This window comes from Bradyrhizobium sp. USDA 3256 (assembly GCF_054058275.1).
In genome coordinates, this window is record NZ_JBSSAE010000002.1 from 4,060,773 (window position 1) to 4,173,532 (window position 112,760).

111 protein-coding genes, 3 tRNA genes and 2 pseudogenes (1 of these 116 only partly in view) are annotated in these 112,760 nt (G+C 64.7%); 42 read left to right on the forward strand and 74 right to left on the reverse strand.

All coding sequences use genetic code 11. From position 1 onward, the window contains the following. A protein-coding gene (locus tag ACVWY5_RS20920; RefSeq protein WP_038377674.1) for a class I SAM-dependent methyltransferase crosses the window boundary here: on the forward strand, positions 1–438 show its final stretch. Its footprint begins 1,149 nt before the window's first position; 438 of the gene's 1,587 nt are visible here — the last part of the coding sequence; the start codon falls outside the window, past its left edge; it ends in the stop codon at positions 436–438. 56 nt (positions 439–494) lie between these two features. On the opposite strand, the gene ACVWY5_RS20925 is transcribed toward ACVWY5_RS20920, so the two are convergent. Then, positions 495–1,124: a hypothetical protein gene (locus tag ACVWY5_RS20925; protein ID WP_028335395.1), complete on the reverse strand. Its 630-nt coding sequence runs from the start codon at positions 1,122–1,124 to the stop codon at positions 495–497. 129 nt (positions 1,125–1,253) lie between these two features. Here ACVWY5_RS20925 and ACVWY5_RS20930 point away from each other — a divergent pair, with 129 nt between their 5' ends. The 3 genes from ACVWY5_RS20930 (at position 1,254) to ACVWY5_RS20940 (ending at position 4,932) form a co-directional block, all read left to right on the forward strand. After that, positions 1,254–2,132, forward strand: coding sequence for a hypothetical protein (locus ACVWY5_RS20930; RefSeq protein WP_028335394.1), 879 nt, complete (start codon positions 1,254–1,256; stop codon positions 2,130–2,132). A 304-nt stretch (positions 2,133–2,436) separates the two neighbouring features. After that, a complete protein-coding gene (locus tag ACVWY5_RS20935; RefSeq protein ID WP_028335393.1) occupies positions 2,437–3,522 on the forward strand; it encodes a hypothetical protein in 1,086 nt (361 codons plus the stop codon). A gap of 27 nt (positions 3,523–3,549) precedes the next feature. Further along, entirely contained in the window at positions 3,550–4,932 is a 1,383-nt protein-coding gene (locus ACVWY5_RS20940; RefSeq protein ID WP_028335392.1) for a hypothetical protein, read from the forward strand. 99 nt (positions 4,933–5,031) lie between these two features. On the opposite strand, the gene ACVWY5_RS20945 is transcribed toward ACVWY5_RS20940, so the two are convergent. Both ACVWY5_RS20945 and ACVWY5_RS20950 read right to left on the reverse strand, forming a co-directional pair. After that, the gene (locus tag ACVWY5_RS20945) at positions 5,032–5,355 is read right to left on the reverse strand and encodes a hypothetical protein (protein ID WP_028335391.1); all 324 of its coding nucleotides are present in this window, start codon (positions 5,353–5,355) and stop codon (positions 5,032–5,034) included. 173 nt (positions 5,356–5,528) lie between these two features. Further along, a tRNA-Gly gene (locus ACVWY5_RS20950) sits at positions 5,529–5,602 on the reverse strand. A gap of 493 nt (positions 5,603–6,095) precedes the next feature. On the opposite strand from ACVWY5_RS20950, the gene ACVWY5_RS20955 reads away from it, so the two are divergent. Beyond that, entirely contained in the window at positions 6,096–6,482 is a 387-nt protein-coding gene (locus ACVWY5_RS20955) for a YciI family protein (protein WP_028335390.1), read from the forward strand. Between the two features lie 6 nt (positions 6,483–6,488). Here ACVWY5_RS20955 and ACVWY5_RS20960 read toward each other — a convergent pair whose 3' ends face one another. Together ACVWY5_RS20960 and ACVWY5_RS20965 are read right to left on the reverse strand one after the other, a co-directional pair. Next, positions 6,489–6,896: a hypothetical protein gene (locus ACVWY5_RS20960; protein WP_028335389.1), complete on the reverse strand. Its 408-nt coding sequence runs from the start codon at positions 6,894–6,896 to the stop codon at positions 6,489–6,491. Between the two features lie 87 nt (positions 6,897–6,983). After that, positions 6,984–7,781 carry a lytic murein transglycosylase gene (locus tag ACVWY5_RS20965; RefSeq protein ID WP_028335388.1) on the reverse strand — a complete coding sequence of 266 codons (798 nt, stop codon included), beginning with the start codon at positions 7,779–7,781 and terminating at the stop codon, positions 6,984–6,986. 355 nt (positions 7,782–8,136) lie between these two features. On the opposite strand from ACVWY5_RS20965, the gene ACVWY5_RS20970 reads away from it, so the two are divergent. Next, entirely contained in the window at positions 8,137–8,367 is a 231-nt protein-coding gene (locus ACVWY5_RS20970) for a hypothetical protein (protein WP_225160192.1), read from the forward strand. Positions 8,368–8,475: 108 nt separating this feature from the next. Here the strand turns inward: ACVWY5_RS20970 and ACVWY5_RS20975 are convergent, their stop codons facing one another. Further along, positions 8,476–8,703: a hypothetical protein gene (locus ACVWY5_RS20975; protein ID WP_016843397.1), complete on the reverse strand. Its 228-nt coding sequence runs from the start codon at positions 8,701–8,703 to the stop codon at positions 8,476–8,478. A gap of 62 nt (positions 8,704–8,765) precedes the next feature. Beyond that, positions 8,766–9,071, reverse strand: a complete 306-nt coding sequence (locus ACVWY5_RS20980) for a hypothetical protein (protein WP_028335386.1) — start codon at positions 9,069–9,071, stop codon at positions 8,766–8,768. Between the two features lie 334 nt (positions 9,072–9,405). Between ACVWY5_RS20980 and ACVWY5_RS20985 the strand changes: the two genes are divergently transcribed. From ACVWY5_RS20985 to ACVWY5_RS20995, 3 genes are all read left to right on the forward strand, one after another. After that, positions 9,406–9,801, forward strand: a complete 396-nt coding sequence (locus ACVWY5_RS20985) for an NUDIX hydrolase (protein WP_026192922.1) — start codon at positions 9,406–9,408, stop codon at positions 9,799–9,801. Positions 9,802–11,053: 1,252 nt separating this feature from the next. Beyond that, positions 11,054–12,364, forward strand: coding sequence for a chloride channel protein (locus ACVWY5_RS20990; RefSeq protein ID WP_028335385.1), 1,311 nt, complete (start codon positions 11,054–11,056; stop codon positions 12,362–12,364). Between the two features lie 339 nt (positions 12,365–12,703). Next, positions 12,704–12,904: a hypothetical protein gene (locus tag ACVWY5_RS20995; RefSeq protein ID WP_028335384.1), complete on the forward strand. Its 201-nt coding sequence runs from the start codon at positions 12,704–12,706 to the stop codon at positions 12,902–12,904. 79 nt (positions 12,905–12,983) lie between these two features. Here ACVWY5_RS20995 and ACVWY5_RS21000 read toward each other — a convergent pair whose 3' ends face one another. Next, complete coding sequence (locus ACVWY5_RS21000; RefSeq protein WP_028335383.1) at positions 12,984–14,174, reverse strand: adenylate/guanylate cyclase domain-containing protein; 1,191 nt, start codon at positions 14,172–14,174, stop codon at positions 12,984–12,986. A 553-nt stretch (positions 14,175–14,727) separates the two neighbouring features. On the opposite strand from ACVWY5_RS21000, the gene ACVWY5_RS21005 reads away from it, so the two are divergent. Beyond that, positions 14,728–18,033 carry an autotransporter outer membrane beta-barrel domain-containing protein gene (locus ACVWY5_RS21005; RefSeq protein WP_051376214.1) on the forward strand — a complete coding sequence of 1,102 codons (3,306 nt, stop codon included), beginning with the start codon at positions 14,728–14,730 and terminating at the stop codon, positions 18,031–18,033. Positions 18,034–18,314: 281 nt separating this feature from the next. Here the strand turns inward: ACVWY5_RS21005 and ACVWY5_RS21010 are convergent, their stop codons facing one another. Together ACVWY5_RS21010 and ACVWY5_RS21015 are read right to left on the reverse strand one after the other, a co-directional pair. Continuing rightward, entirely contained in the window at positions 18,315–19,559 is a 1,245-nt protein-coding gene (locus ACVWY5_RS21010; RefSeq protein ID WP_028335382.1) for a metal-dependent hydrolase family protein, read from the reverse strand. 22 nt (positions 19,560–19,581) lie between these two features. Next, the gene (locus ACVWY5_RS21015) at positions 19,582–20,937 is read right to left on the reverse strand and encodes an MFS transporter (protein ID WP_028335381.1); all 1,356 of its coding nucleotides are present in this window, start codon (positions 20,935–20,937) and stop codon (positions 19,582–19,584) included. Positions 20,938–21,055: 118 nt separating this feature from the next. On the opposite strand from ACVWY5_RS21015, the gene ACVWY5_RS21020 reads away from it, so the two are divergent. Together ACVWY5_RS21020 and ACVWY5_RS21025 are read left to right on the forward strand one after the other, a co-directional pair. Next, a complete protein-coding gene (locus ACVWY5_RS21020; protein ID WP_028335380.1) occupies positions 21,056–21,982 on the forward strand; it encodes a LysR family transcriptional regulator in 927 nt (308 codons plus the stop codon). Between the two features lie 165 nt (positions 21,983–22,147). After that, positions 22,148–23,008: a sterol desaturase family protein gene (locus tag ACVWY5_RS21025; RefSeq protein WP_321176902.1), complete on the forward strand. Its 861-nt coding sequence runs from the start codon at positions 22,148–22,150 to the stop codon at positions 23,006–23,008. A gap of 90 nt (positions 23,009–23,098) precedes the next feature. On the opposite strand, the gene ACVWY5_RS21030 is transcribed toward ACVWY5_RS21025, so the two are convergent. Further along, on the reverse strand, positions 23,099–24,334 hold the full coding sequence (locus ACVWY5_RS21030; RefSeq protein ID WP_028335378.1) for a glycosyltransferase family 87 protein: 1,236 nt from the start codon (positions 24,332–24,334) through the stop codon (positions 23,099–23,101). A 291-nt stretch (positions 24,335–24,625) separates the two neighbouring features. After that, a tRNA-Tyr gene (locus ACVWY5_RS21035) sits at positions 24,626–24,711 on the reverse strand. 309 nt (positions 24,712–25,020) lie between these two features. On the opposite strand from ACVWY5_RS21035, the gene rlmB reads away from it, so the two are divergent. After that, on the forward strand, positions 25,021–25,845 hold the full coding sequence (gene rlmB / locus ACVWY5_RS21040) for a 23S rRNA (guanosine(2251)-2'-O)-methyltransferase RlmB (RefSeq protein WP_028335377.1): 825 nt from the start codon (positions 25,021–25,023) through the stop codon (positions 25,843–25,845). 60 nt (positions 25,846–25,905) lie between these two features. Here rlmB and ACVWY5_RS21045 read toward each other — a convergent pair whose 3' ends face one another. The 3 genes from ACVWY5_RS21045 to ACVWY5_RS21055 form a co-directional block, all read right to left on the reverse strand. Continuing rightward, positions 25,906–26,328 carry a hypothetical protein gene (locus tag ACVWY5_RS21045; protein WP_028335376.1) on the reverse strand — a complete coding sequence of 141 codons (423 nt, stop codon included), beginning with the start codon at positions 26,326–26,328 and terminating at the stop codon, positions 25,906–25,908. A gap of 94 nt (positions 26,329–26,422) precedes the next feature. Beyond that, entirely contained in the window at positions 26,423–26,896 is a 474-nt protein-coding gene (locus ACVWY5_RS21050; protein WP_028335375.1) for a hypothetical protein, read from the reverse strand. A 228-nt stretch (positions 26,897–27,124) separates the two neighbouring features. Then, the gene (locus tag ACVWY5_RS21055; RefSeq protein ID WP_028335374.1) at positions 27,125–27,874 is read right to left on the reverse strand and encodes a sulfite exporter TauE/SafE family protein; all 750 of its coding nucleotides are present in this window, start codon (positions 27,872–27,874) and stop codon (positions 27,125–27,127) included. Between the two features lie 197 nt (positions 27,875–28,071). Between ACVWY5_RS21055 and ACVWY5_RS21060 the strand changes: the two genes are divergently transcribed. From ACVWY5_RS21060 to ACVWY5_RS21085, 6 genes are all read left to right on the forward strand, one after another. Continuing rightward, entirely contained in the window at positions 28,072–28,500 is a 429-nt protein-coding gene (locus ACVWY5_RS21060) for a hypothetical protein (protein WP_028335373.1), read from the forward strand. Between the two features lie 163 nt (positions 28,501–28,663). Beyond that, a tRNA-Thr gene (locus tag ACVWY5_RS21065) sits at positions 28,664–28,738 on the forward strand. A gap of 578 nt (positions 28,739–29,316) precedes the next feature. Then, complete coding sequence (locus ACVWY5_RS21070) at positions 29,317–29,574, forward strand: hypothetical protein (RefSeq protein ID WP_028335372.1); 258 nt, start codon at positions 29,317–29,319, stop codon at positions 29,572–29,574. Between the two features lie 476 nt (positions 29,575–30,050). After that, on the forward strand, positions 30,051–30,239 hold the full coding sequence (locus tag ACVWY5_RS21075; protein ID WP_028335371.1) for a hypothetical protein: 189 nt from the start codon (positions 30,051–30,053) through the stop codon (positions 30,237–30,239). A 55-nt stretch (positions 30,240–30,294) separates the two neighbouring features. Beyond that, positions 30,295–30,474 (forward strand): hypothetical protein, encoded by a 180-nt coding sequence (locus ACVWY5_RS21080; protein ID WP_028335370.1) that lies wholly within the window; start codon positions 30,295–30,297, stop codon positions 30,472–30,474. 163 nt (positions 30,475–30,637) lie between these two features. Next, positions 30,638–30,841, forward strand: coding sequence for a hypothetical protein (locus tag ACVWY5_RS21085; RefSeq protein WP_028335369.1), 204 nt, complete (start codon positions 30,638–30,640; stop codon positions 30,839–30,841). Positions 30,842–30,869: 28 nt separating this feature from the next. On the opposite strand, the gene ACVWY5_RS21090 is transcribed toward ACVWY5_RS21085, so the two are convergent. The 4 genes from ACVWY5_RS21090 to ACVWY5_RS21105 all read right to left on the reverse strand — a co-directional run bounded on the left by ACVWY5_RS21090 (position 30,870) and on the right by ACVWY5_RS21105 (position 34,026). Then, a complete protein-coding gene (locus tag ACVWY5_RS21090) occupies positions 30,870–31,205 on the reverse strand; it encodes a hypothetical protein (protein ID WP_456671691.1) in 336 nt (111 codons plus the stop codon). Between the two features lie 117 nt (positions 31,206–31,322). Next, positions 31,323–32,711, reverse strand: a complete 1,389-nt coding sequence (locus ACVWY5_RS21095; RefSeq protein WP_456671692.1) for a DUF2652 domain-containing protein — start codon at positions 32,709–32,711, stop codon at positions 31,323–31,325. A gap of 101 nt (positions 32,712–32,812) precedes the next feature. Then, the gene (locus ACVWY5_RS21100) at positions 32,813–33,661 is read right to left on the reverse strand and encodes an alpha/beta fold hydrolase (RefSeq protein ID WP_028335366.1); all 849 of its coding nucleotides are present in this window, start codon (positions 33,659–33,661) and stop codon (positions 32,813–32,815) included. After that, positions 33,658–34,026 carry a hypothetical protein gene (locus tag ACVWY5_RS21105; RefSeq protein WP_028335365.1) on the reverse strand — a complete coding sequence of 123 codons (369 nt, stop codon included), beginning with the start codon at positions 34,024–34,026 and terminating at the stop codon, positions 33,658–33,660. The genes ACVWY5_RS21100 and ACVWY5_RS21105 overlap by 4 nt, the downstream gene beginning before the upstream one ends. Before the next feature lie 508 nt (positions 34,027–34,534). Between ACVWY5_RS21105 and ACVWY5_RS21110 the strand changes: the two genes are divergently transcribed. Then, a complete protein-coding gene (locus tag ACVWY5_RS21110) occupies positions 34,535–34,786 on the forward strand; it encodes a hypothetical protein (RefSeq protein WP_028335364.1) in 252 nt (83 codons plus the stop codon). A 65-nt stretch (positions 34,787–34,851) separates the two neighbouring features. Here the strand turns inward: ACVWY5_RS21110 and ACVWY5_RS21115 are convergent, their stop codons facing one another. The 4 genes from ACVWY5_RS21115 to ACVWY5_RS21130 form a co-directional block, all read right to left on the reverse strand. Continuing rightward, positions 34,852–35,091: a DUF6719 family protein gene (locus ACVWY5_RS21115; RefSeq protein WP_028335363.1), complete on the reverse strand. Its 240-nt coding sequence runs from the start codon at positions 35,089–35,091 to the stop codon at positions 34,852–34,854. Positions 35,092–35,393: 302 nt separating this feature from the next. Beyond that, positions 35,394–36,110 carry an outer membrane protein gene (locus ACVWY5_RS21120; protein ID WP_028335362.1) on the reverse strand — a complete coding sequence of 239 codons (717 nt, stop codon included), beginning with the start codon at positions 36,108–36,110 and terminating at the stop codon, positions 35,394–35,396. A gap of 360 nt (positions 36,111–36,470) precedes the next feature. After that, positions 36,471–36,896 carry a hypothetical protein gene (locus tag ACVWY5_RS21125; RefSeq protein WP_028335361.1) on the reverse strand — a complete coding sequence of 142 codons (426 nt, stop codon included), beginning with the start codon at positions 36,894–36,896 and terminating at the stop codon, positions 36,471–36,473. 231 nt (positions 36,897–37,127) lie between these two features. Next, entirely contained in the window at positions 37,128–37,448 is a 321-nt protein-coding gene (locus ACVWY5_RS21130) for a His-rich protein BRANT (RefSeq protein WP_038377671.1), read from the reverse strand. A gap of 283 nt (positions 37,449–37,731) precedes the next feature. Between ACVWY5_RS21130 and ACVWY5_RS21135 the strand changes: the two genes are divergently transcribed. Beyond that, positions 37,732–38,280 (forward strand): tetratricopeptide repeat protein, encoded by a 549-nt coding sequence (locus tag ACVWY5_RS21135; protein WP_028335359.1) that lies wholly within the window; start codon positions 37,732–37,734, stop codon positions 38,278–38,280. A 214-nt stretch (positions 38,281–38,494) separates the two neighbouring features. On the opposite strand, the gene ACVWY5_RS21140 is transcribed toward ACVWY5_RS21135, so the two are convergent. The 14 genes and pseudogenes from ACVWY5_RS21140 to ACVWY5_RS21205 all read right to left on the reverse strand — a co-directional run bounded on the left by ACVWY5_RS21140 (position 38,495) and on the right by ACVWY5_RS21205 (position 52,704). Then, the gene (locus ACVWY5_RS21140; RefSeq protein ID WP_038381721.1) at positions 38,495–38,773 is read right to left on the reverse strand and encodes a hypothetical protein; all 279 of its coding nucleotides are present in this window, start codon (positions 38,771–38,773) and stop codon (positions 38,495–38,497) included. Positions 38,774–38,919: 146 nt separating this feature from the next. After that, entirely contained in the window at positions 38,920–39,669 is a 750-nt protein-coding gene (locus tag ACVWY5_RS21145) for a cation transporter (RefSeq protein ID WP_028335357.1), read from the reverse strand. A 151-nt stretch (positions 39,670–39,820) separates the two neighbouring features. Continuing rightward, positions 39,821–40,123: a copper-binding protein gene (locus ACVWY5_RS21150; RefSeq protein ID WP_028335356.1), complete on the reverse strand. Its 303-nt coding sequence runs from the start codon at positions 40,121–40,123 to the stop codon at positions 39,821–39,823. 29 nt (positions 40,124–40,152) lie between these two features. After that, on the reverse strand, positions 40,153–40,626 hold the full coding sequence (locus ACVWY5_RS21155) for a cupredoxin domain-containing protein (RefSeq protein ID WP_028335355.1): 474 nt from the start codon (positions 40,624–40,626) through the stop codon (positions 40,153–40,155). 75 nt (positions 40,627–40,701) lie between these two features. After that, positions 40,702–42,024 (reverse strand): annotated as a pseudogene (locus ACVWY5_RS21160) (multicopper oxidase family protein); the annotation flags it as partial. 12 nt (positions 42,025–42,036) lie between these two features. Beyond that, positions 42,037–43,461, reverse strand: coding sequence for a TolC family protein (locus ACVWY5_RS21165; protein ID WP_028335353.1), 1,425 nt, complete (start codon positions 43,459–43,461; stop codon positions 42,037–42,039). Positions 43,462–43,470: 9 nt separating this feature from the next. Further along, complete coding sequence (locus ACVWY5_RS21170; RefSeq protein WP_028352170.1) at positions 43,471–43,788, reverse strand: hypothetical protein; 318 nt, start codon at positions 43,786–43,788, stop codon at positions 43,471–43,473. A gap of 77 nt (positions 43,789–43,865) precedes the next feature. Next, positions 43,866–44,312 carry a hypothetical protein gene (locus tag ACVWY5_RS21175; protein WP_431017529.1) on the reverse strand — a complete coding sequence of 149 codons (447 nt, stop codon included), beginning with the start codon at positions 44,310–44,312 and terminating at the stop codon, positions 43,866–43,868. A 140-nt stretch (positions 44,313–44,452) separates the two neighbouring features. After that, the gene (locus ACVWY5_RS21180; RefSeq protein ID WP_028335351.1) at positions 44,453–47,620 is read right to left on the reverse strand and encodes an efflux RND transporter permease subunit; all 3,168 of its coding nucleotides are present in this window, start codon (positions 47,618–47,620) and stop codon (positions 44,453–44,455) included. Beyond that, a complete protein-coding gene (locus tag ACVWY5_RS21185; RefSeq protein WP_051376213.1) occupies positions 47,617–49,059 on the reverse strand; it encodes an efflux RND transporter periplasmic adaptor subunit in 1,443 nt (480 codons plus the stop codon). Before ACVWY5_RS21185 ends, ACVWY5_RS21180 begins: the two co-directional genes overlap by 4 nt. A gap of 11 nt (positions 49,060–49,070) precedes the next feature. Continuing rightward, positions 49,071–49,472, reverse strand: coding sequence for a FixH family protein (locus tag ACVWY5_RS21190; RefSeq protein ID WP_028335350.1), 402 nt, complete (start codon positions 49,470–49,472; stop codon positions 49,071–49,073). A gap of 99 nt (positions 49,473–49,571) precedes the next feature. Beyond that, positions 49,572–49,973 carry a hypothetical protein gene (locus tag ACVWY5_RS21195; RefSeq protein WP_038377656.1) on the reverse strand — a complete coding sequence of 134 codons (402 nt, stop codon included), beginning with the start codon at positions 49,971–49,973 and terminating at the stop codon, positions 49,572–49,574. An 88-nt stretch (positions 49,974–50,061) separates the two neighbouring features. Then, positions 50,062–52,239, reverse strand: a complete 2,178-nt coding sequence (locus ACVWY5_RS21200) for a xanthine dehydrogenase family protein molybdopterin-binding subunit (protein WP_038377655.1) — start codon at positions 52,237–52,239, stop codon at positions 50,062–50,064. A gap of 3 nt (positions 52,240–52,242) precedes the next feature. After that, positions 52,243–52,704 (reverse strand): (2Fe-2S)-binding protein, encoded by a 462-nt coding sequence (locus ACVWY5_RS21205; RefSeq protein WP_028335347.1) that lies wholly within the window; start codon positions 52,702–52,704, stop codon positions 52,243–52,245. 181 nt (positions 52,705–52,885) lie between these two features. Between ACVWY5_RS21205 and ACVWY5_RS21210 the strand changes: the two genes are divergently transcribed. Together ACVWY5_RS21210 and ACVWY5_RS21215 are read left to right on the forward strand one after the other, a co-directional pair. Continuing rightward, complete coding sequence (locus tag ACVWY5_RS21210) at positions 52,886–53,767, forward strand: LysR substrate-binding domain-containing protein (protein ID WP_028335346.1); 882 nt, start codon at positions 52,886–52,888, stop codon at positions 53,765–53,767. Positions 53,768–54,138: 371 nt separating this feature from the next. Continuing rightward, positions 54,139–54,645, forward strand: coding sequence for a hypothetical protein (locus tag ACVWY5_RS21215; protein ID WP_321176903.1), 507 nt, complete (start codon positions 54,139–54,141; stop codon positions 54,643–54,645). 141 nt (positions 54,646–54,786) lie between these two features. Here the strand turns inward: ACVWY5_RS21215 and ACVWY5_RS21220 are convergent, their stop codons facing one another. From ACVWY5_RS21220 to coxB, 9 genes are all read right to left on the reverse strand, one after another. Beyond that, on the reverse strand, positions 54,787–56,340 hold the full coding sequence (locus ACVWY5_RS21220; protein ID WP_028335343.1) for a winged helix-turn-helix domain-containing tetratricopeptide repeat protein: 1,554 nt from the start codon (positions 56,338–56,340) through the stop codon (positions 54,787–54,789). A gap of 155 nt (positions 56,341–56,495) precedes the next feature. Beyond that, the gene (locus ACVWY5_RS21225; protein WP_028335342.1) at positions 56,496–56,933 is read right to left on the reverse strand and encodes a DUF5658 family protein; all 438 of its coding nucleotides are present in this window, start codon (positions 56,931–56,933) and stop codon (positions 56,496–56,498) included. A gap of 140 nt (positions 56,934–57,073) precedes the next feature. Beyond that, positions 57,074–57,238, reverse strand: coding sequence for a hypothetical protein (locus tag ACVWY5_RS21230; protein WP_167350399.1), 165 nt, complete (start codon positions 57,236–57,238; stop codon positions 57,074–57,076). 452 nt (positions 57,239–57,690) lie between these two features. Then, entirely contained in the window at positions 57,691–58,596 is a 906-nt protein-coding gene (locus ACVWY5_RS21235) for a heme o synthase (protein ID WP_028335341.1), read from the reverse strand. Positions 58,597–58,736: 140 nt separating this feature from the next. After that, a complete protein-coding gene (locus tag ACVWY5_RS21240; protein WP_028335340.1) occupies positions 58,737–59,144 on the reverse strand; it encodes a cytochrome C oxidase subunit IV family protein in 408 nt (135 codons plus the stop codon). 8 nt (positions 59,145–59,152) lie between these two features. After that, positions 59,153–59,875: a heme-copper oxidase subunit III family protein gene (locus ACVWY5_RS21245; RefSeq protein ID WP_028335339.1), complete on the reverse strand. Its 723-nt coding sequence runs from the start codon at positions 59,873–59,875 to the stop codon at positions 59,153–59,155. A gap of 14 nt (positions 59,876–59,889) precedes the next feature. Continuing rightward, positions 59,890–60,594: a cytochrome c oxidase subunit 3 gene (locus tag ACVWY5_RS21250; RefSeq protein WP_028335338.1), complete on the reverse strand. Its 705-nt coding sequence runs from the start codon at positions 60,592–60,594 to the stop codon at positions 59,890–59,892. Further along, positions 60,591–62,366, reverse strand: a complete 1,776-nt coding sequence (gene ctaD / locus ACVWY5_RS21255; RefSeq protein ID WP_028335337.1) for a cytochrome c oxidase subunit I — start codon at positions 62,364–62,366, stop codon at positions 60,591–60,593. Before ctaD ends, ACVWY5_RS21250 begins: the two co-directional genes overlap by 4 nt. Positions 62,367–62,449: 83 nt before the next feature. Beyond that, entirely contained in the window at positions 62,450–63,283 is an 834-nt protein-coding gene (gene coxB / locus ACVWY5_RS21260) for a cytochrome c oxidase subunit II (protein WP_028335336.1), read from the reverse strand. Between the two features lie 546 nt (positions 63,284–63,829). On the opposite strand from coxB, the gene ACVWY5_RS21265 reads away from it, so the two are divergent. Beyond that, positions 63,830–64,726, forward strand: a complete 897-nt coding sequence (locus tag ACVWY5_RS21265) for a DUF2189 domain-containing protein (RefSeq protein WP_028335335.1) — start codon at positions 63,830–63,832, stop codon at positions 64,724–64,726. A 163-nt stretch (positions 64,727–64,889) separates the two neighbouring features. On the opposite strand, the pseudogene ACVWY5_RS21270 reads toward ACVWY5_RS21265, so the two are convergent. Together ACVWY5_RS21270 and ACVWY5_RS21275 are read right to left on the reverse strand one after the other, a co-directional pair. Then, a pseudogene (locus ACVWY5_RS21270) lies at positions 64,890–65,876 on the reverse strand (IS30 family transposase); the annotation flags it as partial. A gap of 356 nt (positions 65,877–66,232) precedes the next feature. Next, positions 66,233–67,849 carry a S10 family peptidase gene (locus ACVWY5_RS21275; protein WP_028336175.1) on the reverse strand — a complete coding sequence of 539 codons (1,617 nt, stop codon included), beginning with the start codon at positions 67,847–67,849 and terminating at the stop codon, positions 66,233–66,235. A 163-nt stretch (positions 67,850–68,012) separates the two neighbouring features. Here ACVWY5_RS21275 and ACVWY5_RS21280 point away from each other — a divergent pair, with 163 nt between their 5' ends. From ACVWY5_RS21280 to ACVWY5_RS21290, 3 genes are all read left to right on the forward strand, one after another. Then, positions 68,013–68,792, forward strand: coding sequence for an NAD kinase (locus ACVWY5_RS21280; protein ID WP_028336174.1), 780 nt, complete (start codon positions 68,013–68,015; stop codon positions 68,790–68,792). A 104-nt stretch (positions 68,793–68,896) separates the two neighbouring features. Next, a complete protein-coding gene (locus ACVWY5_RS21285) occupies positions 68,897–69,442 on the forward strand; it encodes a response regulator (RefSeq protein WP_028336173.1) in 546 nt (181 codons plus the stop codon). Between the two features lie 9 nt (positions 69,443–69,451). Next, on the forward strand, positions 69,452–70,030 hold the full coding sequence (locus tag ACVWY5_RS21290) for an Hpt domain-containing protein (RefSeq protein WP_028336172.1): 579 nt from the start codon (positions 69,452–69,454) through the stop codon (positions 70,028–70,030). A gap of 68 nt (positions 70,031–70,098) precedes the next feature. Here the strand turns inward: ACVWY5_RS21290 and ACVWY5_RS21295 are convergent, their stop codons facing one another. The 10 genes from ACVWY5_RS21295 to folE all read right to left on the reverse strand — a co-directional run bounded on the left by ACVWY5_RS21295 (position 70,099) and on the right by folE (position 78,915). Then, the gene (locus tag ACVWY5_RS21295; RefSeq protein WP_028336171.1) at positions 70,099–71,280 is read right to left on the reverse strand and encodes a DUF2336 domain-containing protein; all 1,182 of its coding nucleotides are present in this window, start codon (positions 71,278–71,280) and stop codon (positions 70,099–70,101) included. Between the two features lie 163 nt (positions 71,281–71,443). Then, positions 71,444–72,448: a transglycosylase SLT domain-containing protein gene (locus tag ACVWY5_RS21300; protein WP_157346301.1), complete on the reverse strand. Its 1,005-nt coding sequence runs from the start codon at positions 72,446–72,448 to the stop codon at positions 71,444–71,446. Positions 72,449–72,540: 92 nt separating this feature from the next. Further along, a complete protein-coding gene (locus ACVWY5_RS21305) occupies positions 72,541–73,332 on the reverse strand; it encodes a c-type cytochrome (RefSeq protein ID WP_028336169.1) in 792 nt (263 codons plus the stop codon). Further along, complete coding sequence (locus tag ACVWY5_RS21310; protein WP_028336168.1) at positions 73,329–74,954, reverse strand: b(o/a)3-type cytochrome-c oxidase subunit 1; 1,626 nt, start codon at positions 74,952–74,954, stop codon at positions 73,329–73,331. The genes ACVWY5_RS21305 and ACVWY5_RS21310 overlap by 4 nt, the downstream gene beginning before the upstream one ends. Next, positions 74,944–75,507: a cupredoxin domain-containing protein gene (locus tag ACVWY5_RS21315; protein WP_028336167.1), complete on the reverse strand. Its 564-nt coding sequence runs from the start codon at positions 75,505–75,507 to the stop codon at positions 74,944–74,946. The genes ACVWY5_RS21310 and ACVWY5_RS21315 overlap by 11 nt, the downstream gene beginning before the upstream one ends. Beyond that, entirely contained in the window at positions 75,507–75,686 is a 180-nt protein-coding gene (locus ACVWY5_RS21320) for a membrane protein (protein WP_028336166.1), read from the reverse strand. The genes ACVWY5_RS21315 and ACVWY5_RS21320 overlap by 1 nt, the downstream gene beginning before the upstream one ends. Before the next feature lie 10 nt (positions 75,687–75,696). Continuing rightward, positions 75,697–76,947 (reverse strand): c-type cytochrome, encoded by a 1,251-nt coding sequence (locus tag ACVWY5_RS21325; RefSeq protein WP_028336165.1) that lies wholly within the window; start codon positions 76,945–76,947, stop codon positions 75,697–75,699. Between the two features lie 13 nt (positions 76,948–76,960). Next, the gene (locus ACVWY5_RS21330; RefSeq protein WP_080667172.1) at positions 76,961–77,572 is read right to left on the reverse strand and encodes a c-type cytochrome; all 612 of its coding nucleotides are present in this window, start codon (positions 77,570–77,572) and stop codon (positions 76,961–76,963) included. Positions 77,573–77,777: 205 nt separating this feature from the next. Then, positions 77,778–78,206, reverse strand: a complete 429-nt coding sequence (gene hisI, locus ACVWY5_RS21335; RefSeq protein ID WP_028336163.1) for a phosphoribosyl-AMP cyclohydrolase — start codon at positions 78,204–78,206, stop codon at positions 77,778–77,780. A 28-nt stretch (positions 78,207–78,234) separates the two neighbouring features. Beyond that, on the reverse strand, positions 78,235–78,915 hold the full coding sequence (folE, locus tag ACVWY5_RS21340; protein WP_028336162.1) for a GTP cyclohydrolase I FolE: 681 nt from the start codon (positions 78,913–78,915) through the stop codon (positions 78,235–78,237). Positions 78,916–79,155: 240 nt separating this feature from the next. On the opposite strand from folE, the gene ACVWY5_RS21345 reads away from it, so the two are divergent. Then, positions 79,156–79,602, forward strand: a complete 447-nt coding sequence (locus ACVWY5_RS21345; RefSeq protein ID WP_028336161.1) for an iron-sulfur cluster assembly scaffold protein — start codon at positions 79,156–79,158, stop codon at positions 79,600–79,602. Positions 79,603–79,676: 74 nt separating this feature from the next. Here the strand turns inward: ACVWY5_RS21345 and ACVWY5_RS21350 are convergent, their stop codons facing one another. Beyond that, complete coding sequence (locus ACVWY5_RS21350; RefSeq protein ID WP_028336160.1) at positions 79,677–80,603, reverse strand: COG3904 family protein; 927 nt, start codon at positions 80,601–80,603, stop codon at positions 79,677–79,679. 282 nt (positions 80,604–80,885) lie between these two features. Here ACVWY5_RS21350 and yidD point away from each other — a divergent pair, with 282 nt between their 5' ends. Both yidD and ACVWY5_RS21360 read left to right on the forward strand, forming a co-directional pair. After that, positions 80,886–81,197, forward strand: coding sequence for a membrane protein insertion efficiency factor YidD (gene yidD / locus ACVWY5_RS21355; protein ID WP_028336159.1), 312 nt, complete (start codon positions 80,886–80,888; stop codon positions 81,195–81,197). 125 nt (positions 81,198–81,322) lie between these two features. Then, positions 81,323–81,490 carry a hypothetical protein gene (locus ACVWY5_RS21360; protein ID WP_016843922.1) on the forward strand — a complete coding sequence of 56 codons (168 nt, stop codon included), beginning with the start codon at positions 81,323–81,325 and terminating at the stop codon, positions 81,488–81,490. 82 nt (positions 81,491–81,572) lie between these two features. On the opposite strand, the gene ACVWY5_RS21365 is transcribed toward ACVWY5_RS21360, so the two are convergent. Further along, the gene (locus ACVWY5_RS21365) at positions 81,573–82,709 is read right to left on the reverse strand and encodes an MFS transporter (protein WP_051376254.1); all 1,137 of its coding nucleotides are present in this window, start codon (positions 82,707–82,709) and stop codon (positions 81,573–81,575) included. 106 nt (positions 82,710–82,815) lie between these two features. Next, positions 82,816–84,114, reverse strand: coding sequence for a COG3904 family protein (locus ACVWY5_RS21370; protein WP_028336157.1), 1,299 nt, complete (start codon positions 84,112–84,114; stop codon positions 82,816–82,818). Between the two features lie 227 nt (positions 84,115–84,341). Between ACVWY5_RS21370 and thrS the strand changes: the two genes are divergently transcribed. Next, a complete protein-coding gene (thrS, locus tag ACVWY5_RS21375; RefSeq protein ID WP_028336156.1) occupies positions 84,342–86,390 on the forward strand; it encodes a threonine--tRNA ligase in 2,049 nt (682 codons plus the stop codon). Between the two features lie 84 nt (positions 86,391–86,474). Further along, a complete protein-coding gene (locus tag ACVWY5_RS21380) occupies positions 86,475–87,038 on the forward strand; it encodes a nitroreductase family protein (protein WP_028336155.1) in 564 nt (187 codons plus the stop codon). A 114-nt stretch (positions 87,039–87,152) separates the two neighbouring features. Here ACVWY5_RS21380 and ACVWY5_RS21385 read toward each other — a convergent pair whose 3' ends face one another. Together ACVWY5_RS21385 and ACVWY5_RS21390 are read right to left on the reverse strand one after the other, a co-directional pair. Further along, positions 87,153–89,636, reverse strand: a complete 2,484-nt coding sequence (locus ACVWY5_RS21385; protein WP_028336154.1) for a putative bifunctional diguanylate cyclase/phosphodiesterase — start codon at positions 89,634–89,636, stop codon at positions 87,153–87,155. Positions 89,637–89,813: 177 nt separating this feature from the next. After that, positions 89,814–90,890, reverse strand: a complete 1,077-nt coding sequence (locus tag ACVWY5_RS21390) for a hypothetical protein (protein ID WP_028336153.1) — start codon at positions 90,888–90,890, stop codon at positions 89,814–89,816. 268 nt (positions 90,891–91,158) lie between these two features. Here ACVWY5_RS21390 and ACVWY5_RS21395 point away from each other — a divergent pair, with 268 nt between their 5' ends. Next, positions 91,159–92,205, forward strand: a complete 1,047-nt coding sequence (locus ACVWY5_RS21395; protein ID WP_028336152.1) for a patatin-like phospholipase family protein — start codon at positions 91,159–91,161, stop codon at positions 92,203–92,205. Positions 92,206–92,208: 3 nt separating this feature from the next. Here ACVWY5_RS21395 and ACVWY5_RS21400 read toward each other — a convergent pair whose 3' ends face one another. Both ACVWY5_RS21400 and ACVWY5_RS21405 read right to left on the reverse strand, forming a co-directional pair. After that, positions 92,209–92,637, reverse strand: a complete 429-nt coding sequence (locus ACVWY5_RS21400) for a CBS domain-containing protein (RefSeq protein WP_028336151.1) — start codon at positions 92,635–92,637, stop codon at positions 92,209–92,211. A 192-nt stretch (positions 92,638–92,829) separates the two neighbouring features. Beyond that, entirely contained in the window at positions 92,830–93,627 is a 798-nt protein-coding gene (locus tag ACVWY5_RS21405; RefSeq protein ID WP_028336150.1) for a rhomboid family intramembrane serine protease, read from the reverse strand. Positions 93,628–94,113: 486 nt separating this feature from the next. On the opposite strand from ACVWY5_RS21405, the gene ACVWY5_RS21410 reads away from it, so the two are divergent. Next, a complete protein-coding gene (locus ACVWY5_RS21410) occupies positions 94,114–94,668 on the forward strand; it encodes a PAS domain-containing protein (RefSeq protein ID WP_028336149.1) in 555 nt (184 codons plus the stop codon). 129 nt (positions 94,669–94,797) lie between these two features. Next, positions 94,798–96,531, forward strand: coding sequence for an adenylate/guanylate cyclase domain-containing protein (locus tag ACVWY5_RS21415; RefSeq protein ID WP_038377748.1), 1,734 nt, complete (start codon positions 94,798–94,800; stop codon positions 96,529–96,531). A gap of 28 nt (positions 96,532–96,559) precedes the next feature. Here ACVWY5_RS21415 and ACVWY5_RS21420 read toward each other — a convergent pair whose 3' ends face one another. Continuing rightward, on the reverse strand, positions 96,560–96,946 hold the full coding sequence (locus ACVWY5_RS21420) for an ester cyclase (protein WP_028336147.1): 387 nt from the start codon (positions 96,944–96,946) through the stop codon (positions 96,560–96,562). A gap of 257 nt (positions 96,947–97,203) precedes the next feature. On the opposite strand from ACVWY5_RS21420, the gene ACVWY5_RS21425 reads away from it, so the two are divergent. From ACVWY5_RS21425 to ACVWY5_RS21440, 4 genes are all read left to right on the forward strand, one after another. Next, a complete protein-coding gene (locus ACVWY5_RS21425) occupies positions 97,204–97,800 on the forward strand; it encodes a tetratricopeptide repeat protein (protein WP_038383260.1) in 597 nt (198 codons plus the stop codon). Positions 97,801–98,000: 200 nt separating this feature from the next. Further along, the gene (locus ACVWY5_RS21430; protein ID WP_028336145.1) at positions 98,001–99,152 is read left to right on the forward strand and encodes a DJ-1/PfpI family protein; all 1,152 of its coding nucleotides are present in this window, start codon (positions 98,001–98,003) and stop codon (positions 99,150–99,152) included. A gap of 106 nt (positions 99,153–99,258) precedes the next feature. After that, positions 99,259–101,616 carry an Orn/Lys/Arg family decarboxylase gene (locus ACVWY5_RS21435; protein ID WP_028336144.1) on the forward strand — a complete coding sequence of 786 codons (2,358 nt, stop codon included), beginning with the start codon at positions 99,259–99,261 and terminating at the stop codon, positions 101,614–101,616. An 18-nt stretch (positions 101,617–101,634) separates the two neighbouring features. Beyond that, positions 101,635–102,195, forward strand: coding sequence for a GNAT family N-acetyltransferase (locus tag ACVWY5_RS21440; RefSeq protein WP_018272300.1), 561 nt, complete (start codon positions 101,635–101,637; stop codon positions 102,193–102,195). Between the two features lie 440 nt (positions 102,196–102,635). Here ACVWY5_RS21440 and ACVWY5_RS21445 read toward each other — a convergent pair whose 3' ends face one another. After that, positions 102,636–102,857, reverse strand: coding sequence for a dodecin (locus ACVWY5_RS21445; RefSeq protein ID WP_026192947.1), 222 nt, complete (start codon positions 102,855–102,857; stop codon positions 102,636–102,638). 244 nt (positions 102,858–103,101) lie between these two features. Between ACVWY5_RS21445 and ACVWY5_RS21450 the strand changes: the two genes are divergently transcribed. Continuing rightward, positions 103,102–103,683 (forward strand): HdeD family acid-resistance protein, encoded by a 582-nt coding sequence (locus tag ACVWY5_RS21450; protein ID WP_028336143.1) that lies wholly within the window; start codon positions 103,102–103,104, stop codon positions 103,681–103,683. A 167-nt stretch (positions 103,684–103,850) separates the two neighbouring features. Here ACVWY5_RS21450 and ACVWY5_RS21455 read toward each other — a convergent pair whose 3' ends face one another. Continuing rightward, the gene (locus ACVWY5_RS21455; protein ID WP_028336142.1) at positions 103,851–104,237 is read right to left on the reverse strand and encodes a COG4315 family predicted lipoprotein; all 387 of its coding nucleotides are present in this window, start codon (positions 104,235–104,237) and stop codon (positions 103,851–103,853) included. A 215-nt stretch (positions 104,238–104,452) separates the two neighbouring features. Beyond that, complete coding sequence (locus ACVWY5_RS21460) at positions 104,453–105,193, reverse strand: bestrophin-like domain (protein ID WP_028336141.1); 741 nt, start codon at positions 105,191–105,193, stop codon at positions 104,453–104,455. A 160-nt stretch (positions 105,194–105,353) separates the two neighbouring features. Between ACVWY5_RS21460 and ACVWY5_RS21465 the strand changes: the two genes are divergently transcribed. Beyond that, a complete protein-coding gene (locus tag ACVWY5_RS21465) occupies positions 105,354–106,298 on the forward strand; it encodes an ornithine cyclodeaminase family protein (RefSeq protein WP_028336140.1) in 945 nt (314 codons plus the stop codon). 180 nt (positions 106,299–106,478) lie between these two features. On the opposite strand, the gene ACVWY5_RS21470 is transcribed toward ACVWY5_RS21465, so the two are convergent. The 5 genes from ACVWY5_RS21470 to ACVWY5_RS21490 all read right to left on the reverse strand — a co-directional run bounded on the left by ACVWY5_RS21470 (position 106,479) and on the right by ACVWY5_RS21490 (position 110,801). After that, complete coding sequence (locus tag ACVWY5_RS21470) at positions 106,479–106,616, reverse strand: hypothetical protein (protein ID WP_456671693.1); 138 nt, start codon at positions 106,614–106,616, stop codon at positions 106,479–106,481. Further along, positions 106,598–108,739 carry a xanthine dehydrogenase family protein molybdopterin-binding subunit gene (locus tag ACVWY5_RS21475; RefSeq protein ID WP_456671694.1) on the reverse strand — a complete coding sequence of 714 codons (2,142 nt, stop codon included), beginning with the start codon at positions 108,737–108,739 and terminating at the stop codon, positions 106,598–106,600. The genes ACVWY5_RS21470 and ACVWY5_RS21475 overlap by 19 nt, the downstream gene beginning before the upstream one ends. Then, positions 108,736–109,218, reverse strand: coding sequence for a (2Fe-2S)-binding protein (locus ACVWY5_RS21480; RefSeq protein WP_028336138.1), 483 nt, complete (start codon positions 109,216–109,218; stop codon positions 108,736–108,738). Before ACVWY5_RS21480 ends, ACVWY5_RS21475 begins: the two co-directional genes overlap by 4 nt. A gap of 4 nt (positions 109,219–109,222) precedes the next feature. Further along, positions 109,223–110,083 (reverse strand): FAD binding domain-containing protein, encoded by an 861-nt coding sequence (locus ACVWY5_RS21485; protein WP_028336137.1) that lies wholly within the window; start codon positions 110,081–110,083, stop codon positions 109,223–109,225. Between the two features lie 259 nt (positions 110,084–110,342). Next, positions 110,343–110,801 carry a hypothetical protein gene (locus ACVWY5_RS21490; RefSeq protein ID WP_028336136.1) on the reverse strand — a complete coding sequence of 153 codons (459 nt, stop codon included), beginning with the start codon at positions 110,799–110,801 and terminating at the stop codon, positions 110,343–110,345. Between the two features lie 443 nt (positions 110,802–111,244). Between ACVWY5_RS21490 and ACVWY5_RS21495 the strand changes: the two genes are divergently transcribed. Then, positions 111,245–112,729, forward strand: a complete 1,485-nt coding sequence (locus ACVWY5_RS21495) for an ABC transporter substrate-binding protein (protein ID WP_321176997.1) — start codon at positions 111,245–111,247, stop codon at positions 112,727–112,729. Positions 112,730–112,760: the final 31 nt, after the last annotated feature.

The window sequence follows — 112,760 nt, forward strand, 5'->3', positions numbered from 1 at the left end:
GGCGCCCGGACGCTGCTGGAAGGCCGGCAAACAGCCGATGACCAACGGATATTGACGGAAGCGCTCTATATCCTGGCCTGCAGCGGCGAGGTCTCCTTTCTGAAATCACGGCCCTTTCTCGTGAAGGAAGTCACGGATTGTCCGCAGGCGAGTCTGCTCGCCCGCAGGCAGGCGCAGAGCGGCCCGCTGGTCACCAATCTGCTTCACCAGACCGTGCAGTTGGAGGACGACAGGACGCGCCACTTCCTGCAGTTGCTCGACGGCTCCCGGACGATCGAGCAGATCACAGCCGAAATGACCGAAACCTTCGGGCCGACCGTCCAGGTCAAGCAAATGGATGATGCCGGCCAGCCCGCCGAGCCGTTGCTGCTGTCAACCCGACAGAGCGTTGACCGTTCGCTGGCAACTGTCGGCAAACTGGGTCTGCTGGTGGCCTGAGGACGGGCGGCAAGGAGCCGGCCCGTCCTTCTGCGGAGCGGACACAGTCTCAGCGATCAGCCGTCGTGGGTGTATTGTTGGCCGAGCAGCCACCCGGTGACAATGCCGCCGGGTCCGCTGGCATAGACCGTACTAAGGCCGACACCGGCGCGCAGCATCCGCCATTCATGCTCGCCGACCCATGGAATGCCGGGATCACCCTTCTGATATTGCGACAGCAGCGTTCGGGCGACCTCGGCGGCATTGGCGTAGATCGGACCATTCGCCCAGCGGGGTCGCGGCAGGCCTGTCATGCGGCAGTAGAGCGCAGTGCAGACATAGGCGGACGCCTCCTCCGCATTGCCGTCAAGGCCGGTACGCAGCAGATCGTATGCCGCATGCAAGGCCTCGTGGACGATATAGGCTTCGTCCATTCGCCCCGTCGCCGACACGACCTCCAGCGTATTCGCCGCAACGACCGTACCGTCCGCCCGGATCCGCGCGACGTCGTTATATTGTGCCGCAACATTTGCCGCGAGGTCCGTCGGAACTCTGACGCTGACCTGTCCCAACCGGATCGCGCGAGCGACGTGATGGAACGTTTGCGGTGCAATCGTCACGTGGCTGCCACGGATCGGAAACCGGAAGCGAATGCGCGCGACCGCCGGGCCGTTGAGTACGTCTAGCACCCTGCTCCGAAGCGACATCGGACCGTCCTTGCTCTTTACACTGCTCCACGAATGGTGGTCGGCGTTTCCGGTTGGGAGGTTCAGTTGAACCCGGCCCCGGCCAGACCAGACAAATCGGGGACTGGCTTTCACTCGGAGGGCAGCCCCGTGACGACCACCGACCCGACCACAACCGACACTTACCGCAAGATCGCGGCGCGGCTGACCATGCTCCGGCCGCAGATCGATCTGTCGAAATATTTCGCGGGGCCGAATCCCAATGTCCGCCTCTATGACGAAAAGGCCTATATCCGACGCCAATTGGAGAAGTATGGCGTCGCGGCAGCGACGAGCACGCTCGACGGCGTCACGTTCCTGCCCAAGGACTGGGAAGACCTGATCAAGACGCTGCGCATTGCCAAGACGTCGGACGGATTCGACGCCTTCGCCGAAGGCAAAAGCCCGGAGAAGCCGTCGCATTGGGCCCTCGATCTGTCGATGGCAGCCACAATCGGCAAGGGATTCCGGGAGATCTGGCGCCCAAAGCTATCCGACCGGCCGCTCTCGACGCGAGACCTTCCGGGCCGGCACGGCTTCGGGCTGGGGCGCGGCCGAGGGCAATGGAGCGACGACTATAGTGCGCAGTTCGGCAAGGACCCGCAGCCGCAAGACATCACGTCGCTACATTTCGCGGTAGCACCGGACCGGGTCAATGTTCACATCGACGAGACCGGCTTCGTGTTCGAGGGCGCAGACGGCGCCCTCACGGTCGGACCGAATTTCGGGCACCACGCCGTCAATGAACTGTTCTGGAAGAGCAATCCTCACCTGCCGCGCTGGGCGATCGATCACATCGACCTGATCCTGCCGAACAGCGCCAATGATTTTTCGCGATTTGGCGTTTCGGTCGACCTGTATCAACGCAAGGACTTGCGCGTCACCGTCACCGGCTCCTGTGGAATTTTCGGGGGATTCGAGTGCTCGGGAACGCTAAGCGTCAGTGGGACGCATAATCTGCTTGGCTCCAAGCCGAAAGGCGCGCGCTGACGATCGCATGTCTGCGATCGGGGGTGCGGCGGACGTCTGGCCTGCAATGGAATCTCACCGTTGGTGAAGCCGATCGGAAGCCGCCGGCCGTTCTACCCACGAGCCCTGCAAGGGTGGCGAAGAGCGCGCCGACATTGTCGATGCATCGCCGAAGTCGTGGGATCGCGCCAGCACCAAAGCAAGGTCGAACTTGCATGGCGATATCGAAAGCCGCTTGAACCGGCACTTCGGCAGATGCGACTGAGGGATAGGCTCGCCGACGCAAATGCGTCCTAGGCCGGTTTATGCCAATGGTGTTGTCGCAATGGCGCCTTTAAAGCCCCCCGTCTGGCTCGATACCAACATTCTTATAGACATACAGAACGGACAAAGAGCTGCGGCGAGCGCCGCCGAGAAAGCGCTCAGCCGACGTTTTGAGAATGAAATTCTCAATCTGGCCAAGGACGGTCACGAGGTTCTGATCTCACCACGCGTCAAGTTTGAATTCTTGAAGGGAGCGCGCGCTCAGTCCGGCGAAAAATTGCTCACCGACTTGCGGATCGTCGAAGACAGAATGATGACCCAGGTCCCTCGGGCGCAAGTTTGGAAGTGGGGCAATGAGGGTTTGAATCACGGGCTTTCCGCGTTCGATTCCGATGTGGTCGCCCAGGTCAGGGCAGGCGGAGTGGCTCGCGGCATCAAGAATCCGGTGTTTCTGACCAGGGACAGCGGAGGAACGCTCGTTGCGATGCGCAGGAGAGGCGTTCAAGCGCTCGACTTCCGGGCACCGGAGGTGAGACTGAAGGTCCCGCGGAACACACCGACTCCGCCAGAGGTCCCACCGCCGCCGGCAGGCTCCGTCGCCGGCGAAGGATTTTGGAGCGCGGCCAAAGCTGGCTTCAAGGCGGGTTTAAAGGAGGCTTTCAAGGCCGAGAATATCGCTGCGATGATTCCTGATCTGGTCCTCATGGTGGCCGACAAGGTCGCGGCTCGGGAGGCGTTCAAGAACATTCAAGTCAAGTTCATCAAGGAGGGCTTCGCAAAGGGCGTTGCAGCGGGCGTCATGGGTTGGTCCGAGGAGGAGGTTGCATCAAATCTGATGAACCGCATCACCGCGTTCAGAGTTCAAGGTCTGGAAGACCCTGCTGGCATCCTGACGCGCGCGACCATTCTGCAAGTGGCCGAAGCGTACGAAAACTATGCGGTGGTGATTGGATTTCAGTTCAGCTCTGCCAAGGACCTGAAATGGAAGCGCGAGATGGTCGCCAAGGGCTCCAAGATTCTGCATCAGTATGGATATTATTTCGGAACCGATCCGCAGGCGCTATTTGAGTACGAGTTCATCGACAAGCTTGCTTGGACACTTCAGCCGACCACCAACGCGATAGTAGAGCCCGCAATCCGCCACTGAAAACGATCATATTGCTGGTGATTGCTCATGCCGCAATTGAAAGACAAAGTCGGTCGGTTTGCCGCGACGGGTCGCAGCTGCCAGAACTGGAAGCAAGACCAGGAGCTGGTCATCTCGCTGCTCAACAAGATCGCCATTTCCGACGGAGGAGCCGAGACCACGCTCAAACCGCAAATGGTCGTGACGGGTCACGCCAGCGACAGCCTCTACAACTCGATCCTGTATTTCCAGAAAAAGAACTTCCCGGGCACGCCGGACGGCTATATCCGGCCCGGCGGGCCAACATTCACTCGGCTCGTCGACCTCGCGACAAAGGCAGCCGCCAAGCCTCCTCCTCCAAAGGGTCAATGGGACGGGATCGCGACGCCATCCGTCGATGCCGCGCTTCGCAGGGGTCTGCTCGACGATTCCAAGCTGGACTACGCGGAAGTCGTCGACATCATCAGGGCGACCGTCACGGACGGCATGGTCACCGCATTCGAGCTGGACGACCTGACCACCATCGCAAACACCTCCAGAACGCTTTCTCCGACTTCGAAGAAACTCATCACGCTCTTCGTCGGCGACGAAAAGAAGAAGTGGCTCGGGGTTGGACCGTACGACCTCAACTCGGATCAAAAGAAGCTCGCCGCGGAGATGGTCTGCGATTTCCTCAAGAACACGAGGACCACATTCTTTCCGAAGCTCGACCCGCACCGCGTCGGGATAGGCATTCTCAGGCGAATTGCGAAGCCGAGCCTCATAGATCAGGATCAAGCGAGCATGTGCGGCCCCTCCGCGCTGATGTTCAGCTACGCATCCGACAAGCCGGGGCAATATGCTCGGTTCGCCATCGACCTGTATCAGAAGGGGCAGGCGAACCTCGGCCGCCTGCTGATCAAGCCGGGAAAGGACGTGAAAAGCTATACGCCGCCCTACTCGCTGGACCACGTCGATTGGCTGACTTGCGCCTCCATTCGCGACTCCGAAAACTGGTTCCTCGATTTTGACGACACCGGCAGAATAAGCGACGTCGCGGGGATCACCTTGCCGAGCGAAATGGAGCAATGGTTCCGCAAGGCCGGATACCAGGACGTGCGCGAGGAGACCAATCTGAAATTCAGCAAAGGCATCGACAGCGTCAACGAAGCCAACGCCCTGCTCGCCAGTGGATATCGCGTATGCCTGTTCATAAGCGCCAACATGATCGAATATGACGACCAGTCGGATGAAGGCTCGGTGTTGACGCGGCACTGGGTCGTCTTGCGTGACAGGATACAAGTGTCGAGCGGAAACGTGACGACAACGATCTTCACATGGGGCAAAGGAGATTACGCGATCCCGCATCCGGGCAAGGGTGGCGCTCAGAAGCCTCTCTCGATTGGAGACTTCCTTATGAATTATTACGGGTACATTGCTGCCAAAGCGTGAGCGGAGAACAAGCGCTCTCACCACGCGTTGAGGTCGGTGACGAGTTGCTTGTCCAGGGACAAGCTTTCCATGCCGCTGGAAAGCAAAATGCCGCTTCGATTATGGTGCCACTTCCGGGAATGTTCCGCTTGTGGTGCAGGAAGTGACCACCTCGTGCGCCATGACGCCAACGAACGCCTCGCCATAGTCGCACACGGGTGGATTGCCTTGATCGACAACCACGAAGACCTGCTCGTCGGGCAGATATTCCCCAGCCGCCTCGTTATCCATTGCGTCATAGTCGCCGACGAGAAAGCACGTGAGATCGGCGCCGCGCACCTTGAACGGGACGATTTCCTTGCGGAAAGCATCCCGCGAGATTTTTGGCCCCAGGGCTTTCTGCCTTACAAAAATGCGACCGATGAAAGAACGGCCAATGGTCATCGACCAAAGCGATGGCGCACGACCTTCCTCATGACGACGAGGCCAAGCAGCACGCACAGATCAAGCCCATCAGGCGGGGCAAGCAGGCGGCCAGAAAGTGAACGCTTGTCGGAATGGATTCGGCGTTCTTGTCGGAATGGAAATCAAATATTTCGATAAGTACCTGAAATTATTGGAGCGGGTGAAGGGAATCGAACCCTCGTATTCAGCTTGGAAGGCTGCTGCTCTACCATTGAGCTACACCCGCATCTCGGGTTCACCTAACACGGCCGGGCGGCGGCCTCAACTGCCCCGGGGTGCGTTCTGTTCTCCGGTAAACGAAACCATTTCGCCGCAATCCGGCCGGTTTCCCGGCGCGGACGGGCCGGAGGCGGCCTTAACAGCGGCGGATTCGGCACCTATATTCGAAGTCCCATCAACAAAGAAAGGAGGTGATCTAGTGTCTTGTCTCAAGCGCTGTCACCTCGCTGGGATCGCCCGCTAGGCCCTGAGCAATCAGCCTGGCATCGGGGCGCTCTCAGCCCTGGACCAGCGAGACATCAAAATCGGGGGCGCGGCGGAAGCTAATCCGCCGCGCCTTTTTTGCTGTTTTGGCCTGCGCGATTCGCCGCCGCCATGCCAGACGGCGGGATACCTTGTCGCAACACAAAGACCGTCCGATCCGCTACAGATGAAATGTCGGCTCGGATCGCCGCGAGACGTCCTTGGGCCAGTCGCATCAGAAATAAGGAGCCCATCAGATGCTTTATGCCATCCTGGCCTATCACGTCGAAGCCGAGGTCAAGTCGTGGAACGCCGAGGAGGACGCTGCCGTGATGACGGGTCTGCGCGAGGTCCATCAACGGCTGAAGGGCAAGCTCGGCCCGGCTGCGCGGCTCGGCGATACCCGCAACGCCAGCACGCTGCGTGGGCCCGGCCACGGCATGGTGATCGACGGGCCGTTCTCCGAAACCAAAGAGCAATTGCTCGGCTTCTACGTGATCGATTGCGCCGATGAGGCGGAGGCGATCGCCGCGGCGCGCGATCTGCGCAGCGTCAACCCGTCGGCGGTCTACGAGATCCGCGCGCTGAAGCTCTACATCCCCGGCGCGCCGTTTCCGGAGACTGCGGGCCCGCGCGACGCGTAGCGTTGCTCAACGGCTGGAGCGTTTCGGCAGCTTCGGAAGCTTGCTCGGGTCGAACTTCGGCAGCGGCAGATCCGGCGGCGGCTCGGGTGCCACCTCCTGGCTCGGGATCAGCGTCACCTCGAAGGCGAGATCGGGCACGGCGTCCGCCCTGCCCGTGCAGGTCGCGATCGCGCCGGTCCAGATGCCATCGAGCCGCACCACGAGGTCGTCGGTGCCGAACACGGTCGTGCCGTCCCTGGAATGCCGCTGCGTGGTGAGCACGGCGGAGAAGCGCTCGCCGTCGACCTCATAGGTGCCGCTGTAGAGCATGACCGCGTCGCTGCCCCACAGCCTGCCATCGGCGACGTGCACGATGCCGGTGCCGTCCGCAAGCGGCGTTCGAAACCACGCCGCGTAGGTGCCATTCTTGAGCATGGAGCCGGTCTCCATCTGCTCCCGTTTCACAGCGCACGATCTGGGCACCGCTGCGTTAACAGGCGATGAAGGAACTCACGCCTGCGCTCATTGGCCGTCGATCTGCCGCCCCATGATGGCGATCGCCTTCTGGTAGACGCCTGCCGCGTTCCACGCCTCGATCGCGGCGAAGTTGGGTTCCCCGGGCTGATAGCCGGCGCCGGCGCGCCAGCCATGGGCGCGCAGGAAGTTCGCCGTCGAGCTCAGCGCGTTGGCCGCGACGTCGAGATTGCCGGTGCCGTAGGCGAGGACGTTCTTCGGCATGAACTGGGTCTGGCCGATCTCGCCATGCATCGAGCCGCGCGTGCTTCCGGACAAAGTGCCGCGGTCGACGAGCTTCAGCGCCGCATAGAGCTGGTCGGTGAAGAACTCCGGACGGCGGCAGTCATAGGCAAGGGTTGCGATCGAGGACAGCATGTTCTGATTGCCGCGCTGGCTGCCAAAACCGCTCTCCATACCCCAGATCGCGATCAACGGTCCCGGCGGCACGCCATAGCGCTGCTGGATCGAGGCGAATAGCGCCGCCTGCGACTGCTTCAGCGATCGGCCGCGCGCTACGATGGTCGCAGATCCCCGCTTGGCCATGAACTGCTCGAGCGACAGGCCGAAGCTGCGCTGGCCGCGATCCGCGGCAATCGTCGCACCGGCATAATGGGTCTGCATCAGCGCGGCGATCGCGGTGGCGCCGATGCCCTTGGCGCTCGCCTCGCCCGAGAACTGCTGCTTCCAAGCTTCGAACCCGCCGGGCCCGTTGCCACACTGCGCCGCGTTCGCCTCAGCCCCCAGCGTCGCAACCATCACGACGATGGCGAGCGCCGACGTCGCAACCTGCCAGCCCCTGATCATCCAAGACCTCCTCCGCAAATATGCCGCCGCCCTCGCGGGCGCGGCGCTGACGATGGCCGGATTGACATGACCCGGCGATGAACGATCCGCCTCAGATTCGGCCGCGAACCGTCACGATATGTCGCCGGCAGCGGATTGGCCATCCCGGCCGCCTCAGGCAGGCCGGGACATTTGGCCCCTGCGCCCGGAAGGCGTCATGCGCCGGGCATGACGACGAACACGGCGTGCGTGACGATGTGTGACGATGCAGATCGCGCGTGAGAAGTGCGAAATCCGGTGGTGAATGGCGTGCGATGTAGTAGGTTCTCCGCGGGGACGGCGGCCCCGCTGTCCTCCAACTTGGGAGGCGATGGCTATGATGAAGACCCTGTCACTTCTAGCGGTCCTGCCCTTTATCGGCGTCCTGTCGATGTCGACGGGCCACGCCGCATCCACATGCTCGACCAGCAATTTCGGCATCTCTGCGGTACCGTGCGGAAAGCGGTATGCGGTCAGCTACGAAGCCTGCCGGAAGTACGTGATCGAGCATGGCGCATCGCCCGCCGAATCCTGGTGGTACTGCAGCAGTCAAGGCTACACGAAATAGCCGGCCCTTCCTGAGCGAGGCCTTATTTCCTGAGCGAGGCCTTTCGCCGGCGCGGACAGCGCGTTGAGCTGCCGCGACGTCGAACACGCGTGCCTGCCGATCAGCGTGTTAGGGCACGTCGCCTCTTCTCACTGGACCGACGGTCTGCGGCCGGTTGAGGAAGAACTCGCGGTTGCCGAGCGCGGCCTCGGCATACTGGTCGATCGCCACGATGATCGCCTGCACGTGGTGAAAGCACCAACCTTCCCGCGTCGCCATGTGCCGGACCTCGGCCAGCGCCTTGATCCAGGGCGCGTGATCATCGCTGTCGTGGAAATACCGAAGCGGCTCTCTCATCTTTCCTCCGGCACATCACGTCTTGCAGCTCGGCGCGCAGCCGCCGCATCCCGAGCACTCGGTCATGCACGCGCTTCGCCGGCGACCAGCTCTTGCTTCACCGGGTGAATGAAGGCCGGGGTCGCGGCGCGACGGCGCGGTGCAACGCTCGCATGCACGATGATCGGATCGCGGTCGCCCAGGACGCCCAGGACGCCCCGCTCCTCGACCAGGCGGCTCATGACCAACCGCATCTTCAAGAGGTCCCCGGCGACGAAGGCGCAGTCCTCATCGCGGTTGATCTGCTGGCGCATGATGGCTTCGGCCTCGAGCATGCTGACGCGCAGCGCCCTGATCTGCCTGCGAATTTCGCTGATGCGGTTGTCCATGGCGTCCTCCAATTCCCGGTGGAGGACAATTAGAACAAAACAAGAACATTGAGTCAAGCGGTGCACCCGTCCTGGGGTATCGTTATCACGACGCAACCGGGTGAGTTCCGGTCACGGCCGTAACAGCTTCACGAATTCAACGTGAGGTGCCGGACATCAAGCGAGATCAAGGAAGCTACGGCGAGCGCGCGCCGCGAGGATCGCAGCCGTCAGAGACAAACGGCCGACATACGACTGTGGAACAATGCGGCATCGAACTTGTCTACACAAATAGACAAGTTAAAATGGGTCGATTCTATTTCGATCATTGCGCAGCAAATGCCCAAGTCTTCCAATGCCCAAGTCCTCCAAGCTGGTAGCCGCGAAGCGCGGCAAGGTTCTTCTGGTTAGACGCCGATCTGACGGGCTGTGGATGTTCCCCGGCGGGCGCAGGCGCGCGCGAGAGACCGGGAAGGATTGCCTCAAGCGCGAGATCAAGGAGGAACTGCCGAAGCTCAAGCTCGGCAGGCTCAGCCTGTGGAAGGAAGTGACGGCCAGGAACAAGCGTTCCGGCCGCAGGATGAGCGACGCGATCTTCATCGCCAAGAACGCCAAAGGCCGACTGGCGATCGGCGACAAGAAGGAGATCGACCGCGCCGCCTGGCAGAAGCCGCGGGGCCTTCGCCTGACGCCGACCTCCCGCTACATCCGCGACCGGCTGTTTCCGAGAAAGCAGCGGCGCCGGAGATAGGCGGCGGGATCATCAAAGGCCGCGCTTCCACCTCAAAGAAACGGCCCCAGCGAGGGGGCACAAGCTGGGGCCGCGAGTTACTGTGATCGTCCGGGCGCTGCCGGCAGGGACAGCACCGAACCTGTGACAATCATGCTCCGCGGCGTCGGTTCCTGGACGGAGGGCCTGGGCTTTTTATCCGGGCGACATCACACGTTATTTAATTTATCCGCGCTCGCCTGACCTGCAATTTGACGCGACGTAAGTTTGTTTAATCGTTGCGTGGAGTCATGGAACCGAAGACCGAGATTTGCCCGAAGTGCGGGCACAAACTGGAATTGGCATCGCCTCCGGGCGGCAAAGGCAACCGCCTCTATCGGTGCTTCAATTGCGGAGGCCCGGACCCTCTGAAGGGTCACACGGCGGACGGATATCTGCGCGGTCTGAAGTCCCCGGAAAAATAACACAGGTTAGTCAGCAACACCGTACTGATCCGGATTTCTGAAAAGATAGGACGGCCGTAATACAACCCTGCCGGCGTTGCCGTTCTTTGCAGAGCATTTTTTCACGACTGAGTTGTTACAGACCTATTGTAACCGGCAGAAAAGGGCCGTCGATGCGACGGCCCTTTTCGATTCAGCGCCCGTGTCTTTCGGGCGGCATCAATCCCGGTGACGACAGCCATACTCCGGGAATATCTGTTCTACCCAACTCGGTACCGGGCAAAGAATGAGGCCGCGAACCGGCGGTCTCCTTAATTGAGTGGCCCCAGCAACCTATGGGGGCCTGGGAGGGCAGGCGCTGGGGCCGTCTACCGGCCCGGTTGGCGCGGTCGGGCCAGGTGAGCTTCCATCAAATGAATAGAGCAACGGCAACCATTGCGATTGGGCAAAGTCCCAATACGACGATGCCCGCTCGAACAATCACTTCGGACATGACATGCGCCCTTCAATGGGGCGGTCAAAATACGCCGCGGCGGAAGCCGCGCAAAGTGCAGTTTGTGCCAGATTTTCCGCGTCCCTCAATCATGCGTCACGGCGGGAAAGGACGCGCCAAGGCGGAGTCGTTGAGACACCAAAACTCACGCGCGAGCCTCCTTGAGATCGCCGAAGAGTGAGGCCTCAGGCGGTATCGCGGATTTCGGCCCTGGAGTTTGGCGGCTGCGCCGGCACACCGTGCTGATTTCTTCAGCTTCGCCTACCGCCGACGCGTGCTAGGAATGACGCGATCCGCTTCGTATCGGACCACGACATGAGCTAAGAATTCGTCCAAAATGACCTTCCCCTCCAACCGCCAGAGGCGGCTGCTCAGACTAGTCTCCGCGCGTTGGCAGCGCCGCGCCCTGTTCTTGCTGGGCGGCATTGCGGTCGGTGCTGCGGCCGTCGCGCTGGCACAGCTCGCCGATCTGGCGCAGATTGCGTTTGGCGCGGTGGTATCCCGTTTCCATTATGCCTCGCTGCTGCTGACGCCGGCCGGGTTCGCGCTGTCGGTGTTTTTGACCAACCGCTTCTTTCAGAACGCGCAAGGCAGCGGAATCCCGCAGGCGATCGCCGCACGCCATCTGACCGACCAGACCGCGCGCGAAAGCCTGGTTTCGCTGCGCGTTGCGGCCGGCAAGATCCTGCTGACGCTGTTCGGCCTGTTGTGTGGCGCGTCGGTCGGGCGCGAGGGACCGACGGTGCAGATCGGCGCCTCGATCATGTTTGCGCTCGGCCGCTTCTCGCCGCGGCGCCAACCCGGCCTGATCCTTGCCGGCGCGGCAGCAGGTGTCGCGGCCGCCTTCAACACCCCGCTGGCCGGGATCGTGTTCGGCATCGAGGAAATGAGCCGTGCCTTCGAGACGAGAACCAGCAGCCTGATCATCGGCGCGGTGATCGCTGCCGGCCTGACCTCGCTCGCGCTGATGGGCAACTATACGTATTTCGGCACCAGCGCGACGGCCTTGCGCAACGGCACCGACTGGCTCGCGGTGCCGCTCTGCGGCGTTGCCGGAGGTCTTGCGGGCGGCCTGTTCAGTCGCATTCTGATCGCGATGGCGCGCGGATTTGCCAATCCGGTCGGACGCGCGATCAAGCGTTATCCAATCGGCTTTGCCGCGATCTGCGGATTTGCGGCTGCGATTTGCGGGATTGCGTCCGACGGCGCGATCTATGGCACGGGATATCAGCAGGTCAAATCCGCGCTCGAAGCCGGAACACAATTGCCGGCGAGCTTCAGCGTCTGGAAATTCCTGGCGACCACGTTCGCCTCGATCAGCGGCATGCCGGGCGGCATCTTCGCGCCCTCGCTCGCGGTCGGCGCCGGGCTCGGCTCCAACATCGCGCCGCTGTTTCATGGCGCGCCGCTGTCGGCCATCATGCTGCTCGGCATGGTCTCCTATTTCGCCGGCGTGGTTCAGGCGCCGATCACCGCCTTCGTGATCGTCACCGAGATGACCGACAATCACGCGATGGTCGTGCCCTTGATGGCCGCGGCCCTGATTGCGCACGCGAGCTCGCGCCTGATCTGCAAGGAAGGCGTCTATCACGCCCTCGCCAAGGGCTTCGTCGAGCGCGCTGCGCCGGCGCAGATCACCTCGATCTGAATTCCGGGCACCACGGGAAAACGGCCCCGGCATCTCGCGTTGCCGCGGCCGTCCTATTCCCATGCTCACGCCGAACCGCCGGTGCCGATAATCAGGCGGGCCCTCTGGGCCTTGAAAAATTACCTTAATGAAAAAGCCTGCCCAGCGCCCGAATGATTCGCGCGATCCGGCGTTCCGGAAAATAACGCGTGTGAATCCAGCCTGAATAAATTTCGCTCGAAACAAACGGAATGTTTCAGTGACTCTTCATGCGTGAACGGAGTTCCGGGGTTCCTCGGGGAGCGGACTTGTCGCGGCGACGTTGGTCTATGGGCAATCCCTGAGAAAGGGGGAAGCGCCATGGTCGAGAACGTCATGACCAACGCCACTTATTGGCGGGACCGAGCCGCCAAGACACGTGCCAAGGCGGATTTGTTCAGATATCAAAACTCACGCGCGAACCTTCTGAAGATCGCCGAAGAGTACGACCGTCTGGCCAACTATGCCGAGCAGCAATTGCTGCGCGCACCGACGGCGAAACTGTCCGGCCAGTCTCCTTAACGGCAGGAGCCTTTTGGACATTGGGCCGTCTCAGCCGGTGCGTGCGCCGCACGTCACGCTGCTTTCGGCCAATCGAGCCTCAGCCCCGATAGGCAAACAGCTCGATCGGCTCGCTGAAACCGCGCACCGAATGCTCGCCGACATGTTCGAGCGCGAAATCGTGCGCGACCAGATCGGCGAAGGCGCGCGACAGCAGCACGTTTCGTCCCAACTGCTTGGTCAGAGCCTCGAGCCGCGAGGCCATGTTCACCGCCGGGCCGATCACCGTGAAGTCGAGCCGGCTACGCGATCCGATATTGCCGTACATGACGTCGCCGACATGGACGCCGATGCCGTAATTCATCGGCGCCCGGCCCATCATGCTGTTCTTTTCGCTCAGCGCCGCCATCGCCTGCCGCGCCTCGGACACCGCGTGAAGCAGGTTGGCGCAGGCCCTGGGATCGCTGAGCGGGAAAATCGCAAGCAGACCATCGCCGATGAACTTCAGGATTTCCCCGCCGTGCCGCGCAATCGGCTCCGACATCGCGTCGAAATAGTCGTTGAGGAGATCGATGACGTCGTCGCGCGGCCAGGAGTCGGAGATCCGGGTGAAGTCCCTGAGATCGCAGATCATGATTGCGGCGCGGACCGTGGTGCCGCTGCCCCGCCGCGTCGCGCCCGCCAGGATCATCTCGCCGGCATGGGTGCCGACATAGGTCTCGAGCAGCGTCCGCGCCAGGCGGTTCTTCATCCGGATTTCGCTGACCAGCGCCAGCACCGGCAGCACCTTGCGCAGCTCGGCGATGTCAGCGTCATCGAAACCGCCGGACCGGTCGGTCGCGAACGTCACGACATGCCGCTTGCCGAGCGTATGCAGCAGCGGCCACGCCACATAGTCGGTCAGGCCTTGCGCGCGCATCTCGTCAAAGAGCGCATGCGTGCGGCCAGGCGCCCGTTCGAGTCGCTCGCGCACTTCGCCGGCGCCCTGGTGGATTTCGTAGACCGGGCTGCCGATATATTCCGAGCGCTCCCTCACCTCGTAGTCGACCCGCGTGATCTCGGCCTCGCGCTTGCCGTCGCCCCAGATGATCCGGGCGCCGAGCCATTGCGGATGCTGGATCAGCAGATTCATCGTCGCCCGCTTGAGGGGAATACCCGTTTGCTGCAACCGGATGCACAGCTCGGCGAAGATATTGTCGATGAAGCGCTCGTCGCGGGTCTCGTTGGTCAGCCAGGCCACAACGTCGCCGCCAGACTGCGGCGTGACGGACTCGATGTTGGGGGCGTTCATGGCTTGCTCCGGAGCGGCGGGTGGGATCGGCACGCGATATGTCGTGCTTCTGCCCGGCAACGTCAACGCCGCCAGCGGTAACGTGATCGGGCGTGCCGGGTGGCCCAGGCGGTAGCCCGACCACTGCAGGGCGCGTTGCCAAAATATCGAAAACAACCCCATGCAAAGTAGCCGGCGGTGGCCGGCCCTCGACTAGGCTCCTTGACACGTCGGGCAACTCACGGGTACTTTTCCAATATTCCGAAATTCCGCGGACGCACGCTCGGCCCCGGCAGGCATATGGCATTTGCGTGCTTCTGTAACCAGACGTTTCCACGTCGTCATGGCCAACAGCCACATGCGATAGCCCTGCCTTTCAGGGCGGAGCCAGACGCCGCTTGCGCACGAAACCGCGCCCCGCACGCACTCAACTGGTTAGCGATCGATTAATTGCAGCGCGCGGACGTTGCATCGCGGGCACAGTGCTTGCTGTTTCGCATGGGGAACACCAAGCTTCATTTGTCGGCTCACAGTAAGTCACATAGCGTGACGCCCATCCGCGGCTGGCGAAGGTTTGCCGGAATGCAACCTGCCTGGCGGCGGCAAGAACAAGGGGCTGAGCACCATGCGCGAATGCATCGGGGCTACGACGATCGCACGACACGTTGGTGACAATCCACCCAATCCACGCCTGACGTCCCGCACGCGTGCGCACTTCCACCGCCTGCTGCTGATGAGCGCCTCGGTGGTCGCGCTCTCGGCGCTGATGCCGGGCTCAGCGGCGGCGCAGACCTGGACCGGCGCAACCAGCAACGACTGGACGGTGGGCTCGAACTGGAACACCGGCACGGCCCCGGCCGGCGGTGCGGTCAATATTGTGCCCGGCTCAAACGTCGTCCTCGGCGTGAGCCCAGGGGCGACCGGCACGACCAGCACGCTGAATGTTCGCGACCTGGTCGGAGGCACGACAAATCTCACGATTCAAAACGGCGGCACGCTGACGAGCACTTCCGCTTCGATCGGCGATGTCGCAGGTGGCATCGCCACGGTCACCGTGACAGGGGCCGGCTCGCGGTGGAACGCCAGTACGATCAGCCTGTTCGCTGGCGCCACAAGCGTGCTCAACGTTACGGACGGCGCGACCGTCTCCGTCACAAGCAGGCTCATCGTCGGCACGCCGGCCGGCACTAGCACGGCCACCCTCAACATCAGCAACGCCACGGTGGAGAATCGCGGCTTCGGCATCAGCGTCGGCAACGCGAGTGGGCGAGTGAATTTTGACAACGCCACTTTCCGTGCGGCCATTAACACCTCCAACATCTCCAACGGAACGGCCGACCAGAACAACATCGCCGCGGGCGGACTGACCGTCGATAGCAACGGGTTCCTCGTCCTCCAGGCGAACGGCTTCAGCGGCGTCGGCGGATTGACCAAGATCGGCGCCGGGACCTTGCGGCTCAGTGGCGCCAGCACCTACATCGGCGACACGGTGATCCAGCAAGGCACGCTGGCACTGACGGGCGCAGGCACGATCAGTCTCAGCCGAGTGGTCGACAACGCAACCTTCGATATCTCGGCAATATCCGCCGTGCCAGGTATAGCCGGCATTCAAAGCCTCGCGGGCACCGGCACCGTCACGCTCGGCACCAGGACGCTGGGCATCATCAATGCGAGCGACAATTTCGCCGGCACCATCAACGGCAGCGGCGGGCTGAGCCTCACCGCCGGCACGCAATTGCTGTCCGGCGTCAACAGCTATAGCGGCGTGACCTTTATCGCAGGCGGCACCTTGGCGCTATCAGATGCGGGCTCGATCGCAACTTCCAGCCAGGTGATCACGAACGGCACGTTCAGCATCGCCGGCCTCTCCGGCGCAGGCACCAGCATCCAGCGGCTGTCGGGCTCAGGCAGCGTCGATCTCGGCGCCAAGACGCTGACGCTGACCGCCGCGAACGACTCGTTCGCAGGCGTCATCGGCGGCAGCGGCGCCCTGACGCTTGCCGGCGGCACGCAGACACTGTCCGGCGCCAACACCTATAGCGGCGTGACCACGATTTCCGCGGGAACGCTGGCGCTTGCAGGGGCTGGCGCGATCAGCAATTCCCGCGTGGTGGCGAATGCCGCGTTCGACATTTCCGGCCTCGCCGGCACCTCGACCAGCATTCAGGGCCTCGCCGGCAGCGGCAATGTCGCGCTCGGCGCCAAGAGCCTGACGCTCACCAATGCCAGCGACAATTTCGCGGGCGCGATCGGCGGCACCGGCGGGCTCGCCCTGACCGGCGGCACGCAAATCCTGTCCGGCGTCAACACCTATAGCGGCGCGACCACGGTGAACGGCGGCACGCTGCAAGCCGGCGCGGTCAATGCGTTCAGCGCCGCCTCCGCCATCACCGCCGGCGCCGGCACCACGATCGACCTCGACGGCTTCAACCAGACCATCGGCGGCTTCAGCAATGCCAGCACGGTGCGGTTCGGCGCGGCGCCCGGAACGACGCTGACGGTCGCCGGCAATTATACCGGCAACGGCGGCACGCTGCTGTTCAACACCGTGCTCGGCGGCGACGGCTCGGCGACCGACCGCCTCGTCGCGGGAAGCACGTCGGGCACCTCGACCGTGCGGGTCAACAATGCCGGCGGCGGCGGCGCGCAGACCGCCGACGGAATCAAGCTGATCGACATCACCGGCGCCTCCAACGGCGTCTTCGCGCTTGCGGGCGACTATTCGCTGCAAGGCCAGCAGGCGATCGTCGCCGGCGCCTATGCCTATACGCTGCAGAAGAACGGTATCGCGACGCCGGCGGACGGCGACTGGTATCTGCGCTCCAGCCTGGTCAATCCGCCTGGTGATCCGTCCGCACCGGCCAAGCCCGCGGGCCCGCTGTACCAGCCCGGCGTGCCGCTTTACGAGAACTACGCCCAGGTGCTGCTCGGCATGAACGCGCTGCCGTCGCTGCAGGAGCGTGTCGGCAACCGCTATTGGGGCGGCAGCGGCGGCCCGAGCGAAGCGATGGCGCGGATGGGCGTCACGCCGGCGGCGCAGACAGACAGTTCATGGACGCAATCGGCGTTCTGGGGCCGCGTCGAGGGCGGTCAAACCAGCCTGCGGCCGTCCAACAACACGGGCTCGAGCATGAACAGCGATGACTTCAAGGCGCAGGCCGGGCTCGACGGCCTCGCGCTCGAGAACACCTACGGCCGCCTGATCGTCGGCCTCACGCTGCAATACGGCCTGACCACGGCTTACGTGAATTCGTTGTTCGGCAACGGCCGCATCCGCGCCGAGGGCACCGGCGTCGGCGCCACCGCGACCTGGTATGGCGACAACGGCGTCTACATCGACGGCCAGATGCAGACCATGTTCTATCGCGGCGACCTGACCTCCGATCTCGTCGGCAGCATGACCCACGGCAATGGAGGCCTCGGCTATGCGTTCAGCGTCGAGGGCGGCAAGCGCTTCACGATCGGCAACGGTTTCTCGCTGACGCCGCAGGCGCAGCTCGCCTATTCGAGGGTCGACTTCGATGGCTTCACCGACCGCTTCGGCGCGCTGGTCTCGCTCGGCAATGCCGACAGCCTGCTCGGCCGCGTCGGGTTGTCGCTCAATCACCGGAAGAGCTGGAGCGACGGCGCCCGCTCCGACCTCTACGCGATCGGCAACCTGCACTACGAATTCCTCGACGGCACCAACGTCGATGTTGCTGGCACCGGCTTCGCCAGCGCCAACGACCGGCTCTGGGGCTCGATCGGCGGCGGCGGCAGCTACAGCTGGGCGGACGGGCGTTACACCGTGTTCGGCGAAGCGACCTATCGCGCCAACCTGGAGGATGCCGGCGACAACCACAGCTACAAGGGCTCCGCGGGTCTGCGCGTCGTGTGGTGAGGACGGAAGGTCAAGGCGCGATGAGATTGGGTCGTAAGGCGACGGCAGTTTGCTCCCTCGCCCCGTTCTTACGGGGTCGAGACCAGCGAAGCTTGCTCTTTGAGGGTTGGGGTGAGCGGCTCGCTTCGCACATATGGTGATAGCTGCGTCCGCGGAGACTCCCCCTCACCCGGGACGCATCTAGCGATGCGTCATAGCCGAAGCTCTGCTTCGGCGTTCTTGAGAACGGCCGCCGAAGGCGGCCTATGCCTCTCCCCGCACGCGGGGCGAGGTGACGAAGCCTACCCGCCCAACCGATCGACCTCGGCCTTGCCGGCCTTCATGACCAGCGGGATGTGCTCGCCCTGGTCGAGCAGACAACTCATGTCGCGCAGTGGATTGCCCTCGACCACCAGCAGATCGGCGAACGCCTCCGGCGCGATGCGGCCGAGCTTGCCTTCCATGCCGAGCACCTCGGCGCCGATGATGGTCGCGCTGGCGATCACCGCCTGCGGTCCGAGCAGCTCGGCGCGAATCCGGAATTCGTCGCTCTGCAGGCGCTGCGACGGTCCGAGCAGGTCGGAGCCGTAACCCATCTTGACGCCGGCCTCGCGGTAGATCGCGAGCGAGCGCAGTCCGGCGTCGCGCACGTCGGCGATCTTGGCGACGCTCGCCGCCGGGAGGCCGTATTTCGCACCCTCATTGGCCAGCGCCTCATAGGTGACCAGCGTCGGCACCACATAAGCGCCCTGCTCGGCCATCAGCTGCGCGGTCGGCAGATCGACCAGATTGCCGTGCTCGATGGTGCGCACGCCGCAGCGGATCGCCCGCTCGATCGCCTCCGCGGTGTAGGCGTGCGCCAGCACATAGGTGTGCCGCGCCCTCGCCTCGGCGACGATGGCGCGGATCTCGTCCTCGGAATAGCCGTAGGCGCCGATCGGATCGGTGGGCGACGCGACGCCGCCGGACGCCATGATCTTGATCTGGTCGGCGCCCATCTGCAGCTCCTCGCGCACCGCCTTGCGCACCGCGTCGACGCCGTCGACGACGCGCGCGATCGCACCGACCCGCACGCAGCAGGAGCAGGTCGGGTCGGCCAGATAGTCGGAGCGGGCGCGCCCGTCGCCATGCCCACCGGTCTGGCTCAGCGCGCGGCCGGAGACGAACAGCCGCGGACCGTCGGTCAGGCCGGTGTCGATCGCCTGCTTCAGCGCATAGCCGGCGCCGCCGGCATCGCGCACGGTGGTGAAGCCGCGCTTCAGCATGCCGCGCAACAGCATGGTCGAGCGTAGCGTCACCAGCACGTTGGCCATGCGGGCCTGCTGCGACAGATCGAGCTCGACCGCGACCGCATGCACATGCAGATCGATCAGGCCGGGCATCAGCGTCTTGCCCTTGAGGTCGATGACGCGATCGGCCGAGGTCTCGATCGGCCGGTCCGAGACCTCCTTGATCAGGCGATCCTCGACCAGCACGTGGTGGCCTTCGAGCAGATCGGAGCGCAGGGGATCGAGCAGCGCGGCGTTCTTGAAGAGGGTCGTAGCCATGATGGTCTCCTGAGCGCCGCGATCACGCGGCTTCGCTTGCGATGTCTTCCAGCGACCGGCCGCGCGTCGGCACGCCCATCAGCACGACGGTCAGCGCGCCAATCAGGAGGACGGACGTGGTGACGCCGAACACGCCGGCAAAGCCGAAATTCGGATAGAGGTAGCCGACCAGGATCGGCGCTGCGATCGCGCCGATCCGGCCGATCGCGGATGCGAGCCCGGCACCCGTGGTCCGGATCGATGTCGGAAACACTTCGGCCGTGTAGGCATAGACGCCCGCATAGGTGCCGTTCATGAAGAACGACAGCAGCAGGCCGGCCGCCATGATCTCCGCATCGCTCTTGGCAAAGGCGAGCCCGAGCGCGCTGACGCCACCGAGCAGCATATAGGTCGCGATCGTCGCCTGCCGTCCGATCCGCTCGTTGAAAAAAGCGGCGGTGAAATAGCCCGGCACCTGCGCGCAATACATCGCGAGCGAATAGCCGAAACTCTTGGTGATGCTCATGCCGTTCTGCACCAAGAGGCCGGGGATCCAGACGAAGAAGGAATAGTAGCTGAAGGTGATCGACAGCCACATGATCCAGGTCATGGTGGTGATGCGCGCCCGCCGGCCGGCGAGCAGCGCGGCAAAATTGCTCAACAGCGTTCCCGACGAGGCGACAGGCGCGGCCGGCTCGGCAACCGCGGGCGGCAGCGCGCGGCCCTCGCGCGCGAAGCCGGCCTCGATCCTGTCGAGCACCGCTTCGGCCTCCTTCGCCCTGCCCCGGCTTTCCAGCCAGCGTGGCGATTCCGGTAGCGACCGGCGCCACCACAGCAGCATCACGACAGGCACGGCCGTGATGACCAGCACGATGCGCCAGCCGTTCTCGTAGGCGGGCACGATGAAATAGCCGAGCAAGGCGGCGGCGACGAAGCCGAACGAGAAAAAGCCCGCCAGCGCGCCGGTGAAAGCGCCGCGGTAACGCCGCGCCACGAACTCCGCGAGGTACGGCGCGATGATCGCGCTCTCCGCGCCGGTGCCCATGCCGGCGACGACGCGGGCGGCAAAGAACGCCGGCCAGCTGTCCACCGCCGCGCTGACCAGCGAGGCCGCGCTGTAGAGCGCGAGCGCCGACATCATCACCGCGCGGCGGCCGATCAGGTCGCCCAGCGTCCCCGCGAGCAGCGCGCCGAACAGATAGCCGACGAAGGTGCTGCTGCCGAGCACGCCGGTCTCGACATTGGTCAGCCCCCAGGCGGTGCGCAGCACCGGCAGGATGAATGCCAGCACCGCGGCATCCATCGCGTCGAAGAGATAGCCGAGGCCGCCCATCAGCAGCAGGTGCACATGGAACCGCGCGAACGGCAGGCGCTCGATGCGCGCCGAGATCATCGACATGAAAGTCCCCCCTCGCCCCGCGGCGGCACGCGCCACAGGGTCGGCCGGGGAATGATAGACAAACCAATATTATCCGAATAATTTATAATCGTTATCTAGCACATCACCCTTGTGAATATTGCTCGTGTCCTTCCGCACGCTCGACCTCAACCTGCTGAAAGTCTTCGAGGCGCTGATGACCGAGGGCAGCGTCACGCGCGCCGCCAGCGCACTGACCATGACGCAGCCCGCGGTCAGCAACGCGCTGGCGCGGCTGCGCGACGCGCTCGGGGATCCCCTGTTCGTGCGCACCGCGAGCGGGATCCGCCCGACGCAACGCGCCGTGGCGCTGTGGCAGCCGATCGGCGACGCCCTGGAACATGTCCGCCACGCCCTCGACGAGGATGCCTTCGATCCGCGACAGACCCAGGCCGAATTCATCCTGTCGATGTCCGATTACGTGGCCTCGCTGGTGATGCCGCGGCTGCTCAACCGCTTCAGTGAAGTGGCGCCGTCCGCGCGCATCCACACCGTGCCCAACACCATCCTGGAGATCGGCGACCGGCTCGAGGACAACCGGGTCGATTGCGTGCTGAGCGTCTATGTCAACGAGGCGCAGCAGCCGCCGGCCGTGATCCGCTCACGCTCGCTGTGGACCGTCGAATATGCCTGCATGATGCGGCGGGACCATCCGCTGGCCAGGCAGAAGCGGCTCAACACCCGGAGCTTCCTTGCCGCCAAGCATGTCGATGTCAGCCTCGCCGGCAAGACGCTGCCGACCTACGACCAGTTTCTCGCCTCGCGCGGGCTGTCGCGCAATCTGGTCGCGACCGTCAACCACTACAACGCCGCCTACGAGATCGTGCGCCAGTCCGACCTGATCGCCGTGCTGCCGCGCGATCTCAGCGCGCAGTCCCGCCACGCGCCCCATCTGCACGCCATGCCGGTGCCGCTGCCGGCGCCGCCGCGCATCGTCAGCCTGTTCTGGCACCAGCGCAACGACACCGTTCCCGCGCAACGCTGGCTGCGCGAGACGCTGGTGGAGATGTTCGCAAGGATGGAGTGAGCGGGTGGATTGGCGCATGCAGACAAATCCGGCTCCCCGGACACCCGTGATCCCCGTAGCGGCACGGGGATGCTGATTAACGCTCCCACAATTCGGGTTTGGTTTCCGATTGACGCCATCGGGGACCGGGGTGGTAGGCTGTCGCCATTTCACGTGGCCATTTGAATGCGCGAGTTATTGGAACAATATCAGCTTTTGCTGGCGCCCTTGATCTTCGTGCCGTTCGAGCAACTCTTTGCAGCGAGGCCGCAGAAGATCTTCAGGCGCGGTCTGCTGACCGATATGGCCTTCCTGTTTCTCAACGGCTGGCTGGTGTTCATCGGCGTGACCGCGATCATCGCGGTGGCGACGCTGGTCAATCAATCGATCCTGCCCTCGGCCGTCAAGCAGGCGGTCGGCGATCTCCCGTATTGGGCTCAGGCGCCCATCGCGATCGTGATCGGGGACCTCGGCGTCTACTGGACCCACCGCATCCTGCACGTCGTGCCCGCCATGTGGCGCATCCATGCCGTTCATCACGCCGTCGAGGAGTTGGACTGGCTCGCCGCGATCCACCAGCACCCGCTTGACGTGACCTTCATGAAGGTTGGTTCGCTGTTTCCGCTGTTCGCGCTCGGTTTCTCCGCTGAGGCGATCGGGACCTATCTTGCGATCTACTACTGGCAGTCCTGGCTCGCGCACGCCAACGTGCGCCTGGGCTACGGTCCGCTACGCCGCATCCTGGTGTCGCCGGAGTTTCATCACTGGCACCACAGCAGCGAGCGGGAAGCCAGGGACAAGAACTACGCCGGGCTGTTCTCGTTCTACGATGTGCTGTTCGGCAGCCTCTATCTTCCGGATGGGCAGAAGCCGACGGCATTCGGCGTCGATCATCCGATGCCCACGAGATACCTGGCGCTTTTGGCCTATCCATTTTTCGCCTGGGCCTCGATGCTCAAGCGCGACGATCCGTCGGGCACCAGGCACCCGGTTGGCGCGGAGGCTGTGCCCGGCACGGCAACGCCGCCGGCGCACCAAGACGGCTGATCCTGATGGATCTTCGCCGCAGACTGTTCGCGATCAGGACACTAAAGCGCGATGAGATCGGGTTGAATCCTCATCGCGCCGGATCATGCTTTAGCCGCCGACGGTCGCAGATTTTCGCAACCTCTCGCCTGTAGCCGTCTCGCCGGCCTCTTGCCGGTATCTCATCCAGATCAGCGCGATCACGGTTGCGCACATCATGGGGCCGAGAGGCGTGCGCACGAACGGGAAAGCGTATCCCAATACGAAGACGACGCTGACAGCGATCCGGAACGCGCTTCGACCCGAACGCGACGCGAGGCGGCCCGCGCTGGCGTTCATGAGAAACACCAGCGCGACCACCAGGACCGGCATATCGTAGATCGCGAAGTAAGGAGAAATCAGCGGCGTTGCCGCCAGCAGGCTTGCAGCCTTTACGGCGAAGCTGACATGGCCGCGCCACAGGATCAGCACCCCAATCGCAACCACCGATGCAATGGCGACGTGGAATGCCATCGCCAAACCATAGCCGAGACCGGCGTCTCTCAAGAGCCCATAGATACTCTGAAGTTTGTACCATGGCAGCCCGCCACTGAGGTGGAATTGCGTCGTGGCGAAGGTGGCGGCCGCGCGGAATCCATCGAAGGTATCCCAACCGAAGATCAGCCCGGCGAGCAGCAGGAGGACCGGAATCACCAAAGCGGCGGTGATAACGACGCGCCAACGCCCGGTGGCGATCAACACGAAGGGAAGCAGCACGCCATATTGCGGTTTGAAGATGAGCAGCGCGATCAGGATTCCACTGAGAAGCGGACGCCTGTCCAATGTCAGCAGGATGCCGCCGAGTAACGATGCGGCGAGCAGCGCGCTTTGGCCGGAGATGAAATCGTAGAATACGGGCGGAGCAGCGAGTGCGAGCAGCAGCGCGCCGGAGCGTGGCCGGATGGCATGAACGACGAGCAGCCAGCAAGACAGCTTTGCCGCGCTCCAGACCCAGAACGCGATCGGAAACGGCAGCAGCGCCAGCGGCGCCACAACCAGGAAAAACACCGGCGGATAAAAGAACGGAACCGGCACCTGATCGTAAGGATACGGAGCGTGATTGAGGGATTGCAGCCGGAGAACAAGTTGCTGATGCAGCTGCTCCCAATCGTACGCCGCCGCCGCATGGCCTTCGAGCGCCATCGTGCCCGCGCCCCAGAAACACGAAAAATCGATTCCGGCCTGGCCGGCACCACCGAAAAATGCCGGTATCGAAACCAGGATGGAGACGCCGAGCAAGACAGCGCAGGCAACCATCAGCGCCGGGTCGTCTCCTGCAGAAGCGTCCCAGTGCAAAATTTTCTTCATGTCGTCTGAAACGGCTCAATCATGAAATGGCGCAATCTACCATTGCGCTCGCGGGCCGAGCAATGGAACGCCGGCGGCGGCTGGAGATGTTTGCGCGGATAGGGTGAAGACGCAGGCGTCGAATGGGCGATTGGTTGTGGCCTAGCTTCGCTGCGATGAAGTTTTCTGGGCTTGCCGAGCCGAGGGTCGCGGATGTCAGTCCGTCTACGCTCGCTGGCGCTCAAGCTACGCCGGACACGCTTCGCCCTGACGGGCCCCGGCGCGCCACGCGTAGCCCGTCAGGGCGAAGCGTGGTGGGGGAGGCAGGACTCGAACCTGCGAAGCCATGAGGCGGCTGATTTACAGTCAGCTCCCTTTGCCACTCGGGACACTCCCCCGTCCAACAGCATCAGACCGGCCGCGCGAGTGGCGGCGGACCGGGTCATCGAAATGACGCTGATAACCGGCCGACCCGAAGCGGGTGCGCGGTCGGGCGCGTTTATGGGGGAAGGCGGTCCCCAAAGTCAACCAAGCCGGCCGTCTATTTGGGATACTTTTGCAGGCTCGGGCGATCTCTGTTCCAAAGTAGTGAGTGTTGCGGCCAGATTCTTGTTTTGTCGCGTTTTCCTCACGCGAACCGGACCCCACTTCGCTCGAAAACGCTGTGTAAAATTGCCAATATTCGGGAGCCGTGACACAAGCCTCACATGAGCGATCGCGACCGCAAACCCAATTTCCGAGGCAAGGGCGGTAAACCCTTCCAAAAAGGGCCGAAATTCGGCCGCCCGCCGGCCCGGCGGGAACGCGAATCCGGTTCCGACGGGCCGGTGATTCTGTATGGCTGGCACACGGTGTCGGCCGCGCTCGCCAACCCCGACCGCCATATCCGCAAGCTTTACCTCACCGAGAACGCGGCGAAGCGCCTCGCCGACGAAAACATCGCGACCCGCGTCGCCCCCGAGATCGTCCGGCCCAGCGAGATCGACCGGCGCCTCACCCCCGATGCGGTGCATCAGGGCCTCCTGGCGGAGGCCGATCCGCTGCCCTCGCCCGGCATCGACACGCTGGCGCTGGAGGGCATCGTGCTGGTGCTCGACCAGATCACCGATCCGCACAATGTCGGCGCCATCCTGCGCTCGGCCGCGGCGTTCGCGGTGAAGGCGATCGTCACCACCGCCCGCCACAGCCCGGAGGCGACCGGCGTGCTGGCGAAGTCCGCCTCCGGAGCGCTCGAGCTGGTGCCTGTTGTCACCGTGCAGAACCTGGCGCGCGCGCTGAACGAGTTGAACGAGCGCGGCTTCCAGACCGTCGGCCTCGACAGCGAGGGTACCGAGGATCTGGGCAAGGCCGCGCTGCAAGCGCCGCTCGCGCTGGTGCTCGGCGCCGAAGGCAAGGGCTTGCGGCAATTGACGCGCGAGACCTGCCGCGTCGTCGCCCGCCTCGACATGCCCGGCGAGATCAAGAGCCTCAACGTCTCGAACGCCTGTGTGCTCGCGCTCTATATCGGCGCCAGCCGGCTCGGGCTGATGTGAACGACAAACGCCCGCTCGCGTGGCGCGAACGGGCGTTGATGTCTCGAACTGACGATCGGATCAGTAGTAGCGGCGCAGCACCGGGTGGCCGTAGCGGCCGTAGCGATAGCCGTAGTGCGAACGATAGCCGTAGTGCTGGCGGTAGCCGTAGCGACGGTAGCCATAGTGGCGATAGCCGTAATACGGGCGGCCGTAGCCTTCGCGGTAGTACGGACGCGGTGCCCAGTTGCCCGGACCGGTGTAGGTCGGTCCCTGGTTGACGTAATAGTACTGCTGCGCCGCGCCGGGATAAGCGGCATCCGGGTCGGGCAGACGTTCGACTGCGCCGTAGCCGTAACCGCCATAGTAGCCACCGCCGCAACCACCGCAGCCGTAATTCACGACGGGCGCGGAATAGCCGCAAGGGTTGAAGCCGCACGCCATTGCGGGCGCGGCCACCATGACGGCCACCGCCGCAATCAGTCCTTTGATCATTTGACGCATTACTCTCTCCTGTAGGTCTCTCTGTTCGTCGCGTAGCTCTTGATGGCTATTCAGGATCCCCGTTCGAGGGGCTCTTGATTTCGGGCAGTTGACTTTAGAATCGTCGAGGTCGCGGTGGCCGCGGGAACGGGCCCGGCAACGGCCGCGGCCCGTTGAACTCGGGCGCGTAGATCACCGGCGGCGGATCGACCGGCACGTTGGACTGTGCCGGCAGCGGAGCCGATTCCGCGCCCCACGATTGATGATAGCTCTCGGCCGGCTTGGGCAGGCGGCGGTTGGCCGGCGGCTCGATCTCGAGACGGCCGTAACCCGGCATGCGGCCGAGGCTCGGATAATAGTGGCCGACATTCGGCTGGGGATCGATCGGGCGGCCGCCATAGACGGTCGGCACCATCGACTCGTTGCGGGCGAGCCCCATCGCGCTTTCGACCACGGCGTAGGAGGCGTCGACGCCGTTAATGATGATCGGCACGCCGGGCCGCACCGGCACGACAATGTCGAAGCCGCCGCCGGCCAGCGCCGTCGAGCTCATCGCAGCCAATATCGCCAGCGCAAGACTTGCGCGCATGTTCACCCAGCGTCCCGAATTGTTCCACCACAACCTAATCCAACGGCTTGGCGGAAGGGTTAAGGACGCCGGCCAAACTGCCGGTAAGCCTAACGCGTAAGCATCGGCATCCGGTCAATGCGGCCGTGCGGAATCAGAAATCGTTAACAGGCGCCCGGGAGCATGAGCCGGAAAAGTGCGAAGCGGACTTCCGAAAAGATCATGCTCAAACAAAGAGCCGCCTCCCCGTCAGGTGAAGGCGTTCTCGACGATCGAGTGGACGCCGATCGCGATCGTGACCGCGCCGACCGCCACTTGCAGGCCGCGATTGGCCCAGGTCAGCCAGCGCGCCGAGGCTGCGAGCGGCACCGCGATCACGCTGGACAGCACGCCCATGCCGATCATCGAGCCGATCCCGAACAGCGCGACATAGCCGAGCCCGATCACCGGACTTGGGGCCTGCGACACCGTCAGCACCAGGAGCGCCGCCGAGCCGGCCATGCCGTGCATCAGGCCGACCAGGAGCGTGCGCCAGCGGAAGCCGTGCGCGTGGCTGTGCGCGGCGCGGACGTGCGGCACGGTGGACGCAGGCGCCACGGTGGACGCAAGCGCCACGGTGGACGCGAGCGCCACGGCTTCACCGGCATGGCTGTGGGCGTGGAAGTGCGTGGTGCCGTCGCCGTGCGAATGGGTGTGGAAGTGCACGCGGTCACGCCACAGCCGCCACCACACATGCACACCGAGGCCGACCAGCATGATACCGACCGCGGTCTCGATCGGCTGAGATACCGTTTCGGGAATCGCGCGCCCGAGCAGGATCGCGGCGCCGGCAAAGATGAACAAAGTGAGCGTGTGGCCAAGTCCCCAGGTCAGCCCGTGCTTGACGATGTCACCGACATGGGTGCGGCGGGCCGCGATGCTCGATACCGCCGCGATATGATCCGGCTCCAGCGCATGCTGCATGCCGAGCAGAAAGCCAAGACTCAAGATTCCGAACATCAATCCCCCGCGTCGGCACCGACATCAGTCCGTTCACCGCTGTACACGCAATTCTCGTGAAAGGCAGCATGCTCCGGAACGCATCATGCGCACGAACCTGCAGAACTTCACACTGCTTTGAACACGGGGCAAGGCCGCGCTGGAACAGGCACGGCACCGCGAGATTAGCTCTCGACGACGACGAGAGGAGATCTCGCATGACACAATTCAAGATCCTCGGCGTGGCAGCCCTGCTCGCCTCGGCACTGGCGGGCCCGGCGATGGCGCAACAGACGATCGGCACCGCCGCGCGCTGCTCGAATGCCTGGCCGGACGCCCCATGCCAGGCGATGGCACCGGGCACCACCCGCACCGCCTATCACCAGCGCATCGATCGGCGGGACCAAGGCTGGCAGGGCAGCTACAACCGCTATGATCCCGGCCCGTTCGCGCCCGTCGACGCCGCGGCCCGCGTGGCCGGCGGCGCGGTCGGCACGGCGGCTGCGGTCGCCACCGCCCCGTTTGGCGGCCCCGACTATGCCCGCGCCCCGATCGGCGGCGCCGAATATGCGCGGCAGAACGGCTTTGTCTGCACCCCCGGCACCCGGTTCCGCGGCAGCGACGGCCGCCAGCATCCCTGCCAGTAGCTCAGCTGATTAGGCCGACGGCGCAGAAGGCGGCCTGCGGGCCGCCTTCTTGCTGTCGGGCCGACACGGGGACGCGATCGCTTCTCGCCTGCTCGGTTCAAGCCTTGGTTCTGGCTCTGGCGCGCCAAGTCTGCTATGCGAGCGCGCAAATCATTGCCAATTCGCCGGCTTAGCTCAGCGGTAGAGCAGCAGTTTTGTAAACTGAAGGTCGGGGGTTCAATCCCCTCAGCCGGCACCAATTGGCTTGGATTTCCGCCATCCTTGCCGCCGCGACACAGCTTCAGTCTGCCGAGATCGACCGTCGACCGCGGCAGCCCCTCCAACTCGCAGGCGAATACGGCAGTTCCGAGCATGGGGAAGCGTGCTTCGACGCTGCAGAGCTGTCCAGAGCATGCTTCTTCGATGCCGACGCCGAAGCAGTCCGCTGCTGCAAATCCCTTGATGACCCCGTGAACGCCGACCGTCCTGCGGCCGATGCTGCCTTCAAACCGAAGTGCCTGGGCATCGCGTCCTCCATTCAGATATGCGCGGCTTTGCGCCGCGCGTCTTTCCCGGCTGCGATTCGAACACGTCGTCGCGATTCAATCAAAGCGCTTCGCTTGATTGCCCACAATGTACGGAGTGAGCCGTAGTATTCCGGGTGTCGGGCGTGCCACATCGTCGATCGCGTTCACCGATAGCCATGCAACGACCTCTGCGCTTCCCAATGTCTTGCATGAAGCCCTAGCGAGAACGTTGAGTCCTCTCGCGACGACTACTTGTGATTTTGTTCCCGCTGGCTATTGTTCCCGCACTTTCACCTTCGGGAATTTCAAAATGAAGATTGTTTTCTGCACCGCGATTGTCCTGTCCACGCTGGCCGTCGCTCCGGCGAGCGCCAGGGAGCGCAATGACAGCCCTCACTCCCAGGCCTGCATGGCCAAGAACGGCTTCAATCTCGATATGTGGCGCGCTCACTCCGCGGGCACCGACGCGCAGGTCCTGAGGTACATTCAGTGTCGGGATCGGGTGTCCGCAGCACAGGCCAAGGCGATCGGCATCCGCGACCATAACTTCAGCGCGGGCTATCGATGAGCCTTGAGGGTGACGCGAAAATCGGACGCGCCCTCGCCTTCCTTGCCAGCGGCTGCATCCCGGCAAGCGCCGCAGGCTGGACCTGCTCCGCCGCGGGTCTGATCTCGGGTCGTATGATGGCGGCGATAGCGCCTACATCCATCTCACCGGTTTCTCGAACGGCAACAACTATCCTGTCGCCAAGAAGGGCAGCCGGGCCACCGGCACGACGAAGAACGGCACCCGCTTCGTCTGCACGCAACGCTAGGGCACATCGGCGGGACAACAGGAACCGCCACGTCGACGTGGTGGTGACGCGCTGAGACAGCTCGCCCGTCCGGACCGATGCCGCGCCGCAGGGCCGGTACGGAAGGCCGTTGCGACACTCCCCTGGCAGGAATCGTGGGATCCTTCCCGTAGGATCACCCATCCCTCGCCTTGCTTCTGTTCTTGCGGCCCCAAACAGGGTATGCAGAATGCGGGGTGGGACTCAGCCAATGACCTATTTGATCCTTGCCCGAGATGGCACCAGCCAAATCGTGCTGAAGCGCGACAGCGAAGACGCGGCCGAGAAGAAGGCGCGCGAGCTGAAGGAGATGGGCTGGTTCGAAGTCGAGGTCCGCGAGGACAAGACGGCGCCCGTCACGTCGGCTCCCCCGACGGATCGTCCACCGACGCTGCAATGACGCCTTGATGAACCTTTGCCGGGTGGCCCTTACAGATATGTGAGGAGCCGCCACCATGTCCGACACAGCACATTACCGCTTCCAATCCGATCAGGCGCGACGGCTGGCCCGGCAGGTGACCGACGCCGCGGTGCGCGAGAAGCTGCTCGAAATGGCCGAGGAATATGGCCGCTACGCCGACCTGATCGAGGCGCGCAGCGCCGAACAGATGCCCGCCGCGATGGCGGCCTATTAGGCTGAACCCCGCCCCGTTCCGGCCGGCTCACCGGTTCGTCCTCTCCTGATGCTCGTTCTCAAGGTGAGGCCCGATCCGCTCGACAACGCCTGAGGATTTGTTTGGAACATGATGCCCCCTCACGCGATTTCCTCGCACGAGGGTCCGCGAATCCGACCGCAATTTGCTGCTTCTGGGCACGTTCACGCTGCTCGGCGTGGTCGCTGCCGGCCTCGTCGCCCTGCTTGATCCGGCGCCCGCGCCGGCGAATGCCGCGCCTCGGCCGGCCGCGAATCGCGCGGCGGCATCGGATCAGGGACGGGCCCAGACCCCGGTCCGGATCGTCGGTACCCCGTTCGTCCCCAACACCAATCCCCGTCAACGCTGACCGTCCACGCCCGCCGGGCGTGTCACAATTATGTCACCGCGCCTACCAAACAGGCGTCTTCGTCAACCATCATGATGGCGAGCGCTTGATTCCGCGCGGTTGCTTTGCTGGAATCCGCGCGCTCAGGGTGCGCCATGAAGTGGATGAAAGAACGCGATCTCCTGATCGCGCAGACAATGGCTTTCGTACAGTCGGTGAAGGGCAAGCTGCCCGACGCCGAGCCGCCGGTGCCTGCCCCGCAGACGGCGGTGCCGCCTGCCGCAAAGCCGACCGCCACGGCGCCTGCCGCTACACCTGCCCCCGCCGCGTTGCCGACCGCCGCTGAACAGGCCTTGGCCGAGGCGATCGCCACGTTCAGCGTCAAGCCTGCGGCCGAGGTGCGGGCTGCGGTCGTGCCGCCTCCGCTTCCGGTGCCGACCGTGATCGAGGGCCTGCCCCCCGCTCCGTCGCCGTTACCGGTGACGGCCGTCGAAGTCCCGCCTCAACCGGCGCAGTTGCCGCATTTTGCCAGGCTCGACATCAGCGGCGACTTCGGATCCGAGGTGCGGGAGCGGGTTGCCAATTTCCGCGCACAGCAGCAGCGCTTCCTGAAGGAGCGCGAGGAATATTGCACCACGACCATGGCCAAGGTCCGCGCCGCGATCAACGAGCTGCCGCGCTCGGGCAAGTAACGCAGCCCCATTAGACCCCCGGACCGTGCGTTGGGCATCAGCCGCGCGCGCCCGATTTCACCGGCTCGGTCAGGAAGCGCCCGCTCGATCGCGTCAACGCCGGCTCCTCCACTGCATCGAGAGCAGGCCGCTTTCCTTCCAGCATGGATCGCAAGCCGGCGATCGCCTTGGTCATGCGTTTCCGCGTATTTCACCGCGGCGCCGTCGACGAACTCTCGATCCTTTGGCTTAGGTTTGGCGACCCGCAGCTCCAGATGTGTCATTCCGTTTGGACCGTCCAGAACGGCGCGAGTCATCACGATCCGCGGCGCGCCGGGAATCGGAAGCGTGATGCCCACCGTGAAATAATCGGTCGGGCGCCAATCGAGCATCTCCTCGACGACGGTATGGTTGCCGTGCATACAGTGGTTCCTGGTGCCGGGACCACGTCGTCCCCTGCCGGAATCCTCGACGATGGTGTCGGCGTCCCACCATTTCTGCCATTGCCCGGGCACGGTGAAAAACTCCCAAACCGTCTGCCGGGGCGCGGCGATGTCGAATTCCAGCATGACGTAGGCATCGTCGCGCGTCACCTGCATCCGGGTTTGCGCGTCTTCCTGCCGCCACGCCGCTTCGAGATCGCGCGCCCACAGCGTCACGTCGCCGATGACGTCGATGGTTTCGCGATGGGCGATGAGACCCTGGGCGACCGGATCGACACCCATCGCGCGGATGGCCGCGTCGCTGTAAAGCGCGTAGGCGCGTCCGCCGACCTTCTCACCAACCGTGTTCTTGAGCAGCCGGTGGACCAGAATGACGTCGCGCCCGGCGAGCTCCTCTCTCCCGCCCATCTTCTGCTTCACCATCTCGCCATGATGGATAACGAACTTGAAATCGAGATCGCCCATCGCGACGCAGGCCTGACACTCGCAAGTCGAGGCCTGGCGCACGTTGCGCAGGCGCCGGCGGAATTTGAAATAGGCGCCCTCGATCGCGTCCTGCAGCAGCGAGCCGTCAATCTTCTCGGCGGTGGTGTAGACGAACGCGGCGTCGCCTTCGAACTTGGCGAGGCGGAATGGCGGGCGCAGCGCTTTCACCACCGTATCCATGAAATCGGCGATGATGTCCTGCGCATGGTCAAGCTCGACCGCCGCGAGGAAGTTGGTATAGCCGGAGATGTCGGCAATCGCGAAATAGGCCGCTTCAGCCTTCGGAAGCATGGGGACCTCCTGCGCAACCGGTTCACGCCCAATCGTGCGGACGCGCAGTCTGTCATACCTCGCCGCCCGAGGTCGAGGAGCAAAGCGACCCCAGGCGTGCGCTAGCGGCCGCCGATCTTCTCCAGCACCGGCAGCAGGTGTGTGAGAAACTCGGCCGAATTCTCGCTCATCGGGAAATGGCCGAGGCCCTTCATGATGGTGGCCTCGGCTCCGGCAATGCTGTTCGCCACCGCCAGCGTCTCTTCCGGCGTGCAGGAATAGTCGTACTCGCCCGACAACAGAAACAGCGGGCAACGTCTCGTGTCGATCTCGGCGACACGAGCGCGGATGTCGCCGTCGATCTTGTAGAAATAGAGGTCGCCCTTGAACACGCCGGGCCCGCTCTGCATGTAATGCCACAGCGTCTCCCACCGCTCCTTGTCGGGCGCGTCAGGGCCGACGAGGCCCGAGACGATGGCGGAGGCGACCTCGCCGCCATGCACGTCCGGCCGGTGCAGGAAGTTCAGGTCGTAATAGGGATCGACATGCGCGCCCGCCTGCAGGCCGATGATGGCGCGGAAACGTTCGGGATGCTCGAGCGCGAGATGCAGCGCGATCCGGCCGCCGATCGAGCAGCCGATCACGATCGGCCTGTCGAGGTCGAGCGCGTCCATCACCGTCAGGATCATGGTCGTGTATTGCGCGGAGGTGAGCTGGTACTCCTCGTCGTGCCAGCCCTGCGGCGGCGACGACTTGCCGTGCCAGGGCATGTCGAAGGCGATGACGCGATGGTTGCGCGTGACGCGCGCATCGTTCATCAGGCCGCGATATTGCCGCCCGTCGGCGCCCGCGGTGTGCAGGCAGAGCAGCGGCGTGCCCTCGCCCGCCTCCTCGACATAGACGCGGTGGGCCCGGCCGAACAGCTCCAGATGCATGTAGCGGCCGATGATCGGTTCAAATCTGGCGCTCATGCGGCCACTCCCTCGCGGCGCAGCTTGCCGAGCGCCTCCTTGAAGTAGCGCAGGTTCGCCATGAAGATCTGCAGCTCGCCCTCGGCCTTCAGCACGCGGCGCTTGATCAGTGCCATCAGGTCGTTCGAGCCCGGCGGCGGCCGCATTTCGCAGAACCGGTCCCACTCCGCCTGCGAGGTGCGCAGCGCGAACGACGACGAGGGCATCACGAACGGGCCCTTCGTCACCGCGACGATCCGGCCCTCATGGATCGCGATCAGCCAGGCGGCCGCGCCGATCTCGAGCAGGAATGTCGTGGTGAGGTAGCGGCCGCGCCGCACCAGGCCGGCGTCGCCGTTGACCCGTTCCTTCAGCGTGTCGATCATATCAGCTCCCCGATCGCGGCCCGTCCGCGCAGCGCGCGGCGGGCGCTTGTTCTGCCGGCAATGATGGAAGGAATGGTGTAGCCGTCAATCGCCGGCGGCGCCGCGCGGCTCCGGCGTTTTCGCGTGGCCGCCACATACGAATTTTAGCGAGAGCCGGGAGATCTAAAGCCAGGATATCTAAAGCCAGGACCAGACCAGCGCCACGTTGGCGGCGCAGGCCGCGAGCAGCGCAACCGCAAGCGCGAGTTGCACGCGTTCGTAAGTGGGCTGGTGGATCGCTCTCATGGGCCGGAGCATCCGGCGATTCTACCCGGAGAGTCCCGGGGATTCTTTTTTCGGGGGTTTACCACCCGTTAAGGACTCAAGGCCCTTCCGCGAAAGGGCCGAAATGACTCATATTTTCAGATGCTTGCCGCGGATGCTCGCTCACGGTTCCGTGACCGGAACGGCGATATTGCCTGAAACCCAAAACGGGGGCTGGCGTTGTCGGTTGTTTGGGGAACGACGAATGCCGTACGCGCTGTTTTATCAGGACGCCAAGCTGAGCAAGGCCTATCCGACCGAGGCGGATGTCTGGACGCTGGCCAGGAAATCCGGCCTGGTGGTGGATGCCATCTCCGGGGAGGAGAAGTCCGCGCCGCGCCCGGTGCTGGATAACGACTACGAAATCCGGCCCTGTCAGCTCGAGCCGAACGAGGATCCGGCCAAGAACAAGGCCGATGCCGATCGCGAAGCGCGTCTGGAGCCGCGGTTGAACTAATCAGACGTTGGGCCGGCCGGCGCGCAGCGGCGGGCCGGGATGCAATGGGTGCGGTCGCCCCGCGCCTACGGCATTGCCGTCGCCAGCGAGGCCTGTTCGGCGGCGAGCGAAACGCAAATCTTCCGCCGATGCAGACCCCGGATCGCGCCGGTGACCTTGAGCACCTTGCCAGCCGAGCAGGACGCGTCCTGCACGAACACGACCTCGTAAGGCGCTAGCGCCAAGGGTTCGGATTTGAGGATCGTCTGGGCAAGGCACGGCATGGAGACCGCAGAGAGGATCAGCCCTAACGCAAAACTACGCATGTTCGTTTGTCCACCAGCCCGGCGATCGCATAATAGCGCAGCACGATGAAAGTTCCGTGCAATGCAGGAATTATTTTTGCATTGCACGATCAGGCCTGAACATCAGGTGAATGTGGGGTCGTAACCCGGATGGAGCGGAGCGAAATCCCGGGACTTCGTTCGTCGGATCGGCTGCCCCGGATTGCGCTGCACTCCATCCGGGCCACGGGTCACCGCATCCGTCGTCATTGCGGGGCGAGCGGCTGGCCAACAAAAAGGCCGACCCGAAGGCCGGCCTTTCGATTGATGCGATGAAGCCGCGATCAGTAGCGGGAGCCGACCGGACCACCCCATCCGAAGCGGTAGTTGACCCCGAGCTTGACGGTGTGCTCGTCGTTCCGGAAGCTCGTCCCGACGAGGTCGGCCGGGCCGCTGGTGAAGTTGGTCTTGCCGAAATTGTAGTACTGGTACTCGGCCTTCGCCGACCAATTGGGGGCGAACATGTATTCGAGGCCCGCGCCGACCGTATAGCCGTCCTTGTGGCCGCCATCGGTGGTGAAGGACGCCGGCACGCCGCCGACCGACGCAGTGATGTTGTTGCTGTCGCGCCAGGCATAACCGCCCTTGGCGTAGAGCAGCGCCGGACCCCAAGTGTAGCCGAGGCGGCCGGTCACCGAACCGATCTGGTCGGTGTTGCCGGTCACCAGCGTTCCGCCCGGGAGCAGCACGCCATTGTTCGAGGAGCTGGGCAGCCAGGAATACTGCGCCTCGGCGCCCATCACCCAGTTCGGGGCGAACTGATAGTCGAAGCCGCCCTGCACACCACCCATGAAGCGCGCGTCGCTGCCCATCAGGTTGTTGCCGTCGGTGAACGCGCCGCCGACATGGCCGCCGATATAGAAACCGGTCCAGTTGTAGACGACGGCGGGGGCGGTATAGGGCGGCGGTGCCTTGGTATAGGTGCGGGCCGGCATGTCAGCCGCAAACGCAGGGCCCGCAAGGGCGGCCAGCGCGACTGTGCCGAGCAAAAACTTCTTCATTTCTGATCCCCGTTACTAACGCTGCGCTGTTAAGCCAAACAACGTGACCTCAATTAGGTTGCTTTGGGGCAATGCCGCACCCGTGATGTTTCCGAGCTGTGACAGGGTCGCAACAACGCCCGTTTGTTCCCTGGCACAGAAGGTTTTTTTCACCGGTTAAGCAGCCGCATCTCGGCTGGATGTAAGTCGCAGACGGCTAAAGTGAAGTTCAACGCTCCCCGAAAAGTGATCGGAGTTGGCTAACGTTTCGATCAGGCTTGCGACAAGCGGCCGCGCAGAAGCGCGATCAGATCGCGCTTCTGCCACTTGTTCGGGCATGATCTTTTCGGAAAAACCGCTTCACACTTTTCCGGACATGCCTTAGCGCGACATCTTTTCCAGTTCCGGAAATGCCGCGTAGGACGCGCCGGCGCAGGGCTCGGCGGGGTTGTCGAGGATGCGATCGAGCCGGCCGTCGACAAACAGGACACCGCGCTCCCGGGCGGGGCGGTAATTGCCGTCGGTATCCTTCGCGCTGTAGCGCAGGCACACGACGTAGCGCAGCCGGCCGCCGACCGTGCGCTGCGCCGGCTCGGCGATAGCAGCCTCGCGGACCCCGACCGGATTGTTCAGGTAGGTCCGCATGAAGGCGAGGATCTGGTCGCGGTAGCGGTCCGGGAACGGCTGATTGGCGACGCCCCGGTCATCGGTGAAGGTGGTCGGCCCGCCGCCGTCGTCGCTGGTGAGGCAGCCGGCGAGCGGAAGCGAGAGCAGCAGGATGGCTGCCAGTTGTGATGAAATCCGCAAACGACGTTGTTCCCTGAGTCCCCGGAGGCGTCTCATAAACTGCCGGGCGGCCAAAGGGAATTCGCAACTCGGTTATTCCTCGCCCGGGTTCACAACCGGAGCCAGACGCACTCCGGCCCGTCGCCATTGGGGAAGCAATGGACGGACGGGCCGGTTCTGCATCCAAAAAGGCGCAGCGGGGCAATGTGGATCGAAACTACGCCCTTCGGATCAGATTCAACCGCGCCTGGGTCAGCCGCGTTTGGCCGGCGCGACGTGCTTGGTCGCGACCTTTGCGTGGACGTGCTTGGTCGCATGCTTCGGCGCCTTCACCTTCAACATGCCCATGTGCTTGTGGTGGCGGTGATGGCGATAGTGCTTGTGGTGCATCTTGGCGTTGGCATTGCGCACCTTCGACGGCAGCTGCTCGCTCTTGATCACGGGAGCGGCCTTGGTCGCCGGGGCAGTCGTGGTCGCCGGCGCGGGTGTTGCGGCCTTGCCGGTCTCGGCGGCGAGCGCGGGCGCTGCGATCACGGACATGGCGAGCAGCGCGGCGGAAATCGTCTTCAGCATGATGGTCCTCCTCGTCGGGATCGAGAGGTCTCCGGCCGGATGGTCGGCCTCACCGATCAATGCACGTGACCTTATGGGCCGCGCACTGAACCCGTTCTGAAGGACCCTGACGGACTTCATTCATGTGCATGACATCTCTGTCATGTTCTCTTCTACCGGCGGAAAGCAGGATCACGCAATCGTGGGATCGGCCGGGAATGTTCTGCACCCCTGGGTGTTCAAGTCATCAGGCTTCGGTGTACGATTACCGAGCACGATCAGGAACGATCAGGAGCAACCAGGAATGAGCAGGAAGACGAAGTTTTTGGGCCTCGCAGTGCTCTCGATGACGCTCGCCTCCGGGCCGGTCATCTCGGCCTACGCCGCGGGCAGCGACAATCCCTCGCCGCCGGCTTCCGACAGCGGCAGCAGCAAGGGCAAGAAGGCGAAGAAGGACAAGAGCTCCGCGATCGACGATCAGAAGTTCCTGGCCGGCTATCGCGCCGCCTACACCACGATCTACGACAAGCACGACTATACCGCTGCGATCGAGCAGTTGAAGGCGCTCGGCCAGGATGATCGCGCCGACGTCGCCAACCTGATCGGCTACTCCTATCGCAAGCTCGGCGACTACAAGGTCTCGCAGATCTGGTACGAGCGCGCGCTGAAGGCCGACCCGGCCCATGTGCGCACCTGGCAGTATTACGGCCTCTGGCAGGTCGAACAGGGCAACCGCGATCAGGCGCAATACCACCTGAACCGCATCGCCCAGCTCGCCGGCACCAACAGTGACGAATATCGCTCGCTCGCCGCAGCGCTGGAGAAGCCCCCGGGCACCGGCCTGGTTTACTGAGTTAAGGCAACCGCTTCCTACATCGAGCCGGCGTGGTCGCGACGACTGCGCCGGCTTTTTGCTGCGTAGGATGGGTAGAGCCAACGGGTCCGCGCAAAGCGCGGCCCGACGATAAACTCCGCGAAACCCATCATGCTTCCGCTCGGATCAGAGGTGATGAGTATCGCTTCGCTCCACCCATCCCACGGATCAGCGTAGTCGTTACGGATGGAGATTACGGATAATGCTCGAGGCGACGATCGGGCTTTTGCGGGCGGCTCGCCCCCACCGTGTTGCCCGCAGCACCGGCATCCGGCTTGGCCGGACGCGCGGCCTTCTCGACCGGCGGCCCGCTGTCGCCGGTTTTCTTGGCGCTGTTCAGCGCCTCGCCGGTGGTGGTCACGTTGGCGGCCTGCCCGGCCCCCGCCGAGCCGGCCGAAGGGCCGGAGCTTTGCGCCAACACGGTTCCCGATAGCACCAATGCCGCCATCAGTATTGCCGCGTTGATTGTCATGGAGGGGGCCTTCTGCGCTCGAATGATGCACAGCAACGCGCCGCTGCCACGGACGTTCCCACGGAGCCATCATTTAAGGTAAATGCGCGGCAAATTTCGGCCCTGGTGCGGCCTGTCGCAGGAAGCACCGCGCGCTTGCGGCTTCCTCAGCCATGCGCTGCTGACGGGCTACGTAGTGCCGCCTCGCGATATTCGGCCCATGCCTGCCGCAGGATTTGCACCGACGAGGCGAGGAATATCACCGCCATCACGGCGGCGACGGCAAGGTCAGGCCAGGCCGAGACCGATCCCCACACGCCGAGGGCGGCCGCCATCACGATGAGATTTCCGATCGCGTCGTTGCGCGAGCAGAGCCAGATCGAGCGGACGTTGGCATCGCCGTCCTTGTACGGCAGCAGAAGCAGAACCGAGCCTAGATTGGCCGCGAGTGCCAACGCGCCGATGGCGCCCATCACCTCGGCCTTCGGCACGCCGAGCACGAACGTCTGGTAGACGGTCGAGCCGAACACCCACAGCGCCATCAAGCTCAGCGACCCGCCCTTCAACAGCGCGGCGGAGGCGCGCACGCGCAGGCCGGCGCCGATCACCGCAAGGCTCAGTCCATAGATGACCGTATCGGCAAGGAAGTCGAGCGCATCGGCCTTGAGCGCCTGCGATCCGGCAAGCTGACCCGCGATCATCTCGGTCAGGAACATCGCGCCATTGATGCCGATGACCGTCCAGAGCACGCGCCTGTAGCGCGGATCGAGACCGTCAAAGACGGGAACGCCGCCCGAGCAGCCGCACGAATCGGCCGCGCGATCGCGGTCCCCTGCCCGCGCGCCGGCCTTGATCGGCAGCGCCAGCGGCGGTGGTGCGCAGCATTCGGTCGTCTTCTGCCCGCAGCAATCGTTCATGGCTCGTCCTTCCAGACGACAGGATAAGGCCGGCCACGCAACGCATTCAAGCCGATCCATCCGGAACAGCTCCGGCGATCATGTGTCGCGGGTTCAAGGGCTGCCGGCTGCGTTTAGCCGACAGCCCAACCTGCTGATGCGAGCCGTCGCCTCACTTCGCCTTCTGGATCGCGGTGACGGTGTAGCCGCCGTCGCCCTCCTGGGCCTCGAACCGGATCTTGTCGCCGACCTTGACCTGCTTGAGCAGCGCCGGATCCTTGACCCGGTAAACCATCGTCATCGGCTCGTCCATGCCAAGGCTCTTGGCCGGGCCGTGCTTGAGCGTGATCTTGCCCGCGCCCTCGTCGATCTTCTTGACCTCGCCATTGATCGCGGCGGCCTGCGCGAGCGCCGCGCCCAGGGTCAGAGCCAGCGCGAACGCGCCGGCGCCGGCAAGTTGGATCATCCTGTTCATCATTGTTGTGCTTTCTTTCGCAGCTGGTTTCATTTCACGATGACGCGGCCGGTCATCCCGTAGTCGCGGTGATCCGGGATCAGGCAGGAATATTCAAACGTTCCGGCCTTGGTGAACTTCCAGACGATCTCCGCACTCTTCTTCGGTGCGAGGCGAACGCCGTTCGGATCGTCATGCTCCATGTGCGGATGCTTCTTCATCACTTCGGCATGCTTCAGATTCTCTTCGGTGGTCGCGAGCAGGAATTCATGATCCTCGGTGCCCGCGTTGCGGATCACGAAGCGGATCTGCTCGCCGCGCTTGACCTCGATGCGGAACGGCGTGAACTCCATCTCCTTCATCTCGACCTCGACCGTGCGCGAGGGCTTGCTCGGATCGCCGGGCTCGCCGGCCGAATAGGATTCATGGCCGTGCTTCTCGTGACCGCGCGACGGCACTGCGGTAACGGACAGCGCAATCAGCACGATGCCGATGCTGGTAAGTTGCTTCACTGGATTCTCCATTCTGTGTTTGATGCTTGTCGTTGGTGAGTGAGCCGGATCCGCTACATCTTCATTCCCTTCATCGATGGGCTTGGCTTTTTGCCCGGGCGCCGCCGGCGGCTGGCGCGCAGGCTCGACGGCGGGCGCCTCGACCTCATAGGCAACCGTGCCCGGCGGATATTTGTACGGTCCGGGGTCGGCGTAATCGTCGCGGCCGAGCCCCTCGCGGATCTTCATCACCGTGAACATGCCGCCCATCTCGATCGGCCCGAACTGCCCGGTTCCGGTCATCATCGGCAGCGTGTTGTCGGGCGCGGGCATCTCCATGTTGCCCATCGCCATGCCGGTCGATCCCATCACCATGGCGTCGGGCGCGAGCTTGCCGACCGCCTTGGCCAGATCTTGGCGCGACACGCCGATGAAGTTTCTGACGTCGTGGCCCATCGCATTCATCGTGTGGTGCGACTTGTGGCAGTGGAACGCCCAGTCGCCCGGATTGTCGGCGAGCATGTCGAACGCCCTGACCGCGCCGACCGGCACGTCGGTCGTGGTCTCTGGATACTGCGCGCTCTCCGGCACCCAGCCGCCGTCGGTGCAGGTCACCGCGAAATTATGCCCGTGCACATGGATCGGATGGTTGGTCATGGTCAGGTTGCCGATCCGCACGCGGATCCTGTCGCCGAGCCGGATCGGCATCGGATCGATGCCGGGATAGACGCGGCTGTTCCAGGTCCACATGTTGAAGTCGGTCATCTCATTGACCTTCGGCAGATAGGTGCCGGGGTCGATGAGGTAGCTGCTCATGATGAAGACGAAGTCGCGGTCGACGGCACGGAACGCCGGATCGCGCGGGTGCACGATGAACATGCCCATCATGCCCATCGCCATCTGCACCATCTCGTCGGAATGCGGGTGGTACATGAAGGTCCCGCTGTGCTTCATCTCGAACTCGTAGACGAAGGTCTTGCCCGGCTTGATGTGCGGCTGGTTGAGCCCGCCGACGCCGTCCATGCCTGACGGCACGATCATGCCGTGCCAGTGCACCGTGGTGTGCTCCGGCAGTTTGTTGGTGACGAAGATGCGGACCTTGTCGCCCTCGACCGCCTCGATGGTCGGTCCCGGAGCCTGACCGTTATAGCCCCAGAGATTGGCCTTCATGCCGTCGGCGAATTCGCGCACCACGGGCTCGGCGACGAGATGGAATTCCTTCCAGTCGCCGTTCATCCGCCACGGCAGCGACCAGCCGTTGAGCGTGGCCACCGGCCGGTAGTCCGGCCCGCTGGTGGGACGTAGCGGCGGCTGCATCACCACCTTGTCCATGGTCGGCGCTTCGGGAATGGCGGCGGCCTGGACGCGGCCGCTGACCGCGCTTGCCGTGACCAGCGCCGCGCTGCCCAGAAATCCTCGTCGCGAAAACATGTGCTGCTCCATTCAATGACCGCCGCCGGCCGCGGGCTGCGCAGCCGAGGCGATGGAAGACGGTGTCGATGCTGCGCCGGCCGAGCCGCCGCCGTTGATCGCGGTCTGCAGCTCGGACTGCGCCAGAAGGAAGTCGCGCCTGGCGTCGATCGCCGCGCGCAGCGAGGCGAGCCGCTGCCGCGCTTCGGTCAGCAGCGCGAACACGTCGACCTGCATGCTGGAGAAGCGCAGCTGCATCTCCTCGGTGATGATCTGCCGCAACGGCAGCACCTCGCGCTGGTAATGGCGCGCGATGTCGTAGGTCGAGCGGTAGACGCGGTAGGCGTCGCGCGCCTCGGAGCGGACGTTGATCGCCTTCTCGGTCAGGCGGTTCATCGCCTGGCGGTAGGTCTCCGCCGCCTGGCGTACTCGCACCTCGCCGCCGTCGAAGATCGGAATCTGGAACTGGACGTCGAAGCCGCGCTCCCTGAACGGCGGGGCTTCGGGATCGTGCGTCCGCTTGTCGATGCCGGCGACGTCGAGCAGCGTGACGAACCGCGTCGCCTCGGTGAGATCGAGCGCCTTGGCGAGCGCGACGATTTCCATCCGCGCGATCTGCAGGTCGACGCGATGGCCGACCGCGGCGATCTCGATCGACGGCTGCTGCAGCGGCCGCTTGGGCAGCGGCGGCAGCCGGTCCGGAATCCGGAAGCCGAGATCGCCGTCCCACAATCCGAGCAGCCGCGCCAGCCGCTCGCGCGAACTCGCCGCATTCTGCCGCGCGCTGGCGAGGTCGGCGGTGATCTCGGCGTAGAACACCTGCTCGCGGGCCTGGTCGAGCTTGTTCATGCCGCCGGTCTCGCCGAGCTTTTTGGCGAGCTGCGCGGTCGACTCCGCGGTCGCCTTAGCATCCGTCAGCAGCGCGACCGTCTCGTTCGCGGCCACCGCCGCGACGTGGCTGCGCCGCACCTCGGCGGCAAGCCGCAAGGTGGCGAGTGCGGCCTTGAGCTGCGCCTGGCGGAAGCGCTCGCGCGCGATCTCGGAGCGGGCCGGAACGGTCGCGAGCGCCAGGATGTCGCCGACCACCTGCCGCTCGAGCTCGCTGGCGCCGTTGCCGGCGATGCGGGAGACCGAGAAGGTCGGGTTCGGCGGCAGGCTCTCGGCAACGTAATCGGTCTCCGCCAGCGCCAGCTCGTTATAGGCGGCCTGCAGCCCCTTGTTGTTCAAGAGTGCAACCTGCACGGCGGCATCCGCCGTCAAATTGCGCGCGAGCAGCCGTTTCACCGCGGCGTCGACGGTCGCGGCCGCGTCCGTGCTGCGAACGAAGGCGACGTCCTTGCCGATCGCCTGCTCGGTCACCTCGGAGACAACGCCCATGCCGGTGTCGGGCGAGAACGACGCGCATCCCGCGAGCGCGGATGTCAGCAGCAGGATCGGCGTGATGGCCAGATATCGCATGGCGCCCTCCTACCGATCCGACTTCGAATTGGCCGGCGGCGTCACGCCGTCATTGCGCTCGCGCCAGGGCAGCGGCGTCGACGGACGCAGGCTGCTGTAGGGCGCGATCGTCGAGCGGTAGCCGACCCCGGCCGTCCCCGCCGCCGGATTTGCCGGATCGCCTGCGACGGCGACCGGCCGGCCGTCGGCCATGCAGCCGGCGAGCGGCGCAGATGTGAGGATGACGGCGGCCATCCGCGACAAGAATATCGATGGCGCGCGCCGCCCAAGCCTGTTGCCAAGCCTGTTGGCCACGGCGGCGAGCCTCGCCCCGAGATGCGAAAACATGGATCTGTCCCGATCAGCAAATGAATCACAGGCATGCGCACGCGAGCGCGCGGCGCAGCCACGATGTCAACGAAAGATCAGGCGATGGGGGGACGATAGAGCCGCGCCGGCGCCTCGCTCCGCAGGCTCTGACGGGCCTCGGAAAGGCGTGTGGCGATCGGATGCTGGGGACCAGCGACGAATGGAAGATCAGCCGGCAGCGCCGATACGCACATCAACGCGCAGCACGGCCCCGGCGCATTCTTGCCGTCGTGGCTGTGCTTCGCAGGCGGCGCAGCATCATCGGCTGCGTGATGCATATGCATGCCGCCATGATCGTGGGCGGCATGATCGTGCGCGACGCCTTCGGCAGGCGCCATCGGCATCGACGCCGCATGCACATGCGCCACGGCGTCGGGCTGCACCTCATCGGTCAGGCACGGAAACGGCGCCCCGAATGCGAGTGCGAAGGACGGCGCGAGCACGCAAAACAGATAGGCCAGGATGATGGAACATCCTGCCCGCACCCGCCCTGCCCTCGTCAATCGCACCAACACCCGCCTCGCGTCTCCAACCACCCGCAAGCTAACCGCAAATCAGCCTGCCGCAAACCGCCATCAGCTATATACCCCCTCAGGGTATCATTCAATCCGGTTTGACTCCACGAACCGACGTCATGTTTCCATCACATCCTTGCCTCACGGCGTGCGGCACAGGAAGCAACTTCGCGTACCGACACTTCCGCTTTTATCTTGATGCCCTTCACGACGGCGAAGATCGCGGGAATCACGATCAGCGTCAGCAAGGTCGACGAGATCATGCCGCCGATCATCGGCACCGCGATGCGCTGCATGATCTCCGAGCCGGTGCCGGTGCTCCACATGATCGGCAACAGCCCGGCCATGATCGCGACCACCGTCATCATCTTCGGCCGAACGCGCTCGACCGCCCCCGCGATGATCGCGCGATTGAGATCGTCACGATCGATCGTGCGTCCCTCGGCAGCGCGGCGCGCCGTGACCTCGCCCAGCGCCTGGTTGAGATACATCAGCATCACGACGCCGGTCTCGGCGGCGACGCCGGCGAGCGCGATGAAGCCGACCGCGACCGCAACCGACAGGTTGAAGCCGAGCGCCCACATCAGCCAGAAGCCGCCGACCAGCGCGAACGGCAGCGACAGCATCACGATCATCGTCTCCGCCACCGAGCGGAAATTGAGGTAGAGCAGCAGGAAGATGATCGACAGCGTCACCGGCACCACGATCCTGAGCCGCGCGGCGGCGCGTTCCAGATATTCGTACTGCCCGCTCCAGACCACGTAGGTTCCAGGCGGAAACTGCACGCCGGCCTGCACCGCGCGCTGCGCGTCCGCGACATAGCCGCCGAGATCGCGATCGCGGATGTCGACATAGATGTAGGTCGCGAGTTGCCCGTTCTCGGTCCGGATCGTGGTCGGCCCGCGCGCCGGTTTGATGTCGGCGACCTCGCCGAGCGGCACCGCGCCGCCCGCCGGCATCGGCACCAGGATGTCGCTGGCGATCGCGCCCGAATTGTCGCGCAAATCGCGCGGATAGCGCATGTTGACGGTGAAGCGCTGGCGTCCCTCGACCGTCGTCGTCACGCTCTGGCCGCCGAGCGCGGTCGCGATGGTGTCCTGTACGTCCTGCACCGCAATGCCGTAGCGCGACAAGGCCTCACGGTTCGGCGTGATCTCGAGGTAGTAGCCGCCGAGGCTGCGCTCGGCATAGGCCGACGAGGTGCCGGGCACGCCCCTCACCACCTGCTCGACCTGTCGGGCGAGCTTGTCGATCACGGCAAGATCGGGACCGATCACCTTGACGCCGACCGGCGTCCTGATCCCTGTCGAGAGCATGTCGATGCGCGCCTTGATCGGCATGGTCCAGGCGTTGGAGACGCCGGGAAATTGCAGCGCCTTGTCCATCTCCGCGATCAGGCGGTCGAGTGTGAGGCCGGCGCGCCATTGCGATTTCGGCTTCAGGTTGATGACGGTCTCGAACATCTCCGACGGCGCCGGATCGGTTGCGGTCGCGGCGCGGCCGGCCTTGCCGTAGACCGAAGCGACCTCCGGAAAGCTGCGGATGATGCGGTCCTGCATCTGCAACAGCTCGGCCGCCTTGGTCACCGAAATCCCCGGCAGCGTGGTCGGCATATAGAGCAGCGTGCCCTCGTTGAGGTCGGGCATGAACTCGGTGCCGAGCTGCCGCGCCGGCCAGATCGAGACGGCGACGGCGCCGAGCGCGAGCACGATCACCAGCGTCTTCGCCCGCAACACGCCGTTGATGACCGGACGGTAGATCCAGATCAGAAAGCGATTGATCGGATTTCTGTGCTCGGGGACGATCCTGCCGCGGACGAAGATCACCATCAGCGCCGGCACCAGCGTCACCGACAACAGCGCCGCCGCCGCCATCGCGAACGTCTTGGTGAAGGCGAGCGGCGAGAACAGCCGCCCCTCCTGCGATTCCAGCGTGAAGATCGGCATGAAGGACACGGTGATGATGAGCAGGCTGAAGAACAGCGCCGGCCCCACCTCCGCCGCGGCCTCGATCAGGATCGCGACCCGCGGCCGGCCGGGCTCGGCGCGTTCCAGGTGCTTGTGCGCGTTCTCGATCATCACGATCGCCGCATCGATCATGGCGCCGATCGCGATCGCGATACCGCCGAGACTCATGATGTTGGAGCCGATGCCGAGCAGCTTCATCGCGCCGAACGCCATCAAGACGCCGACCGGCAGCATCAGGATCGCGACCAGCGCGCTGCGGACATGCAGCAGGAACAGGATGCAGACCAGCGCGACCACCGCGCTCTCCTCCAGCAGCGTGCGCTTCAGCGTGTCGATCGCCGCATAGATCAGATTGGAGCGGTCGTAGACCGGCACGATCTCGACCGATTTCGGCAGGCTGGTCGCGATCTCCTTGAAACGCTTCTTGACGTTCTCGATCACGTCGAGCGCGTTGACGCCGAAGCGTTGCAGCACGATGCCGCTCGCCACCTCGCCCTCGCCGTTCAGTTCAGCGATGCCGCGCCGCTCGTCGGGGCCGAGCTCGACGCGGGCGACATCGCGCAGCAGCACCGGCGTGCCGCTGTCGGTCTTCAGCACGATGTTGCCGAGATCGTTGATGTCCTTCAGATAGCCCTTGCCGCGGATGACATATTCGAACTCGGAGAGCTCGACGGTGCGGCCGCCGACATCGGCGTTGCTGGCGCGAATTGCATCGCGCATCCGTTGCATGGTGATGCCGCGGTCGCGCATCCGCTGCGGATCGAGGATCACATTGTACTGCTTGACGAAGCCGCCGACGCTCGCGACCTCGGCCACGCCTTCCGCCCGCGCAAGCGCGAATTTCAGGTTCCAGTCCTGGATCGTGCGGGTGTCCGCAAGGTTCAGCTCTTTCGACATCACGGCATACTGGTAGACCCAGCCGACCCCGGTCGCATCGGGCCCGATGGTCGGCGAGACACCGGCCGGCAGCCGCGACGTCGCACCATTGAGGAATTCGAGCACGCGCGAGCGCGCCCAGTAGATATCCGTGCCGTCCTCGAAGATGACATAGACGAAGGAGACGCCGAAGAACGAGAAGCCGCGCACGACCTTCGACTTCGGCACCGTCAGCATCGCCGTGGTCAGGGGATAGGTGACCTGGTCCTCGATCACCTGCGGCGCCTGGCCGGGATATTCGGTGTAGACGATGACCTGGGTGTCGGAGAGATCGGGGATCGCATCGAGCGGCAGATGCAGCAGCGCGTAAAGGCCCGCGGCTGCCGCAAAGCCGGTGCCGAACAGCACCGGCAGCAGGTTGCGCGCCGACCAGGCGATGACACGGGCAATCATCGCCGCTCCCCCGTCTTGTCGCCCTCGCCCGCCTGCGCAGCACCGGCCTCGGCGAAGCCCTTGATGGCCGCCTTCAGGTTGCTTTCGGCATCGATCAGAAACGTCGCGGAGGTCACGACCGCGTCGCCCTCGGCGATGCCGTCGCGGATTTCGACATAGCCCTCGCCGCGCCGCCCGAGCTTGACCTCGCGCGGCTCGAACCGCCCGTTGCCGCGGTCGATCAGCACGCTCTGGCGGCTTCCGGTGTCGAGGATGGAATTATCAGCTACCGTAAGTACCGGCGCCGCGCCGCCGGTGTCGATCTCTGCGTCGACATACATGTCCGGCAGCAGCGCGAGGTCGGCATTCTGCAATTCGATCCGCACCCGCGCGGTGCGCGTCTCCTTGTTGACCTGCGGATAGATCACGCTGATCCGGCCGACGAAACTGCGGCCGGGATAGCTGCGCGCGCGTACGGTCACGTTCTGCCCGACCACGATATTGCCGAGATCGCGCTCGGCAACGTCGACCAATGCCCACACGACAGAGACGTCGGCAATCCGGAACAGCACGTCGCCGGGCTGCGCGCGCATGCCCTCGATGGCGGCGCGCTGCAGCACGATGCCGTCGCGCGGTGACAGCCACTGGATCGCGATCGGAACCGTTCGGCTCTTCTCCATCTCGACGATAACCGGTTCGGGAACGTCGAGATTGGTCAGCCGCTGCTTGGAGCCGCGTCCGTAGGGCTCGATGTTGGCAGTCGCCTTCGACGTGATGGTCGCGACATATTCGGCCGCAGCGGACGATATTGCCGGGCTGTAGATCTCCATCAACGGCTGGCCCTTGGTCACGCGGCTGCCGGTCGTGACGTCGGCAACCTTCTGTACGTAGCTCTCGGCGCGCATTGCAATCACCGACACCCGCCGTTCGTCGAGCTGGATCGTGCCGGGTGCGCGGACCAGCGTGCGGATGCGGCGCATCTGCGCAGGCTCGGACTTGACGCCGCTGCGCTGGATCCTGCCGGGCGACAGCGTGATCGACCCGTCGTCGCTGTCATCGCCGTCATAGACGGCGATGTAATCCATCCCCATGGAGTCCTTCTTCGGCACCGGCGAGGTATCGGGAAGTCCCATGGGATTGCGATAATATTTGACCTTGCGCTCGCCTTTCGCGGCAGGCGCGCTCACGTCTGCCGATTGCCCGGGCCCGCCGGCACCGCCCTCGTCATCAGCAAACACCGGCAGAAAGTCGCGCCCGTCAGGCGTCTTCTTCGGTGTCGCCGAATAGAACGACTTGCCGTCGGGATCGCGGTAGTAGATCGGCGCAGCAGTCTCCGCCGCCCGCGCGGCGGAGACGATGGCAGCGGTCACTGGCCGCGGCGACAGGTCGCGGCCGATCCATGCGGCGCCTGTCGCTGCCGCGATCGCTGCGGCAGCGCCGGCCCATGTCAAGGCGCCCATTGCCCGGCGGCTCATTGCTCGGCCGTGACGACAAGCTTGTTCTCGACCGCGCCGGTCTCGCCCTGCACCTTGGCGCCGAGCGACAATTGCCAGCGCCCGGCCATGCCGAAGGTCGCCTTGAACCGGTAGGTGCCGGCTTCGGTGCCCGGCATCGGCGTCACCTTGGTAGCCATCTCCTGCATGCCGTCGGGCGCCATGTCGAGCCGGGTCGAGAAGATGACCGCGTCGGGCACGGCTTTCCCGCTCGTCTTGTCGACCAGCCGCACCGTGACGATGCGATCGGTACCCGCCTTGACGGTCGGCTGCACGAGCTGGAATTCGTAGTTCTTGATCTCGGCGTGGGCAGACATGCCCGTCACGGCAACGCCGATCAGTGCGGCGGCAGTGGCGCGCGCCAGGTGGAAAGTCTTCATCGTGATGATCCTCGATACGTCTGATGAACCGCGTGAACGGCATGCAAAGGCACGCGCGCCATGGGCGCACGCGTCAGCGATCAGGCGCTGGCGCGCCCGTCAGACGTTGGTTCGAGGCGGATGATCGGGAGGTTTGGCGCCAAGGCCGTCGAGCAGACGGTCGTCATGGGCGGCGATCCGGTTACGCAGCGGATCGCGCTCGATCAGCGACATGGCGCCGGCGGGCACCGGCAGCGAAACGCTCAACATGCAGAGCGCAAGGAACGGACAGTCGTCGCAGCCCTTGCTCTTGCCCTGCTCCGGACAGCACGGCATGTCGTCGGCCATCGCCTGCCCGGACACGGCCTGTCCAGACATGGCGTGATCGTCCGGCATCGCCTGCATCGCAGCGGCCGAGGCATCCGGCATCGTCCGGGCAAATGCCGGCGCCACGGGCGCGAGCAACAGCCCGGCCGCGATGAGCAGCAGAATCCAGAGATTGGCGAGCCGCCTCAGATGCATGCCCGTTTCTCGCACGGATCAGCGCACGGCGCAAATCCGTCCGGCTTCACGATCGCGCCAGCACCCGGGGGAGACTCTCACTCGCCCCCTAGGTTTGCTTCAACAGCGCCGGATCGACCGGCATCTTGCGCAGCCGCTTGCCGGTCGCCGCGAAGATCGCGTTGCTGATCGCCGGCACGATGCCCGAGGTTCCCGTCTCACCCATGCCGCCGGGCGGCTCGGTGCTCGGCACGATATGGACCTCGATCGCCGGGGCCTGATCGATGCGCAGCATCTGGTAGCTGTCGAAATTGCTCTGCTCGACGCGACCGTCCTTGAGCGTGATCTCGCCGTAGAGCGCCGCGGTGACGCCGAAATTGATGCCGCTCTGCAGCTGCGCCTGCACCGTGTCGGGATTGACCACGGTGCCGCAATCCATCGCGCAGACGACGCGGTGGACACGGACCGAACCGTCCTTGGCGACCTCGACTTCGGCGACCTGTGCGAGGTAGCTGCCGAACACGAATTGCAGCGACACGCCGCGTCCGCGCCCGGCCGGCAGCTTGCCGCCCCAGCCGGCCTTGGCCGCCGCGAGCTCGAGCGCCGCCTTGGCGCGCGGCGACTTGCCGAGCAGCGCGCGGCGGTAGTCGACCGGATCCTGCTTCGCCGCCGCCGCCAGCTCGTCGATCACGCTTTCGGTGACGAACACGTTGTGCGAGGGCCCGACGCTGCGCCAGAACGCGGTCGGAATGCCCGGCGGCTCGACCCGGACATATTCTACATGGAAGTTGGGGATGTCGTAGACGAGATCGATCGCGCCCTCGGTCGTGTCGGGGTCGAGCCCGTTGCGAAACGCCGGCGGCGCCCATCGCGCCAGCACCGACGAGCCGGCGAAGCGGTTGTTCCAGGCGACCGGCTTGCCGGATGCATCGAGGCCGACCGCAATCCGGTCGCACCAGTAGGGCCGGTACATGTCGTGCTGGATGTCCTCCTCGCGGGTCCACACCACCTTGACCGGCGCATCGACCTGCTTGGCGATCTGCACGGCGCGGATGACACCATCGACCTCGAGCCTGCGGCCAAAGCCGCCGCCGAGCAGATGATTGTGCACCACCACCTTCTCCGGCGCCATGTTCAGCACCTTTGCGGCTACCGCCTGCGCACGCGAGAGCGCCTGGCTGCCGACCCAGATCTCGCAACCGTCGGAACGCACATGCACGGTGCAGTTCATCGGCTCCATCGTCGCATGGGCGAGGAACGGCAGTTGATAGGTCGCCTCGACTTTCGTCCCTGCGCCCGCCATCGCCTTGTCGGCGTCGCCAATATTTTGCGCGACCGCGCCCGGCTTCGTGGTGACGGCTTCGAGCTCGCGCGCGATATCCGATGTGGCGAGCTTCGCGTGGGGGCCCTCGTCCCACTCGATCGTGAGCGCCGCCAGACCTTTCTTCGCCGCCCCCATGTGGTCGGCCACCACCGCGACTGCGTCGTCGAGCGTCACGATCTGGCGCACGCCCTTGACGGCTTTTGCCGCCGCATCATCGACGCGCTTCACCCGCCCGCCGAACACCGGCGACTGCGCCAGCGTCGCGACCTTCACCCCGGGCGGCCGCGCGTCGATGCCGTAGACCGCCGTGCCGTTGATCTTGGAGGGCGTATCGAGCCGCTTGGCCGGCGTGCCGATCAGCTTGAACTCGGACGGGCTCTTCAGCGTGACATTCTCCGGCACTGGCATCTGCGCCGCGTCAGTCGCCAGTTCACCGTAACCCAGCTTGCGTCCCGAGGCTGCATGATGCACCTCGCCGTTCTCGGCGCGGCATGTCCCAGGCTCGACGTTCCAGCGCTTCGCCGCGGCCGCGACCAGCATCGCCTTCGCGGTCGCGCCGGCCTTCCGCATCGGCTGCCAGGCGCCGCGCATTGCGTTCGAATTGCCGGTGGCCTGCACGCCGAGCAGCGGGTTGGCGTAGAGCTTGTCGCTCGGCGGCGCGTGTTCGAGCCGGACCTGCGTCAGGCCGATCTCTAGCTCTTCGGCGATCAGCATCGGGATCGAGGTGTAGGTGCCCTGCCCCATCTCGACATAAGGCATGGTCAGCACGACCTTGCCGTCGCCGCCGATCCGGACAAAGGCGTTCGGCGCGAAGCCGTCGGAGGCCGCCGCCTCGCTCTCGCGGCTCGCGAACGGCAGGCTCACGCTGAGCAGCAGGCCGCCGCCCGCGATCGCGCCGGCGCGGAGGAAGTTGCGCCGCGACAGGTCGGCGGCGCGCTCGGACAGATTGTCGATCAGCGTCATGGCTCAACCTCCCGACTGCGCGGCTTGCTTGATGGCTTCGCGAATGCGCACATAGGTGCCGCAGCGGCAGATATTGCCTGACATCGCTTCGTCGATATCGGCATCGGTCGGCTTCGCCTTGCCCGCGAGCAGCGCGGACGCCGACATGATCTGCCCCGACTGGCAGTAGCCGCATTGCGGCACCTCATGCGCGAGCCAGGCGTCCTGGATCTTCTTGCCCGCCGGCGTTTTGCCGACCGCCTCGATGGTCGTGATCTTGGAGTCGCCGATGCTGTCGATGGTCGTGATGCAGGAGCGCACCGCGGTGTCGTCGAGATGCACCGTGCAGGCGCCGCACAGCGCCATGCCGCAGCCGAACTTGGTGCCGGTCATGCCCAGCACGTCGCGCAACACCCAGAGCAGCGGCGTGTCGCCGTCGGCATCGACCGAATGACTGGTCCCATTGATCGTGATCTGGAAGGGCATCGTGACACTCCTGTCCTGGTTCGAGACGTGCGCGGACGACGCCCCTCCGGGCGCGTCCGGGCCAGATTCCAAGGGCATGGCGCAAGATCGCGCCAATTGCTCACTCATGGTAATAAATGCAGTTCCCACGCCCTATAAGGGGCGCTTTCATCCGCAGTGAAATAACCATTGGTTTATAATCATGGACCGACTGACCAGCATGTCCGTGTTCGCCCGCGTCGCCGATCTGGGCTCCTTCACCGCGGCCGCCAAGGAGTTGCGGATGTCGCCGACCATGATCGGCAAGCATATCCGTTTTCTCGAGGACCGGCTTGGCTCGCAATTGATCAACCGGTCCACCCGACGGCAGGGCCTCACCGAACTCGGCCGCAGCTATCTCGATCACTGCAAGCAATTGCTGGAGCAGGCCGAGGCCGGCGACGCGCTGGTCGAGGAGGCCCTGAGCGCGCCGCGCGGCAAGCTCCGCGTCGCGACCTCGGTTGCCTTCGGGTCGTACAGCCTGGCGCCCGCGCTGGTCCGCTTCATGAAGAAATATCCGGAAGTCTCGGTCGACCTCATCCTCAGCGACAGGATGGTCGATCTGCTCGAGGAAGGGCTGGATGCAGCGATCCGGGTCGGCACGCTGACCGACTCCACCATGATGTCGCGCTCGCTGTCGCCCTATACCGGCGTGGTTTGCGCAGCGCCGAGCTATCTCGCCGAACGCGGCACGCCGACCCATCCGGCAGATCTCGCCCGCCATGAATGCCTGCGCTACCCGGGCTGGTCGGACGGGCAGCGATGGACATTCTCGGGGCCGGAGGGCGAAGTGCATGTCGATGTCGCGAGCCGCCTCTTCATCAACAGCGCGTTCGGCATCCGCTATGCGGCGCTGGCGGGCGCCGGCATCGTGCTGATGCGCGACGAGCTGCTGGCCGACGATATCGCCGCGGGGCGGCTGCAGGTCCTGCTGCCAAACTACACGACGCAGACCCGCGCACGCCAGATCCTGTGGCCGAAGCACCGCAAGATGACACCGAAGCTGCGCGCGCTGATCGACTTCATCGTGGAGACGTACGGGTGAGACAGATCGCCGCGGCCAAACCGCTCAACGCGACTGGCCAAGGTTGTGACATCGCGACGGAGCGCGTAGGATGAGAATGTGCAATGAGGCCGTCGCGCCGATGCCGGGCGGCTTCCGTTCAAGTGAGGCGCGACATGCTGCCTGCCGAGGTTTGGACGCGCCTTCCCAGCTCGAGAATTGAAGATCCAAGCGACGCCGTTCGCGGCGCGCGCCTTGACGCGCCCCAGATGTCCAGCGGTCATCTCTCGGGCAGTCTCGTCTTTTCGAACTCGGACGGCATCGAGTCCAGCAGCGGGCTGATCGACGGAGGACAGTGCCGCGCCCACCGGATCGATCGGTGGACGTAGCCGAATTTAGCAGGAGATACACTGATGCTTGACTTGAAGCGTACTACGATGCTTGCAGCGTCCATCCTGACCGCCTCGATCATTGCGGCGATGCCGCTTGAATCGGCGTCCGCAACGCTGCTCGGCGCGATGCCGATCGGTAATCACGTCGCGCAGTCATCCGACGTCGTTGCAGTCCGCGCGGCCGGCCGCCGTGGCGGCGCAGCGGTCGGTCCCCGCGGAGGTGCCGTCGTTCACCGTGGCGGCGCGGCCGTTGGGCCGCGCGGTGGCGCCTATCGCGGCCGCACCGCCGTCGTCGGGCCGCGCGGCAACGTCGCGGTTCGCGGCCGAACGGTGGTAGGAGGTGGCGGATGGGCGCGTCCGGGCCGGTATTACTGGCCAAGGGGCGGCGCAATCGCGGCCGGCGCTGCCATCGGGGTCGTGTCGGCGGCAACGGCTGCGGCGTGGGCCGGTGCCGCGCCGGCACCCGGCATGTGCTGGTACTATACCGATCCGTCCCGGACGCAGGGGTTCTGGGACTACTGCCGGTAATCGCCGCAGCGGGCGAGCCGATGTTGCGCCAGTGATGTCTCGCGCCTGCCCTGGCGGAGGCACCACTGGTTGGGTCACGAACATTCGGCTCTCGCGAATGCGCGCCCTATAGATCAGCCTGTCGATGCAGACGAGCACGGCTCACTCGGTCAATCCCGCTTTCCGAAAACCCTCGATCATCAGCTTCGCCGTTTTCGATAGCTGGCTCCGGGCGATCCACGCCGATATCGTGAACGCAGGATCGATCTCAAGCATGCGAGCCGCCGCCTCACGGGCTTCAGCGTCCCGTCCGAGATGGGCGAAAGCGGATGCGAGGCAGCGGTATGGTCCTGGATAGGAAGGGTTCTGACGGAGGGCTTTCTTCCCTGCAATGATGGCCTCGTCAAAGCGACGAAGCTCGATAAGGGCAAATCCCATCCCGGTAAACGCTGTGTATAGTTGCGGGTCTACCGGGCTCATGCGCATGGCGCGTTCAAAACTCCGGATCGCTTCCTCTGGCTGCCCCGCAATCTTGTAGACCCAGCCTCTGCAGTTCCACGCGCGATATGAATTCGGGTTGAGCTTAACCGCCTGGTCGGACATCTCGATCTCAGTCTCACGATCGCCGACCAAAAGTGCCGAGGTCAAGGCAGCACTTGCCAACGTGCTGGGATCACCATCGTCGAGGCTCAATGCCAAGCGCATCAGCCGAATGGCTTCCTTGCGGTCGAATTGAGGATCGATAGCATAACCCCTAACCACGTTTTCCGTGTGAGAGGCACCTGCCAGGACAGCGGCCTCGGCAAACCCAGGGTCAAGCTCCAAGGCCCGCTGGACCAGTCGGACCGCCTCGGCCAACCCTTCGCGGGTCGCTGGCCGCACCTGCTGTATGGCTCGCAGATAGAAATCATATGCGGTGAGGTCTTCCGGTCGCCGCCGCGTTGTCATTGCAATTTCTGCTTGAAACAACTTTGGCTGAATGGCTGAGACAACGGCGGCCGTGACTTCGTCCTGCAACGCGAAAATATCCGTCATGTCGCGCTCGAACTTGTCCGCCCAGATGTGTGCGCCCGTAGCCGCTTCAATCAACTGGCCGGTGATGCGGACCTTCCCCGGCGCGTTGCGCACCGCGCCCTGAAGGACATAGCGCACGCCAAGCCGGCGCCCGACTTCCTTGACGTCGACGGCCTTGCCCTTGAAGGTGAAGCTCGAATTGCGCGCGATCACGAACAACCATTTGAACCGCGAGAGCGCGGTCGTGATCTCCTCAACCATCCCGTCCGCGAAGTACTCCTGCTCGGGATCGCCAGACATGTTCGCGAACGGCAGCACGGCGATGGAGGGCTTGTCGGGTACCGCAGGGGCGCTCTCGGGCGCATCGCCCGGATCCGGACCTGCAACCTCTCGCGCCTCCTGCACCTGTCCGACGAAACGGAATCCCTTGCGTGGCAACGTCTTGATCAGCCGCTGCTCCTCCCCGGAATCGCCGATTGCGCTTCGGGCGACATTCAGCCGGGTCGTCAGTGCCGCATCCGAAACGCTGCGCCCGTTCCAAACGGCATTGATGAGGTCGTCCTTGCTGACGACGCGCTCCCTGTTGCGGATCAGATAATCGAGCAGATCGAACACCTGCGGTGCGATGCGGACGACGTCCGCCCCGCGATACAACTCGCGCCGGTCAAGGTCGAACGCGAAATCCTCGAAGAGATAGCGCAAGATGCGAATCCCCCTGGATGAGAGCACCCCGACAACTGGGTGGCGCCTTGGGCTGGCCGGAAATCGCAGAATAAGCTGCAGGTGAGGAAAATGTAAGCCACCGGTCAAGCCTACCCGCCGCACTCGCGGCGACCTCGTGCCGGCTATGACGCGCCCTACTTCGTGCTTGCTATGATGAGAAGATTATTGAGTACGGGCGTGCAGCAAAACGCCGCCACGATCGCGATATTGTAAGGGTTGTTGCTGCGCCAAAGCAGCCACATCATGAAATAGGTCAAACCGAGCTTCGGGATCAGCCACCAGGGGCCGAGCCATGTCTGAGCGACATGCATGAACGGGTTCAACTCGCCGAGGCCGAGATTCAGGATCGTGTTGGTGGTGTAGAGATCGGCGATGCCAAGAAGCAGCACGGACAGCACGAGGAGCGTCTTGGCCAGGTAACGTGGCCCCAGAATAATCTCGTAAGCAAATGCGACGCCCTCCGGGACGTTTCGCTTGAACCACGACTGCGCGGCGTCATTGGTCGCGAAAATCTTCAGATGCTCCGGCTCGCCAACGGGCTTGCTTGTGTCGGTATAGACCCAGACTTTCATACGATTGCTCAAGTATCTCTTTTCAAATCACAAAAAAGTATCATCTGCCGAGATGGTCATCTCGGGAGACCAAGGTAGCTCTGCCGTCGCCGTAAGGGGAGTGGCGTTGCGTTGGCCTCGAGGTGCCGCCTCAGGGCGGTTCAATCGTTGCGGCGCTTCAGGTCCAAGCGTCCGATGCGTTCATCAATCAGTCGATTTAGCTTCTCGTCCCGCAGTGAATTCTTCCTAAACAGCCCGCCATGCAGCCGATAGGCAAGAAGGAGCAGGACAATAGCAGTGCCCCCGAGATAGTAGGACCAGTCCATTCTTGAACCGCGCCTGGTTGCTGCAATGGGCGAAGCTTAGGGCGAGCCTGTCCTGCTTGTCCAACGCTATCCTGTGCGCCGCACCTCTCCGTGCCCGAATGGATTGGCCTGATTTATGCTTGGAAATGACCGCATGCGGAGGACGCGCGATGAGGCGGGACCTTTTGGTTATTTGCGGCGGAATGCTGGCCACGGGCGCTATCGCCTGGATCCTATTGGGCAACCCGGCGAGCGGGCCACATATGCACGGGCTCCAGACGATGTCGGCAGATCAAGACTTGAGACTGGTCTCCCAGCGAAGTCCATATATGCGGGACGAGCGCTAGGAGCGTCCCTGGCGGGTGCTTCGCGAAATTCAATCACTGAGTTGCCCAACGGCGCAGGCCCGCTCGGCAACAATACTCGCTTTTTCCGAATATTGTCCTGCGGGCTGTCGATTCGAATGCGTTCAGTCAGTGGGACTGAGCGTAGGGAGCAGCATTCATCAGCAGCCCCCCGAAAAGCAGGACCAGATAGAGCATCGAAAACACGAACAAGCGACGAGCAGGCCGCCTTTCCTTGTCGTCGCTCCGGCGCAACTGCCATGCGAGAAAAATCATGATCGCTCCCAGCGTCGCCGCGGCCGCGCCGTAGGCGGCTCCCGCGAACCCCAGCGCATAAGGCAGCAGTGAGATCGGAACCAAGAGCGCGCAATACAGAAGAATCTTGCGCTTTGTTTCGGTCCTGCCAGCCACGACCGGCAACATCGGCACACCGGCACGGGCATATTCTCCAGCAAGATTGAGCGACAGTGCCCAGAAGTGGGGTGGCGTCCAAAGGAAGATGATCAGAAACAGGATGAGCGGCTCGAGCCCGACATGTCCCGTGACCGCAACCCAGCCAATCACCGGCGGAAGCGCACCGGCGGCACCGCCAATGACGATATTCTGCGGCGTTCGGCGTTTGAGCCACATCGTGTAGACGACGACGTAGAAGAAGATTGTGAAAGCAAGCAGCGCAGCGGCGGCCATGTTCAGCAAGGTGCCGAGGGCCAGGACGGCGCACGTGCCGAGCATCAATCCGAAGACCAATGCTTCCGGGCGCGATACGCGGCCGCTGGGAATTGGACGGATGGCGGTACGCGCCATCACCGCATCGATGTCGGCGTCGTACCACATATTGAGCGCACCTGCGGCACCGGCTCCCGCGGCTATGCAAAGAAGAGCAGCGAACCCGGTGAAGGGATCGATGCCGCCGGGTGCGACCATGAGACCGACCAGTGCGGTAAAGACGACCAGCGACATGACGCGCGGTTTCGTCAGTGCGACGTAGTCTCCGATGTTGGCATAGCTCCGGCGAATTGAACGATTGATTTGCACGAGATTAATTCCTCGTCAGTTCGAAAAAGCCATCGGTGGAAGGCCTGCTTCGCAGGGTGCTGGAAGATGCGGCGAGTCCTCCGCCTTCATGACGCCTTGCCTTGTCCGGCATGACCCACGGGGTCATGGCCGTCCCGTTCTTAGCTTGCTGACGCGAAGAACATGACCCGAAGCAAGTGCGTATAGTCGGATTCGAACATCATGATCCCGACAAAAACCAACACCAGCACCGGCGGCAACAGGATGGCGTAGGCCAACGCCAACCGCTCCCAGGCCATGTGCATGAACACAGCGACGATCAGCCCGGCCTTCAGCACCATGAACAGCAGGATCAACGACCATCGCAGGTGGCCGTGGATACCGAAATAGTCGACGAGATAGGAGCAGGTGCTGAGCACGAACAGCCATCCCCAGACCACGAGATAGAGCTTGATCGGGTGCTGCTGGCCCTCCGCATGCGCGGCGCCCGATGCCACCGCACCATGCCTATAGCTGTGTAGCGCATGCTGTGCTGCCTGCCCTTCCACATGTACCGCTGCTTCTGCCATGCGCGACCTCACCAGAGATAAAAGAAGGCAAAGATGAACACCCAGACCAGATCGACGAAATGCCAGTACAGGCCCATGATTTCGACGATCTCGTAGTAACCCTTGCGGCTCGTGAAAAAACCGCGCCGCTCGACGTCGAAGTCTCCCCGCAAGACCTTTCGCGCGATAGCGATCAGGAAGATCACACCGATGGTCACGTGGGTGCCGTGGAAGCCGGTGATCATGAAGAAGCAAGCGCCGAATTGCGGCGCGCCCCACGGGTTGCCCCAGGGGCGCACGCCCTCCATGATCAGCTTGGTCCATTCGAAGGCCTGCATTCCGACGAACGTCGCGCCGAATGCCGCGGTGGCCAGCATCAAGGCTGCCGTTTTGACGCGATCCCGGCGGTAACCGAAGTTGACGGCCATCGCCATCGTCCCGCTGCTGCTGATCAGGATGAAGGTCATGATCGCGATCAGGATGAGCGGGATGTGCTGGCCGCCGATATTGAGTGCGAAGACCTCGCTGGGATTGGGCCACGGCACGGTCGTCGACATTCGCGCCGTCATGTACGACAGCAGGAAGCAGCTGAAGATGAAGGTGTCGCTCAGAAGGAAGATCCACATCATGGCCTTCCCCCAGGACACGTTCTTGAACGCGCGCTGGTCGGAGGCCCAATCGGCGGCGATGCCTCGCAATCCGGGTATCGTTCCGGGCAGCGCCTTGGGAGTTGCGAGCGTGGTTTCGGTCATCGCTTCCTGCCTCGCTAGGTGAGCAACTGGCGACAGATGTCGACGAAATTGTCGGTCCAGCCCGTCAGCAGACCGAGCAGGACCAGCCACACCAGCAACAGGAAATGCCAGTAGATGGTACAAAGCTCGACGCTCAGGCGCATCTGCGTCATCGGCGCGCCGCGCCACAGTTTTACGGTCGCCCTGCCGAGCGCCACCAGGCCGCCGGTCACGTGCAGCCCGTGGAGCGCGGTGATCAGATAGAAGAAGGAATTGGCCGGATTCGACGCCATGACATAGCCGGCGATGTTGAGCTGCTGCCACACCACGAGCTGCCCGACCAGGAACATCACGGCCGATGTACCGCCGACCAACAGGCCCGCGATCAGGCCCTCATGGTCGTCGTGGCGAGCGGCCGTCAGCGCCCATTGCAGCGCCACGCTGCTGATGACGAGGACGCCGGTGTTGAACCACACCAGCCTCGGCAGCGGCAGCTCGCGCCAGTCCACCATGGTGGTGCGCATCGAGTAGGCGCTGATCAGGAGCGCGAACAGCGAGCCGACCACCGCGAGGAAAACACCGAGGCCGATTTTCGCCGCCGGCACCGAAGAGCCGCGATCGCCGCGAAGATCAACGGCAATGCCCTGCTCCAGCCACGGCTTGGCGGCCAGCCGTTGCTGCGAGAGCCACCATCCCGCGATCGCTGCAATCGTAGCAATGAACAGGACGATGGCACTCACGGATGGGCTCCCTGGGCCAGTACCTTGGCCGGCGGTTCATTCTGCGGGATGAAGTCCCTCGCGGCACCGGGCACGCTGTAGTCGTAGGCCCAGCGATAGACGACTGGGAGCTCCTTGCCCCAGTTGCCGTGGCCCGGCGGGGTCTCCGGCGTCTGCCATTCCAGCGAGGTGGCACCCCAGGGATTGCCGCCCGCCTCTTTTCCTTTGAACAGGCTCCAGACCAGATTGAACAGGAAGACGAGCTGAGCGAAGCCGACAATCAGCGCCGCCACGCTCATGAACGCATTGAGGTCATGGGCGGATGCCGGGACGAAGGTGGTCTCGCCGATGTCGTGATAGCGGCGCGGCATCCCGAGCAGGCCGAGATAGTGCATCGGGAAGAACACCGCATAGGCCCCGATGAACGTCACCCAGAAGTGGAAGCGTCCGAGCGCGTCATTGAGCATCCGCCCGGTGACCTTCGGATACCAATGATAGATCCCGCCGAACACGGCCATGATCGGCGCAATCCCCATCACCATGTGGAAGTGCGCGACGACGAACATCGTATCGGACAGCGGAACGTCGACGACAACGTTGCCGAGGAACAGCCCGGTCAGGCCGCCATTGACGAAGGTGACGATGAAGCCGAGCGCAAACAGCATCGGCACCGTGAGATGGATGTCGCCGCGCCAAAGGGTCAGCACCCAGTTGTAGACCTTGATCGCCGTCGGAATCGCGATGATGAGCGTCGTGGTGGCGAAGAAGAACCCGAAATACGGGTGCATGCCGCTGACATACATGTGGTGCGCCCACACGACGAAGCTCAGCGCCCCGATCGCCACAATCGCCCAGACCATCATGCGATAGCCGAAGATGTTCTTGCGCGCGTGCGTACTGATCAGATCCGAGATGATGCCGAACGCCGGCAGCGCGACGATGTAAACCTCGGGATGGCCGAAGAACCAGAACAAATGCTGGAACAAGATCGGGCTGCCGCCGCCGTACTTGGTCAGCTGGCCCATCTCGACCAGTGTCGGCATGAAGAAGCTGGTTCCAAGGAGGCGGTCCAGCAGCAGCATCACCGAGGCCACGAACAGCGCCGGGAACGCCAGCAGCGCCATCACGGTGGCGGTGAAGATGCCCCACACCGTCAAGGGCATGCGCATCAAGGTCATGCCGCGTGTGCGGGCTTGCAATACTGTTACCACGTAATTGAGCCCGCCCATCGTGAAGCCGATGATGAACAGGATCAGCGAGGCCAGCATGAGAACGATGCCCCAGTCCTGCCCGGGGGTACCGGAGAGAATCGCCTGGGGTGGATAAAGCGTCCAGCCGGCGCCGGTCGGTCCGCCCGGCACGAAGAACGTCGCGGCCAGCACCAGTACGGCGAGGAGGTAGACCCAATAGCTCAGCATGTTCACGTAGGGGAACACCATGTCTCGCGCGCCAACCATCAGCGGGATGAGGTAGTTGCCGAAGCCGCCAAGGAACAATGCCGTGAGCAGGTAGATCACCATGATCATGCCGTGCATGGTGATGAACTGGAGGTACTGATTGGCATCGATAAAGGAGAATGTGCCGGGAAATCCCAGTTGCAGCCGCATCATCCACGACAGCACCAGCGCAACCATTCCGATCGACATCGCCGTGATCGAGTACTGGACGGCGATCACCTTGGCGTCTTGCGAAAAGACGTACCTCGTCCACCAGCTGTGCGGATGATAGAGCTCGACCTCAGCGACTTCGGCGGGCGGAATGCCTGCGACCTGATCAAACGGGATATCGACCATCGGAATACCCTCCTTGGTCTTCCGCTCAGCGACGAGTTCACTTCATATCCGGCCGAACATCCGGCCGATCCTCGTCGGCATGCTCATTCACTGCCGGTCTTGTACGCGGCCTTCGCAACGTTGCGCTGGCCGGACAAGGCGGCGAACGTGTGCTGCTTGTCCAGCCACGCGTGATATTCCTTCTCTTCTTCCACGACGACCTTGCTGCGCATCTGTGCATGCGCGGCACCGCAAAGCTCCGCGCAGAGGACGTCGAAGGTTCCGGTCCGGGTCGGCGTGAGCCAGTAGTAGGTCACCGAGCCAGGGATCATATCCATCTTCGCCCGGAATTCGGGCACGTAGAAATCATGCAGGACGTCGATCGAGCGGAGCAGCACCTTCACCGGCTTCCCGACCGGCAGATGCAGATCCTCGTTTTGCACGACGATGTCGTCCTGCCCGTTCGGATCATTGGGATTCAACCCGAGTGGATTGTCGGAGCTGATCAGGCGCGCATCTGACGTGCCGAGCCGGCCGTCCTTTCCCGGAAGCCGATAACTCCACATCCACTGTTGTCCAACGACCTCGACGTCGGTCGCGTCGGCGGGAACGGTGACGAACTGGTGCCAGACGATGAGGCCCGGCGCCAACATGGCGACGACGCCGATCGCGGTGCCGATGCTGAGCCACCATTCGAGCTTCTTGTTCTCGGGATTGTAGTGGGCGCGCCGTCCCTCGGTGTGGTGAAAGCGCAGCACGCAATAGGCCATGAACGCGATCACCGCGCAGAACACCGCTCCGGTGATCCAGAATGTCAGGTTGATCGTGTGGTCGATATAGCTCCAGTTCGAGGCAATCGGGGTCCACCACCAGGGGCTGTAGAGGTGGAACAGCACCGAGGCGACGGCAACCAGGAGCAGTAAGATCGCTACAACCATCCCTCATTCCTCCTTGCCATTGAAGGCTGCGGAGACGAACGAAAGGGCGGAGCTCACGTCAGAGGGATGGTCTCACGTTCACCATCACCGTGGCTTTTGCCTCGCCCATTCTGCCGGTCGCGATGCTGGGACATGACAAAAACTCAACGTCACGGCCGCAACCTCATCGGAGCTGGGGGCGTCAAGCATCAACATGGTACCCATCGAGCCAGACGTCAATAGAGGAGTAATGCCCGCCGCTGTCGGGCGCGTGTCGGCGGGAATGCATTGGATGCCGCGAAAACTGATCGGTCCTCCCCTATCGTATGGTGCATCGCAAGACCTCGTTTGTGCATCTGCACAATTCTCCCGACCGCATTCGTCACCTTGCTTCTGCCGCGCATCGGACTAGTTTTACTGGACCGGTTGCGACAGATGTCGTCCGGCAAGCTCCTTCTGGTTGAATCTGATTTGCCGGACTCAGTCGCGATTTTCGCGCATGAGGCGGATGTGCGTGTATTGATGGCGCTCCGTTCCCCTGCGGCCACAAGCAAGGAGACCGGAGCCATGACCACGGTGTTCGCACGACCCAAACTGCAATTGTTTGGAGTCTCTACCGCCTTCGTCGTTCGCAAGATCAGCCTTTCCGACCTGGGTGACGCGCTGCGCCTCGGCTGGGAAGACTTCAAGGCCATCCCGACCCACGCAATCGTCCTGTGCGTGATGTATCCCGTCCTCGGACTTGTCCTGTTCAGACTTGTGCTTGGCTACTCGGTGCTGCCGCTGCTGTTTCCGCTCGCCGCCGGCTTCGCCCTGATCGGTCCTTTCGCCGGACTCGGCCTCTACGAACTGAGCCGACGACGCGAACGTGGAGAGGAGCCAGGAGCCTGGGACGCGATGCAAGTGCTGCGCGCGCCGTCGTTCGGCGCCATGTTCGAACTTGGCGTTCTCCTGCTCGTTCTGTTCGGGGTCTGGATCGCCACCGCGGACGCGATCTACATCATGACGTTCGGCTATGCGCCGGCTGCGAGCATCCCTGATTTCGCAAAGCGCGTGTTGACGACGCCCGAAGGCTGGTCGCTCATCATCGTCGGATGCGGCGTCGGCTTCCTCTTCGCCCTGGTTGCCCTGTGCGTCAGCGTCGTCTCATTTCCACTGATGCTCGACCGACATGCGACCGCGATCGATGCGATCCGCACCTCGATACGGGCCGTGATGTTGAATCCAATTGAGATGGCCGCGTGGGGATTGATCGTTGCGGTATTGCTGGCCGTCGGCTCACTGCCATTCTTCGTCGGTCTCTGCGTCGTTCTGCCGGTGCTTGGTCATGCGACCTGGCATCTCTACAGGAAGGTGGTCGAGCCTGACCGGAATCCTCCGCAAGAAGAGCCCCGCCCGCCGATCGGTCACCGCTACGCGGCCGATTTCCCGGCCTCCCTCTTCCCGTGGAGCCGTGAGCGCTAAGCGTTTCGCGCGAATCATGTCGCGAGAATGCGGGTGCATGGCACCAATGCCGCAATAATTCAGTGTCGTCCCGGCCTTGTGCGCAATTGCGCACGGGGCCGGGACGACAAATGTCGATGTCGGCCGTGCCACACAATCGATGTCGTCCTGGCGAAAGCCAGGAGGTAGATTCACATTCGAAGTGCAACACTTGAGCAAAGGCCTCGGCAGGCGTGCGGTAGTCAAGGCATTTGCGCGGGGTGTGGTTGTAGGCGGCGATGAACTGGCGGAATCTGGCGGTCGAGAGGGTTACGAGATCGGTCTTGCGGGGAATAAAGCGGCGCATCCTGCCGATAGCGTTCTCGATGCCGCCCTTCTGCCAGGGGGCGTGGGGATCGCAGAAGAAGGTCTCGATCGAGAGGCGGTGCAGCGCCAGGTGCCCGGCGAACTCGGTGCCGTTGTCGAAGGTCACGGTCTGGCGCAGCTCCTGTGGCAGGGTCGCGAAGAAGCCCACGAGATGGCGGGCGACACCGCGCGCGACCTTGCTGGCAAGGCGGATGCCGAGCAGCAGACGCGAGGTGCGCTCGTGCACGGTCAGCACGGCCTGACCGTATTTCGAGAACATCATCAGGTCGGCCTCCCAGTGTCCGGGCACGCTGCGGTCGGCCACTTCGATCGGCCGATTTGCCAAGGAAACACGGCCTTCGATGAAGCTTGCGGGGCTGCCGCCCCTCTTGCCGCGGCGGCCGCGCTTGCTCTTGGCGCGCGGCAGATAGCGCCGCCAGTTGAAATCCGTGGTGCGCCTGAGTTGGGCATAGATGAAGCGGTAGATGGTCTCGTGCGAGATCACCTTGCGCCCGGACTCGCGGGCCAGCCGGCCGGCGACCTGCTCGGGCGACCAGCCCCGGCGAAGGCGTTCCAACACCGCGCGGCGCAGGCCGGGCTCCCGTTCGAGGCGTCCGCCCGTCCAGCGCCGCGCTCGCATCTGGTGCTGGGCATAGTTTGGCTTGTAGCCGACCTGGCTCCCCCGATTGCGCCTCAGTTCCCGAGAGACCGTTGATGGCGAGCGATCCAGAGCTGCCGCGATTTGCCGGACCGAGCTGCCATTGGCCGATAGGCAGGCAATCTCGCATCGGTCGTCCAGAGAGAGCTGCTTGTAAGTCCGCCCCATGGCAACACCTCCTCAAGGAAGTGTTGCACTTCGTTTGTGAACTCAGGGGACCCATTACCCCAAACCGAATTTGTTGCGCGACGTCGGGGGCCGCGATCCCGTTCACAACCGAATTCGGTGGTGATGGGTCCTGGCTTTCGCCAGGACGACGAGAATATTTTGCCCCGGGCATCCCAACAAACTCACTGTCGTCCCTGCGAAAGCAGGGACCCATAACCACAAATGTTGATTGTTGCGCGACGTTGGGACGACGAGTCCCGATCACAACACGAGCCGCGGCGCATGGGTCCCGGCTTTCGCAGGGACGACGGCTGCGGGCATGGCGCAGCTGACTTTATCCAAACTGCCACGCCCCCTCACTTCATCAGCGCCTCGACCTCCTTGCGGAACGCCTGGCGCGAGCCGTCGCGGGAGTAGAACATGTGGCCGCCGGGATAGACCGCGAGCCTGGTGCGGCTCGGGCCCGCGAAGGCCGGCAACTGATCGAGGATGATCTTCGAGGCGAAGTACGGCGTGGCGAGATCGAACAGGCCGTGGCCGACCAGGAGTTTCAGGTTGGGGTCGAGCGCCAGCGCCTGGCGAAGCTGCGTCACCGACTCCGCCGGATTGATGCCGTGACCGAACTCCCAGGCCTTGTTCACGCTTTCGCTGAGCAGATGATAGGAGCCGTCCGGCCGCCAGTTCAGCTTGCGCGTGGTGAGGTCGACGGCGGCGCTGGTCAAAGGCGCCATCAGCGGATCGCCGGACGGATCGTTGAAACGGAAATAGCTGGAATCCGGATAGGGATCGAAGCCCTCGATGGAGGCGTCGTAGCGGCCGGTCACCTTGCCGTTCTTGCGATCGAACTCGCGGCGGAATTCGCCGATGTCGAAACGGCCGGCGAGCCTGCGGCTCACCGCCTGATCGATCCCGGTCAGGCTTGCGACCTTGTCGGCGAGCCGCGTGGTGGCGTCGGTGTCGGCCTGACCCTTGACGAGGTCGAGCAGGAAATCGCCGCGCGCGTAGCTCTCGACGTCGGCGAGATCCTCGCGCGTCACCGGCCCCTTCGTCTGTCGCGCGACCGCGGTCATTGTCGGCAGGCTTGCGACATATTGCAGGAGGCTGGAGCCGGTATATTCGCGGAAATCGAGCACCGGCGAGATCAGCACCAGGCCGCGGACGCCGACGCCCTGCTGCATTTGCAGATTGCGCACCACCTTGGGCCCGCGAATGCCGCCATAGCTTTCGCCGACGAGATATTTCGGCGACGTCAGCCGGTCGTATTTCTCCAGCCAGCGGCGGATCACCAGCGCGACCGAATTGGCGTCGCCGTCAACGGTGAAGAAGCGCTTGCGCGCCTCCTCCGAGGTGGTGACGAAGCGGCTGTAGCCGGTGCCGACGGGATCGATGAAGACGAGATCGGTGAAATCGAGCCAGGTGTCGGCATTGGCCTGCAGCTCGGGCGCGGCCGAGGACACCGCGCCGTCGAACGGCAGCCGCCACGGCCCGACATTGCCGAATTGCAGCCAGGCCGACGCGGAGCCCGGACCGCCGTTGAACAGGAAGGTCACCGGCCGGTTCGCCTTCTCGGCGCCGTCGAGCTGGTAGGACGTATAGGCGATGTCGGCGAGCGGCTCGCCCTTGTCGTCGAACACGCGGATCGAACCCGCGGTCGCGCTGAAGTTCAACGTGCGGGAAGGCAGCGCGACCGATTGCTTGGTCGTGGAGTCCGGCGGCAGGCGGTGTTGCTCGGCGGCAGGCGGATTGGCAGCAGTGCCAGCGCCGGGGCCGGACTCGCCGCCGCGCCCTGCCCGCCCCTTCTGGCCGCTCGGGTTCTGACCACCTGGGTTCTGGCCGCTTGGGTTCTGGCCGCCTGGGGCCTGCGCGCTCGGCGACGGCGATGGCTGCGGGACGTCATCGTCGGCTCTCGCCGCGGTCGCAAGGCAGGCCACCAGCAACGCCGCGGCGAGCCGTGTCGCAAGACTGTTAGCCATATTGTTCACTCCCTGCGCCCCGATTTACGCAATCCAGCAGCAAACTGCGCTAGTTTGGCGGCGCCGGCGTGGCATGCGGTCCGTTCCCGGACCATCTCGACAAGGCCGCCCGGGATGTATAGACGAGCGCGGCGTGTTCCGTGCCAAACGAGTTCGTGAGCGAATGGCCAGCTCCAAGCGGTATGACAAGATCGCCTTCGTCGCCAGCGCGAGCGTGGAAGCGCAGTCGGCGCTCGAGCAGCTGACGGAAATGTACGGCAACCATCTACCCGCGGATGCCGACGTCGTGGTCGCGCTCGGCGGCGACGGTTTGATGCTGCAGACGCTGCACGCCAACATGCGCAGCGGCAAGCCGATCTACGGCATGCACCGCGGCACGGTCGGCTTCCTGATGAACGAATATTCGACGCATGATCTGCGCACCCGGCTTGCCGCCGCGCGGGAGTCGCTGATCAATCCGCTGTTGATGCGCGCGACCGACATCCACGGCGCCGTGCATCTGCATCATGCCATCAATGAGGTCGCGTTGTTCCGGCAGACCTACCAGGTCGCCAAGCTGCGCATCCTGATCGACGAGCACGAGCGGATGCCCGAGCTGATGGCCGACGGCATCCTGGTGGCAACGCCGGCCGGATCGACCGCCTACAACCTCTCCGCCCAGGGGCCGATCCTGCCGATCAACGCGGCGCTGTTGGCGCTGACCCCGATCAGCGCGTTCCGGCCGCGGCGCTGGCGCGGCGCGCTGCTGCCGAATTCCGCCTTCGTGGTGATCGAGGTGATCGAGGGCGAGAAGCGCCCGGTCGCCGCGGTCGCCGACCATGACGAGGTCCGCGACGTCCGCCGGGTCGAGGTGCTGTCCGACAAGACGATCGCGATGCGGATGCTGTTCGACCCCGGCCACTCGCTGGAAGAACGCATCCTGCGCGAGCAGTTCGGCTACTGACGGCGCCTGCCCCCCGCCCGGCAACCAATCATTAACCCCGGACGGGATATGGTTAACGTCGGGTAATACCGCATTGGCCCGGTATGCCCTATCAGGGCCGGACCATGTATCGCATCGACTTCAACAAGCTGCGATTTTTGATTTGCGACGACAATCCGCACATGCGCCGCATCCTGCGGACGCTGCTGCATTCGTTCGGCGCGCGCGAGGTGTATGAGGCCGAGGACGGCGCCACCGCGCTCGAGATGTATACGCACTACGTGCCCGACATCGTCATCACCGACTGGTCGATGCCGATCTTCGACGGGCTCGAGCTTGCGCAGATGATCCGCCAGCCGGAATCCAAGGGCAACCCCTACGCGCCGATCATCATGCTGACCGGACATTCCGAGAAGCGCCGTGTCACCGTGGCGCGCGATGCCGGCGTCACCGAATTCTTGGCCAAGCCGATCTCGGCCAAGGGCCTCTACCAGCGCATCATGAACGTGGTTGCCAACCCGCGCCCCTTCATCAAGACCAAGACCTATTTCGGCCCAGACCGCCGCCGGAACACCACCAACACCTATATCGGCCCCGAACGCCGCGGCAGCGGCGAGGTCGAGGTGCTGCAACAGCCGTCGCTGCTCGAAAAGGCGCGCTCGGCCATCTAGGACATCGCCATGGCGAAAGACAAACCCGGGACGATCGAGGTCAAGAGTTTCGGCACGCACCACGTCATCACGCAGCCCAATCCGCTGCGCAAGATGTTGCTGCGCGTCCCCGAGAGCGATCTCGACGATCCGGTCGGCCGCGCCGAAAAGGCGCTCGCCGGGCTGTCGGGCGAGTTCAGGGAGTGGATGACGATCGAGGCCGACCGCCTCTCCGCCGCACACGCCACCGTGCTGCGCGAGGGCTTCAGCGACAAGACGCGCGAGGAGCTGTTCCGCGCCGCGCATGACATCAAGGGTGATGCCGCGACATTCGGCTATCCGTCGGCGGCCGCAGCCGCGGAGAGCCTGTGCCGCATCATCGAGCACGCGCCGGATCTCGGCGCCGTGCCGCCGCAGCTGATTGCGCACCACATCAACGCCGTGCAAGCGATCGTGCGCAACCGCACCAAGCTCGACACCGCGGTCGTCGCCGGCGTGCTGAGCAAGCAGCTCCGCGGCATCGCCGATGAATTCCTGACCCACGCCAACCGCGACCGTCCCGAGCACCTCGAGGCGATCCTCGCGCCGAGCATCGTGCCGGGCGAATAGCTGCGCGGCCGGCTGCTCGCATTGCGGCAGCCACTCAAGCATCCATCAATGGGAAGGAAACGCGGCCTTCAGGCCGCGATGAGATCGTCGTCGTAGGGCAGCACCGCGATCGCGTCTTCCGCGGCGAGCTCCTCGCAGAACATCCGCGCGTCCTCGCGGGCCGATTCCGTCGCGAAGCGGCGCAGCAGGATCAGAAGCGGCTCGGCCGCCGAATGATCGGTCTCGCAATGCGTCAGCACCCGCTCCACCATGCGGCGATGCAGCCGCGCCGCGCCGTCACCGCTGTCGACATAGCCGACCTCGTGGCTGGCCTCGAGCGCGACGCGGAATGCGGCGTAGGTGGATTCCGGCAAGCCGGCACGGCGCAGCAGCGCCTGCAGGCCGTTGCCGCCGCGGTCGTTCAACAGTGCGGAGACGCGGCCAAAGGGCAGCCCGGACAGTTCGGCGAGCGCCGCCCCGAACAGATCGAGATTGCCCGACAGCAGCGCGCGCAGGATCAGCCCGGCGGTCAATTGCCCGGTGGCGCGCAGATGCGTGATCAGGTTCTGCATGTCGTCGCCGAAGGCGCGCGCGGCGATGTTCACCGTGGAGCGTTCCCTGGCCTCGCCGGCGATCCGGTCGGCCCGATCGCTGCCGAGCCAGTTTCGCGCGACGACGAACTGCGCCAGTGTGTCGGAGAGCTTTGCGACCAGCGCCAGCCGCGTTGCCGACGGCAGGTCTTCCAGCTGCAGCATCGATTCCCTGATGGCGGCGAGATGGCCGTGGCGCTCGACGATGCGATCCCAGGAGAACGGCGCGAGGCCGGCGTAAGGATTTTCGATCAGCTCCAGCGCGGCGGCCGCCGAGCCGACCTCGGCAATCGCGGCGGCGACGGAGGCCGGCAGATTGATGCGGCGCGCGATCGCGCACTGCATCTCGTCGGAGCCGGTGGCGACGATGTCGACGAGGTCGGCATCGATCAGGAGCGGTGAATGCTCCAGCACCGGCAGCGCGATCGCCGGCTGGTCGGCCGACAGCGCCTGCACGATCGCGGCAGGCGCGTCGGCGCTGCGCGCGAACACCTCGGCCATCGCCTGCCGTACCAGCGGCGAGGGGTCGTCGAGCAGCATCAACAGCGCGCCTTCGGCTGCGATGCGGTCGTCCTCGGTGAGATCCGAGATGAGCCAGGCCCGGGCCAACGCCCGTGTTGCCTCTGCTCGCTCACCTGCTGGAGCGGTCCTAATCCAACTAATAAACTGCCGAACGATCATGGTCCTTCCGGCTTACGCAACGAAACGGCATCGACATACGACGCCACTGCAAGGAAAAATAAACCATGACGCTTAACAAAGGGTTCACCATAAACGTTTGGGATTATTGACGTTTCGTTAAAGCCGTAACGACGCGCGGCTTCGCGCGCGCAGCAAGGCAGCGCTAGCCGTTGCTGTAGGTGCCGCTCGGATCGCTGAACAGGTCAAGCCGCCCGGGCGCGCGGACCTTCGGCGTCGCCGACGCGGTCAGCGAAGCGGAATTGCCCCACAGCTCCTGCACCGCCGGCGAGATCGGCTCCGAGCGGTCGCCGGCCTGATAGAGCGAGCGGAAGGTCGGCGCCGGCTGCGCCGATGCCACAGCCGAGGTCGCAGCGACGGGCGCGGCCGACCGGGAGTCCGGGAAGGTCGAGAGATAGGACGCGGTATCCATGGTCAGCGCCGTGGTCGGCGCGGCGCTTGCGATCGCGTAAGGCGACATGGCGTCGCCGCCCGCCGCCGCGAAGGCGGTGCGCGTGTCCTTGGAGTTTGCGGCCGCGGCGTACCGCGTGGTCAGCACCGAATAGACCTGACTGACGCTGCGCGCGCTGCCCGACCTGTCGTAGAAGATCGACTGGTTGGCGGCCGCCGCCTTCGGAAACATCGCGGCCGCGTTGGCGCTCGGGCTGTCCTCGGCGCTCGAGATCAGCTTGCCGGCGCCGCCGACGCCCATGAAGTGGGCCATGTAGAGTTCGGCATCGGTCGGACGGCGGCCGAGCTTGCCGGTAAGCTTGAAGCTGTTGGACTGCGTCAGCACCGCCGCCATCGAGGACGCCGCGTCTGGATCGTCGCGCAGCTTCATGACCGCAGCGCGCGCCGAGGGATCGCTGACCGAATAGCTGCCGTCGGAATTCCTGGTGATGGCGTCGGCATACTGGCCATAGCCGAGCTGGCTTCCGGCCTCCTTGACGGTGCCGAGCCAGGTCTGGTCGATGAATTGATAAAGTCCATGCGCCGACGAGGTCGTGGCGCCGGCCCGCGGATTGAAATTGGATTCCATCTTCGCGGTCGTGAGCAGGTATTCGAAGCTCGTGCCGGTGGTCGCGGCCGCCTGCTTGATCGAGCTCGCGACCTTCAGGCGCGAGGGATCGACACCTGCCGAAGCCGTCGCGTTGAAGAGGTCGACCGCCATCTGTCCGGGTGCCTTGCCGGGCGCCGGCAATCGGCACCCATGTCCCGTCAAGGTGCCGTAATTATGGTTAATGGCGCGTTAATAGCGTCGGTTCAGGGCTGGGCCTCGTAGTAATGCGCGACCTGGTCGATCTCGTCGGCCGTCATCTGGCGCGCGATGTTGCGCATCTGCTGGCTGATGTCATTGCGGCGGGCTCCGGATGCAAAGGCCTCGAGCTGTGCCTTGATGTAGACCGCCGACTGGCCGCCGAGCCAGGGGCTTCCCGCCTTGTTGTCGACATCGCCGTGGCAGGAGCCGCAAGGCGCGATGTTGCGCATCGGGGCGCCCGTCACCACGATCACCGGCGCGGGACGCCCGGTATCCAGATTGTTCGAAGGCACCCGCGGCAGATAGGCGTAATAGGCCGCAACGTCCTTCATGTCCTGATCGCTCATCGCCGCGGCGAACGGGCTCATCACCACGCTGACCCGAGCGCCGGTCTTGAAGTCGTTCAGTTCCTTGTAGGTCACCGCGGCAAATTGCCCGGCGAGGTTCGGTGAATGGGCGTCGCTGACGCCCTGCGGTCCATGGCAGATCGCGCAGCGCTGCGCCAGCGTTGCGCCCCGCCCGATCGAGACCTGATTCACCTTGGTCAGCATTTCCGACGTCATGACGACATTGGACGTCTTGAAATCCGGCTTGATGCCGGTCTCCTGCACGGCGGCACGCGGAACGCCGGCCGCGCTGCAGATGGCATCCCAGACCCCCGCAAGCTTCAAATTGGGTTGCGCCAGCGGCAACCAGATCAGGCCTGCGACGGCCGACAACACGGCGATCGCGGCCGTGATGCCGACGCTGGCGCCGAACCACGGATTGCGCAGCGAGAACAGCGGCTGGTCGCTCATCGGCCTGCTCCGACATAGACCGCGGGCACGCTGGTCTCGTTCAGCGCCATCAGCTGTGCGATCGGGAAACCATAGTTCACCACCGTGAGACCAACCATCAATGCGAGCCACAGGCCGAATGAGTTGAGCGCGACCGGAATTCGCTCCGGCATGTGCAACGGCACCGCGAAGCGGTACGCACCCGCCTCGCCTCGCGCGCCGAACTGCCCGCGGATCAGCACCAGCAGGAACAGCAGGCCCGACAGCAGCAGGATGAAGCCGCCGATTGCCGACATCGTGACCGACAGGGCCTGCGGCGAGATCGCCGGGTTGGCATAGTCGTAATAGGCCATGCGGCGCGGCATGCCGAGGATACCGACATAGTGCCACGGGAAGGTGGTCACGATCATGCCGATGAACCACAGCCAGAGCTGCGTGCGCATCAGGCCAAAACTGTCCAGCGCACGGTCGGTCAGATGCGGCCACAGATCATAGGCGATGGCAAAATACATGATCACGATGGCGCCACCGAAGATCAGGTGGAAATGGCCGGTGATCCACTGCGTGTTGTGCACGGTGGCGTCGAGCTGATAGCTCATGTTGATCAGACCGCCGGCGCCGCCGAAGCCGAGCATGACCAGCGACAGTGCCGTCGCCAGCATGATCGGATTGGACCACGGCAGCGCGCCGATCCAGCCGAAGGCGCCGCGGCCGCCACGCAGGCGGCTGGCAATCTCCGCCGACGCGCAGATCGTGAACACCGTGAGCAGCGTCGGCAGCGCGACGAGGCCGGTGAACACCGAATGCATGAACTTGAATCCGGCACCGACCTGCGGGTCGGCAAACAGGTGATGCACGCCGATCGGCATCGCCACCACGACGAACAGGATGAACGAAATCCGCGCCATCGCGTCGCTGAAGAGCCGGCCGCCGATCGCCCGCGGGAAGATCGTATAATAGGCGATGTAGGTCGGGATCAGCCAGAAATAGACGATGGCGTGCAGCGTCCAGGAGAAGAAGACGCGGGCCAGCCCGGCATCGATCGTCGACTTCAGCCCAAGCGCCACGGGCAGGATCTGGAACAGGATCTCGAGCGCCGCGCCGACCGCGGTCCAGCCCCAGAGCAGTGAGCCCGCGACGTTGGCATACATCGCAAGCGGCACCGGCTTGCCCGGGTTCTCGCGCTTCCAGATCACGAAATTGGTCACCATCAGCGCGACCCAGATCCATGAGCCGACCACGACCATGACGACGCCGATGTAGTAGAACGGATTGCCGACCATCGGCGGATAGAAGGTGTAGAGCACCGAGGCGAGCCCGAGCGACACCGGGATCATCGCGACGACGGCACCGACGGCGACCAGGAAGAAGCCCACCCAGGCCCAGCGCCGTCCAACCAGCTCTTTCTCGAGTGAGGCTTCGGTGATCGCGTAGCCGAATCCCATCGCAATCAGTGTCGGGAATACGTATCCCATCGCCGAGCCATGGGCGGTAACCGAGCGATAATAGAACTCCGGATTGAAATGCCAGGCGTTCAACGGGCTGCGCACGAACATCTGCCAGGCGCCGAGCACCAGCGCGACGCCGAACACGATGAAGGCAAGCCAGAAATGCGCCGCGATCAGCCGCTTGTTAATCAACACAGGTCAGCCTCCGCTTCGCTGCCGCCATGTCACGGAACGCAGCCTTGTCGATCACCTTGACCTTGCCCCACATGCCCTGGTGGCCGATGCCGCAGAATTCCTGGCACGGCATCACGTGATCGCCCGGCGCCTTGAAGCGCACCGGCAGGTCCGTGACGTAGCCCGGCACCAGCATCGTGTTGATGTTGGTGCCCTCGATCAGAAAACCGTGGACGACATCGGCGCTGGTGGCGCGGAAGGTGATCGGCGTTTCCGCGGGCACCACGATGCATTGCGGCGTGAAGGAATATTGCTGGCCAATCGCGCGCACGGTGACCGATCCGTCGGCCTGCATTTCGCTGCCGAGATTGCTCTCGACGAATTCACCCGACAGATGCAGCGTCTTGGGATCGGCGGTTTCGACCCGGCCCTGCGGCATCGTCGCCTGATGGATGCCGATATAGGTCGCCATGCCGACCAGGACGCCGACAATGACGATCGACAGCGTCGCCCAGCGCCGCTCGATCCGTGCGGCAACGGCCTCGCCGAGGCTGTGGTCGGTCTCGCTCGCCATCAGGGAACGCTCCGCGGCAGGAAGACCAGCAGATAGAAGGCAAACCACAACCCGACCACGACGGCCGTCGCAATACCCGCGACCGCGACCGCGCCGCCCGGACCGGCGCGCACGATGGCCTCGACATCATCGTCTTCCGAGCCCGATGCCGGCGGTTGCGGCGAAGACGAGTTGATCATGATCGCACCCCTAGTTCAGCGTTGCTGCCCGCAGTTCGTTGGCCTGTCGCGCCGACACCGGCTCGCCGCGATTGCCCCAGGCCGTTCGAATGTAGGTCACGACAGCCGCGACCTCGTCATCCGACAGCTTCTGCGCGAACGGCGGCATGCCGTGGGGCATCGGATTGCCCGACGTCCCCGGCGGATATCCGCCATTGAGCACCATCCGGATCGGGTTCACCGCGGAGACCATCTGGATCGACTGATTGCCGGCAAGCGGCGGATAATCCGGCGGCATGCCCTGCCCGGTCGCGCCATGACAGCTTGCGCAGTCGCGGTCATAGATCGACTTGCCGAAGGACAGCAGCAGACTGCTCTCGGCCGAAGGCAGCGAAGTCGACGCCTTCTCCGGAGGACCGCCCTGCGCAAGGCCCTTCAGGTAGACCGCCATCGCGCGCGCATCATCATCATTGAGAAATTGCAGGCTGTTGTAGACGACCTCGGCCATCGGCCCGTACACGGCGCCCTTGGCGGACACGCCCTTGCGCAGATAGTCGACGATCTCCTCGATCGTCCAGTCGCCGAGCCCGGTCTCCTTGTTGGAGGTCAGCGACGGCGCGTACCAGTTCTGCATCGGGATCAGGCCGCCCTCGAAGGCCTGCGACTGCTTGCTGCCGCCGAGCGCATTGATCGGGGTGTGACACATCCCGCAATGACCCAGCCCCTCGACCAGATAGTTACCTCTGTTCCACTCTGCCGACTTCGTTGGATCAGGCTTGAACTCGCCTTCCCTGAAGAACAGCGTGCGCCAGCCGAGGATCAGCGAGCGGTTGTTGAACGGGAATGTCAGGTCGTGCGGCTTGTTGAGCTGCCTGACCGGCGGCACCGTGCGCAAATAGGCGTAGATCGCGTCGCTGTCCTCGCGCGTCACCTTGGTATAGGAGGCGAACGGCATCGCCGGATAGACCAGGCCGCCATCGGGGAAGCGGCCATTGTGCATCATCTGGTAGAACTGATCGGAGGTCCACGTGCCGATCCCGGTTTGCGGGTCGGGCGTGATGTTCGACGTGTAGAGCGTGCCGAATGGCGTCTTCATCGGGAGGCCGCCGGCGAAGGTCTTGCCTTCGCGCGCGGTGTGGCAGGCGATGCAATCGCCGGCGCGTGCGAGATACTCGCCCTTGGCGAGGACGGCCGGATCGGCCGCCTTCTGCTGCGCCGAGGCCGCAACGGGCGAGAATGCCAGCATCAGTCCAACAAGCAGTCCTGTTAAGGTTCGCGACATCGGCACGATCCCTTCAATGCGGTTCGCTGCCGCATTCGAGCGGCATCGGAAGGCTGCCTCGCGGCGCGAAGGATGGATCCGCCGGCGCCGGACGCGAGGACAGGTAGGCAGCCACCGCCTTCACATCGTCCTCTGTCAGCAGGCTCGCGACGATCTGCATGCAATCGGGAGCGAACGCGGTCCGCGTGCCGTAGCGCCAGCCGCCGAGCTGGCCGCTGATATAGGCCGCGCGCAGGCCAAGCAGGCCGGGAATGCCGGGCTCCATGCCGCCCAATGTGGGACCATGGCAGGCTGAACAGGGCGGAATGCCGTGCTGCGGATCGCCGTTCTTCACGATCGTCTCGCCGCGCGCCAGAATCTCCTTGCTGTCGACGGGCGGGACCGGCGGCGGAAATGCCGGCCTGAGTGAGGCGAAATATTCGGCGATCTTCTTCAGGTAATCGTCGGTCTGAAACTCCAGCAGGTAGTTCATCGGCGGATATTTCCGCCGTCCATCCCGGAATGCGACGAGCTGGTTGTAGAGATAGCCCGCCGGCTTGCCGGCCAGCCGCGGGAAATAGGCGTCGCTGGTGCCCTCGCCTTCGGCGCCGTGACACGGCGCACAGGCAAGGACGCGCGCGGCCATCGTATCGGGTGCGCGCTCGGTTGTTTGCGATTGCGCTGCACCGATCGGCAACACAACCCAGGCGAGAAACCCAACAAGCGGTATCAGACGATGCGCCACAACTCACCCCCAGCGCGACGACGATGTGCAATTACTTGCACACAGCCGAACAGGAGGCAACGCAGTGCACCACTTCGATGCATCGCATTTGATCTAGGTCAACGCTCTATTTGCGATAGACCTGCGCCGGATCGAACAGCTGCTCGGCGTCGACAAAGGACAGGCTGACATTGCCGCCCTCGTCCTTCACCGCGCGATAGAAGCAGGAGCGCCGTCCGGTGTGGCAGGCGGCGCCGATCTGCTCGACCTTGATCCACACCGCGTCCTGATCGCAATCCATCCGGATCTCGACCACGCGCTGGGTCTGGCCTGAGCTCTCGCCCTTGCGCCACAGCGCATTGCGCGAGCGGCTGAAGTACCAGCCCTCGCCGGTCGCGATCGTCTTGCGCAGGGCCTCGTCGTTCATATGCGCGACCATCAGCACATCGCCGGTCGCGGCATCGGTCGCGACGCAGGTCACAAGGCCTGCCGCGTCGAACTTGGGCTGGAAAGCCAGCCCCTCCTCGCGGTCGTGATCGTGGGTCGCTGCGGACACGGAAAACCTCGCTCGGGAAAATGCGAGGTTACCGGTTCGGTCCTCGCACCAGGGACAGGAAACGCTGCTGCTCCGCCGGATTGTCGCGGAACATGCCGGTGAAGCGGCTGGTGAAGGTCGATGCACCATGCTTGGCAACGCCGCGCACCGACATGCAGGTATGCTCCGCCTCGATCAGCACGGCAACGCCGCGCGGCTTCAGCACCTCGTCGATCGCAGCAGCGACCTGCGCGGTGAGATGCTCCTGGGTCTGCAGACGGCGGGCGAAGATGTCGGTCAGCCGCGCCAGCTTGGAAAGGCCGACGACGCGCTCCACCGGCGTATAGGCAATATGCGCCTTGCCGTAGAACGGCATCATGTGATGCTCGCACTGCGAGGTGAACTCGATGTCGCGGACAAGGACGAAATCGTCGTAGCCGGCGGTCTCGCCGAAGGTGCGGTTCAGCACCTCGGCCGGGCACTGGTGGTAGCCCTGATAGAGCTCGTCATAGGCCTCGACGACCCGGCGCGGCGTGTCGAGCAGGCCCTCGCGGCCGGTGTTCTCGCCGATATAGGCGAGCAGCGTCTTCACGGCGTCCTCCGCCTCCGCCCGCGACGGGCGCGGCTGGTCGGCACGAACGGCCGCCGTCATGAATTCTGAGGGGTCGAGCTCGCCGGGCTTGGCGTCGGCCGGCTTGCTGGGGCGAATCGATTTGATCAAGGCGTCCATGTCTTCTCCGTTCGACCGGCCCTCGGATTTGACCTTGGTCCGGATGTGTCACCGGGCAGACGGGGCGGATGGTTCGACCGCCGGGCGCCTGAGTCCCACAATTGTAGCACCGCCGCGGCGGAGGTGGGCCGCGGTGGCTGCATGGCCGGGCTATGTTTCCGGCGTTGCCGTCCATATATAGGACGGTGCAACCCAGCCGCCAAGAGCGCCCGGCACGGCCGGAACCAGGCATCTGTCCCCATGCTGAACGACATTTACAACAAGCGGATCATCGAGTTGGCCGGCAATATTCCGCGCCTCGGACGACTGGCCGACCCGGACGCCAGCGCTACCGCCCACTCCAAATTGTGCGGTTCGACCGTCAAGGTCGACCTCAAGATGGACGGTCCCGTGGTGACGGACTTCGCCCATGACGTGAAGGCCTGTGCGCTCGGCCAGGCCTCATCCTCGATCATGGCGAGCCGGGTGGTGGGCTCGACCGCGGACGAGCTGCGCGAATTGCGCGAGACGGTCCGCAAGATGCTGAAGGAAAATGGCCAGCCCCCGCAGGACGGCAAATGGGCCGATATCGCGCTGCTCGAGCCGGTGCGCGACTACAAGGCCCGCCATGCCTCGACCATGCTGACCTTCGATGCCGTGGTCGATGCGATCGGCCAGATCGAGGCCAAGGCGTCGCAGCCGGCGTAAGATTCCACCTCGAGGTCCCCGATGCGCAATTGCGCATCAGAGGTCCGCTTACGCATCCACGAACGAGACGAAGCTTACTGCGCGGGCTGGACCGGCGCCGGCGCTGCGCTGCCACCGGTCGGCACCACGGCCTCGGCGGTCTTGGTCGCCCTCGCCGCCTGCGACGCCTCGCCCTCCATCGCGCTGCTCACGAAGCGATCGTTGTTCTTCGGCTTCGCCTCGGCGACGGGAATTGCGTTGTCCTTGGTGTTGTCCTGCCGCGGCAGCACGTCGGCAACCGCCTCGGTGGTGATGAGATTGGTCAGCCGCAATTCGGCCGTCGACAACTCGTGCAGGTCCTCCCACGGCGGCACGCTGAGCGAGAGCGCCAGCAAATCCCCCGCGCCGCCCATATCGAAGGTGTACTTGGCAAGACGGCCGATATCGCGCTCGACGATCATCAGGTCCTGCGCGGTGTAGCTCGCGGCCTTGGCGTCGTCAGCGCGATCGCCCATCCAGATCTGATGCACGCGGACATGGGCGGCCGGCGGAACATAGCGCGTCTTGCCCGACAACAGCAGGAACACGCACATCGACTCGCAATAGGCATCCGGCAGAACGCTCGCGCGGCCGCTCTGCGCGGCCTGATTGACGACGCTGGTGCCGACCGTGGTCAGCACGCCGAGACCGCGGAAGCGGCGGCCGAGCGCGATTGCGTCGTTGACCGAGCCGCCGCTGGAATCGAGCACGATGGTGGCGCCGTTGAGCTGGCGGCCGCGCGCGAACTCGTCGAATTCCCTCGGACTATCGGCCGTGATGATACCGACCGCGGACACCCAGCCGCGGCAATTCGGCTGGCAGGCGATCCAGCTGAACTTCATCGGCAGCTTGCGCTCTTCGAGGGTCGAATTGGCCTGCGCGGAACCGCCCGCCATGGCGGCGGTGCCGGAAACCGCGAAGCAAAGAGCAACGGCGCCGGTAAGCGCCCAACTGCGCAACGAGAGCGACTTGACGAGCCTCAATTTGGTTCCTTCCCCCAAGCCCTTGGTGATGCGAGCGGTGGCAATGGCCCCATGGCAATGCGCCACGATTCTGTCAGCGGCGCGTTATGGGAACGGTAGCGTTGCTGACCCGGACCGTCCATAGAGCCCTTGCTGCAGCGCCATCGGTGCTGTGCAATAATAACGAACTGTGGCGTAAATATCTGCAACAAAACAGTTCCTTGGCTTGGAACCCCCGCAAGACTACGTACATACTTGCGTATGCCGCCGACAGACCATTCAACGACTCACCATCCACGATGCATGGACTGTGCCAGCACCATGCGCCGCTTGCCGCGCAACCTCGGCCGCGCCCTGATCTGGATCTACCGGCACACGCTGTCGCCGCTGGTCGGCTACAACTGCCGGCATCTGCCGACCTGCTCCATCTATGGCGACGAGGCGATCGAACGCTTCGGCCTGTGGGGCGGCGGCTGGATGACGCTGGCAAGGCTGCTGCGCTGCCAGCCCTGGGGCACATCCGGGATCGATAATGTCCCGCTGACGAAGCCGCCCGGGGCACGCTGGTACCTGCCCTGGCGCTATGGCCGCTGGCGCGGCGTCAACGAAGGCTGACGCGGCGTCAACGACAATTGATCGATTGCTGCGGCACGTCCAAGCGCGGCGCGCATTGCTGCCCGGCGGAACTGTGGCGATAGTTGGCGCATTGTTTCATTGCCCCCCTTGGGGAGGAAACAACAATGCGCTGGAAAATCAGCCACAACGGTCATGATCCCCGGCAGATCGACTTGCTGGCCGTGCTTGCCTTGCTCGTCGTGATCGTCGCCGCCTACGGCTACTTCACCCACAATCCGAACAAGCCGAGCACGACGGCGTTCATCGTGCCCAGTCAAAGCGTGAGGTGGTGACGCGCAGTCGAGTTCCCGGATGTTCCTCACGCGGATCGTTGCTTGGGATGCTCTCGCGAACACAAGCGTGAAAGCCAACCGTTCACTCGGCCGCGGCGGTTACAGCCGTCCGTCGCGGCCGCGTGATGACCACGACCGCAAGCGCCGCCGCGACGAAGGCCGTGGCCACGTAGCCCGCGCTGTGCAGCCATTCGCGGGCGAACAGCAAGCCACCGATCGCGGAGCCGATGGCCTGGCCGATATACAGCACCGAGGTATTGAGCGAGACCGACGCCGAAGCGAGCGCCGGAGCAGCACCGACCAAGCGTACCTGCTGCATCGAATTGGTCGACGCAAAGCCGAGGCCCCACACCGCGACGGAGGCGGCCATCAGGGCGTAGGCGCCGGCGCTCAGCGCCCAGCCGGCGACGCCTGCGAGCAGCAGCACGGTGAACAGGACCGAGGTCTTCCAGGCGCCCCAGGAATCCACCACGCGCGTTGCGATCACGATGCCGACGAACCCGAAGATGCCGTAGAGCGCGAACACGATCCCGACGGCGTCCGCATTGGCGCCGGTCAGCTTGGCGAGCAGCGGCCCCATGAAGGTGAACACCACGAACTGGCCGGACATCTGCAGCGTCGTGATCGACAGCAGCAGAATGACCATCGGATTGCGGCCGAGATCGACCCAGGTTCGGAGATCAACCGGCGCGCCGTGCAATCCGCCTGGCAGCCGCCACCACAGCAGCAGGGAGCTGACGAGCCCGGTCAGCGCGATCGCGCCATAGGTCGCGCGAAAGCCGTAGCGGCTTGCGATGAAGGTGATCAGCGGCAGCCCGATCGCGGCGGCCAGCGACCAGCCGAGGAAGATGTAGGCAATCGTGCTGCCGCGCTTCTCCACCGGCACAATCAGTGCCGCGGTGCCTGCCGCCTGCGGCGTGTAGAGCACGCCGACCGCGAGCATCACCAGCCGAATGATCAGGAGGCTGTCGTAGTTCGGCACGAAGGCAGAAGCAGCATTGGTCAGGGTCAGCACCAGCAGCGTCGCCGTCAGCAAGGCCCGCCGCTCGGTCCGGCTGGTCAACCACGCCGTCACCGGCGAGCCCACGCACAGCACGATCGCGCCGAAGGTGATCAGGAGACCCGCGGTGTGGATCGTGACGCCTAGTCCGTCGGACAACTCCGCCAGCATGCCGGCCGGCGCGAGCACCGAGCAGCCGGTGACGATGTTGCCAAGCATCAATGCGGTGGGAGCGAAGCGTTTCACGCCGCGTTGTTAGCAGACGCCGAGATCGATGCAACTGCATCTAAATGCATGGCACCTGATCGAACGGCGCCTCTTGCGCTCATGGCGACGGCGATGCCGCCGGCACCGCACTGACGCTCGGCGACACGGCGGCCGGCAACGGGCTCGCAGGCTTCGGAGCGGCGGTCGCCGCCGGGCATGATGCCAGAAGCTGCGTCCAGCCCCGCTCCAGCCCGATGGTGCCGATATCGAATGTCGCAAGGCCGGACTTGGTGTCAGACTTGACGTCAGACTTGGCGTCAAGCTTGGCGTCGGCTGCCATCGGGCTTTCGCCGATCTGCAGATGCGGGGCCGCGAGCATCGCCTTGACGGCGTCCGATGTCACCGCCTCGCTCCAGACCTCGTATTTGCCGAACCGCGCCGACCGGCCGAATGCGACGGTTCTGGTCGCGCCGGCCATCATCAGCACCGTGCCCTTGCCGGCTGCCCCCTCCTCGAACTCGCGCACGAACATCAGCCGTCCGCGATCCTTGCTCTCGCAGAACAGCCGCCACTCCATCATGCGGAACGCGCTGCCGTCGGCCCTTTTCTGCTGCACGATCTTGCGAACATAGGGCCGTGTCTCCTTCTCCACCGCCCACAGGGTTTCCGGCAGCGGCCGCGTATCGATGCCGAATTGATAGAGCTCCGGCCGCGTCAGCACGTGCAGGTCCTCGAACTTCACGGACTTGATGAGGTCGCTGAGCTCATGGCTGATGCCCATCGCCGCGAGGAATACATTGCGGTCGCGATCGGCGCTCACCATCTCGCGCCGCCTGAAGTCCGCGACGGCCTGCGCAGGCGGATGCCCGTGGACGACGAACATCAGCTTGGAGTTATGCACCGCGAGCACCGAATCGGGCGCCACTTCGCGGCTGGTCGCGCCCAGGAACAGATAGGCGCAGGCCGAGACGCACATCGCGTTGCGCGTGGTGAGTTCGGCCTCGACCTCTCCCTTGGCGGCCTTGATCTTCAGGCAGGCGGCGTCAATCTGTGTGCCTGTGGAACAGGCCGGCACGATAGTACGGCCGACCCGGGCGATTGCCTTGTGCGCGCGCAGGAACCGCGCGATCCCATAGGACTGCTCGACGTTTCCGCCCGGCGAATGAAGGTAGATCGGAAGCTGCCTGTCCTTGTTGGCAAACAGGAAGGTGCGAATCCGCTGCGCGGCTTCCCGATCGATCTCGCCTTCGATCGCGATCCAGCGATCGCAGCCGGCGCCGCAGGCGTTCGCCGGCCCATGGGCGAGATAGATGGTCAGCTTTTTCGCAAATCCGGCCTTCTGGACCGGTGTTTCTTCCGCCCGCAACACGCCCGGGATCAGAAGCAACGCCACGAAAAACAGGAAACGGGAAAACATGAACCTTGCGGATCGCGCGATGGCGGAAAACGGACGCCGGACGTTAGACGATGATCGGCAGCGTCGCAACGATCCGTGGCGTCAGCTGCAGCCGAGCCTTGTTCAAATCCGCGCGGCCGGAGGCCCATTTTCTTGATATTGCCGGATTGCAGGCGTCAAATCCCCTGCTATACCGCTGCTTTCCGCTTACCTGCGCTCGTTCGCAGGAGTGAGCTACAGGAGACACCATGGCCGATACGCCACCCAAATCCGAATCCGGATTCCAGTACAGCCTCTCTAACCTCAAACCCGCAGAACCCGTGAACAAGATCGCCCTCACCTTCCCTGATGGAGCGAGGCGCGATTTCCCGAGAGGGACCACCGGTCTCGACATCGCCAAAGGCATTTCGCCCTCGCTCGCCAAGCGCACCGTCGCGATGGCGCTCGACGGCACGCTTGCCGACCTCAATGATCCGATCGAGGCCGACGCCAAGATCGAGCTGATCGGCCGCGAAGACCCGCGTGCGCTGGAACTGATCCGGCACGATGCCGCGCATGTGCTGGCGGAAGCCGTGCAGTCGCTGTGGCCGGGCACCCAGGTCACGATCGGCCCGGTGATCGAGAACGGCTTCTACTACGACTTCTTCCGCAACGAGCCGTTCACCCCGGAAGATTTTGCCGCGATCGAGAAGCGGATGCGCGAGATCGTCGCGCGCGACAAGCCGTTCACCAAGGAAGTCTGGGATCGCGAGAAGACCAAGCAGGTGTTCCGCGACAAGGGCGAGGCCTTCAAGGTCGAGCTGGTCGACGCCATTCCCGGCAACGAGCCGATCAAGATCTACTTCCAGGGTGACTGGTTCGATCTCTGCCGCGGCCCGCACATGACCTCGACCGGCAAGATCGGCAACGCCTTCAAGCTGATGAAGGTGGCGGGCGCGTATTGGCGCGGCGACTCCAACAATCCGATGCTGACCCGCATCTACGGCACGGCATTCGCCAAGCAGGAAGACCTCGACGCCTATCTCAAGCAGATCGAGGAAGCCGAGAAGCGCGACCATCGCAAGCTCGGCCGCGAGCTCGACCTGTTCCACTTCCAGGAGGAAGGCCCGGGCGTGGTGTTCTGGCACCCCAAGGGCTGGACCATCTTCCAGCAGCTGATCGCCTATATGCGGCGCCGGCTGCTCGGCGATTACGACGAGGTCAACGCCCCGCAGATCCTCGACAAGGCGCTGTGGGAAACCTCGGGCCATTGGGACTGGTACCGCGAGAACATGTTCGCGGCGCAGTCCGCCGGCGACGAGGCCGAGGACAAGCGCTGGTTCGCGCTGAAGCCGATGAACTGCCCCGGCCATGTACAGATATTCAAGCACGGGCTGAAGAGCTACCGCGACCTGCCGTTGCGGCTCGCCGAGTTCGGCGTCGTGCATCGCTATGAGCCGTCGGGCGCGATGCACGGCCTGATGCGGGTGCGCGGCTTCACCCAGGACGACGCCCATGTGTTCTGCACCGAGCAGCAGCTCGCCGACGAGTGCCTCAAGATCAACGACCTGATCCTGTCGACCTACGCCGATTTCGGCTTCGACGGCGAGCTCACGGTCAAGCTCTCGACGCGGCCGGAGAAGCGGGTCGGCACCGACGAGATGTGGGATCACGCCGAGCGCGTGATGGCGACGGTGCTGTCGGAGATCAAGGCCAAGGGCAGCAACCGCATCCGGACCGAGATCAATCCGGGCGAAGGCGCGTTCTACGGACCGAAGTTCGAGTATGTGCTGCGCGACGCCATCGGCCGCGACTGGCAGTGCGGCACGACCCAGGTCGACTTCAACCTGCCGGAGCGGTTCGGCGCGTTCTACATCGATCATGACGGCTCGAAGAAGGCACCCGTCATGGTGCACCGCGCGATCTGCGGTTCGATGGAGCGCTTCATCGGCATCCTGATCGAGCACTATGCCGGCAACTTCCCGCTCTGGCTGGCGCCGACGCAGCTCGTGGTCACGACCATCACCTCCGAAGGCGACGAGTACGCCAAGGTGGTGGCAGCCGCCGCGCGCCGCGCCGGGCTGCGGGTCGAGATCGACCTGCGCAACGAGAAGATCAACTACAAGGTCCGCGAGCACTCGCTGGCCAAGATTCCGGCCCTGCTCGTCGTCGGCAAGAAGGAAGCCGAAACCCATTCGGTCTCGGTCCGCCGCCTCGGCAGCGAGCGGCAGACCGTGATGCCGACCGATGAGGCGATCGCCGCGCTGGTGGATGAGGCGACGCCGCCCGACGTGAAGCGGGCGCGATCCGTCGCCTGATCTTCACAATCGGTCTAAACTGGCTTTCATTGGCTTGGTCGTGCCCCCATCTTGGGGGCACGACTCCCCTTGAAGGACATTTCCGTGCCCGATGCCATTGAACTCCTGAAGACGCGCCGCTCGATAAAACCGCGCGAGATGACCGGCCCGGGCCCGTCCGCGGCCGAGCTCGAGACCATTTTGACGATCGGCGCGCGCGTGCCTGACCACGGCAAGCTCGCGCCCTGGCGCTTCATCGTGTTCGAGGGCGATGCCCGCGCGCGGGCCGGCGACGTGATCGCAAAGGTCTTCGCCCGGAAGAATCCCGGCGCGCCGGCCTCCGACATCGAGGTCGAGAAGAAGCGGCTGACCGACGCGCCGCTGGTGATCGGCGTGGTCTCCTTCACCAAGCCGCACCCGAAGGTGCCGCCGTGGGAGCAGGAATTGTCGGCGGGCGCCAGCGCGATGAACATCGTTACCGCGGCGACCGCGCTCGGCTACGGCGCCTGCTGGCTGACCGGCTGGTTCGCCTTCGACCGCGACGTGCTCGACGGCCTCGGCCTGAAGCCGGACGAGAAGCTCGCCGGGCTCATTCACATCGGCACCCCGACCAGGCCGAGCGAGGACCGCCCGCGCCCGGCGCTATCGGATATCGTGACGCGGTTCTAGGGTTACAGCCTTGTAGCCCGCATGAGCGCAGCGATATGCGGGACGCTCGTCCCGGGTATCGCTGCGCTCACCCGGGCTACGAGGGCCCTCGGGCTTGGCAATCGCAGAAGCGACTCAAGCCGCCTTCGACGCACGCTCGGCAAAGCCGCTCAGCAAGGCCGCGATCTCGCCGGCCGGCCTCGCCGCGCTGAACAGAAATCCCTGCACCTCGTTGCAACCTTCGGCGCGCAGCCAGTCGAGCTGGTCTGTCGTCTCGACCCCTTCCGCGGTCGTGGTGATCCTGAGGCTGCGGCCAAGGCCCGAGATCGCGCGCACGATCGCAAGGCAATCGGAGCGCCGCGCCAGATCCTTCACGAAGGAGCGGTCGATCTTGATCTTGTCGAACGGGAAGCTGCGCAGATAGCTCAGACTGGAATAGCCGGTGCCGAAATCGTCCATCGAGATGCTGACGCCCAGCTCGCGCAGCTGATGCAGGATCGCGAGGTTGGCCTCGGTCTCCGCCAGAAACACCGACTCGGTGATCTCGAGCTCGAGCCGCCGCGCCGGCAGCCCGGAATGCGCCAGCGCCGAGATCACGGCCTGGACCAGATTGCGGCTGCGGAACTGCACCGGCGACAGATTGACGGCGACCTTGACGTCGGCCGGCCACTTGATCGCCTCGGAGCAGGCTTCGCGCAATACCCATTCGCCGAGCGCGACGATCAGGCCGATGTCTTCGGCAACCGGGATGAACTCTGCAGGTGAGACCATGCCCTTCTGCGGGTGCCGCCAGCGCAGCAGCGACTCGAAGCCAGAGATGCGGTCGGCTGCGATATCGACCAGCGGCTGGTAGTGCAGCTCGAACTCGCCGTTGCTGAAGGCCGCGCGCAGATCTCGCTCCATGTCGCGGCGCTTCTGCGCCTGCTGATCCATCTCCGGTTCGAAGAAATGATGCACGCCGCCGCCCTCGGACTTGGCGCGGTATAGCGCCATGTCGGCATTGCGCATCAATTCTTCCGACGTCGTGCCGTCACCCGGTGACAGCGCGATGCCGACGCTGGCGCCGACCACGACCTCGAGCCCGTCGATGTTGTAGGGCGCGCTCAGCGCTTCGATCAGCCGTTCGGCGAAAGCGCTCGCTTCGTTCGGCGAAACGTCGGCCGCAAGCACGATCGCGAATTCGTCGCCGCCGAGGCGGGCCGCCACATTGTCGTCGCGGACCACCTCGCGCAGCCGCTCCGCCACCAGCTTGAGCAGCCGGTCGCCCATCGGATGCCCGAAGGAGTCGTTGACGTTCTTGAACAGGTCGAGGTCGATGCACATCACCGCGACGCGCTTGTTGCCGCTGCGGCCGCGCTCCAGCGCCTCGCGCAGGCGCTCCTGGTAGAAATCGCGGTTCGGCAGATTGGTGAGACCGTCATGGTGCGCCATATGCGCGATCCGCGCTTCGGCGGCGCGGCGCTCGGTGATGTCGACCACTGCGACCAGATAGCCGTCGCGGCCCTCGAACGCCACCTTGCGTCCGAAGGTCAGCACATGGATCTCACTGCCATCGGCCCTGATGTGCCGCCAGTCGCGGCTCGATTGATAGACGTCGCCGATCTCGCGCAAGGCGGCGCTGTGCACGCTCCACTCATCCACCGGCCAGATCTGGCGCAGCGTCATGCCGAGAAACTTTTCCCGGCTGTAGCCATAGTGCTGAACGGCGGCGTCGTTGACGCTGAGGAATTCCATCGTGCCGGCGTCGAACACCCACATCGGCATCGGGTTGTTCTCGAACAGCAGGCGGAACGACAGCTCGCGCTGCTTCAGCGCGGTGACGTCGGAGACGGTCAGCGACAGCATGTCGCCGAACGCCGTGACGCCGAGCCGCAGGCAGCGATCACCGCTGTCGATCTCGAACTGCCCGCCCGCGCCGCCGCCGACAAATCCACGCAGACGGCTCATCACCGATGACGCCGCAAGCGGGTTGCCGCCGACGCTGAGCCGGCGCCACAGCAATTCGGTCGCAGGCTGCATCAGCAGCCTTGCGGCGCCCTGGTTGAGATGCACGATCTGGAAGTCGGCCGGCTCGCCGCGCGCATCGCGGATCGCGGCGAGCGACAGCACGCCCTCGTCGGTGGCCGAGAAAATCGTATCGAGCAGATTGTACTGCGCATTGCGCTCGTTGACGTAGACGCCGACCAGGATACCGCCCCAGCGCGACCGCGTCGGCAGCGCCAGCACGTCGAAGGTCCGCACCAACCCGTCGCGGACGCAATGCGCTGACGCCAGATAGGGCCGGCAGTTCTCGCGCGCGTTTGCGGCGGCTTCGGTCAACGCAGTGGCGCAATCCGGCGGCAGCGCGCTGAGCGGAATGTCCCAGCGCTCGTCGTTCAGCCATGTCTGGACATAGCGGCCGGCGTGCGAGACGCTGAGCATGCCATCGACGCTCCGCAGCAGCACGATATGATCCGCGAGCCGGCCGAGACTGCCGAGCATCACGTCTTCATAGTGCGGCAGCTTTTCGCCGGGACGGACCGCGGCCTGCCACTTGCGTTGCAGAACCGGTACGTCGGCGAACATCTCGGAATTGAATTTGGCCGATGCTTTTGCTGATTTCTTGTTGGCCATGACCATGGCGCGCCCCACGCAAACTCTAGTCCCCACGACATCCAAGTCATGCAGCGGCTTAACGTCATGTAAAAATAGGCAGGCCCGGCATCGCCGCGAGCGATTATGACGGCTCAAATTCGCGCGATGGTTAGTTCACATTAGAGACTATGACAGCTGCATGAAATGCAGGCCAGTCGGACGTCAGCGCGCCACGACCTCGACTTCGCCATCGACACCGTTGACGACATTGAAGGGACGCTCGAACACCTTGCCTTCGTTCTTGGCGATCGCGCGATACTCGCCTTCCGAGAGCACGACGCGCGGGAACGCGCCGATCGATTCCTTGATCACGTCGCCGCCCGGCGTGATCACCGACCAGGCGGTGTTGGCAAGCGCCTCGCCGCCACGCTCGCTGACCAGCTTGAGGGTGATGACGGCGGCGCGATGGGTGACGGTGACGTCGGTCAGCTTGCCCGCTGCGACGCGAATGTCGGAGCGCACCACCGAGTTGGCGTCGCCATAGTTGGAGACGATGTAGTAGGTGCCCTCGGGCAACAGCGCGACGTCGCCGGCGGCAACGTTCGGCACCATCGGTCCACGGTCCGAACCGTCGAACTGGCTGCCCTTGTAGATCGCGAACGAGATCTGGTTGGCGGGGATCTTGCTGCTGCCGACGCGGCCCTCGATCCGCAGGCCCCCGGCCGGCAGCACGAAGGACTCGCGGTCGGTCTCCGACTTCAGGTTGACAGCGCGCACCGCGCTGACGAGCCCGAGCGCGACATGGACGACATAGTTGCCGGGCGGCAGCACCACGTTGGGCGTCGCCCCGCGCTCTTCGCGGATCAGCTTGTAGGTGCCGTTGTCGTCAGGCTTGTCGGCGAACACCCGCCACACCAGCCCGGCATTGATGACCGGCAGGTCCTTGCCGTACCGCGCCGTCAGCGACAGCACCGCCTGCCCCGCGGCCGGCGACCCGGCCGGCGGCGCTGCTAACACCGGCGGCACCGTCGCAGTCGAGGGCTGGACGATGGTCGGCTGGTTCAGCGGGCCGGGCAGAACGGGCCCTGAACCACCGCCCGATGGCGGCGCCAGGTTGAGCGCCGGACCGGACGGCACCTCCGGGACCGAGGCGGGCGGAATCGGCGGCGGCCGGTCGCTGAAGAACTGTGCAGATACGGAACCGGGGATCAGGGCGAGCAAAAATGCCGCAAGCGTCAACAGCGGAAGGAGCCGCATGCCCCGCCCGCATCCGCCGATGCCGTTGCCCCTCGAAGTCATCACCATGCTTTTCAACGAAAACGCGGCAAATTCAAGCCTTCGTCCAAGGTGCGTCCAAGGCTTTGTCACAGTCCGGGCGGGCGCCCTCCGCCATTTGGAACCGCGCGATCAAGCCGATGTTAGCCCTATCGTCGCGGTCCAGTCACATTCCCTGCCTACCGCGGACTACCCGGGGCATGAATCATGCCTGTGGGACTAACCATGAAGACGGACGACGCTGGCGCAGCCATGCTGCGCAGCCTAGTCTCGCGCTGGCAGGAGATTTGTCGTGTTGGATAGCTGGATGGGCCGAGGCCACAAGAGCTCCGACGGCCTCGACAAGGTAGGCCTGGGAACGGTTCGCCGGCCGGTCATCGGGCTTGCGCTCGGCGGCGGCGCCGCGCGCGGCTTTGCCCATATCGGCATCATCAAGACCCTGCTGGCCCACGGCATCGTCCCCAATGTGGTGGTCGGCACCTCGATCGGCTCCGTGGTCGGCGGCGCCTATGCGGCCGGCCATATCGAGACGCTGGAGCAGTGGGCGCGCGGCCTGCAGCCGCGCAGCGTGCTCGGCTACCTCGACATCCGCCTCAACGGCTCCGGCCTGATCCGCGGCGCCAAGCTGGCCGCCGAGATCGAGGCCGCGCTTGGCCAGGTCATGATCGAGGACCTCACGGTCAAGTTCGCCAGCGTCGCCACCGAAGTGCGCACCGGGCACGAGATCTGGCTGACCCAGGGCCGCGTGGTCGACGCCATGCGCGCCTCCTACGCCCTGCCCGGCATCTTCGCGCCGGTCCTGATCGGCGACCGCTGGCTGGTCGACGGCGCGCTCGTCAATCCGGTGCCGGTCTCGGCCGCGCGCGCGCTCGGCGCCGAGATCGTCATTGCGGCGAACCTCTCCAGCGACGTGTTCGCGCACTCGACCACGATCTACAATCACGGCCCGTCCGCCGCGCCCGAAGTGACGGTTGCCGTGACCGCCGAGGCCGAGCTCGAGCCGGAGCCGCCGAAGCGCCGGTTTGGCCGCTTCTTCTCCGCCGAACGTACCGTGAAGCGGGAGTTTTTCGGCAGCGCCAGCCGGCCCGGCATTTCGAGCGTCATGGTCGACGCCTTCAACATCATGCAGGACCGCATCACCCGCGCGCGCCTTGCCGGCGATCCGCCTGATATGCTGATCTCGCCGCGGGTCGGTCAGATCGGCTGGTTCGACTTCCACCGCGCCGACGACCTGATCGCGCACGGCATCCGCGCCGCCGAACGCTCCATCAGCGCAATCGAGGAGGCGATCGACATCCTGGTGCCGCCGTCGAGCAGCGCGGGCAGCACCGGCAAGTAGCGCTCAAGCGGTCTTGATGTAGTCGCGCAGCGCCTCCTGCTCGCGCTCATATTCCTCGACGCGCCGCTTGACGATGTCGCCGATCGAGATCAGCCCGACCACCTTGCCGTCCTCGACGACAGGAAGATGGCGGAATTTTCCCGTGGTCATCATCTCCATGATGCCGCTGACCGTATCGGACTCGCGGCAGCTCACGACTTTCTTGGTCATGACCGCGCTGACCGGTTCGTCCAGCGCGCCTGCGCCGCGCTCGCTGAGCACGCGCACGATGTCGCGCTCCGACAGGATGCCCTCCATGCGGCTCTGCTCCATCACAAGCACCGCGCCGATCTTGCGCTCGCCGAGCAGCTTGACCGCGGCCGAGAGCTTCGCGCCGGGCGCGACGCTCATGACCTGATGGCCTTTTGCATCGAGAATGGAACGTACCGTCATTGTCGGCCTCCCTGAATCCGCTCGTGCCCCGCGCCTTGGGCGGGTCGAGCCTGTTCGCCAGAGTCTTCAATCAACAGTTCCGCGCCGATTTCGGTTCCGGGGCGCGGCGAGTAGCAGGGCTCGATTGTCGGCCCGCTTTGTTTCTGCGTCGCAAAGATGATGGAGGAATTCGATCCAGGCCGCAAGCGGCGATCAGACGCGCCCCGACTGATCCACCGATGACGCATCTGCAGCATCGTCCCGCGTGCGTGGCACCGGATCGAACAACGAGAACAGCAGCAGTCCGGCGAGGAAGCCGCCGATATGCGCCTGCCAGGCGACGCTCGCGCCCTCGCCGCCGAGCGACAGCGAGGTGGCGCCGAACAGGATGTTGACGCCGAACCAGATCGCCAGGAAAGCGAGCACCCGTCCGTTGCGCAGCGCCCGCCACAGCGACAGCGCAGGCACCTTGGCCGCCGCCTCGGCATCGCCACGGCTGAACGACAGGAAGCTGCCCTTCACGAAGGCAAAGCGGATCGCCGCCGCCATCGTCCCCGACACCGAAGCCGACGCTCCGATCATCGGCGCGATCGCGTGCTCATGGGTCAACAGATGCGCAAGCGCGCCGGCGGCCGCCGTCACCGCCATGAAGACAAAGAAACGCAGCGCGCCGAACCGCCGCGCCAGCGCGCTGCCGAACGGCAGCAGCCACAGCACGTTGAAGCCGATATGGGTGAGGTTGGCGTGCAGCAGCGAATAGGTGACGAAGGTCCAGACCTTGGCGCCTTCGCCGCCCGGAAAGGTGATGTCGAGCAGCGTCGAATCGTAGCGCTTCGGGATGAAGCCGAAGACGTCGATGGTCCAGTTCTCCAGTTCCGGCGGCAGCAGCACCCGCAGATGGATCGCCGCGACCAGGAGGATGTAGGCGGTGAGCGCCGGCGGCAAGGTCAGGATCGGCTCGCGCGGCGCCTCCGGCGGCGGCGCGAGCGGGGATTCGGGATGGGAGTCCAAGGGGTCGGCGACCTCGATGCGGCGGTGGATCAGAGATAGGCGGCTTTCGCACCCCTGTGCAAGTGCACAATCCCAAAATCGGACACCGAGTCTCGCGCAGCCCGGAATCGGGACAAAAGAAAAGGGAGGGCGCTGAGAACGCCCTCCCTGATCGGCTGGTCTTCTCGTGCCCCGGAGGGATCGGGAGAACGTCCCCACCCCTCCCCGCACGGTGACCAAACTGTTTGACGCCACCTGTGTACCAACGGCGCCGGCGCTTGGGGCAGCCGGCGCGAACGGGAACGCGCGGACCCTACCCACTGGTTCCGCGGGGGCCAAGGACATAGTTAAATTTACGTTAACAACACAAAGCTGCCGATAAGCCGCCCAAAGCGCGGCCACGGCATGGACGCTGCACAGCCTTCCCTGCACAACAGAGAAGGGAAGGCGCCTGAGCAAAACCGGGACAGATGTGTCCCGCCGAGACAGGTGCCGGGCAAGGTTTAGATGAAACACAGCTCAAGCCGCGAGTTCTTCGCATATTGGAATGCGAAGCGCGGCACCGCACGTGCACCTGACCGGAGTGAGTTCGAGCCGTCCGCGATACGCGAACTGCTGTCCGACATCTTCGTACTGTCCTATGACGGCGAGACCCGCTTTCCGTTCCGCGTGGCCGGCACCCGCACCTCCGCCCTGCTCGGCTGCGACCTCAAGAACCGGAGCTTTTCCGCCCTGTTCACAGGTGCGAGCCGCGGCGAGATCGAAGACATCATCACCTGCGTCGTCGAAGAGACCCTGCCGGCCATCGCCGGCATCACCGCTACGACCGAGACCGGCGCCAAGGCGCATCTCGAACTGCTGCTGCTGCCCTTCACGAGCCGCGTCCATATGCCGGCGAGCCTCACCGGCCTGCTCGCCCCGTTCGAGGACGACGTCAGCCGGCTGCACGACCTGGTGCTGACCTCGTGGCGTTACCTGCATCCCCAGGAGCGGTTCGTGCCGCGGACCCTGCGCAAGCTCGCCATCGCGCGCGGCTTGATGGTCTACGAAGGCCTCCGCTAGCCGCCGGCGCCCGCCTCGGGACGGGATGGCAGGCGCCGGTCGCTTGCACCCCGCCCCGCGGAACTCTATTAGCTGTCTGGCCGTCACGGCGGGGTGGACCCGCTCATTGCAGCTGCGGCCGGGCTGGGCATGTTTCGGAATTCGATCAGGCAGAAGATCGTCGGCATTGCCGCGGGACTCATCATCCTCGCGGTGATCACCTCGCTGCTGTCGATGGTGATGGCGGGCCAGGTCGGCCATCTCCTCGACGAACTCACCAACCGCTACATCCCCGCCTACGGCCACCTCGCCCGCGTCAACATCCGCGCGCTGGAGCGGTCGCTCGCCATGCGCCGGATGATGATGGCAAAGATGCAGGCGCCGGGCGAAGACTCCGGCTATGAAAGCGCGCGCAAGGCCTTCGAGGAGATCGAGCCCCTGATCAAGCGCGAGGCCGACGCCGCACGCGTGCTGATCGATGCGATCATCGCCGATCCATCGACGCCATCCGACAACGCCGCGCTCGGACGCCTCGATGACCGCATCGACAATGCCGTCAACGACCTGTTGATGCGCCTGAACGCAGAGAACAAGACGCTGCTCGAGCAAATCGAGGCCAAGGACTTTGCGGCGGCGAAAGCGACCACGCTCCGCGCCGACGCCCTGCGCGACGACTTCAACACCAGGATCGAGGGCATCCGTGCCGACATGCTGGCGCAGGTCGCTTCGGCCGCCGCGAAGGTGATGAGTGCCCAGCAGCGGGCGATCATCATCTCCGGCGTCGTGACCGCCATAGCCGCGATCCTCGGCTTCGTGTTCGCGATGCTGGTCGGCAGCGGCATCACGCGTCCGGTGATGCGCCTGCTCGAAAGCACCCGCGAGGTCGAGGCCGGCCGCCTCGACGGCGCCATCACCATCACGACCCAGGACGAGATCGGCCAGCTGTCGGCCGCCTTCAACCGCATGATCGAGACGCTGCGCCACAACCAGCGCATCCGCGAGACGTTTGGCCGCTACATCAATCCGCGGATCGCCGAGGGCCTGCTCGAACAGCCGGCGATCGCCGCGACCGCAGGACAGCGCCGCGTCATGACGGTGATGTTCTGCGACATGAAGGGCTTCACCAGCCTGAGCGAGGGCGTGACGCCGAGCGGCCTCGTCAAGATCATGAACCTCTATCTGTCGACGATGTCGGCGCCGGTCCATGCGCATCGCGGCATCATCGACAAATATATCGGCGACGCCATCATGGCCTATTGGGGCGCGCCCTTCGTCGAGGAAGCCGAGCAGACCCATCTGGCCGCGCTCGCCGCCATCGACATGATCGGCCAGGTCAACCAGCTGCGCAAGGATCTGCCGGAACTGCTCGGCGTGCGCGTGATCCCGGCCGATTGCGACATCCGGATCGGGATCGCCACCGGCGAGGCCCTGGTCGGCAGCATCGGCTCGGAGTTCATGATGAGCTACACCGTGCTCGGCGACACCGTGAACCTCGCCTCGCGGCTGGAAGGCGCCAACAAGTTTTACGGCAGCCGCAGCCTGATCTCGGAGGCCACCGCCGCGGCCTGCGCCGCAACCATCGAGCTGCGCGAGATCGACCGTCTCGTCGTGATGGGGCAGACCCAGCCGGTCGCGGTGTTCGAAATCCTCGGCAAGAAGGACGAACTGACGCCGGCGCAGGCCGAGTTGCGGCAGCGTTACGCGGACGGCCTCGCCGCCTATCGCGACCGCCGCTGGGATGACGCCGAGCAAGCCTTCGCCGCGGCGCTGGCGGCGGCGCCTGGCGACGGCCCGTCGATCGCTATGAAGGCGCGCGTCGCAGCTTTTGTGCAGAACCCGCCGGCGGCGGATTGGGACGGCGCCTGGCATCCGGAGCGGAAGTAGCGGCGTCACGCTCATCCAGGCTCCGCCGCTATAGCTGGGCCTCGATCGCAGCCTTGTCGATCACCGACCAGACCTGCACGATCTTCCCGTCGCGGAATTCATAGAACACGTTCTCGGCAAACGAGACGCGCTTGCCGTTGACGCCGAGACCGAGGAATGCGCCGTTCGGCGAACAGTCGAACGCCAGCCGGCTTGCGACATGGGACGCATCCGACACCAGCAGAACGATGTTGAAGCGAAGGTCCGGGATGTCGCGAAAGTCCCCTTCCAGCATCTCGCGATAGCCGGATAACCCGAGCCGCCGGCCGTTGTGGCACACGTCCTCGTCAACGAACTGACCGAGTTGCGGCCAGTCCTGGCGATTCAAACAGGCAATGTAGTTGCGGTAGATCTCGGCGAGGTCCGTTTTCATCATCGATCGTCCTCCTTGCCGCGGGTCCAGCTGGCCATTGGGCATTTGAGTTTGATTCTGACACCGATGTCAGTTTCGACTCCGATATCGATGGCGTGAACAAAACGCTCAGCCGGCGTGCACGTGAAAGCGCGACGTCCCGATGAGACAGTGCGATTGCCGCTTCGGCAAACAATTTCTCAAAACGCGCGGAATGTCTCCCGCGATCGGGAGTTAGTGCTTCAGGTCAATAACTGTCCTTGTCAAATCGGGAGGCGTACATGATCAAGTCACCGATGATGCTTGCGGCATTTCTGACAGCGCCGATCATTCTGTTCCCACCGCAGACCGCCATCGCGGCTGGCGGAGGTGGCGGCGGTGGTGGTGGTGGCGATCCATACGGGTCGAGCTACGGCACTCCCGCGCCGTCCTATCCCCAGCAGAAGGACAGAAAGACCACGCACAAGGTCAAGAAACCCGTCAAGCAGTCCGGCTTCGAAGACCCGGCATTCCGCGACGGCTATCGCGCGGCCTATGCGACAATCTACGAACGCAACGACTACGCCGCCGCGATCGATCAGTTGCACGCACTCGGCCGCGATGATCAGCCGAACGTCGCGAACCTGATCGGCTATTCCTATCGCAAGCTCGGCGACTACAAGCAATCGCAAGTCTGGTACGAACGTGCGCTCAAGGCCGATCCGAACCACGTCCTGACGTGGAACTACTACGGCCTGTGGCAGATCGAACAGGGAAACCGCGACCAGGCGCAGTATCATCTGCAGCGGATCGCCGAGATCTGTGGCACCGACTGCGAGGAGTATCGGACGCTGGCGGCGGCACTGGAAAAGCCGCCAGGTACGAACCTCGTCTACTGAGCGCGTCGCGTAGCCCGCATGAGCGGAGCGACATGCGGGGAAGGACCGCCCCGGATGTCGCTGTCGCTCGTCCGGGCGATGCCTTCGAGCCGCTTTGTTCGCGTGTCCGTTTTTGCGGGAATTTCGCCGTTTTGGTCGACGTGACCGGCGAGTAGCTTGCGTGCCGGGCGACGCACGCGGATATTTTGAGATCGATCATCATGACCTGGCGGCTTCTCGCGTGGAGCGGCATCGCCGTTGCCGCGCTGGTTCCAATCATCGGCGGCATCTGGCTCTTCAGCCTGCCCGCCACATCGGCGTTCCGCCTTCCGCCTCCGATCGCCAAGGCCGAGCAGGATGCAACGCTCGCGGCGCTGACGCCGCCGAAGCGGGCGCGCCCGCTGATCGCAATGCTCGGCATCAACGACATGACCGAGACCACCGATTACCTGATGCCCTACGGCATCCTCAAGCGCGCCGATGTTGCCGATGTCGTCACGCTGGCGACGGGACCCGGTCCGGTCGCGCTGTTCCCGGTGCTGAAGGTCGAGCCTGATGCGACCATCGCCGCATTCGATACCGCACATCCCGACGGCGCCGACTACGTCATCGTGCCGGCGATGAGCCGCGACGACGATCCGGCGGTCATGCAATGGATCCGGCAGCAGGCGGAGAAGGGCGCTGTGATCGTCGCCATCTGCGCCGGCGCCAAGGTGCTCGCCTCGACCGGCTTGCTCGACGGCAGGCGCGCCACCACGCACTGGTTTTACGTGAAGAACTGGCGCAACAAACATCCCGAGATCCAGTACATCGCCGACCGCCGCATCGTGGTCGACCGCGGCGTCGCGACGACGACGGGGATTTCGGCGTCGATGCCGATGTCGCTGACCCTGATCGAGGCGATCGCCGGCCGCACCAGGGCCGAGGCCGTCGCGCGCGAGATCGGCCTGCCGGGTTGGGATGCGCGACATGACAGCAACGCCTTCAAGTTCACGCGTCCTTTCGCGCTGACCGCCATCCGGAACACGCTGGCGTTCTGGAACCGGGAACAGCTCGGCCTCGCGCTGGCCGGCGGCGTCGACGAGGTCTCGCTGGCGCTGGTCGCCGACAGCTGGTCGCGGACCTACCACTCGCATGCCGTGACGTTCGCCGCGACCGGCGACGTCGTGACGACACGCAACGGCCTGCGCGTATATCCGCAAGTCGTGGCGCCGGATTGGTCCGCAGATCGTCTGCTGCCCGCGGTCGGCACCGCGCCGCCTGCGCAGGCGCTCGACCGGGCGCTTGCCGGGATCGAAACACGCTATGGCCGTGATACGGCCGATTTCGTCGCCATGCAGCTCGAATATCCACGGGCTGACGCCGTGCAGTGAGGGATTGCGTCCCCAACAACGTATTCGATCCTCCATCCGCCCCATTGTCATCTGCCTGTCATGAATTGTGCCGACACGTCAGCGCCGGACCAGTTCGGGGACACGCATGGACTATTTCAAACGCTTCAACTTCCTGTTCGCAGCGCCGGTGTTCGAGGCCGACGACCTCGAGGGCATCCGCTTCAACCAGATCATCGCCGAGATCGAGCGCTCCGGCTTCGAGGTGGTCCGTGCCCGCAAGCTGGAGGATGCCGAGATCGCGGTGCAGACCGACGCCGCGATCGGCTGCATGGTGGTCGATTGGGGCAAGAAGGGCCTTGAAGGCAAGACCGCGGCACTGATCAACCTGATGCGCCGGCGCGGCCTCGACTTCCCGATCATCCTGTTGATCCGGCGCAAGCGGTTCGAGGACCTGCCGGTCGAGGTGCTCGACTTCATCGACGGCTACGTGTTCCTGTCCGAGGAAACCCCGCCCTTCATCGCCAAGAACCTGATCTCCAGGCTGAAGCAATATGCCGAAAATTTGAAGACGCCGTTCTTCGGCGCGTTGGTCGATTATGCCGAGGAAGGCAACCAGCTCTGGACCTGCCCAGGGCACAATGGCGGCGTGTTCTACAGCCGCAGTCCGATCGGACGGGTGTTCGTCGAACATCTCGGCGAAGCCGTGTTCCGCGACGACCTCGACAATTCCGTGCTCGACCTCGGCGACCTCCTCACCCATGAGGGGCCGGCGCTGCGGGCGCAGAAGGAGGCGGCACGGATCTTCGGCGCCGAGAAAACCTATTTCGTGCTCAACGGCACCTCGACCTCCAACAAGGTCGCGCTCGGCTCGCTGGTCACCGACGGCGACCTCGTGCTGTTCGACCGCAACAACCACAAGGCCGCGCATCACGGCGCGCTGCTGATCGGCGGCGGCATCCCGGTCTACGTGCCGACGGTGCGCAACGCCTGGGGCCTGATCGGGCCGATGCGCTGGGACCTGCTCGACGAGGGCACGCTACGCGACCACATCCGCAAGCACCCGCTGGTCAAGGACGAGAACGCCTGGAAGAAGGAGCGTCCGTTCCGGGTCGCCGTGGTCGAGCAGTGCACCTATGACGGCACCATCCACTCGGCCGAGATGATCCTCAAGCGGATCGGCCATCTCTGCGACTACATCCTGTTCGACGAGGCCTGGGCCGGCTTCATGAAATTCCACCCGATCTATGCCGGCCGCTTCGCCATGGGACTGTCCGATCTCGGCCCCGAGGCGCCCGGCATCATCGCGACCCAATCGACCCACAAGCAGCTCGCGAGCTTCTCGCAGGCCTCGCAGATCCACATCCGCGACCGCCACATCAAGGGCCAGAAGCGCCGGGTCGAGCACCGCCGCTTCAACGAAAGCTTCATGCAGCACGCCTCGACCTCGCCGTTCTACCCGATCTTCGCCTCGCTCGATGTCGGCGCACAGATGATGAAGGGGCGTTCCGGCGAAGTCTTGTGGGACGACACGATCCGGCTCGGCATCGAGCTGCGCAAGAAGATCCGGGCGGTGAAGCGCGAGTTCGAGGAGAAGGAGACGCGGCCCGAGCGGCGCTGGTTCTTCGAGCCGTTCGTGCCGGATCGCGTCATGATCCCCGACGTCGCGCGCGAGAACGGCGTGCACAATGTCGCCTGGGAGACGATTTCGACCGACCAGCTCGCGACCAACCCGTCCTACTGGCAGCTCAATCCCGGCGAGACCTGGCACGGCTTCCCCGAGCTGACGGCCGGCTTTGCCATGACCGATCCGAACAAGCTCACATTGCTGACGCCGGGCTTCGATCATGCCACCGGCGCCTATGCCGATCACGGCATCCCCGCACCGGTGGTGGCGCAATATCTGCGGGAGAACCGCATCGTCGCCGAAAAGAACGACCTCAACTCCCTGCTGTTCCTGCTGACGCCCGGCGTCGAGGCCAGCAAGGCCGGCACGCTGGTCTCCGGGCTGGTCGCCTTCAAGAAGCTGCACGACGACAACGCGCTGCTCGAGGACGTCATCCCGGAATTCTACCGCCGCCGTCCGGGCCGCTATGCCGGGGTGCGGCTGCGCGACCTCTGCGGCGACATGCATCGCTTCTTCCGCGACGGCGGCGTCAGCACGCTGCAGGCCAGGCAATTCCTGCCCGAGCATCTGCCCGAGATCGCGATGTCGCCGCGCCAGGCAGCGCAATATCTGATCCGCAACGATGTCGACTATCTGCCGATCGACCAGATCTTCGGCCGCGTCGCCGCGACGCCGTTCGTTGTCTACCCGCCCGGCATCGCCACCATTGTGCCCGGCGAGCGGCTGTCGGAACGCAGCAAGCCGATGATCGATTATCTCAAGATGTTCGAGGCGAGCTTCAACGCGTTCCCGGGCTTCGAGGTCGAGGTCCAGGGCATCTACAAGGAGATCGACGACTCCGGCCGCGTCCGCTTCTACACCTATGTCGTGTCCGAATAGGCGAACGGACGCAACACAATGGAGAATGATCACAAGATCACCGTCCGTCCGTCCCGCGACGGCGACGTCGACGCCATGCTGTCGATCTACCGCCACCATATCCGCCGCGGCGTCGAGGAGAGCGTCGACGACAGCGGCACGCCGGAGCCCGACGATCTGCGCGACCGCCGCAAGAATCTGCGCAACACCCGCCTGCCCCACCTCGTCGCAATCTGTGACGGCGAGGTGGTCGGCTATGCCTATGTCGTGCTGTTTCGCAAGCGTCCGGCCTACCGCTACACGGTGAAGCATTCGATCTATGTGCATCACCGCTTCACCGGCCAGCGCGTCGGCGGCCGGCTGCTGCAGGAGCTGATTGATACCTGCGCCGCCGCCGGCTTCCGCCAGATGATCGGCTACATCGACAGCGACAACGCCGCCTCGCTCGCGCTGCACGACCGCTTCGGCTTCGCCCGCGTCGGGCATTTGCCCGGTGTCGCCTATCGCTATGGCCGCTGGTCCGACACCGTGATGGTGCAGCGCTCCCTCGCCGCCGGCGCCACCGCCCCGCCGCCCCCCGCGCCGCTGTCGCGACGGTGATGGGCACGACACTTTCCATTCGTCGTCCCGGCGCAGGCCGGGACCCATAATCACCTAATTCGGTAACGAACGGAGTCGCGGCCCCAGCGTCGCGCAACAATCGAGATTTGGGGTAATGGGTCCTGGCTTTCGCCAGGACGACGATGAGGATGGTTCTCGATTTAAGACGTCAACGCAGTGTCGCCTCCCGCGCATGCGCGAAAGCGGATGATCCAGTATTCCAGAGACGTCGGTGCGTCACCGAGAAGCCGCGGCGCACTGGATCGCCCGGTCGAGCCGGGCGATGACAGATGAAAACGGGGACACAGCTTCGCGTTCTCGCGACATGATGCTGAGTTGCCCATCGGGCTAATTTGTCGCACCTCTCCCCGTACAGCGAGCGAAGTACGCCGTTGGCTCTACCCATCGTACAGGCTGCAAGCGCAAGCGACCTGAACGCGCTACTCCAGCGTAAAGCCGACCCGCAGCGCCACCTGGTAGTGCCGGATCTTGCCGTCCTCGATATGGCCCCGCGTCTGCACCACCTCGAACCACTTCATTTCCCGGATCGTCTTTGACGCGCGGCTGACGGCGTTCTCGATCGCCGCCTCGATGCTCTTGTCCGATGATCCGACCAGTTCCAGGATTTTGTAGACGTGATCCTTGTCGTGCGTGGCGGGCATGTCGACCTCCTCTGTGGATGCGCGATCCGGACCGCTTGCGCTGCGGTCCGGACAGTCCATCGTCCGATGCGGGCCGGCCGTCGTCAAACCGACGAATGCTGCGCGGCAACACAGCGGACGAACTGAATCAACGTGTCGCGGCGCCTTTGGTGCCAGCATGCAGTTCGTGCCAGCTGCGCACCCGCCCTTGTCCGTGCCTTGACCTATGGTAGCATGGTTTCATCAAGTATTCGGGAGCGATACGATGTCCACTGCGTCCAGCTCACCCGCCACACCTCCTCACAGCCTCGGATCCGGGCTTTCCAACCTCCGCGCCAAGTGGGGCTGGATCGTCGCCCTCGGGGTGATCTACCTGATCGCCGGCGTGCTCGCCTTCGGCAGCGTCTTCTTCGCCACCGTCGTCAGCGTGCTGTTCGTCGGCGCCATGATGATCGTCGCCGGCGTCGCCGAGATCATCAACGCGTTCCAGTTCAAGACCTGGGGCAAATTCCTGTTCTGGCTGCTGCTCGGCGCGCTCTATGTCGTGGCGGGCTTCATCACCTTCGAGAACCCGCTGCTCGCCGCGGCGACGCTGACGCTGTTCCTCGGCATCGCGCTGGTGGTGTCGGGCATCGTCCGCATCTTCCTCGCCTTCGGCATGAACTCGGAAGCGCCCTGGGGAATGGTCGCGATCTCCGGCCTGATCACGCTGGTGCTCGGCGCCATGATCCTGGCGCGCTGGCCGGTCTCGAGCCTCTACGTGCTCGGCATCTTCCTCAGCGTCGATCTGATCTGCGCCGGCGTGAGCTGGATCAGCATGGGCATGGCGCTGAAGCGCAGGACGTGAGGCGCGATCGTCGCCTCAGGCACGATCGACGGGTGGGTTAGCCAACGGGTCCGCCCGCAGGGCGGCCCGATGGCAGGCTCCGCGCAACCCGCCGCATGTTTCGCGCGCGGAGAGATGGCGGGTTACGCTTGCGCTAACCCGCCCTACCCTCAATCCACCTGCAAGCCTCAGGGCTGTGCGAGGTGCCAGGCGCCGTTGAGGAAGCCGTCGCCGGTGATGTCGCCGGCCTTCTGGTCCTTGGCGAAGGTATAGAGCGGCTTGCCCTTGTAGGCCCACTGCTTGGAGCCGTCGTCACGCGAGATGATGGTGTAGCCGCCTTCGGCCTTGTCGCTGGCGTCCGCCTTCAAGACCGGCCAGTTCGTCGCGCACGGGCCGTTGCAGGCCGACTTGCCTTCGGAATCCTTGTCGAAGGTGTAGAGCGTCATACCCTTGGCGTCGGTGAGGACGGAGCCTTTCGCGGTGGTTCCGGTCTTGGTCGGCGGCGCGGCAAAGGCGGCTGAGGCGAACACAAACGACACGGCGGTGGCGAGCGCGAGCGAGATCGACGTCTTCATGATGTCTCCTGTTCGAATGCAAATGGCTTGCATGCGTTAGGACGCCGGAGGGCGCGCACTATTCCGCTGATGGCGCGCGAAGAATTTTCGAAACAGCCGTCAATGCGAGGGGAATAAAGCCGCAGGCGCGTGCCGATACCTTCCCGTAGCCCGCATGACCGCAGCGACATGCGGGAGACTCCGCCCCGGATGTCGCTTCGCTCATCCGGGCTACATTACCGCTTGATTTCCTCGACCGCGCGGACCAGCGGGCGGTCGGAGAGCTGGATCGGGCCGGAGAACGGCGTGCTCATTTCGAGGATCAAGTAGATCGCGGCCGAGATCAGCGCCGCGGCAGCGACGGTGGTCGAGATCACCACCGCGTTGCGCGGCGCGCGAAAGCCGAGGGTTGCGAACATCAGCGTCAGCCACCCGACCAGGATGCAGATCAGCGGTGACGGAAACGAGCCGTCGGACTGCTCGACAAAGGTCCAGCGCTGCTGCACCGCCTGCCGGTAGACCGACCGCGCGTCGTTCCACAGCGCGACCTTCTGCTCGTCGTCGAACCTGAGCTCACGGAGGCTGTTGCCGACCTCGTCGAGCAGATGTTCGGACACCTCGTTCGCCCGCGAGATCGGGACATCCTTGAGCACCTGCTCGACATAAGCGAGCAGCCGCTTGCGCGGCTCGTCGGCGCTCGGGCCGAGCGGCCGCATGCTGCGGTCGAGCAGGATAATGTCGGTGGCGAACACATGCAAATTGCGGTCGACCGCGACATAAGTGTTGGCGGCACTGTTCATCATCAGGCCGAGCAGCAGCGACGGCATGGTGACGAACAGCGTCGCGACCAAGCGTACCGAGGTATTGGTTTCGTCGCTGCGGTGATGATCGGCGAGCCGGGCATGGATCGCCATGGTCGCAAGCGCGGCGCCGCCGAGCAGGATGAAGATCAGGACGGCGACGATGAATGCGACCACGGCTTGCGAGAACCTGCGAGAGAATCAGGTCCGCAGGATAGCAAGGGACGCCCGGCGGTGCATGTCCGGTTGACTAGCCGTCCCCACGCGCTATCCAGTCCGCACAGGTTTGGGGGGACGTCCGGCGAGAGCGCGAGGGGCGCTCCAGAGGAGATACCACGTGCATATCGTCGACGACAGCGAGGTCAACCGCGTCCTGAGCTTTCCGGTCCTGATCGAGGCGATCGAGGCCGCGCACCGGCGGCCGAAGATCGCGGTGCACGACGGTTATCTCGGCGACGACAAAGGCCAGCAGCTGGTGACGCGCAGCGCGGTCGATGCCGGCCGCTTCATGATGACCAAGCTCTACACCAGCTTTCCCGGCAACCTCGCCCACGGCAAGCTGCCGGCGGTGCAGGCGGTCTGCGTGCTGTTCGACGGCAATGACGGGCGTCCGCTCGCGGTGATGGACGCCGCCGAGATCACCCATTGGAAGACCGCCGCGGATTCCGCACTCGGCGCCAAGCACCTGGCGCGGCCGGATGCCGAGACGCTGCTGGTGGTCGGCGCCGGCGAGATGGCGCGCTGGCTGGTGCGCGGCCACCGCACCGTGCGGCCGCAGCTGAAGCGGGTGCGGGTCTGGAACCGGACCGTGGACCGCGCCCAGGAGCTCGCCGCGCTGCTGGAAGCCGACGGCATCGCGGCCGAGGCCGTCACCGACCTCGACGCCGCGACCCGCGAGGCCGACATCATCACCACCTGCACCCGCTCGCGCGAGCCGCTGGTCAAGGGCGCCAATTTAAGGCCCGGCACCCATCTCGACCTGGTCGGCGGCTTCACCCCGGAGACCCGCGAGTCCGACGACGAGGCGGCGCGGCGTTCGCGCATCTTCGTCGACCGCCGCGAATCCGCCTTCGACGGCGTCGGCGACATCCTGCAACCGATCGCGAGCGGCGCGATCACCGAGAGCGACGTGCTCGGCGACCACTACGATCTTGCCCGCGGCACCGTCGCCGGCCGGCTGTCGGATAGCGACATCACCTTCTTCAAGAACGCCGGCGGCGGGCACCTGGATCTGATGACCTGCGAGACGGTGTTGGCGCAGTTGGGGAAGGAGCTGCGGTGAACGGAACTGTTCTGTTGTCCGGATGAGCCAACGGGTCGCACGAACGTGGGCCCGATGACGGGCTCCGCAACATGCGGGATCACCTCCCCGGATATCGCTTCGCTCATCCGGGCTACCCGGCAACCGCTATAGAACCGTAGGGCGGCTTGCGAACCGCAACCGCAACCCGCCCTACGTTCCCTACTCCGCGGCCTGCTGCGCCGGCGCATCCAACGCCTCCGACACTTTCGGCGGCGACATCGGCAGGCTGTAGAAGCGTTTGCCGAGCGCGTTGTGGACGGCGTTGGCGACCGCGGCCATCACAGGCACCAGCGGCACCTCGCCGACGCCCTTGACGCCCTGCGGATGCTTCGGGTTCGGCACCTCGACCAGCGCGCAATCGAGCATCGGCAGGTGTCGGAGCAGACCGGCATGCGATAATCGAGGAAGCCCGGATTATCGACCTTGCCGTCCTTGTTGTAGATGTACTCCTCGTTCAGCGCCCAGCCGATGCCCTGCGCGACGCCGCCCTGCAGCTGGCCCTCGACATAGCTCGGATGCACGGCGCGGCCGACATCCTGCACGGCGGTGTAGCGAATGACGCGGACGATGCCGAGATCGACATCGACCTCGACGTCGCAGATATGTGTGCCGAAGCCACCCTCCGCGCCTTGCGTGTTGAGCTGCACGCTGGCGCCGATCGGGCCGCCCTGCGACGGCGCCTTCTCGGCGAGGTCGGCGAGCGTCAACGGCTCGAACTGGCCGGCATTCGGGCTCACCGGATGCGCGGCACCGTTCTCCCACTTCACGGCTTCAGGGTCGATCTCCCAGAGCTTCGCCGCGCGCTCGCGCAAGGTCGCGATCACCTTGTCGGCCGCCTGCGTCACCACCATCGAGGAGGCGAACAGCACCCGGCTGCCGCCGGTCAGGTTGGAGAAGCCGACCGTCTGGGTGTCGCCGATGATGACGGAGACGCGCTTGTAGTCGATGCCGAGCAGTTCGGCGCAGATATTGGCGATGCCGGCGCGCGAGCCGCCGATATCGGGATGCCCGGTCGTGACGACGACGTTGCCGTCCTCGGTGATGTTGACCTGCGCGGAGGATTCACCGCCGGCGTTGAACCAGAAGCCGGACGCGACGCCCCTGCCCTGCAGCTTGCCGAGCGGCGCGGCATAATGCGGATGGTTCTTCGCGGCTTCCAGCGTCTCGATATAGCCGATCCGCGGGAACACCGGGCCGTGCGCCGCCTTGGTGCCTTCCTTCGCCGCATTCTTCAGCCGCAGCGCTAAGGGGTCCATCTTGAGCGCCTCGGCAAGCTCGTCGAGCACGCACTCCACCGCATAGGCGCCGATCGGCGCGCCCGGCGCGCGATAGGCCGCGACCTTGGAGCGGTTGGAGCAGACGTCGAACCCCTCCGACAGCACATGCGGGATGTCGTAGGGCGCGAAGCTGCATCCGACTGCACCGCGGATCGGCGAACCCGGGAAGGCGCCGGCCTGCAGATAGAAGCTGCCATGGGCGGCGACGATGGTGCCGTCCTTCTTGGCGCCGATCTTCACCGTGCTCTTCGAGCCCGAGGTCGGCCCCGTGGCGCGCATCACCTCCTCGCGGGTCATCACCATCTTCACCGGGCGACCGGATTTCCTGGCGAGCAAGGTCGCGAGCGGCTCGAGATAGACGATGGTCTTGCCGCCAAAGCCGCCGCCGATCTCGGCGGGGATGGCGCGGATGTCGCTCTGCGGGATGCCGGTCAGCATCGAGGTCATCGCGCGCACCATGAACTGGCCCTGGCTCGACGACCAGATCGTGGTCTTGCCGTCGGCCGCGACCGAGATCAGGCAGGCATGCGGCTCGATATAGCCCTGATGCACCGGGCGCGTGGTGAAGGAGCGCTCGATGACGACTTCAGCATCCTTGAAGCCCTGCGCGATGTCGCCCTTCCTGGATTCGAGACGGCCCATGATGTTCGAGGGCTTGCCGTCGAATCTGTTGAACTCGTGCAGGATCGGCGCATCCGCCTTCAGCGCGTCGTCGATCTCGATCGCCCAGGGCAACACCTCGTAGTCGACCTCGATCAGCTTGCAGGCTTCCGCCGCGATCGCCTCCGTGGTCGCGGCGACGGCGGCGACGGGATGGCCGGGGAACAGCGCCTTGTCGCGCGCCATCACGTTGCGGCACATCCAGCGCATGTCCTGGATGCCGAGCATCACCGCGCCCTTCTCGATCGTGAAGTCGACGATGTCGCGCGAGGTGACCACCGCCTTGACGCCGGGCAGCGCCTCGGCCTTGGCGGTGTTGATCGACCTGATGCGGGCGTGGGGATGCGGGCTGCGCAGCACCTTGCCCCAGATCATGCCGGGCATAGTGGTGTCGGCGGCAAACGCCGCGCGGCCGGTCACCTTGTCGACGCCATCGGGCCGGATGGTGCGCTGGCCGATCCATTTGTTGTTGACGACGTTCATGGGCGCATCTCCCGCATTTCGGCAGCGGTCTCCATCACCGCGCGGACGATCTTGTCGTAACCGGTGCACCGGCAGAGATTGCCGGCAAGCCAGAAGCGGACTTCCTCTTCGGTCGGGTTTGAATTCCTGGCGAGCAGCGCCTCGGAGGCGACCAGCATGCCCGAGGTGCAGATACCGCACTGAAGCGCGGCGTGCTCGAGGAACTTCTGCTGCAACGGATGCAGCTTCTCGCCCCTCGCCATGCCCTCGATGGTCCTGATCTCGTGGCCTTCGGCTTCGGCCGCGAGCATCAGGCAGGAGCAGACCAGGCGGCCGTCGAGCGTGATCGAGCAGGCGCCGCAATCGCCGGACGCGCAGCCCTCCTTGGAGCCGGTGAGCCCCAATTGCCCACGCAGCGCGTCGAGCATGGTCTCGTAGGGCTCGCACAGGAATTCGACCGGCTCGCCGTTGACTGAGGTGATGACGTGCAGTTTCGCCATGGTGCTAGTGTCCTCCCGCGCGCTGGGCGGCGATCGCGGCGGTGCGCTTGAGCAGCACGCCGGCGGTTTTGGTCCTGTAGGCGATGGTGCCGCGCTTGTCGTCGATCGGACGGCAGGCGGCGCGACACGCGGCAGCGGCGGCTTCGAGCGCAGCATCGTCGAGCTTCGAGCCGATCAGCGCCTTTGCCGCCGGTTCAACCAGCAGCGCGGTCGGCGCCACCGCGCCGAGGCCGACGCGGGCCGCGGTGCAGACGCCATCCTTCAAGGTCAGGCTGACGCCGATGCCGACCACCGCGATATCCATCTCGGTGCGCGGGATCATCCGCAGGTAGGCGTCGCCCGAGCCTTTCGGCCGCGGCGGCAAGGTGAAGCTGACGAGGATCTCGCCCGGCTTGAGGTTGGTGCGGCCAGGTCCGGCCGGCACATCCTCAACCTTCATGTCCCGCCGGCCGTTCGGACCCTGCACGGTGACGACGGCGCCCGCCGCGATCATCGCCGGCACGCTGTCGCCGGCCGGCGAGCCGTTGCAGAGATTGCCGCCGGCGGAGGCGCGGCCCTGCACCTGCTTGGAGCCGATCAGGTTCACGGCCTCGAGCACGCCGGGCCAAACCTTGCCAAAGCGCGCATGCTCGGCGAGCTCCATGCCGGAGACGGCGGCACCCACGCGGAAACCGCCATCGGCGGTTTCGCTAATCTCGGTCATCTCGCCGATCTTCTTGATGTCGACGATCAGTCCCGGCCGCACCAGGCCGGAGCGCATTTGCACCAATAAGTCGGTGCCCCCTGCCATAATGCGGGCGGCACTCCCGGCGGCAGCAAATGCGCCAATCGCTTCGTCAAGCGTGCGCGGTGCTACGTATCGGATATCGGTCATGACGGTTCTTTCGGTCTCCCTTGACTGCTTGTTCCCTTAAGATTTGCGGGATGTGGCCTTATTGCTGGCCGGCAGACCGCGAGCCTACACGGCGGATCGGGGTCCGAACAGCCTGCGAGGTGCGGCAGGAAGCGCAGGCTCCTATGCAGGATGCGGACTTGTGCGGTGCCGGCGGCGGCGCGCGACCTTCGCTTTGCGGCGCGCTCGCGACCCGCCGCGACCCGCCGCGACGAGGCCGCCGACAGATCGATCAGGCCCGACCGCGTTTGCCGGAGCCGATCCCAAGCATCGAGAACATCCCGATGACGAGCAGCGCCGCCGGAATGCACCACCACAACACATAGCCGAACATGTATTCGAAGATCGTGCGCCGGTAAGGGGGAAGCGGATTGGGCAGCGCGCCGGCACGCTGCATCTGCTCGATCTTCTCCTGCGACAGCTCGTGGTAAACGTTGAGCGGGCGGCCGTTGAGGTCCTTGCCGGAGCCCTTGACCATGAGGGCATAGTAGCCCGTCATCTTGTAGGGCAGAATGAAGGAGTGCGTGAGACTCACATAGCCTAGGGCGAGGGCTTCGCCCTTGGGACCCTTCTCGGTCAGGTCCTGCAGCTGCTGGTAGCTGTATCGCGTGCCGAACTCGGCGGCGCGCACGTCCTGACCGGACACCGCCATGCCGGCGAACACGAGAAGAACGAGCAGACCGCGGCGCATGGCGTCTTGCCTCTCAAAGGGACGCGGCGGTTCGACCGCCGCACGTTCATCGAGCAAGCTACCGGAAAGGTGTCCAACCCCGGCTAACCCAGGCGATACAAGTGTCAGCAGCCGGTTAAGTCCTCCTCAACCTCGTCGGCACGTGCTGAGCGCGGCGAAGCCCGGAACCAATGCCTGCTCGGCGATGTGCTCAAGCCGTGAGCGCACACGGCTGCGCAACCTCGCAACCGGACCGAACGCGATGGCGCGGCTCTTGCTTGCTTTCAACAACGGATTGGTGAAGCATGCCGGCGCAACGGCAGATCGGGAGGCGGCGAATGGTCGAATTCTCGCGCAGAACGCTCCTCAAATTTGCGGCCGGCGTGCCGCCGGCGATCGCGGCGCCGGCCATCCTGTCATCGCGCGCCTTTGCCGCGGGCAAGGGCAAGACCATCACCGCAGTGATGCATTCGGACCTGCGCATCATCGATCCCGGTTTCACCACCGCCTACATCACCCGCGACCATGGCTACATGGTCTACGACACGCTGCTCGGCATCGATTCGAGCTTCAAGGTCCGCCCGCAAATGGCGGACTGGACGATCTCGGACGACAAGCTCACCTACACCTTCACGCTGCGCGACGGCCTGAAATGGCATGACGGCGCGCCCGTCACCGCGGAGGACTGCATCGCCTCGCTGAAACGCTGGACCGCCGTCGACGGCATGGCGCAGAAGCTGGCCGAATTCACCGCTTCCCTCGAGGCCAGCGGGCCGAAGGCGATCGTGCTCAAGCTCAAGGAGCCGTACGGTCTCGTGCTGGAGTCGCTGGCAAAGCCCTCCTCCTACGTCGCCTTCATGATGCCGAAACGGCTCGCGGAGACGCCGCCGGGCAAGCAGATCGCCGAGCAGATCGGTTGCGGACCGTTTAAATTCATACAGGCGGAATTCCAGCCGGGCGTGAAAGCCGTCTATGAGCGCAACGCCGACTACGTGCCGCGCAAGGACAAGCCGGATTGGCTGTCGGGCGGCAAGGTCGCGAAGGTCGATCGCGTCGAATGGGTCACGATGCCCGACGCGCAGACCGCGATCAACGCGCTGCAATCCGGCGAGATCGACTTCCTGGAACAGCCGTCGGTCGACCTGCTGCCCGCGCTGGAGGCGAACTCCGATCTCACCGTGGCCGTGCTGAACAGGTTTGGATTCCAGATCGAGGGCCGGATGAATTTCCTGCACCCGCCATTCGACAACGCCAAGGTCCGCCGCGCCGCATTCCTGGCGATGAACCAGAAGGACGTGCTCGACGCCACCGTCGGCAACGCGAAATATTACGAGATTTGCGGCTCCTATTTTGCCTGCGATACGCCGCTCGCCAGCGACGCCGGCGCCGAGACGCTGATCAAGGGCAGCGGCATGGCCGAGGCGAAGAAGGCGCTCGCCGCCTCGGGCTATGACGGCACGCCCGTGGTGATCATGATCCCCGGCGACGTGCAGACGCTGAAAGGACCGCCGACGGTCGCGGCGCAGCTGTTGCGCGCGGCCGGCTTCAACGTCGACGCGCAGGTGACGGACTGGCAGACCGTGGTGAGCCGCCGCGCCAGCCAGAAGCCGCCCAAGGAAGGCGGCTGGAACCTGTTCTTCACCTTCACCGGCGCGACCGAGGTGATGAACCCCATCGTCAACAACCAGATCGCTGCGAACGGCAAGAAAGCGTGGTTCGGCTGGCCCAAAGACGCCAAGCTCGAGCAGATGCGCGACGCCTATGCGCGCGCCACCACGCCCGAAGAGCAGAAGAAGCTCGCGGTCGAGATTCAAAAGCAAGCCTACGAACAGGTGATCTATATCCCGCTCGGCCAGTTCCGCTTGCCGAGCGCCTGGCGCAAATCGCTCACCGGCGTGCTGGAAGGCCCGGCGCCGCCGGTGTTCTGGAACGTCGACAAGACCGAATAGGACCTGCGGCGCGAGCGACGCGCCGCCGATC

Bases quoted from the DNA above. Each gene is read 5' to 3' on its own strand.
- ACVWY5_RS20925 (WP_028335395.1), bottom strand. From the start codon at position 1,124: ATGTCGCTTCGGAGCAGGGTGCTAGACGTACTCAACGGCCCGGCGGTC.
- ACVWY5_RS20935 (WP_028335393.1), top strand. From the start codon at position 2,437: ATGGCGCCTTTAAAGCCCCCCGTCTGGCTCGATACCAACATTCTTATA.
- ACVWY5_RS20940 (WP_028335392.1), top strand. From the start codon at position 3,550: ATGCCGCAATTGAAAGACAAAGTCGGTCGGTTTGCCGCGACGGGTCGC.
- ACVWY5_RS20945 (WP_028335391.1), bottom strand. From the start codon at position 5,355: ATGACCATTGGCCGTTCTTTCATCGGTCGCATTTTTGTAAGGCAGAAA.
- ACVWY5_RS20955 (WP_028335390.1), top strand. From the start codon at position 6,096: ATGCTTTATGCCATCCTGGCCTATCACGTCGAAGCCGAGGTCAAGTCG.
- ACVWY5_RS20960 (WP_028335389.1), bottom strand. From the start codon at position 6,896: ATGCTCAAGAATGGCACCTACGCGGCGTGGTTTCGAACGCCGCTTGCG.
- ACVWY5_RS20965 (WP_028335388.1), bottom strand. From the start codon at position 7,781: ATGATCAGGGGCTGGCAGGTTGCGACGTCGGCGCTCGCCATCGTCGTG.
- ACVWY5_RS20970 (WP_225160192.1), top strand. From the start codon at position 8,137: ATGATGAAGACCCTGTCACTTCTAGCGGTCCTGCCCTTTATCGGCGTC.
- ACVWY5_RS20975 (WP_016843397.1), bottom strand. From the start codon at position 8,703: ATGAGAGAGCCGCTTCGGTATTTCCACGACAGCGATGATCACGCGCCC.
- ACVWY5_RS20980 (WP_028335386.1), bottom strand. From the start codon at position 9,071: ATGGACAACCGCATCAGCGAAATTCGCAGGCAGATCAGGGCGCTGCGC.
- ACVWY5_RS20985 (WP_026192922.1), top strand. From the start codon at position 9,406: ATGCCCAAGTCCTCCAAGCTGGTAGCCGCGAAGCGCGGCAAGGTTCTT.
- ACVWY5_RS20990 (WP_028335385.1), top strand. From the start codon at position 11,054: ATGACCTTCCCCTCCAACCGCCAGAGGCGGCTGCTCAGACTAGTCTCC.
- ACVWY5_RS20995 (WP_028335384.1), top strand. From the start codon at position 12,704: ATGGTCGAGAACGTCATGACCAACGCCACTTATTGGCGGGACCGAGCC.
- ACVWY5_RS21000 (WP_028335383.1), bottom strand. From the start codon at position 14,174: ATGAACGCCCCCAACATCGAGTCCGTCACGCCGCAGTCTGGCGGCGAC.
- ACVWY5_RS21010 (WP_028335382.1), bottom strand. From the start codon at position 19,559: ATGGCTACGACCCTCTTCAAGAACGCCGCGCTGCTCGATCCCCTGCGC.
- ACVWY5_RS21015 (WP_028335381.1), bottom strand. From the start codon at position 20,937: ATGTCGATGATCTCGGCGCGCATCGAGCGCCTGCCGTTCGCGCGGTTC.
- ACVWY5_RS21025 (WP_321176902.1), top strand. From the start codon at position 22,148: ATGCGCGAGTTATTGGAACAATATCAGCTTTTGCTGGCGCCCTTGATC.
- ACVWY5_RS21030 (WP_028335378.1), bottom strand. From the start codon at position 24,334: ATGAAGAAAATTTTGCACTGGGACGCTTCTGCAGGAGACGACCCGGCG.
- rlmB (WP_028335377.1), top strand. From the start codon at position 25,021: ATGAGCGATCGCGACCGCAAACCCAATTTCCGAGGCAAGGGCGGTAAA.
- ACVWY5_RS21045 (WP_028335376.1), bottom strand. From the start codon at position 26,328: ATGCGTCAAATGATCAAAGGACTGATTGCGGCGGTGGCCGTCATGGTG.
- ACVWY5_RS21050 (WP_028335375.1), bottom strand. From the start codon at position 26,896: ATGCGCGCAAGTCTTGCGCTGGCGATATTGGCTGCGATGAGCTCGACG.
- ACVWY5_RS21055 (WP_028335374.1), bottom strand. From the start codon at position 27,874: ATGTTCGGAATCTTGAGTCTTGGCTTTCTGCTCGGCATGCAGCATGCG.
- ACVWY5_RS21060 (WP_028335373.1), top strand. From the start codon at position 28,072: ATGACACAATTCAAGATCCTCGGCGTGGCAGCCCTGCTCGCCTCGGCA.
- ACVWY5_RS21070 (WP_028335372.1), top strand. From the start codon at position 29,317: ATGAAGATTGTTTTCTGCACCGCGATTGTCCTGTCCACGCTGGCCGTC.
- ACVWY5_RS21075 (WP_028335371.1), top strand. From the start codon at position 30,051: ATGACCTATTTGATCCTTGCCCGAGATGGCACCAGCCAAATCGTGCTG.
- ACVWY5_RS21080 (WP_028335370.1), top strand. From the start codon at position 30,295: ATGTCCGACACAGCACATTACCGCTTCCAATCCGATCAGGCGCGACGG.
- ACVWY5_RS21095 (WP_456671692.1), bottom strand. From the start codon at position 32,711: ATGCTTCCGAAGGCTGAAGCGGCCTATTTCGCGATTGCCGACATCTCC.
- ACVWY5_RS21100 (WP_028335366.1), bottom strand. From the start codon at position 33,661: ATGAGCGCCAGATTTGAACCGATCATCGGCCGCTACATGCATCTGGAG.
- ACVWY5_RS21105 (WP_028335365.1), bottom strand. From the start codon at position 34,026: ATGATCGACACGCTGAAGGAACGGGTCAACGGCGACGCCGGCCTGGTG.
- ACVWY5_RS21110 (WP_028335364.1), top strand. From the start codon at position 34,535: ATGCCGTACGCGCTGTTTTATCAGGACGCCAAGCTGAGCAAGGCCTAT.
- ACVWY5_RS21115 (WP_028335363.1), bottom strand. From the start codon at position 35,091: ATGCGTAGTTTTGCGTTAGGGCTGATCCTCTCTGCGGTCTCCATGCCG.
- ACVWY5_RS21120 (WP_028335362.1), bottom strand. From the start codon at position 36,110: ATGAAGAAGTTTTTGCTCGGCACAGTCGCGCTGGCCGCCCTTGCGGGC.
- ACVWY5_RS21130 (WP_038377671.1), bottom strand. From the start codon at position 37,448: ATGCTGAAGACGATTTCCGCCGCGCTGCTCGCCATGTCCGTGATCGCA.
- ACVWY5_RS21135 (WP_028335359.1), top strand. From the start codon at position 37,732: ATGAGCAGGAAGACGAAGTTTTTGGGCCTCGCAGTGCTCTCGATGACG.
- ACVWY5_RS21140 (WP_038381721.1), bottom strand. From the start codon at position 38,773: ATGACAATCAACGCGGCAATACTGATGGCGGCATTGGTGCTATCGGGA.
- ACVWY5_RS21145 (WP_028335357.1), bottom strand. From the start codon at position 39,669: ATGAACGATTGCTGCGGGCAGAAGACGACCGAATGCTGCGCACCACCG.
- ACVWY5_RS21150 (WP_028335356.1), bottom strand. From the start codon at position 40,123: ATGAACAGGATGATCCAACTTGCCGGCGCCGGCGCGTTCGCGCTGGCT.
- ACVWY5_RS21155 (WP_028335355.1), bottom strand. From the start codon at position 40,626: ATGGAGAATCCAGTGAAGCAACTTACCAGCATCGGCATCGTGCTGATT.
- ACVWY5_RS21165 (WP_028335353.1), bottom strand. From the start codon at position 43,461: ATGCGATATCTGGCCATCACGCCGATCCTGCTGCTGACATCCGCGCTC.
- ACVWY5_RS21170 (WP_028352170.1), bottom strand. From the start codon at position 43,788: ATGTTTTCGCATCTCGGGGCGAGGCTCGCCGCCGTGGCCAACAGGCTT.
- ACVWY5_RS21180 (WP_028335351.1), bottom strand. From the start codon at position 47,620: ATGATTGCCCGTGTCATCGCCTGGTCGGCGCGCAACCTGCTGCCGGTG.
- ACVWY5_RS21185 (WP_051376213.1), bottom strand. From the start codon at position 49,059: ATGGGCGCCTTGACATGGGCCGGCGCTGCCGCAGCGATCGCGGCAGCG.
- ACVWY5_RS21190 (WP_028335350.1), bottom strand. From the start codon at position 49,472: ATGAAGACTTTCCACCTGGCGCGCGCCACTGCCGCCGCACTGATCGGC.
- ACVWY5_RS21195 (WP_038377656.1), bottom strand. From the start codon at position 49,973: ATGCATCTGAGGCGGCTCGCCAATCTCTGGATTCTGCTGCTCATCGCG.
- ACVWY5_RS21200 (WP_038377655.1), bottom strand. From the start codon at position 52,239: ATGACGCTGATCGACAATCTGTCCGAGCGCGCCGCCGACCTGTCGCGG.
- ACVWY5_RS21205 (WP_028335347.1), bottom strand. From the start codon at position 52,704: ATGCCCTTCCAGATCACGATCAATGGGACCAGTCATTCGGTCGATGCC.
- ACVWY5_RS21210 (WP_028335346.1), top strand. From the start codon at position 52,886: ATGGACCGACTGACCAGCATGTCCGTGTTCGCCCGCGTCGCCGATCTG.
- ACVWY5_RS21215 (WP_321176903.1), top strand. From the start codon at position 54,139: ATGCTTGACTTGAAGCGTACTACGATGCTTGCAGCGTCCATCCTGACC.
- ACVWY5_RS21225 (WP_028335342.1), bottom strand. From the start codon at position 56,933: ATGAAAGTCTGGGTCTATACCGACACAAGCAAGCCCGTTGGCGAGCCG.
- ACVWY5_RS21230 (WP_167350399.1), bottom strand. From the start codon at position 57,238: ATGGACTGGTCCTACTATCTCGGGGGCACTGCTATTGTCCTGCTCCTT.
- ACVWY5_RS21240 (WP_028335340.1), bottom strand. From the start codon at position 59,144: ATGGCAGAAGCAGCGGTACATGTGGAAGGGCAGGCAGCACAGCATGCG.
- ACVWY5_RS21245 (WP_028335339.1), bottom strand. From the start codon at position 59,875: ATGACCGAAACCACGCTCGCAACTCCCAAGGCGCTGCCCGGAACGATA.
- ctaD (WP_028335337.1), bottom strand. From the start codon at position 62,366: ATGGTCGATATCCCGTTTGATCAGGTCGCAGGCATTCCGCCCGCCGAA.
- coxB (WP_028335336.1), bottom strand. From the start codon at position 63,283: ATGGTTGTAGCGATCTTACTGCTCCTGGTTGCCGTCGCCTCGGTGCTG.
- ACVWY5_RS21265 (WP_028335335.1), top strand. From the start codon at position 63,830: ATGACCACGGTGTTCGCACGACCCAAACTGCAATTGTTTGGAGTCTCT.
- ACVWY5_RS21275 (WP_028336175.1), bottom strand. From the start codon at position 67,849: ATGGCTAACAGTCTTGCGACACGGCTCGCCGCGGCGTTGCTGGTGGCC.
- ACVWY5_RS21280 (WP_028336174.1), top strand. From the start codon at position 68,013: ATGGCCAGCTCCAAGCGGTATGACAAGATCGCCTTCGTCGCCAGCGCG.
- ACVWY5_RS21285 (WP_028336173.1), top strand. From the start codon at position 68,897: ATGTATCGCATCGACTTCAACAAGCTGCGATTTTTGATTTGCGACGAC.
- ACVWY5_RS21290 (WP_028336172.1), top strand. From the start codon at position 69,452: ATGGCGAAAGACAAACCCGGGACGATCGAGGTCAAGAGTTTCGGCACG.
- ACVWY5_RS21295 (WP_028336171.1), bottom strand. From the start codon at position 71,280: ATGATCGTTCGGCAGTTTATTAGTTGGATTAGGACCGCTCCAGCAGGT.
- ACVWY5_RS21300 (WP_157346301.1), bottom strand. From the start codon at position 72,448: ATGGCGGTCGACCTCTTCAACGCGACGGCTTCGGCAGGTGTCGATCCC.
- ACVWY5_RS21305 (WP_028336169.1), bottom strand. From the start codon at position 73,332: ATGAGCGACCAGCCGCTGTTCTCGCTGCGCAATCCGTGGTTCGGCGCC.
- ACVWY5_RS21315 (WP_028336167.1), bottom strand. From the start codon at position 75,507: ATGGCGAGCGAGACCGACCACAGCCTCGGCGAGGCCGTTGCCGCACGG.
- ACVWY5_RS21320 (WP_028336166.1), bottom strand. From the start codon at position 75,686: ATGATCAACTCGTCTTCGCCGCAACCGCCGGCATCGGGCTCGGAAGAC.
- ACVWY5_RS21325 (WP_028336165.1), bottom strand. From the start codon at position 76,947: ATGTCGCGAACCTTAACAGGACTGCTTGTTGGACTGATGCTGGCATTC.
- ACVWY5_RS21330 (WP_080667172.1), bottom strand. From the start codon at position 77,572: ATGGCCGCGCGCGTCCTTGCCTGTGCGCCGTGTCACGGCGCCGAAGGC.
- folE (WP_028336162.1), bottom strand. From the start codon at position 78,915: ATGGACGCCTTGATCAAATCGATTCGCCCCAGCAAGCCGGCCGACGCC.
- ACVWY5_RS21345 (WP_028336161.1), top strand. From the start codon at position 79,156: ATGCTGAACGACATTTACAACAAGCGGATCATCGAGTTGGCCGGCAAT.
- yidD (WP_028336159.1), top strand. From the start codon at position 80,886: ATGGACTGTGCCAGCACCATGCGCCGCTTGCCGCGCAACCTCGGCCGC.
- ACVWY5_RS21360 (WP_016843922.1), top strand. From the start codon at position 81,323: ATGCGCTGGAAAATCAGCCACAACGGTCATGATCCCCGGCAGATCGAC.
- ACVWY5_RS21365 (WP_051376254.1), bottom strand. From the start codon at position 82,709: ATGCTTGGCAACATCGTCACCGGCTGCTCGGTGCTCGCGCCGGCCGGC.
- ACVWY5_RS21370 (WP_028336157.1), bottom strand. From the start codon at position 84,114: ATGTTTTCCCGTTTCCTGTTTTTCGTGGCGTTGCTTCTGATCCCGGGC.
- thrS (WP_028336156.1), top strand. From the start codon at position 84,342: ATGGCCGATACGCCACCCAAATCCGAATCCGGATTCCAGTACAGCCTC.
- ACVWY5_RS21385 (WP_028336154.1), bottom strand. From the start codon at position 89,636: ATGGTCATGGCCAACAAGAAATCAGCAAAAGCATCGGCCAAATTCAAT.
- ACVWY5_RS21390 (WP_028336153.1), bottom strand. From the start codon at position 90,890: ATGACTTCGAGGGGCAACGGCATCGGCGGATGCGGGCGGGGCATGCGG.
- ACVWY5_RS21400 (WP_028336151.1), bottom strand. From the start codon at position 92,637: ATGACGGTACGTTCCATTCTCGATGCAAAAGGCCATCAGGTCATGAGC.
- ACVWY5_RS21410 (WP_028336149.1), top strand. From the start codon at position 94,114: ATGAAACACAGCTCAAGCCGCGAGTTCTTCGCATATTGGAATGCGAAG.
- ACVWY5_RS21415 (WP_038377748.1), top strand. From the start codon at position 94,798: ATGTTTCGGAATTCGATCAGGCAGAAGATCGTCGGCATTGCCGCGGGA.
- ACVWY5_RS21420 (WP_028336147.1), bottom strand. From the start codon at position 96,946: ATGATGAAAACGGACCTCGCCGAGATCTACCGCAACTACATTGCCTGT.
- ACVWY5_RS21425 (WP_038383260.1), top strand. From the start codon at position 97,204: ATGATCAAGTCACCGATGATGCTTGCGGCATTTCTGACAGCGCCGATC.
- ACVWY5_RS21430 (WP_028336145.1), top strand. From the start codon at position 98,001: ATGACCTGGCGGCTTCTCGCGTGGAGCGGCATCGCCGTTGCCGCGCTG.
- ACVWY5_RS21435 (WP_028336144.1), top strand. From the start codon at position 99,259: ATGGACTATTTCAAACGCTTCAACTTCCTGTTCGCAGCGCCGGTGTTC.
- ACVWY5_RS21440 (WP_018272300.1), top strand. From the start codon at position 101,635: ATGGAGAATGATCACAAGATCACCGTCCGTCCGTCCCGCGACGGCGAC.
- ACVWY5_RS21445 (WP_026192947.1), bottom strand. From the start codon at position 102,857: ATGCCCGCCACGCACGACAAGGATCACGTCTACAAAATCCTGGAACTG.
- ACVWY5_RS21450 (WP_028336143.1), top strand. From the start codon at position 103,102: ATGTCCACTGCGTCCAGCTCACCCGCCACACCTCCTCACAGCCTCGGA.
- ACVWY5_RS21455 (WP_028336142.1), bottom strand. From the start codon at position 104,237: ATGAAGACGTCGATCTCGCTCGCGCTCGCCACCGCCGTGTCGTTTGTG.
- ACVWY5_RS21475 (WP_456671694.1), bottom strand. From the start codon at position 108,739: ATGAACGTCGTCAACAACAAATGGATCGGCCAGCGCACCATCCGGCCC.
- ACVWY5_RS21480 (WP_028336138.1), bottom strand. From the start codon at position 109,218: ATGGCGAAACTGCACGTCATCACCTCAGTCAACGGCGAGCCGGTCGAA.
- ACVWY5_RS21490 (WP_028336136.1), bottom strand. From the start codon at position 110,801: ATGCGCCGCGGTCTGCTCGTTCTTCTCGTGTTCGCCGGCATGGCGGTG.
- ACVWY5_RS21495 (WP_321176997.1), top strand. From the start codon at position 111,245: ATGCATTCGGACCTGCGCATCATCGATCCCGGTTTCACCACCGCCTAC.